Raw genomic sequence first — 115,343 nt, forward strand, 5'->3', positions numbered from 1 at the left:
ATCATCGCCGCCGGCCCCACGCCCCAGATCAGGCCGGACGCGGTGGGCGCCTTCGGTGAGAAGAACACACTCTGCACCGTATCCCCGAGACCGAACTGGTTTCTTCCGGGGACAACATCATGCTGTTCGATGATCGGCAGGATCGTGCGCGAAATCAGGTTCCAGTCCTCGGAGATGGACACCGGTACAACCGGTTGCACGTTGAGCGTGTTGCGCTCTCCGTTGTCGCCATAGGTCGCATCGTAGTTGTATTGGAACGGCACGCTGATCAGCGCCGCCACCGGATTTGACAGCGCTTTCGCCAAGGCATCGGCATCGTGCTGTTTTTCCTGCGCTAGCAGGCTGGCACTCAGGCCAGTTGCAGCCATCAGCAGAAACAACCGGGCATGCAGAATCCTTCTCATGCGGGACCTCCGTCCCTGTTGAAAGCTTCGCCGGCTGCTTGCGGCTGGCACACGTCCTGCATCCCTTCTTCCGGGGAGCACCCTGCGACGCCCTGAAGATCAGAACTCTGCGCCGCAAGGATGCCCCCCCCGGAACTCATATCAATTCATCCAATCTGGAGAAGGACCACTACGCTTACTCCCGCTTTGAGACGGTCTTGCCATCCTTGATGGTTTCCAGCACCACAATCTTGTTGATGTTCATCGGCTCAATGGCGACCGGGTTGTCCGACAGGATGACGAGATCCGCCTGCTTGCCTGCCTTGATCGATCCCTTGTGCTCGTCCTCGCCGAACTCTTCCGCGCTCCACAAGGTGATCATCTTCATCGCCTCATACGGCGTTACCCTTTCGCCTTCGCCGACCACCTTGCCGGAACGGGAAACGCGGTTGACCGTCGCCCAGGCCACCTGCATCAGGTTTGGCAGCGCCACCGGTGCGTCGGTATGGCTGGTCACGTGCAGGCCGGTATTCATGATCGAGCGCATCGGCGAAATCTGCACAGCCATGTCATGGCCGACGATCGTGTCGTACCAGTCGCCCCAGTAGAAGGTGTGCATCGGGAACATGGACGGGAAGATGCCGAGCTCCTTGAGCTTGGGAATCTGATCGGCGCGAATGAACTGGCCATGCACGAGGATGGTTTCGCCCGGGCGCACACCATGCTTCTTCACGACCGGCTCAAGCGCGGCGATCATCTGGTCGACCGCGGCATCGCCGTTGGCGTGGATCTTCACCGGCCAGTTGTTGGTATAGGCCTTGTCGATGTAGGACTCGACCTGTTTGGTATCCGGAATCGCCGGATAGCCCTTGTAATCGGCCTTCTGTCCGTCCGGCGGAACCAGATAGGGGCGCGTACGCCAGGCAGTGCGGCCCTGCGGCGACCCATCAAGCGTGATCTTCAAACCGCCGAGCCGGTAATGATCGGTGTAGGTTTTGCTGTAGTACTTCTCGACCTGATCCATGCCGGTGTAGTCCTGCCAGCCGATCACATCGATATCGAGCAGTCCACGCTTGGCGGCGGACATCAGATCGGCATTGGCATCGCCCATCATCCGTCCTTCGGCTGCGGTCGTGTAACCGTAGCTTTTGGCCAGTTCGATACCACGGGCAAGGAAGTAATCCTTGTCCTCCTGCTTGCCGGGATTGATGATCTTGAGCACGTTGGGAATGCTGGCCAGCTCTTCAAGCACGCCGCTGGGCGTGCGGCCATCGGCCTCACGGCGGATCCTGCCACCTTCCGGATCCGGCGTATCGGCGGTAATCCCCACCGCTCTCAGCCCCGCCGTGTTCATAGCGCTGAGATGACCGGAGATATGCACCGCGAGTACCGGAATTTCGGTGGACACCTTGTCCAGGTCCTCTCGTGTCGGATGACGGCCCAATAGTGCGTCGTCGTAACCGGTACCAAAGATCCAACCGGTTCGTGCGACATCAGGCCCGCTGCCAAACTCCTTCAGCTTGGCCACGATGTCATCCACCGTGTTGACGGAACCGTCCGGCGGAGCAAGAAGATTCGCGCCAACGGCCTGGGACCCGAACTGCAGAAAGTGCGCGTGGCCATCGATGAGGCCCGGCATCATGGTCTTTCCGCCGAGGTCAACGGAAACCGTTCCCGCCCCCTTCAACTTCTCCGCCTCGGAACGAGTACCGGCAAAGATGATCTTCCCATCATCTACCGCCACGGCTTCCACGTAGGCGGGCTGATCACCCTCCATCGTGAGGATGTTCCCTCCGTGATAGATGGCGTCCGCACCGCCCTGCTCTCCTGCCGTCGGCTCAGCAGCGGATGGTTGTGCTCCGGTGTTGTCGGACGCTGGTGTACAGGCGACGAAGAGCAGCGGCGCAGCCAACAAGCATGCAAAACGCGTCCAATCGTTCAAGACAGGGAGCTTCCTCATATGTGCTGCCTTCCGGTGGATGTATGGGTTGCAGACTGCGAGCAATCGATCACTTGCAGAATGTGAAGACGAGCGTCAAATCAATGTGAATTGACAAGCCGGATCATCATCCCTGTCAGCGCGTTTCCAGACCCCTGCACGGATCGCTCATGCGCATCCGATTGGTTCTTCCCACTGCGGATTCCATCCATCCCAGGACCCCCGGGCGCTCGGCATCCGTGTTGACGTTGGATGGCCAACTGCCATAGCTTCACGGCAAGCGGACAGTGGTCGTCGGAAAGGGAAGTCTGCCGAGTTTGAGAAGGCGCCGGAAACCGTACTGGGGCTTTCAATCACCACAGATCAGATCAATGGGGCTGACCTCGTGTTCATCCAACTGCGCTCCCACAATGGCTGGCGATCCAGGCTGGCTGCGACATTCGGAATTCTGTTCGGCCTTGCGTTCAATGCATTCGCGCAGGAAGCCCCGCCACCGGACCCCGGGGCTGGAAAGACTGCCACCGTGCAGTTCTACAACCGGGATATCGTGGAGTTGCGCACCAACTTCCTCGGGCATACACCGGAGCTGCGAGCACGTGCAGCCGAGGCCAACATCAGGCGCGTTGCCGACCGCTGGGGCACTCCCAAGGCAAACTTCAAATCGACCACCGAGGGCGAGATCATTCTCCTCGACGGCACCCTCATCACGATACTGACCCCAGGCGACGCCGACTCCCTGCACGGACAGACATTGCAGACCCTGCGTTCGCAGACCACTGCACGACTGACCGAAGCAGTTGCCGCAGCAAAACGCGACAGAGCACCGCAGCATTTCCTGTGGTCCGTCCTCTGGAGCTTTGGTGCTGCGGTGCTGGCAAGCGTCCTGGTGGTCTACATACTGTCGTTTGGAAACAAGGCGCGGGCCTTCCTGAAACGTCGCATCGCCGGCCGGACATCCACGTCAAAACGAGAGTCGGTGCAGTACCTGCTGATAGTGCTGCGTGCCGTCTCTGACGGAGCTCTGCGGATCGCAACGGGCTTGACCATCATTCTTGTGCTGGAAGAGTGCGTCCGCTTCATCCTGGGCCGCTTCAGCTTCACCAGCCCGTGGGCAGACGCCATGGGGAGCTGGATCTTCCACACCCTGGCTACCTGGGGACACGCGGTCGCCTCCGCCATTCCGGGCCTTGTCACGGCTGCTTTCGTGCTGCTGCTCGCACGCTTCGTCGCCAGGACGGTCAGCATGCTGTTCAACGGCGTTCAGAACGAGAGGTTCCAACTGTTCGGCATCGACAGACAGCTCGCCGAGCCGACACGAAAGCTGGTCGTCGTGGTGATCTGGCTGTTCGCCATAGCGATGGCCTATCCGTATCTGCCCGGTGCCCAGACCGATGCGTTCAAGGGATTGAGCGTACTGGTGGGTGTCATGGTGTCACTCGGAGCGTCCGGCATCGTCGGGCAAGCCGCAGGCGGCTTCACAATCCTCTATTCCAGGACGATGTCCGTAGGTGACTTCGTCCGCTGCGGCGATGTGGAGGGAACCGTCCTCCAGATTGGTGTATTCACCACGCGCATCCGCACCGTTACCGGCGTGGAGGTGAGTATTCCCAACAACGTCGTTCTGGCTGGCCAGCTGCACAACTATTCGCGGCACCCCGATGGCCCTGGCATGTGGATGGAGACAGGCGTGACCATTGGATACGACAGCCCATGGCGGCAGGTGCACCGGCTGCTGCTGGCGGCATCGGCCAAGACCCCCGACGTGCAGAAGGATCCGGCGCCCTATGTACTGCAGACCGCGCTTTCCGACTTCTACACCGAGTATCGCCTGCGTGTTCGCATTCCCGAGGCATTGGAGCGGGCGCGCATACTGAGCGAGCTTCACGCGAACATCCAGGATGAGTTCAATGCGGCCGGGGTGCAGATCATGTCGCCGAACTACGAAGCCGATCCCGAACAGCCGAAACTGGTCCCAAGAGAGCACTGGGAGGGAATCTCCGATCCAACGGATGCAGGAGCCACACCTGCCCAACGGGCGTAGCCACAATGCGACAGCCGCAACCGTGAGCCGTTGAATTTCGTCGGAGCCGCTGCCCCCAACCCCGAACGACACCCGCTTGCAGCATGGAAACCAGCGCCCATTTCCCGCGTCGATACCAAGGATTCAGACCCGCCCGGTCATGCAGAGAACGGTCGATTCACGCCCCGACCAGCACTCAATACTCACCTGCTCTCACCTCACACCACCACCGGCTGGCCTTCCTCCAGCAACACCCGCACTGCTGGCAAATAGCGGCGACTGCAGGGAACCACCTGCCCGTCGTCCATCTGCAACTGCGCCTCGCCACCGTCCATCGGCTTGATCGATACCAGGTGGCCGAGGTTGATCAACCAGCTGCGATGCACCCGCGCGAAGCACGCCGGGTCCAGCTTTTCCTCCAGCGCCGCCATGGTGATGCGCAGGGGATAGTCGTGGCCGCGCACGCGCAGGTTGACGTAATTTCCGGCCGCCTGGGCCCATTCGATATCGGCAGTGGCCACCAGGAAGTCCCGCCCCAGCTTGCGCACCAGCAGCCGCTCTGGGCGCTCCACCGGGTCCAGCGCCGGACCTTCGTCAGGCGCGGCCAGCAATTGCACCTCGCCGCGCAGGCGGCGCAACACGAAACGGTAAGCGTGGATGCAGGCCACGATGAGCACGAACGTGCGCACGTCCTTGAGGTACTCGTAGAACATCTCGCGCGGCCATGAGCCGACGTCGTAGTGCTCGCCCATCCACCGGTACGCCAGCATGCGCAGCCCGAACATGCCCAGCACATGCACCACCGACATCGGCACGCTGGCGAGCAGGTACCACGGCAGGCGTCGTCGCCAGGTATCCAGGTGCAGCGGCATGCGCCGGCTGAACCAGACAATGGCGGGCACCAGCACCAGCAACCACATCAGGCCGCTGGAGAACTCCCAGACCCAGGGCTCCCAGCCCTGTCGCGACGATAGCCCGGCCCGGCGCATGTCCATCCAGCTGGTCAGTGCATTGCCGGCGCAGTTGATCGTCACCAGCAGCACCCAGAACAGTATCTCCGCGCTGCGTTGCCATGGCCCGAAGCGCTCCAGCGCATCACGTGCAGGTGTTCTATCCATCCGCGCATTCTAGGGGCGCGGGCGGCGAACGCCCCGGCTGTCCATCCCCTTGAAGCCGCCATTCGTCCCTCGGCCGCCACCATCGGCCCCTTCAACGCCATTTCTCCACACCATTGCGGGCTTGATGAACCGTCCTGTGGAACGGTGGAACCAACGATGCAAAGACGTCACGACCTGGACTGGCTGCGCGTGATCGCATTCGCGCTGCTGGTGCTCTATCACGTGGGCATGTACTACGTGAGCTGGGACTGGCATGTAAAAAGTCCGCAGGCGGGCACGGCGCTGGAGCCGTTCATGCTGCTCACCAGCCCGTGGCGGATGTCGCTGCTGTTCCTGATCTCCGGCGTGGCTACCGCATTCATGCTGCAACGTCCGACGGCGCGCTTCCTGCGCCGGCGCAGCTGGCAGCTACTGCTGCCGCTGCTGTTCGGCATGCTGGTGATCGTGCCGCCGCAGTCGTACCTCGAAGTGGTCGAGCAACTGCCTGGCGGCTATGGCGAATCCTACCTGGCCTTCTACGCGCGCTACCTGAGTGCCTATCAAGGCTTCTGCGACAGCGACGGCTGCCTGATCCTGCCCACCTGGAACCACCTTTGGTTCCTGCCTTATCTGTGGTGCTACACGCTGCTGGCCTGGTTGCTGTGGCGCCTGTTGCCGGCCGCCGGCCTGGCCCGGTTGCGGCAACTGGCAGGCCGCATCCTGGGCGGTTGGCGCGCGCTGCTCGTCCCGATCGCAATACTGGCGGCCGCCCGCCTGCTGCTGGCCACACGATTCGAGCAGACCCACGCCTTGATCGACGACTGGTACAGCCACGCCGAGTACGCAGCGGTGTTCCTGCTCGGCTTTCTTCTGGCTTTCGACGAGCGCTTCTGGGAAAGGCTGCAGCGGTTGCGCTGGACGTCATTGGTGCTGGCCACCGGCAGCTACGCGGTGCTGATCCACTACTGGTACTTCGCTGGCTACGGCGACGAGCAACCGCTGCCCGAACTACTGCGCCAGTATCTGCGCGTGGTGTGGGCGATCGACCAATGGTGCGCTACTGCCGCCCTGCTCGGCTTCGCCTACCGCTGGCGCAACGCCGACAGTCCGCTGCTGCGGTACCTCACGGTCGCCGTGTTCCCGGTCTACATCCTGCATCAGACGGTGATCGTGGTGCTGGCCCATGCGTTGAAGCCGCTGGGCATCCCCGCGACGCTGGAGGCGATGCTGTTGATCGCGGCTACCTTCGCACTGTGCTTCGCTGCCTATGCGTTGATCCGCCGCAGTCGTCTGCTGCGACCGCCGTTTGGCCTGCGCTCGGAATCGGTGCCTAATCCGCCGTTGACCACCACCGCCAGCGAGGCCAGCCAGACGTAGGAGCGGCCTCGGCCGCGAAGCTATCGCACGTTCAAGCGGTCGCACCACCTGCCATTGCTGCAAGCCAACTGGTTGGCCGTGCCGAGCATGGCTCGGCACTATCGGGCGTCCTTCAGCAGGAGCGACTGCCGCGAAGCCACTGCGGTTACGGATGTCAGCATGGCCTGAAGCTGCGGCAGCTTCGCGGCCGAGGCCGCTCCTACGCCGTTGCGGGCTGACAGTGCTCGATGATCAACTGGATGGCCTGGCCACCGCGATAGTCATCGCCGACCAGTCTGTAGGCGATATGCACGCGCGCGCCCGGCTCGGCACCCTTCCATCCGCTGAAATGGATCGCGTTGATCTTGGCGGAACTGCCGACGGGACGCAGCACGAGCTTCAGATGGCGTTCTTTCAGCACGCGCCATTCCACCACCTCGAACTGGCCATCGAACAGCGGCTCCGGAAAGCCCTGCCCCCACGGTCCGGCAAGACGCAACGCCTCGGCGTGGCGGAAATCCAGTTCGCCAATGGCAAGCTCGCCATCGCTCAACAACTGCTGCTGCAACAGGGCCGGGTCCATGACGGCCAGCACCTGTTGTTCAAACGCAGCTTTGAATGCTTCCAGCTTGGCCAGCGGCAAGCTCAGCCCCGCCGCCATCGCGTGACCGCCAAACTTCTCCATCAAGCCCGGATGGTTGGCGTTGACCGCCGCCAGCGCATCGCGGATATGGAAGCCCGGAATCGAACGGGCCGAACCACGCAACGCTTCACTGCCCGGCTCGGCTGGAGCGAACGCGATCACCGGCCGATGCAGCCTGTCCTTCATCTTCGATGCGACCAACCCGACCACGCCCGGATGCCACTGCGCATCAAACAGGCAGGCGGCGACAGGGCGCAGCCCGTCATCGGCAAGCAAGGCACGCGACACCGCCAACTCGGCGTCATCGGTCATCAACTGCTGCACGGCACGGCGTTCGGCGTTGATCTCTTCCAGCAAGGCGGCGATCTCGCGCGCCTGCGCGGGGTCTTCGGTCAACAACAACTCGATGCCCAGCGCCATGTCTTCCAGGCGTCCGGCCGCATTGAGGCGCGGCGCCAGGGCAAAACCGATGTCGCTGCCGGTGAGCTTGCCGGCATCGCGGCCACTGGCTTCGATCAACGCGCGCAGGCCGACGCAGCCCTTGCCGGCACGCAGCCGACGCAGGCCAGCACCCACCAATGCACGGTTGTTCTCATCCAGTGCGACCAGATCGGCCACCGTGCCAACGGCCACGAGATCCAGCAGAACCAGCAGGTCCGGCTCGGGTTGTTCGGCAAACACGCCCTGGTCGCGCAGATGCCGGCGCAGCGCCATCAGCACGTAGAAAATCACCCCGACACCGGCCAGTGATTTGCTCGGGAACGCATCGCCGTCAACGTTCGGATCGACGATGGCATCGGCCGGCGGCAGCTTCTCGCCCGGCAGATGGTGGTCGGTCACCAGCACCTGCCAACCCAACGCCTTGGCCGCGTTGACGCCGGCATGACAGGCGATGCCGTGATCCACCGTCACCAGCAGGTCCGGCTTCAATGCGGCGAGTTCTTCCACCAGCGACGGTGACAGGCCGTAACCATGCACCATGCGATTGGGCACCGCATGCACCACATCGCGCGCGCCCAGCAGGCGCAGGCCGCGCACGCCGACCGCGCAGGCGGTGGCGCCATCGCAATCGAAATCACCGACGATCAGGATGCGCTTATTGGAAGCAATCGCCGCAGCCAGCAGCTCGACCGCTGACTGCATGCCGCCCAGCAGTTCAGGCGCGTGCAGCTGACCAAGCTTGGGCTGTGCCTGTGCGGCCGAGCCGGCCCCGCGCGCGGCGTAGATACGCTGCAGCAATGGCAGGGTCTGCGCATCCCACTGCCCGGCATCGATCACCTCGCGCCGGACAATCTTCAATTGATCACTCATCGCCGAGGGTCGCCACCGGCTTCTTCCAGAAGCGCCAACGTTGGCCCCGGTCGATGCGGTAATGCGTGCCGTCCTCAAAATCCAGACGCAGCTCTTTCAGTTCACCGCGCTGGATCGCATCCAGCAGTGGCAGGATGGCATCGCGGCCGAACTGCTCAAGCGAACGCAGCTGGCGCAGGTCGACCAATGCATCCACGGTCTGCTCGCCCCCCACTCGCACGCCGGCCATCTTGGCCAGGCCTTGCAGCAGGGCATCACGGCTGCGCACCTGCGCATGCGCGGTGCGTACCGACTCCGGCAACCGGCCCGCGCCCCAGAACCACAGCGAATTCACCGCGCGTTTGCCCTGCGCGATGCGCTTCTCGTTCCAGGAGTGCTGATGCAGCAGCACCTGCGCTTCGGTCATCAGGGCGCGCCATTGGCGCCCCGCCTCACCGTCAGGCAGGTGCAGGAAGAGATCATCACCCAGCGCCACGTCAGGGTCGACGAAGGTGGGCAACGGAGTGTCTTCGGGCAGACGCAGGTACCAGCGCGAAGGCGTGGGTGCATCCAGCTGGAAGCCGAAACCGGCGAACAGGGGCTGCAGCGAAGGCAGCAACACGTCCACGTCGATCTGGTCCAGGCGCAGGGTTTCGGCCGACGCCATCATCCGCGCGCCCTGCATGTCCGGAACGATGTTGGCCGGATCGGCGCGCAACCACAGCGCGCCCTCCGCATCGCCGGCATCGGCGTGGCGGCTCAACGCCGCCGCCGACCAGACATCCGGGGCGATACTGAAATGCCGGCGCAGCTGCGCCGACTCACCCGCATCGGCGAGGCCGCGCTCGGCGCGGCCCAGCGCGGCGGCCACCTGTGCCGGCAATGCGCCAGCCGGAAAACGGCTGCGCGCAGGCAGCAGCAGCGTGGCCTTGGCCATCGTCAGTCGAGATATTCGACGCTGACGATTTCGTACTCGCGCAGGCCGGCCGGCGCGTCGATGGCGATGCTGTCGCCTTCGTTCTTGCCGATCATTGCGCGTGCCACCGGCGAGGAAATGGCGATCAAGCCCAGCTTGATATCCGCTTCCAGGTCACCAACGATCTGGTAACGCTTCTCCTCGTCCGATTCCACATCGGCCAACGTCACCGTGGCGCCGAACACCACCTTGCTGCCGGCGTTGAGCTTGCTGATGTCGATGATCTCGGCATGCGACAACTCGCCTTCCAGCTGCTTGATGCGGCCTTCGATGAAGCCCTGTTCCTCGCGCGCGGCGTGGTACTCGGCGTTCTCCTTCAGGTCGCCGTGCTCGCGTGCTTCGGCGATGGCAGCGATGACCTTCGGGCGCTTGTCCGACTTCAGGTGTTCCAGCTCATCGCGAAGACGCTGGGCGCCCTTCATCGTGATGGGAGCTCTCATGCATTCAACTCCTTGTGCAGTTCCTGCAGCGACCATACCGGACCGGTGCCACGGAATTCCAGCGACTGCACCAGCGCCTTGGCGCCAGCCACCGTCGTCGAATAGGTGACGCGATGCTGCAGTGCTTCACGTCGGATGGAGAACGAGTCGTTGATCGCGGCACGGCCTTCGGTCGTGTTGACGATGTAGACGATCTCACCGTTCTTGATGCTGTCCACGATGTGCGGACGGCCTTCCACCACCTTGTTGACCACCTCGCAGGTGTAACCCTGCTGCTGCAACCAGGCAGCGGTGCCACGGGTGGCAACCAGCGAGTAACCGCGCTCGACCAGGCCCTGCACCGCCGGCATCACGCGCTGCTTGTCGGCATCACGCACCGAGATGAACGCCTTGCCCAACGGCGGGGTCTTGATGCCACCGGCTTCCTGCGCGCGCGCAAACGCGGCGCTGAAGCTGCGGCCCACGCCCATCACTTCACCGGTCGAGCGCATCTCCGGCCCGAGGATCGGGTCCACGCCCTGGAACTTGGCGAACGGGAAGATGGCTTCCTTCACCGAGTAGTAATCCGGCACCACTTCCTTGGTCGCGTCCTGCTCGGCCAGGGTCATGCCGGCCATGCAGCGGGCGGCAATCTTGGCCAGCGGCACGCCGGTGGCCTTGGACACGAACGGCACGGTACGCGAGGCACGCGGGTTCACTTCCAGCAGGTAGATCACGTCGTTGCCGTCGGCATCGGTCTGGATCGCGAACTGGGTGTTCATCAGGCCGACCACGTTCAGCGCCTTGGCCAGTTCACGCACCTGGCGACGCAGTTCTTCCTGCGTTGCCGGCGACAACGAGTACGGCGGCAGCGAGCAGGACGAGTCACCGGAATGCACGCCGGCTTCTTCGATGTGCTCCATCACGCCGCCGATCAGGACGTTGCCGTCCTTGTCGCAGATGATGTCCACGTCGGCTTCGACAGCAGCGTCCAGGAAGTGGTCCAGCAGCACCGGCGAATCGTTGGAAACCTTGACCGCATCACGCACATAGCGCGCCAGGTCCGATTCGCCATAGACGATTTCCATCGCGCGGCCGCCCAGCACGTAGCTCGGGCGCACCACCAGCGGGTAGCCGATTTCGCGGGCCAGCAGCAGCGCTTCCTGGTCGTTGCGGGCAATGCGGTTCGGCGGCTGCTTCAGGCCGAGCTTCTCGACCAGCTGCTGGAAACGCTCGCGGTCTTCGGCCAGGTCGATGGAGTCCGGCGAGGTGCCGATCACCGGCACGCCGTTGGCTTCCAGCGCACGCGCCAGCTTCAGCGGGGTCTGGCCGCCGTACTGCACGATCACGCCCTTGGGCTGTTCCAGCTCGACGATTTCCAGCACGTCTTCCAGCGTCAGCGGCTCGAAGTACAGGCGGTCGGAGGTGTCGTAGTCGGTGGAGACGGTTTCCGGGTTGCAGTTGACCATGATGGTTTCATAGCCGTCCTCGCGCAGGGCGAGCGCGGCATGCACGCAGCAGTAGTCGAACTCGATGCCCTGGCCGATGCGGTTCGGGCCGCCGCCCAGAATCATGATCTTGTCGCGGTTGGTCGGGTTGGCTTCGCACTCGTCCTCGTAGGTCGAGTACAGGTAGGCGGTGCTGGTGGCGAACTCGGCGGCGCAGGAGTCCACACGCTTGTACACCGGGCGCACCTTGTGGGCACGGCGCAGCGCACGCACGGCCGCTTCGTTGGTGCCGGTCAGCTGGGCCAGGCGCGCATCGGAGAAGCCGGCGCGCTTGAGCGCACGCAGACGCTTGCCGTCCAGCGAGTCGATGCCTTCGGCGTGCACCTGCTTCTCGTCGACGATGATCTCTTCGATCTGATCCAGGAACCACGGATCGATGTGCGACAGCGCGAACACCTCTTCAACGCTGAAGCCGGCGCGGAACGCATCACCGACGAAGAACAGACGCTCCGGGCCCGGGGCCTTGAGCTCGCGCTTCATCGTGGCGATATCGTCTTCGTTGCCCAGGTCCAGGCCGGTCGGATCCAGGCCGATCTTGCCGGTTTCCAGGCCACGCAGCGCCTTCTGCAGCGATTCCTTGAAGGTGCGGCCCATCGCCATCACCTCGCCCACCGACTTCATCTGGGTGGTCAGGCGCGCATCGGCAGCCGGGAACTTCTCGAAGGCAAAGCGCGGAATCTTGGTGACGACGTAGTCGATCGACGGTTCGAACGAGGCCGGGGTCAGGCCACCGGTGATTTCGTTCTTCAACTCGTCCAGCGTGTAACCCACGGCCAGCTTGGCGGCGACCTTGGCGATCGGGAAGCCGGTGGCCTTGGAGGCCAGCGCCGAGGAGCGCGACACGCGCGGGTTCATTTCGATCACGACCACGCGGCCGGTGGTCGGGCTGATGCCGAACTGTACGTTCGAGCCGCCGGTATCCACGCCGATCTTGCGCAGCACGGCGATGGAGGCATCGCGCAGGCGCTGGTATTCCTTGTCGGTCAGGGTCTGGGCCGGGGCCACGGTGATCGAGTCACCGGTGTGCACGCCCATCGGGTCCAGGTTCTCGATCGAGCAGACGATGATGCAGTTGTCCGCGGTGTCGCGGACCACTTCCATCTCGAATTCCTTCCAGCCCAGCACCGATTCTTCCACCAGCACTTCGGTGGTCGGCGACAGCTCCAGGCCGCGGTTGACGATCTCGATCAGCTCTTCGCGGTTGTAGGCGATGCCGCCGCCGCTGCCGCCCAGGGTGAAGGACGGACGGATGATGGTCGGGTAGCCAACGCGGGTCTGGATATCCAGCGCTTCTTCCAGCGTGTGCGCTACGGCGGCCTTCGGGCATTCCAGGCCGATCTCGCCCATGGCCACGCGGAACAGCTCGCGGTCTTCGGCCATGCGGATCGCTTCGCGCTTGGCGCCGATCAGCTCGACGTTGTACTTCTCCAGCACGCCGTGGTCAGCCAGGTCCAGCGCGCAGTTCAGCGCGGTCTGGCCGCCCATGGTCGGCAGCAGCGCGTCCGGGCGCTCCTTGTCGATGATCTTCTCGACCGTCTGCCAGTTGATCGGCTCGATGTAGACGGCGTCGGCCATCTCCGGGTCGGTCATGATCGTGGCCGGGTTCGAGTTGACCAGCACCACGCGGTAACCCTCGTCACGCAGCGCCTTGCACGCCTGCGCGCCGGAGTAGTCGAACTCACACGCCTGGCCGATGACGATCGGGCCAGCGCCGATGATGAGGATGGTCTTTAGGTCGGAACGCTTTGGCATTGTCTTCTCTAAGTCAGTACAGCGTGTCTGGGGGAAGTGATCGCACGCTGTCGATCAGGAAATCTGTTCCGGGTCCAACGCGACTTGGCACTCGCGCTGAAGCACCTCGGCCAACTGCTGGCCAATGTCTTCGGGCAACTGGCTGTCATCGCCAAACCCGCCAATGAACTGTTCAAATGCAGGAGTGCCCATGAAAGCGGCAATCTTCTCCTTGCTGGCTTCACCCGGCTCGAAGCCGGCCGCGCTGTCGTCGCCACTCATCTCGGCGGCCGATGCCTGGAAAGTACGTGCCATGTCGCCGCCGGCGGGCGTGGCCAAGAAGGCCTTCCACTCATCGATCAGCGTCTGGCCATCCGCGCCAAGCTTGTCCACGACGATCTGCTGGAACTGCGTGTCCATCAGTGCTGAAGCCTGGGTGGCCGCACAGGCCTGGGCCTTGGCATCCAGCCCCTGCAGCTGCGGCACATTGCCGACCAGCGTGGTGGCTGCATCCTGGCCCAACCGGCCCATGCCCAGTTCCTGCATGATCCGGCCGACATCGGCGCGGCTGGCCGGTGCGGCATTCGCACCAGCGGCCAGCAGCAGACCCAGCGTCAGCGCGATGCCACGCATCAGGCCTTGGCCCCTTCCATCAGGGTGATGAAGCGGTCGAACAGCGGCGCCACGTCGTGCGGGCCGGGCGAGGCTTCCGGGTGGCCCTGGAAGGAGAACGCCGGTGCGTCGGTCAGCTCGATGCCCTGGATGGTCTGGTCGAACAGCGAACGGTGGGTGACGCGGACATTGGCCGGCAGCACGCTTTCGTCGATGGCGAAGCCGTGGTTCTGCGAGGTGATCATCACCCGGCCACTGTCGATGTCCTGCACCGGATGGTTGGCACCGTGGTGGCCGTGGCCCATCTTCATGGTCTTGGCGCCCGAGGCCAGGCCCAGCAGCTGGTGGCCCAGGCAGATGCCGAAGGTCGGCACCTTCTTGGCGACGAACTCCTTGATCGCGGCGATCGCGTAGTCGCACGGTTCCGGGTCACCCGGGCCGTTGGACAGGAACACGCCGTCCGGATTCATCGCCAGCACTTCGGCGGCCGGGGTCTGCGCCGGCACCACGGTCAGCTCGCAGCCGCGTTCGGCCAGCATGCGCAGGATGTTGGTCTTCACGCCGAAGTCGTAAGCCACAACCTTGAACTTCGGTTCGGCGCGGACAAATTCGTTGCGGTCCAGGTCCAGCTGGCCATCGGCCCAGCCGTAAGGCTTGTCGGTGGACACCACCTTGGCCAGGTCCATGCCCTTCAGGCCGGGGAACTTGCGGGCCGCTTCCAGCGCCTTTTCAACATCGATATCGCCAGCCATCAGCGCACCGTTCTGGGCGCCGCGCTCACGCAGGATGCGGGTCAGCTTGCGGGTATCGATATCGGAGATGGCGACAACACCGCGCTGGATCAGCCAATCCTGCAGCGAGACCTGGTTGCGCCAGCTGCTCGGGCGGCGCGGCACGTCACGCACGATCAGGCCGGCGGACCACACCTTGGCGGCTTCGTCGTCCTGGTCGTTCATACCGGTGTTGCCGATATGCGGGTACGTCAGGGTGATCATCTGCCGGGCGTAGGACGGATCGGTCAGCATCTCCTGATAACCGGTCATGGCGGTGTTGAACACCACCTCACCCACGGACAGGCCGGGCGCGCCTACGGATTCGCCCTCGAATACGGTGCCGTCTTCGAGCACGAGGATTGCGGCTTGGGTCACGGGAATCTCACTTTGGCTACCGGGGGACTCCGAAGCCACGCCTGCGTCCACGGCAAAAACCGGTTGCAAAAAAGCGCGGACGGCGGTCTGTGACCGGTCCGGCTGACGTGTTTCGGCGAGCGGGAATTGTACTGGCATGGGGGGCGCCAGCGCCAGCGTCCCGTAAGGCTTTCCTTCAGCCCGCGATGCGGACAGGAATCAGGGGAAGGCGCCAGGCACCTCCCCCATTCAGCCGCGCTCAGGGGGTGACGGCCAGCCCGACCAGATCCCGCACCCGGTAACGCCCCGGAGCGCGCCCGTTCAGCTGACGTGCCACGTGCAGAGCACCGCGGGCGAAGATATCGCGATTGGAGGCGCGATGGACCAGTTCCACCCGTTCGCCCAGCCCGGTGAACTGGACGAAATGCTCACCGATGATGTCGCCGGCACGCAGGCTGGCATAGCGCGGCTCGGCCCCGCCCTGCACTGCCGATTCACCCAGGGTCAACGCGGTGCCCGAAGGCGCGTCCTTCTTGTGCACATGGTGGGCCTCGACGATGTCGCAGTCCCAACCCGGCAGCGCCGCAGCGGCGCGTTCGACCAGATCGGCCAGCACGGCCACGCCCAGGCTGAAGTTGGTGGCCCATACCAGCGCAATCCGCTCGGCCGCCGCCGACACAGCGGCCTGCTGGGCATCACTGATGCCGGTGGTACCGGAGACAAACCCGGCACCGCGCTCGGCGCAGAGCGCCAGCACCGGATCAAATCCTTCCGGCAGGCTGAAGTCGATGGCCACATCAAACGCCGGCACGCCAGCCAGCTCACTGGCGGCAAAGTGCGGTATGCCGTCGACCACGCGCTGCGCCGGCAGTTTGCGCACGACGGCGGCCACCACCTGCAACGAAGGATCTTCCGCTGCCAGGCGCAGCAAAGCCTGGCCCATGCGGCCGGAGGCACCGTGAATCAATAAACGTGTGGGAGTGTTGTTCATGGGGCGCAAGCTACCGCTTCAACCTTGGCGCAGACAAGCGCCGCGTCGGGCTCACTGTGTGCCACCGGCATGAACCACACCCACGCTGCTGACCAACTGGGTGCGCCAGCGGCGTCGCTCGATCGTGTCCCGATTGCGGCTGACCAGGCGCATGCCGGCCATGTCCAGGGTCGAGGTCATCTCGACCTTGGCCTGCTCGCCATCTTCAAACAGGGTGATGCGTTTGATCTGCTGTTCATAGCGGATCGGCGAATAGCCGCCCATCGCCTCGCGCAGCTGCTGCATGGCCTTGGTGGTCTGAGCCACCTCCTCGCAGTAACGCTGCTTGTCCACGTCCTGCTCGATCTGCCCGGCTTCGGTCTTGAGCACGGACGCCTGCCGATAGCCATCGGCCAACATGTCGCACAAGGCCTCGTCATCGCCTTCCAGCAGCGCCTGCTCGGCCTGAGCATAGAACGCGCGCACCTGCCTCTCATCCAATGAGTTGCCACCCCAGCAGTAGATCCCGCCTGCAACCAGCAACAGCACAAACAGCGACAAAAGAACCTTCATCCAAGACTCCCTCCTTGCTTCCTGCAATGTCGCCGAGTGTATAGCGGCTGCTACCCTGCCCGCACCCGATGTCCCTTCCCGGTTCTGCATGAAAATTTCCGACCAGCTTGTCCTCGTCACTGGCGCCAGCCGCGGCCTTGGCGCTGCACTGGCCCGCGCATTCGTGCGCGAAGGCGCCAGCGTCATCATCAATTACTGCAACAGCCAGGCTGCCGCCGAGAAGCTGGCCGCCGAATTGGGCCAGCGCGCGCTGGCCCTGCGTGCCGATATCCGTGAACGGCCCCAGGTTGACGCCATGGTCGCGGCAGCCGGCGCTCACTTCGGCAAGCCGGTCAGCAGCGTGGTCAACAACGCGCTGGTGGATTTCTCATTCAACGGCGACGCCCGCGCCAAGGCGGACAGCATCCTCTGGCAGGATTTCAGCCGCCAGTTCGAAGGCAGCGTGCGCGGTGCATTGAACACGGTGCAGGCGGCCCTGCCGGGCATGCGCACCCAGAGATTTGGTCGCGTCATCAACATCGGCACCAACCTGTTCCAGAACCCGGTCGTGCCTTACCACGACTACACCGCCGCCAAGGCCGCACTGCTCTCGCTGACCCGCACCCTGGCCGGCGACCTTGGGCCGGACGGCATCACCGTCAACATGCTCTCCGGCGGCCTGCTGCGCACCACCGATGCCAGTGCCGCGACGCCCGAAGCGGTGTTCGACTACATCGCCGCCAATACGCCATTGCGCGAAGTCACCACGCCCGAGCAATTCGCCGATGCGGCGCTGTTCTTCGCCTCACCCTGGTCGCGCGCGGTGACCGGACAGAACCTGGTTGTCGATGGCGGCCTGGTCCGCGACTGACGCAGCGACCGACGCACTTGCCCGGCACCAACAAAAACCCCGCGCTCAAATGGGCGCGGGGTTCTTGGATAGAACAGGAACGCCGGCAATGCCGGCGCTCTTGTTTCAATGTTGCTTGGGCGGGGTGGGCCCGCAGCTGCTGCAGCCGCCGCAGGCACCTGCGTCACCCGACGGCGGCGGCGCCAGCTTCCGCCCCCACGCCTGCATCCGTGGCGAGCGCTGCGGCTTCACCAGCCACAGCGCCAGCGCGCCGCGCACGCGGCGCACAAAACCGGGGAACTGCTTCTTCAGCACCACCCATGCACTGACCAGCACGGCCAACGCGATCAGCAGATATTGAAGCAGCAGGCCCTTGTCCATCAGCCCGCCCCCAGCGCCACAGCCACCTGATAGGTGACCAGCGCAGCAAGATAGGCCGCCGCGAACAGGTACACGGTGGCAAAGGCCATCTGCTTCCACGAGTTGGTCTCGCGCTTGATGGTGGCCAGCGTCGAGATGCACATCGGCGCGTAGATGAACCACACCATCAGCGACAGTCCCGTGGCCAGCGTCCAGCCATCACTGATCACCGGGGTCAGCGCCTGGATGGCCGCATCATCGTCCGCAGCCGAAAGCGCGTAGATGGTCGCCAGCGAGGACACCGCCACTTCGCGTGCGCCCATGCCGGGAATCAGCGCAATGCAGATCTGCCAGTTGAACCCCAGCGGCGCGAAGATCACCGCCATCGCATGACCGATCTGGCCAGCGAAGCTGTAATCGATGGCCGGCATGGTTGCGTTCTCCGGTGCCCCCGGGAACGAGAGCAGGAACCACAGCAGGATGGTCAGCGCCAGGATGATGCCGCCCACGCGCTTGAGGAAGATCATGCCGCGCTCGTACAGGCCCACGGCCAGATCACGCGGGTGCGGCATGCGGTAGGACGGCAGTTCCAGCATCAACGGATGCTCGCTCTTGTCACGACGGAACTTCTTCATCGTCCACGACATGATCAGCGCACTGGCGATGCCCGCCACATACAGGCCGAACAGCACCAGTCCCTGCTGGTTGAACATGCCCCACACGGTCTTCTCAGGAATGAACGCGCCGATCAGCAGCGCGTATACCGGCAGGCGTGCCGAACATGTCATCAGCGGCGCCACCAGGATGGTGGCCAGCCGATCACGCGGGTCCTGGATCGAACGGGTGGACATGATGCCCGGCACCGCGCAGGCGAAGCTGGACAGCAGCGGGATGAACGAACGCCCCGACAAACCCGCCGCCGCCATCATGCGATCGAGCAGGAACGCAGCGCGCGGCAGGTAGCCGGACTCTTCCAGCGCGAGGATGAAGAAGAACAGGATCAGGATCTGCGGCAGGAACACGATCACGCCGCCGACGCCGGCAATGATGCCGTCCACCAGCAGACTGCTCAGCGGACCTTCCGGCAACGCGGTGCCGACGGTTGTACCCAGCCAGCCGAACAGCGCTTCAATGCCATCCATCAACGGTGTGGCCCAGGCATACACCGCCTGGAAAATCAGGAACATCACCACCGCCAGCGTCAACAGGCCGAACACCGGATGCAGCAGCCAGCGGTCCAGCGTGTCGTCGATCTTGCCGGTGCGGGCCGGCATCTGTACGGCGGCGGCCAGGATTTCGCGGACCTGCGCGTGATGGTCCTCACCTGCAACGGGCGCAGGCACCGGCAGTGATGCCAGGTGCGGCACCAGCGCGTCGATCCGCTCGACCAGCGCCTTGGCACCATTGCGCTGCACGGCAACGGTTTCCACCACCGGCACGCCCAGCGCCTGCTCAAGCGCGGGCACATCGATCTCGATGCCACGACGACGCGCGGCATCGACCATGTTCAGGGCCACGATCATCGGCTTGCCCAGCTCGCGCACTTCCAGCGCGAAACGCAGGTGCAGCCGCAGATTGGTGGCGTCGATCACGCACACCAGCGCATCAGGCGCGGGCTCGCCCGGGTAGAAACCCCGGCACAGGTCGCGGGTGATGGCCTCATCCAGGCTGGCCGGCTGCAGGCTGTAGGCACCCGGCAGATCCAGCACCGCGTACTCGCGTCCGGACGGGGCACGCATGCGGCCCTCCTTTCGCTCCACGGTCACGCCGGTGTAGTTGGCCACCTTCTGGCGACTGCCGGTCAGCTGGTTGAACAACGCGGTCTTGCCGCTGTTGGGATTGCCGACCAACGCCAGACGTGCGATCGATTCACTCATGCGGGCACTCCTTCCTGGCGGATCTGCACACGACCAGCCTCACTGCGACGCAGCGCAAAACGGGTGAAGCCCACCTGGCACAGCAGCGGCTCGCCGCCGACCGGGCCACGCGCCACCAGGCGCACTTCTTCACCGTTTACGAACCCCAGCTCCCGCAACCTGCGGGCGATGGCGTCATTGGGGTGCAGATCCTGTACGTTCTCCACGCGGGCGGAGACATGCAGCGGCAAATCTGACAACGTCACTGAATGGGCCCCTACGATGAGTTGATAAGAATGGTTATCAATTCTAGCATCGCCGCGCCGCGTCATGGCGTCCTGCCCTGGTAACGCTATGATTCGGCGGATTTTCCGTGAACAGGCTTTACCAATGAGCGACGCACTGCTCGTGCAACACCAGGGCGCAGTCGCGACCCTGTCCCTGAACCGGCCGGAACTGCACAACGCGTTCGATGCCGAACTTATCCGGAACCTGACCGATGCATTGCAGGCGCTGGGCGCCGATCCCGCTGTGCGTGCCGTGGTACTGGCCGGCACCGGCGCTTCATTCTCCGCTGGCGCCGACCTGCAATGGATGCGCGCCATGGCCAGCGCCACGCAGGACGAGAACCGCCTGGACTCGCTGGCACTGGCCCGGCTGATGCGCACCCTGGACGAACTGCCCAAGCCGACCATCGCCCGCGTGCATGGCGCCGCCTTCGGTGGTGGTGTCGGTTTGGTGGCCTGTTGCGATATCGCCATTGCCGCCGAAGGCGCGCGCTTCGGTTTGACCGAAAGCCGGCTGGGCCTGCTGCCTGCGGTGATCTCACCTTATGTGATCGCTGCCATTGGCCCGCGCCAGGCGCGGCGCTGGTTTGCGACCGGCGAGCATTTCGATGCGGCCACAGCGGGGCAGATCGGTCTGGTGCACCAGGTGGTGGCTGCCGACGCGCTGGACGCCGCCGTGCAGGCGCAGTTGAACCTGCTGGGCAAGGCCGGGCCGGTTGCTGCGGCCTCGGCCAAGGTACTGGTCCGGGAAGTCTGTGCTGCCGCCGGCGATCGCGATGGACTGGACCGCGCCAACGCCGGCCTGATCGCCGCGCTGCGTGCATCCGACGAGGGCCGCGAGGGCCTGTCGGCCTTCCTGGAAAAGCGCGCGCCCGTCTGGGCCAGCAAGTAATCCCGCCTACGCACTGCCCAGGAACCCCATGAACGATTTCGTCCGTATCGTCGAAGTAGGCCCACGTGATGGCCTGCAGAATGAAAAACAGATGGTCGCCACTGCCGACAAGATCGAGCTGATCGACCGGCTTTCGGCCACCGGCCTGCGCAGCATCGAGGCCACCAGCTTCGTCAGCCCCAAGTGGGTCCCGCAACTGGCCGACGCCGCCGAGGTGTTCAGCGGCATCCAGCGCCGCGCCGGCATCAGCTACCCGGTGCTGGTCCCCAATGAGCAGGGCTACGAACGCGCCCTGGCCGTTGGGGTGCAGGAAGTGGCGGTATTCACTGCCGCTTCGGAGCAGTTCAACCGCACCAATACCAATGCCGGGATCGACGAGTCGCTGCAGCGTTTCGAGCCGATCCTGGCAAGGGCCAAGGCCGATGGCATCAAGGTGCGCGGTTATGTCTCCACGGTGCTGGGCTGCCCCTACCAGGGCCAAGTGCCGCTGGCCGACGTGGTCCGGGTGGCCGTCCGCCTGCACGCAATGGGCTGTTACGAAGTATCGCTGGGCGACACCATCGGCGTCGGCACTCCGCTCAAAGCCCGCGCCATGCTCCAGGCGGTCGCCGCGGAAGTGCCGGTCGCCGCGCTGGCCGTCCATTTTCACGATACCTACGGGCAGGCTCTGGCAAACATAGCCACCTGCCTGGAGGCTGGTGTGCGCGTGGTCGACTCGGCGGTGGCCGGCACCGGCGGCTGCCCCTATGCGCGCGGTGCAAGTGGTAATGTCGCCAGCGAGGACGTCGTGTACATGTTGCATGGAATGGGGATCAGCACCGGCATCGATCTGCCGGCGCTGGCCGCCACAGGGAACTGGCTGGCCGAACGGCTGGGCCGGCAGACAGGCAGCAAGACCGCAAGGGCATTGACGGTGTCATGACAGGGTCCGGCCAGCGCATAGTCCACGACGAGGGCGAGCATCCTGCTGCCCATGTCGATGCGCTCGCCGGTCTTGAGCACGCCCTGCACCAGCCGTTGCCACTGCACCTGCAGCCCGTGCTGCAGGCCGCCCATGACGCCCTGCGCGAGGCAATGAACGAACGCCAGTCCGCGCAGCGGCGCTACGAAGCCCTGTTCGACGCGGTGCCGGACCCGGTCAGCATTCTCAGCGCCACCGGCCAGGTACTGGATGTCAACGCTGCCGGCGTGCACGCCTACGGCCGCAGCCGTGAGGAAATCGTCGGCCAACCGATCGAACTGCTCAACCCGGACCTGCCGGCCGACCACCTGGAGCCGGTCTGGGAAACCCTCAAGCGCGGCCAGACCTACGTGGTCGAAGTCACCAACATGCGCGGGGACGGCAGCCGCTTCCCGGTGGAAGTCCATTCGGCCGCCTTCGAACACGATGGCCAGCCCTGCATCGTGGCCGTGGCCCGTGACCTCAGCCGACGCTGGCAGGCCGAAACCCGCTATCGCCTGCTGCTCGAATCCATCGACAAGGGGGTGATGCTGTTTGACCGCAACCTGGGCATCGTCTCGGCCAACCCGGCCGCGCACCGCATTTTCAACACCGGCATCACCTCCCCCCGCAAGCTGCCGCGTGATACCGAAGAATGGATCACCGTGGACGAACACGGCCGCCGCCTGAGCATCGAGCAATGGCCGGTGTCGCGTGCCTTCCGCGACGGGCGGATCATCCCCAGCACCATCATCGGCCTGTTCCACCGGCCCCAGGGGCGCATGATCTGGATATCGATCACCACCGTGCCGGTGTTCTCCTCCGACTGCGCCCTGCCCGACCATGTGTTTTCGCTGTTCAGCGACATCACCGAACTCAAGCGCGACCACGCCCTGTTCGACCGTGCGCAGTCACTGGCACATATCGGCGGCTGGGAATGGGACCGGGGCCAGCAACGTCTGTACCTGACCGGCGAGGCACAGCGCATCCTCGGCCAGCAGCATCCCCCCGAAGACCTGGAGCAGCTGCTGGCCTGCCTCAACACCACCTCACGCCAGCAACTGAGCCTGGCCATGGAGCGGGTCGTCGAGCAACGCAGTGGTTTCGAACTGGAGCTGCAGGGCCAGCACGCCGATGGGCACAGCTTCTGGATCCGGATGATCGGTGAAGTGGAACAGGCCGATGTCGCATCCAACCGCATCGCCGGCACCCTGCAGGACATCACCGAGCCAAAGCACGCGGAAGAAACCCTGAAGACCCAGGCGCGCACCGATCCGCTGACCGGCATCATGAACCGCGACGCCGCGCTGACCGACCTGGAAGCACGCCTGAGCAACCCTTCGCACGCCGAAGTGGCGGTGCTGTACATCGACCTGGACCGTTTCAAGACCGTCAACGATGTGCTCGGCCACAACGCCGGCGACCAGCTGCTGATCGAAGCCACCCGCCGCATCCGTGACGCCGTGGGCACCGAAGGCCTGCTGGCACGTTTTGGCGGCGACGAGTTCGTGGTGATCTGTGATGCACGCGATCAACCCCAGCGCCCCGAACAGCTTGCCGAAGCCATCACCGAAGCCTTCACCACGCTGTTCCAGTTCGGCCAGGACGAGTTCCCCGTCACCACCAGCATCGGCATCGCCCGCGCGCCCCGGCATGGGCAACGGCCACAACAGCTGATCCAGAATGCCGACCTGGCCATGTACGAATGCAAGCGCCGCAACCGCAATGGCTGGCTGGTGTTCTCGCCCGACATGGCACGGCGCCAGCGTGACCGGCTGCAGATCGAGAGACGCCTGCGCAAGGCACTGGAGCGCAATGAGTTCCGGCTGGTTTACCAACCGCAGGTTGAGCTGCAAAGCGGCCGGATCATCGCCTGCGAAGCCCTGATCCGCTGGCGCAACCGCCAGCTTGGCGAACTGCGCCCGGACATCTTCATCAGCCACGCCGAGAACACCGGCGACATCGTGCGCATCGGTGACTGGGTCCTGCACCAGGCCTGCCAGCAGGTACGTCGCTGGCAGGACCAGGGTCTGGGGCTGATCCGCGTGGCAATCAATGTGTCCTACCGGCAGTTCAACGGCGACCGCCTGGCCCGCCAGGTGCGCGACGTATTGGACGAATACGGCCTGCCCGGCGCGGCCCTGGAGCTGGAATTCACCGAACGGGTGCTGATCGAGGATGCACCTTCCACCCTGCGCACCTTCGCCGAGCTGCGGCAGATGGGCGTGGTGCTGACCATCGACGACTTCGGCGAGGGCTACAGCGCGCTCAATTACCTGCGCAATCTGCCCATTCACGGACTCAAACTCAGCAAGCTGTTCATCAGTGGCGTGCCCCACAACCGTTCCGACGTCGCCGTCTGCGAAGCGGTCTGCGGCATCGCCCGCAGCCTCGGCCTGGGGCTGGTAGCCGAGGGCATCGAGTCCGAGGCACAGCGCCAGTTCCTGCTCGGGCTGGGAGTGCCGGTGGGACAAGGCTTCCTGTTCGCCCCCGGGATGTGCCCGGGCGAGTTCGCCCACACCCTACCCCGCCAGCCGCAGGTCTGATCGGCCGCGTTCCCGGCAGCGGCCATCGGCTAGAATCGGCGGCTCATTTTTCGCGGGATCGTTCCAATGCAGCTGTCCTCCGTTCGTGCCGTCATCACCGGCGGCGTCTCCGGCCTTGGCCTGGGCGTGGCCCAGTTCCTCGTCGCCAATGGCGGCAAGGTCGCCCTGTTTGATCTCAACGACGAGAAAGGCGCCGCTGCCGTGGCCGAACTCGGCGCCGACAACGCCCGTTACTTCACCACCAACGTCACCGACGAAGCCGGCGTGGCCGCCAACCTGGCCGCTGCCAAGGAATTCCTGGGCGGCTTGAACGTGGTGATGAACTGCGCCGGCATCCTCGGCGCCGGCCGCGTGCTGGGCCGCGAGGCCGCCATGCCGCTGGCCAACTTCCAGACCACGGTGATGGTCAACCTGGTCGGCAGCTTCAACGTGGCCAAGGCCGCCGCCGACCTGATGCAGCACAACGAAGCCAACGCCGACGGCGAGCGTGGCGTGATCATCAACACCGCCTCGGTGGCCGCCTATGAAGGCCAGATCGGCCAGGCCGCCTATTCCGCCTCCAAGGGCGGCGTGGTCGGCATGACCCTGCCGATGGCGCGCGAACTGTCCCGCTTCGGCATCCGCGTGCTGACCATTGCCCCGGGCGTGTTCTGGACGCCGATGGTCGATGGCATGCCGCAGAACGTTCAGGAGTCGCTGGCCGCCTCCATCCCATTCCCCTCGCGCCTGGGCCAGCCGTCGGACTTCGCCAGCCTGGTCGGCCATATCATTGGCAATACCTACCTCAACGGTGAGACTATTCGCCTTGACGGTGCCGTGCGTCTGGCACCGAAGTGATCCAGCTGCGGGCGCCCACAAGGCGCCCGCCTCCGTTTACCCCAACCGACTTTCCAAGCATGAAAGCCAACGACATCAAGAAAGGCAACGTCGTCGAGTACAACAACGGCGTCTATCAGATCCGCGACATCGAGCGCAGCTCGCCGCAGGGTCGCGGCGGCAACGTCCGCTTCCGTTTCATCATGTACAGCGTGCCGGGCGGCAACAAGCTCGATGCCAGCTTCGACGCCGACGACAACCTGCCGGAAGTCGAACTGCTGCGCCGTCAGTCCACCTATTCGTACATGGACGGCGATGCCTTCGTGTTCATGGATGACGAGGACTACACCCCGTACACGCTGGACGCCGAAGTGATCGGCGATGACGCCGGCTACATCACCGAAGGCCTGACCGGCATCTACGTGCAGGTGATCGACGACCAGCCGGTGGCGATCCAGATGCCGCAGCACGTCACCCTGGAAGTGGTCGAGACTCCGCCGGAACTGAAGGGCGGCACCGCCACCAAGCGCCCGAAGCCGGCCAAGCTCAACACCGGCATCGAGATCATGGTTCCGGAGTACATCACCAACGGTGAGCGCATCCTGGTCAACACCACGACCGGCGAGTTCGGCGGTCGCGCCGACTGATTGCCCAACCAAAGCAGCCCCGCCATCACGCGGGGCTGTTTCGTTGCAGAAGCCGTTCCCTTGTAGGAACAGCTTCGGGGCTGTTTTTTTGTAGGAGCGGCTTCAGCCGCAAAGCTGTTGATGCAACCGCTGGCGGGATCTGCTCAATTGCAGGCACCCCGCGACCGGTAGTCTGGGGCAGCTTCGCGGCTGAAGCCGCTCCTACGACACGCCAGCGGCGTGGCTTGCCAGCGCCGGGAAATACATCGACACCGCAGCACCGCCCATGGCGGACGTGCCGATCGCGGCAACGCCACCGGACTGTGCGGCAAAGCCCTGCACCTGGCTCAAGCCAAGCCCACTGCCCTCTTCCACGTCCTTGGTGGTGAAGAACGGCTCGAACACGCTGTGCTGGATCTCCGGCTGGATGCCAGGGCCGCTGTCGCCGACGCTCACGCGGACAAACTCCGCAGCTTCCGCGCCGTGCAGCGACAGGGTTTCCACGCCCACCTCCAGCATCACCCGGCCTACGCCATGCATGGCGTCGCGGCTGTTGCTCAACAGGTTCAACAATGCAGCCTCCAACTGCCCCACATCAACCAGAACCGGCGGCAGCCCCTGCTCGACGTGGATCCGCAGGTCGATGCTGTCGCCACACACACTCTGATACAGCTCCATTGAACCCTGCATCAGCTCGCCCACATCACTGACCTGCGGCACAAGCGTCGTGCCGCGGCCAAAGGCCAGCATCTGCCGGGTCAACTGGGTGCCACGCTCCACCGCGCGCTGGGCGATGTCCAGGATGCGGCGGGCGCTCTCATCACTGGTGCGACGTGCGGCGAGCATTTCCAGGCTGTTGCCGATCACGGACAGCAGGTTGTTGAAGTCGTGCGACAGATCCAGTGTCAGCTTGCCCATCGCGTCCAGACGTTGCGCGCCCAGGCTGACTTCGCGCGCCTCGCGCACACGTTTCTGTGTATGGAAGAAGCCGGTGATGTCACGGACCACTGCCATCACCCGCGGCGCGGCGCCATCGTGCACCCGCTCCAGCATCAATGAGGCACGGAACCGTTCACCATCCTTGCGCACCATCGCCAGCCCGACCTGCTCAAAGGTCTGCGTAAGTGCCTGGGCAAGTGCCTGTCGGTCCGCGCCACGCTCCAGGTCAGGCTCACTGAAAAGACAGGCGTAGTTGAGTCCACGCAGTTCATCGACGCGGTAACCGCAAACCGCTTCCACACCGGCATTGCAGCCCAGCACCAAGCCTTCAGCATTCAGCTGAAGCACGGCGTAGGAGCGCAGTTGCATCAGATCCTGCAACAACGCTGTTTCGTCCTGCATATACGGGTTACTGCTCGTCATGCCCAAACACACTCTTTACAGATGGCTACTGCCGCCGGCCGCACGGCCCGGCACCAGGGCCGTACCGTGGTGCAAGCGTAACTGTTGCCGCAGATGATCAAGGTTTGCCTCGGTAGCGGCAACCCGTTTGCGCTGGTCGGCACCCAGCAGATCCAGTGCGCGTGCGCGCAACGCCTGCCATTGGCCGCTGGCCATATCGCTGTCATCGACAACCTGCCGGCGCAGCGCCTCGCGCTCACCGGCCACAGGGATTCCGTAGCCGTCCGCAGCCCAACTACCCGGTGCCAGCAGCAGACCCGCCTGCTCCATCAACGCCTTGAACTGCGCAAGCTCCGCAGCCATGCCGGCGCCACTGAGCAACCGCCGCTTCAACACTTCGCGCGCCTCCAGCTCCTGGCGCCGCCATGCCGCCTGCTCCAACAGCAGCATCGCCGCCAGCACCTGCGTGTCGGCCTGCTGCATCCACGCACGGCGACTGTCCGGCGGCAACGCCAGCCATTGTTCGACCGACGTCGCGGGCAGAGAGGGCAATGCATGCCGCATCACCTCGAACACCTGGGCGTAATGACCCGCTGCCGATTCGAAGTAATAACCCGCACTGATGGCCTGTTGCCGCTGCTCGGGCACCTGCGCCAGCAACGACTGCCGGCGCAACCGTCGCAGCAGACCGGTCGGCGTGATCGAACTCAACTGTGCCTGGGCCAGGCGCGGCACACCGTCGTTGAGCAGCTTCCAGGTCTCCACCGCGCAGTTGTTGCTGACAAAGAAATAGCGGCCGTCATAACTCCAGTGCAGTCGCGCTGCCTGCTGCAGTAACTGCTCGATTTCCCGGGGCTGCAATGCCAACGGCGTGGACGAGAGCCCGCGCAGCTCAACCTTGGTGTACTCCTCCACCACCCGGTTCAGTGGCAGCACGAACAGGCGCGAGGGATAGGAGCCGGTAAGCCCGCGCCAGCTGGAAATCTGTACGTCACCGACGAACGCGCGGAATGAGAGCACCCGGTGATGCTGCAGGTCCATCCGGCACGCCGGGCCCGGCGTGCGCCCCGGTGCACAGATCACCAGGCGCAGCATGCTGTGACCCCAGCGACTCATCAGCTTGTCGTTGCCTTCGGCCAGCAGATAGTCGACCTGGTAGACGCGTGCCGGGTCCAGTTCCAGCAGCTCGGCCATGCCGTCGCGCTCGCCCGCCTGCAGGAAGGGCAGGCCGCCGTCACAGCGGGACGCCGGCAGCGCTGGGGCTGCGCCAAACTGCGATTGGTACCAGGCATGCAAGGCCGGACGACGGCAAAGGAAGTCCGCGTCTAGGAGATAGTGTTCGAAGTTGACCGCGAAGAACTCGACCGGGCTGTGCAGCTCGTAGCGATCAGGGCTGCGCAGCGAAAACGCATTGCGCCCCCGGCCTGGCAACAACGGCCGTTGCTGCCAGCCGGCCACATCAAGGAAACGCGACTGCCCGGACCAACCGCCGGCGCCGGAACGATCCAGCGCATGCGCCAGTTCGTGGATCAGCGCCGCACGTGCATCGTGCCAGGCGGCATCCCGGCTGGAATCTGCCGAAGCCAAAGCGGATAACAGGCGACGGTCCAAACCCAGCGTTTGCCCGCGCGCCCTGCCCCGCACATGTTCGGGCAGGTCCTGCCGCCAACGCAGTTGCAGTTGCAGCGGCACGCGCTGGCGCAGCTCCGCGGGAAAACGGTCGAGCACGTCACTGATCAGCTGCTGGCTGAGCTGGGCCTCGGCTGTCGTCAGCCCCTGTTCCGGTACGTCCAGCTGCAGGGCGGCATGGGCTGGCCACGCCGCGATCAGGCCGAACAGCGGCGCCAACAGCCGCACTCGCGGCGGCCGGCGCACTGCGGTCACAGCGCCAGGATTTTCCGGGCCAGTTCCATGTCCGAAGCCTGGCGTGCGCCAGCGTCGTTCTCGCGCAGGTGGATCAACGCCGCCTCCAGCCATGCGCCACGAATGGCACCGTTGCTGGCGACAAAGCCGGCGGCATCTTCGCGGGCATCCAGCACCACCTTGTCATCACCGGACGAGCTGCCGGATGAATTGGAAGAAGCACCGGACGCGGAGCCGGCCGAGGTCCCGGCAAAGCTGGAAGCAAACACCGAGATCGGCAGGGCGAACAGGGCACAGAGCAGGATCGAACGGATCATCGGCAGGTCGGCGTGGCGTGGAAAGATGCGCAAGAGTAGCCGGCCACGGGTTTCAGGTCGAACAGTGAGACCGCGCGCATGAGCCGCATGTTCAGCTTCCGTGCGGCTCTGCGCCCCCCAGCCCGGCAGCGCCAACGGCGCCGCGCTTGCGCCGCAGCCGTTGCTGCACCTTCTGCACCACCACATAGAACACCGGCACGAAGAACACCGCCAGTACGGTCGCGCTGACCATGCCGCCGAACACACCGGTACCGATGGCCTGCTGGGTTTCCTTCGACGCGCCCTGCGCCAGCATCAGCGGTACCACGCCCAGCGCGAAGGCCAGCGAGGTCATCACGATGGGGCGCAGACGCAGACGCGCCGCTTCCAGTGCCGCATCCACCGTGTCACGCCCCTGCAGCTGCAGCTGCCGGGCGAACTCGACGATCAGGATCGCGTTCTTGGCCGACAGGCCGATCACCGTGATCATGCCCACCTTGAAGAACACATCGTTGGGCATGTCACGCAGCAGCACCGCCGCCACCGCGCCCAGCAGGCCCAGCGGCACCACCAGCATCACCGCCAGCGGGATCGACCAGCTCTCGTACAGCGCGGCCAGCACCAGGAACACCACCAGCATCGACAACAGCAGCAACCACGGTGCCTGGGCGCCGGACTGACGCTCCTGCAACGATTGGCTGGTCCACTGCACCGCAAAGCCAGGTGGCAGCTGCGCGGCCAGACGCTCCATCTCGGCCATCGCCTGCCCGGTGGAAACGCCCTCGGCCGGTGAGCCGGACAGGTTCATCGCGGGGAAGCCCAGATAGCGCTGAAGCTGCAGCGGCGCCTTGACCCATTCGGTACCGACCAGTTCGGACAGCGCCACCATGCCGCCGTCGGCATTGCGAACGTACAGACGCAGCACGTCTTCGATTTCCATGCGGTGCGCGGCGTCGGCCTGCAGGATCACCTGCTGCAAGCGTCCAGCATTGGGAAAATCGTTGACGTATTGCGAACCCAGCGCCGCCGACAGCGTGTTGCTGATGTCGGTGAACGCAACGCCCATCGCCTCGGCCTTGGCACGGTCGATGTCCAGCCGGATGCTGCTGCCCGAAGGCAGCCCGTCGGCGCTCACTTCCGACAGCAACGGACTTGCCTTGGCCAGCTTCAGCAGCTGTTGCAGGGCGGCGTCCAGCTGCGCCTGGTTCTGCCCGGTGCGCGCCTGCAGCACCAGGCTGAAGCCCGACGAGGTTCCAAGGCTGTCGATGGCCGGTGGCATCACGCTCATCACCTCGCCCTCGGCCACCGTTGCCATCGCCTTCTGTGCCGCCGCTACTTCCGCCGCCACGGTCGCCCCGGTGCGCTCGCTCCAGTCCTTGAGCATGGTGTACGCCATCGCCGCGCTCGGGCCGGAGCCGGCAAAGCTGTAACCCATGATCGATTGGTTGGAAGCAATGTCCGGCCGTGAGGCGACATGCGCCTCGTAGGCCTCAACCACCGCCAGCGTACGCTCGGCAGTGGCTTCGGCCGGCAACTGGATCGAGGTCATGAAGTAGCCCTGATCTTCTTCCGGCAGGAACGCACCCGGCAACCAATACAGGCCCAGCAGCAAGGCCAGCACCAATGCAGCGAACACGCCCATCACCCGTCCGGCACGACGCAACACCATGGCAACGCCGCGCTCGTAACGGCCGGTCATGCGTTCGAAGCCACGGTTGAACATGCCAAACAGTCCGCCGCGATCATGATGACCGCGCGTGCTCGGGCGCAGCAGGCTGGCACACAGTGCCGGCGTCAGGCTAAGCGCCAGCACCGCCGAGAACAGGATCGACACCGCCATCGACACGGTGAACTGGCGGTAGATCGCCCCCACCGAACCGCTGGCGAACGCCATCGGGATGAACACGGCAGTCAGCACCAGGGTGATGCCGATCACCGCGCCGGTCAGCTCACGCATCGCCTTGACCGTTGCATCGCGCGGCGACAGCCCTTCCTCGGCCATGATCCGCTCCACGCCTTCCACCACCACGATGGCGTCGTCAACGATGATGCCGATCGCCAGCACCATGCCAAACATCGTCAGCACGTTGATCGAGAAACCCGCCGCCAGCATCACCGCGAACGTGCCCAGCAACGCGATCGGCGCCACCAGCGCCGGGATCAGCGTGTAGCGCCAGTTCTGCAGGAACAGGAACATCACCGCGAACACCAGCGCCATTGCTTCCAGCAGCGTCTGCAACACCTTCTGGATGGAGATCTTGACGAACGGCGCGGTGTCGAACGGTATGCTGGACTCCACCCCGCGTGGCAGCAGCGGCTGCAACTCCGCCATCCGCTCGCGCACCGCCGCTGCGGTTCGCACGGCATTGGCGCCCGGGCGCAGCTGCACACCGGCGGCTGTCGCCGGATGGCCATCCTCGCGCGTTCCCCATGCGTAGCTTTGTGCACCCAGCTCCACGCGGGCGACGTCGCCCAGCAACACCCGTGAACCATCGGCACCGGCGCGCAGCACGATGTTGCTGAACTGCTCGGGCGTGGACAGCTGACCGTCGGCATTCAACGGCACGGTCATGCGCTGACCAGGCACGCTGGGTGAGTCACCGATGCGACCGGGAGCGATTTCCAGATTCTGCTGTTCGATGGCATTGGCCACGTCGGTCACGGTCAGGCCGTAACCGTTCAGTTGCGACGGGTCGAGCCAGATACGCATCGCCTGCTCGGCACCGAACAACTGCACGCGGCCGACGCCGTCGATGCGACGCAATTCCTCGATGATGTTGCGGGCCATGAAGTCGCTGAGACCGGCTTCATCGATGCTGCCATCCGGCGATTTCAGGCCCACCAGCATCAGGAAGCCGGAGTCGGCCGCTTCGACGTACAGCCCGTTCTGGCGCACGCTGCGCGGCAGCCGCGGCTCGATCGCCTTGATCCGGTTCTGCACGTCCACCTGCGCCATCTCCGGATCGGTGCCGGGCACGAAGGTGGCGGTGATCGAGGCCTCGCCGGAGGTATCCACCGACGATTCGAAGTACAGCAGATGCTTGACGCTGGACAGCTCGCGCTCGATCAGCCCCACCACCGCATCATTGAGCGTCTGCGGGCTGGCACCGGGATAGCTGGCGTAGATGCTGACGCTCGGCGGCGCCACCGCCGGGTAGCGTTCGACCGCCAGACGCGGAATGGCCAGCACGCCGGCCAGGACAATGAAGATCGCCAGCACCCAGGCGAATACCGGGCGATCAATGAAGAAACGTGCCATGTCGATGTTTCCCGGGACTCAGCCGATCTTTCCGGTGGCAACGGCAGTTGCCGGTTGCTTCCAGTCCTGCGCCTGCACCGCCACGCCTTCCTGCAGCCGTTCCTGCCCTTCCACCACTACCCGCTCACCACTACGCAGACCGCTGCGCACCAGCCAGTTGCCGCTGACGCTGCCGTCCAGCTCCAACGTGCGGATCACCGCCTTGTCGCCCTGGCCGATCACCCATGCGTACGCCTGACCGCCGGCACTGCGCAGGACTGCCTGCTGCGGGACCAGCAATGCGCTGGAAGGCGCTCCACGCGGCACTCGCGCCCGCACGAACATGCCCGGCAACAACTGGCGCTGCGGGTTGTCCACGAGGATGCGCAGGATCACATCGCCAGTGCGCGCATCCACGTTGATGCCGGAAAACAGCAGCCGGCCACGCTCGGCGTGAAGCTTGCCGTTGGGGCCGATGATGCCAACCGTCACGCCCTCCCCGTCGGCCGCACCACGCTGCAGCAGCTCCAGCTGCGATGCGGGTCGGCGCACGTCCACATAAACCTGGTCGATCTGCTGCACCACCGCCATCGGCTCGGCATCGGCAACGCCGACCAGGGCGCCTTCGCTGACCAGCGTCTGGTCGATGCGCCCGGATATCGGGGCACTGACCGTTGCATAGTTCAGATCAAGCTGGCGTCGCACCAGGATCGCCCGCGCCTCGGCCACAGCTGCCCGCGCCTGCTGATATTCGGCGTTGGCATCGTCGCGATGCTGGTGGCTGACCGCCTGTGCATCGGCCAGCGTCTGCAGGCGCTGCCACTGCACCCGACTGCGGGTCATTGCCGCCTCGCTGCGCTGCAGGGCCGCCAAGGCCGAATCGACATCGGCGCGGAAGGCTGCCGGATCGATCTGGAACAGCGGCTGGCCTGCCTGCACCTCCGCGCCCTGATCGAACTGACGCTTGAGTACGATGCCGCCCACCTGCGCACGTATCTGCGCGGTGCGGACCGCAGCCACGCGCCCCTGCAGCTCATCGTCGCGCTGCACCACCTGCGCGCCCACGGCCACGACACTGACCCGGGGCGGCTCCGGCGGGGGCGGAGTGGGTGTTGAACAGGCCGTCATGGTCAAGGCAAAGGCTGCGACCAGCGCAACCGGGGTCCTGAAGGTTCTCATTGCTGCACACAGGGCCGCAGACGCGGCGCGATTCATGAAGCGCGCAGTGTGCGTGGCGATGATGGGGTTTCGATGGAGGAAGTGTGGAGATACGATGGAGGCAAGCACCTTACGGCCCACTGCCCTGCATGACCGCACCCGACCCTGCCGCCAACGCGGCTTCGTGGGATCGCTCCCACGACGCACTTGTCCTGATCGTCGAGGACGAACCCGAAATTACCGACATCATCGCCGCCTACCTGGAGCGTGAAAAGCTGCGCACCCTGCGTGCGCTTGATGGCCACACTGCATTGGACCTGCACCGCAGCGCGCGCCCGGACCTGGTGCTGCTCGATGTGCAGCTGCCCGGCCTGGACGGCTGGGGCGTGCTCAGCCAGCTGCGCCAGCGCGGCGATACCCCGATCATCATGCTCACCGCGCTCGACCAGGATCTGGACAAGCTCACCGCGCTGCGCATGGGTGCCGACGACTATGTGGTCAAGCCATTCAACCCGGCCGAGGTGGCCGCACGGGTACGCGCGGTACTGCGCCGCACCCTGCGCACGCAGCGTCAGGATGCCCCTTCGGCACTGCGGGCTGGCCCGCTGGTGATCGACGCACTCACCCACACCGTCCACGTCGAGGGCGAAGGCTACAGCCACGAGCTGCTGCTCACCCTCACCGAATTCAAACTGTTGCACTGCATGGCGCTGGCGCCGGTACGCATCTTCAGCCGCAGCGAACTGATGCACGAATGCCTGCCCGAAAGCGAGGCGCTGGAGCGCACCGTGGACAGCCACGTCAGCAAGCTGCGGCGCAAGCTCGACGAGGTCGGCCTGACCAATGTGCCGGCCAGCGTGCGTGGTGTCGGCTATCGACTGATGGCGGACCGCTGATGCGTCGCACCGGACTCAGCCGCCACATCATCGTGTCGATGTCGATGATGGTGCTCAGCGTCATCGTGATGATGATCCTGTCCTCCTATCTGCTGTACGCCATCCTGGTGGAGTTCTACCCGGCCAGCACGCTGGAGCCGGAAGGCTGGATGCCCACCAGCCCCGAGCTGGCCTGGATGCTGGGAGTGACGCTGATCGGCCTGACCCTGGCCATTGCTGCCGCCATCCGTCTGGCCCATCGCATCCTGTCGCCGCTGAACTCGCTGCTGGACAGCATCCGCGCCCTGGCCGACGGCGACCTCGGCGTCCGCGCCGCCGTCAGTGACGACTCGCCCGACGAGGTGGCATTGCTTGCGGAGGACTTCAATGCCATGGCCGCGCGGCTGCAGCACATGGAGAACGAGCGCGCCATGTGGCACGCGGCCATCGCCCATGAGCTGCGCACGCCGATGACCATCCTGCGCGGGCGCCTGCAAGGCCTGGCCGAAGGCGTGTTCCAGCCCGATGAAGCGCAGTTCCACAGCCTGTTGTCGCAGGTGGAGGGACTGTCACGGTTGATCGAGGACCTGCGTGTGCTGAGCTTGGCCGACAACAGCCGCCTGGACGTGCGTCGCGCCCGCAGTGACGTCGTGCAGGAGGTGCACTCGGTGATGACGCTGGTGGACCCTGCGTTCCGCACCGCCGGTTTCGTGCTGGAGCTGGAAACCAGCCGCGATGAACACCCCGCGTACTGCGATCCGACCCGCCTGCGCCAGGCGCTGCTTGCACTGCTGGAAAATGCCCGTCGCTATGCGAGCCCCGGCCGGGTGCGCATCGCAGTGCACGACACGCTGGAGCACGTGCAGCTGTCCATCGAAGACGAAGGCCCCGGCATCGATCCGTCATTGCAGACGCATATCTTCAACCCCTTCATGCGCGGCGACAGCTCGCGCTCGCGCCAGGGTGGCGGCAGCGGGCTTGGCCTGGCGGTGGTCAAGGCGATTGTCGATGCGCACGGCGGGACAGTCCGCTGCATACCCGGTGACAACGGCGGCAGCCGCTTCGTGCTGGAACTGCCGCGCCAGTAGCGGGCAGCGCATCTGTAGAGACGGTTTCTGCCGCGAAGCCGGGTATCCACAGTAGGAGCGGCGTAAGCCGCGAGGCCGTTGATCCATCCACCAGGCAAGAGCATGCAATTGCGTGCAGTCACTCTGATCGGAGCCTGTGCCAGCTTCGCGGCTGAAGCCGCTCCTGCATAAGCAAGCCAGCCTTACAGATCGAACAACTTGCCCGGATTCATCAAGCCCTTCGGGTCGAACGCGCGCTTGACCCCGCGCATCAACGCGATCTCCGCCGCATCACGGGTGCTGTCCAGATAAGCCTTCTTGACCAGGCCGATACCGTGCTCGGCCGAGATGCTGCCGTTGAAACGGTGCAGCACCTGCGCCAGCAGTTTGGTGACGTGCTCGCATTGGGACAGGAACTCGGCGTCGGAAGTGTCGTCAGGCTTGAGCACATTGATGTGCAGGTTGCCGTCGCCGATGTGGCCGAACCACACCACCTCGAAATGCGGATACGCGCCATTGATCAGCGCCTGCGATTCGGCCAGGAATGCCGGCATCGCCGAGATCCGTACCGACACGTCGTTCTTGTACGGCTTGTAGCGCGCGACCGCCTCGGTGATGCCTTCGCGCAGGCGCCACAGCTGCTGCGCCTGCGCGTCGCTGGTGCTGATCACGCCGTCCAGCACCCAGCCCTGCTCCATGCAGTGCTCGAACGCGGCCATTGCCGCCGCCTCGCCCGCTTCATCGGCCGACGCATATTCGGTGACCACGTAGTACGGGTGGATTTCCTCGAACGGATACTGCGCGCCATGCGCAGTGACATGCTTTACCGCCAGGTCGGTGAAGAACTCGAACGCCTCCAGTTGCAGGCGCTCACGGAATGCCGAGAACACCTGCATCAACACTTCAAACGATGGCAACGCCAGCAGCATCACATTGGTGGTCGGCGGCGGATCGGTCAGCTTGACCGTCGCCTCGACCACGATGCCCAACGTGCCTTCCGAGCCGATCATCAGCTGGCGGAAGTCGTAGCCGCTGGAGTTCTTGATCAGGCCCTTGTTGAGCTCCAGCAGCTCACCGTTGCCGGCCACCACCTTGAGTCCGGCGATCCATTCGCGGGTGTTGCCATAGCGGATCACTCGGATACCGCCAGCGTTGGTGGCGATGTTGCCGCCGATCGAGCACGAACCGCGCGCGGCGAAATCCACCGGGTAGATCAGACCCTGGTCCTTTGCCGCGTTGTGCAGCGCTTCCAGCGGCATGCCGGCCTGCACGGTCAGGGTGCGGTCCACCGCATCAAAGCCCAGCACCTTGTTCATGCGTTCCAGGCTCAGCACCAGCTCGCCGTTGGCCGCAACAGCGCCGCCGGACAAACCAGTACGGCCGCCGGACGGCACCACCGCCACGTCGTTGGCATTGGCCCAGCGCACTACCGCCTGCACTTCCTCGACCGTCGCCGGCAAGGCGATGGCCAGCGGATTCGGCGTCCAGCGGCGGGTCCAGTCGCGCCCGTAGTGTTCCAGGTCGGCCGCCTCGGTCTTCAGGCGCAGGCCCGGGCAGGACTGTTGCAGGGAGTGCAGGCGCGGGTCGGTCATGGCGATGCGTGGGCAGGACGAAGCCAGCAAGCGTGCCAGCCCGGCCGCGTGTCGTCCAGTCGCCAGCGGAAGCGGGTCGATACGCCGGGTAAATTCAGGTGAAACCTTTTTCCATCAATGCTTTGCCGCATTGCGCAGCGCACCAAACCGGCCCCGGTTCTGGCATAGTGGGCGCCCCTTCCACCTGTGCCGTCGTAACCGACATGTCGCCCAAGAAGACCTCGTTCCCGAAGCAGGACATCCGCGTTTTGTTGCTTGAGGGGGTCAGCCAGACCGCCGTGGACACGTTCAAGGCGGCGGGGTACTCGCAGATCGAGCAGCACACCAAGTCGCTGCCCGAGGACGAGCTGAAGGCGCGCATCGCCGAAGCCCACATCATCGGCATCCGCTCGCGCACCCACCTCGATGCCGAGGTGCTGGCCCATGCCAAGCGCCTGATCGCGGTGGGCTGCTTCTGCATCGGCACCAACCAGGTGGACCTGGAAGCAGCTGAACTGGCCGGCATCCCGGTGTTCAACGCGCCCTATTCCAACACCCGTTCGGTGGCCGAACTGGTCATCGCCGAAGCGATCATGCTGACCCGTGGCATCCCGCAGAAGAACGCCGAATGCCACCGCGGCGGCTGGTCCAAGTCGGCCGCCGGCAGCCATGAGGTGCGCGGCAAGACGCTGGGCATCATCGGCTACGGCCATATCGGCACCCAGGTGGGCGTGCTGGCCGAGGCGATGGGCATGCATGTGATCTTCCACGACATCGAAACCAAGCTCTCGCTGGGCAACGCCCACCCGGCAGCCGGCCTGGATGACCTGCTGGCGCGCGCTGACATCGTCACCCTGCATGTCCCGGAAAACGCCTCCACCCAGTGGATGATCGGCGCCACCCAGTTGGCCAAGATGAAGCCGGGCGCACACCTGATCAACGCAGCGCGCGGCACCGTGGTCGATATCGACGCGCTGGACGCCGCCCTGCGCTCGGGCCACGTCGGCGGCGCGGCGGTGGACGTATTCCCGGTCGAGCCCAAGGGCAATGGCGATGCCTTCCAGTCGCCGCTCATCGCACACGACAACGTGATCCTGACCCCGCACGTGGGCGGCTCCACGCTCGAAGCCCAGGACAACATCGGCATCGAAGTGGCGGCCAAGCTGGTGCGCTACAGCGACAACGGCTCGACCCTGTCGGCGGTCAACTTCCCGGAAGTGACCCTGCCCGAACACGAACAGAGCCTGCGTCTGCTGCACATCCATCGCAACGTGCCAGGCGTTCTGTCCAAGATCAACGAGATCTTCTCCCGTCACAACCTCAACATCGACGGCCAGTTCCTGCGCACCGATCCCAAGGTCGGCTACGTGGTCATCGACATCACCGCGACCGAGGAACAGGCCGCCGCCATCCGTGACGACCTGGCGGTGATTCCGGGCACGCTGCGCACCCGCATCCTTTATTGAGACCTCGCGGCAGTGCCGAGCAATGCTCGGCACCCGCTTACACAATGGCCCCTTGCCGAGCATGGCTCGGCACTACCGGCGGGCCGCTTACAGCGCTCCTGCCTGCGTGCCGGCCAACCAGCGCGTGGCCATCCGGCGCATGGATTCATCCTGTTCGCTGGCGATGTCCATGATCGGCCGCCACGCCAGCTCCAGTGATTCCTCGCTGACCGCGAAACGTTCGTCCTCACCAGCCACCACTACATAGCGCACGTCGTAATGCCAATGCCCAGGCACTTCGCCACGCTCGGGAATCCAGTGCCGATCCAGGTCGAAGATCGTCCCAGTCTGCAGCGCCAGGACGGGCAACCCGGACTCCTCCTCGGCCTCGCGCAGCGCCACCGCCGCCAGGTTGCGGTCTCCGTCGGCATGCCCGCCCAACTGCAGCCAGCGCTGCAACTTGCGATGGTGGGTCAACAGCGCCCGCTTGCCATCGGCACTGACCAACCAGGCACTGCCGGTGAAGTGGCCCGCCAACCGCTCGCGGCTGAACGGGTCCTGCGCACCGTCTTCGTCCAGCAGCGCCAGGAACAGCGCCGCCACATCCGCTTGTGCGGGGAAGGCCTGCGCGTACGCCTGCAAACCCAGGCGCAAGCTCCGATCCAGTTCATGCATGACTGTCAGCACATCCCATCCGTTCAATCCAGCCACCATTATCGCTGCCGATGTTGCACCTGCGCTTGTCGAGTTTGTCCGCCTTTGGCAAGGTAGCGACGTTGCCGATCGTTCAGCTTGCGGCGTCATTCATCCTCCCCGACGCCCTTGGCGTCCGGGTGCACTACACAGTTCGGGAATCCGCGGAATGCTCAAAACACTGTTGAGGGTCAAACCAATCGAACCCACCGCGCACGTCGATGCCGGGGAGCCGATTGAAGGCAGCCTGCAAGGCGAAGCCACGCTCAAGCGAACCCTCACAGCCAAGCATCTTGTCCTGCTGGGCATGGGGGCGGTGATCGGCGCGGGCATCTTCGTCATCACCGGCCAGGCGGCCGCCCACCATGCGGGCCCGGCCATCATGCTTTCCTTCGTCCTGGCTGGCCTGGCCTGTGCCTTCGCCGGCCTGTGCTATGCCGAGTTCGCGGCGATGATGCCGGTGTCCGGCAGCGCCTACTCCTACTCCTACGCAACGCTCGGCGAAGGCATGGCGTGGTTCATTGGCTGGTGCCTGGTGCTGGAGTACCTGTTCGCTTCCGCCTCGGTGGCCGTGGGCTGGTCCGCGTACCTGATCAGCTTCGTCACCACCACCTTGCACCTTCCCTTCCCCGAAGCCCTCAGTGCCGCTCCCATCGCATGGGAGAACGGCGAGTTCGTCGTTTCGGGCAAGCTGCTCAATCTGCCTGCGGTGCTGATCGTGGCCGCCATCTCGGGCCTGCTGTATGTGGGCGTCACACAGTCCACCTTCGTCAACGCGGTCATCGTGGCGATCAAGGTGGCGGTGATCTGTCTGTTCGTGGGCTTCGGTGCGATGTACGTGGACCCGGCAAACTGGACGCCGCTCATCCCCGAGAACACCGGCACCTTTGGCGAGTTCGGCTGGAGCGGTGTCCTGCGCGCAGCCTCCATCGTGTTCTTCGCCTACATCGGCTTCGATGCGGTCTCCACCGCCGCCGGCGAAACCAAGGATCCCCAGCGCAACATGCCGCGCGGCCTGCTGGGCTCGCTGGCGGTCTGCACGATCATCTACATCATCGTCTGCGCGGTACTCACCGGCCTGCTGCCCTACCACCTTCTGGGTACCGACAAGCCGGTTGCCACGGCGCTGGAACCCTATGCCAACCTGTCCTGGCTCAAGACCTGGGTCGAGGTGGGCGCCATTGCAGGCCTGTCCTCGGTGGTGCTGGTGATGATGATGGGGCAGACCCGCGTGGCCTACACCATCTCCCGCGACGGCCTGTTGCCGCCGATCTTCGGCAAGGTCCATCCGAAGTTCCGCACGCCTTACCTGAGCACCATCATCGTCGGTGCAATCGCTGCCCTGCTGGCCGGCCTGGTGCCGCTCAACGTGCTTGGCGAACTGGTGGCCATGGGCACCCTCCTGGCATTCGCCACGGTCTGCATCGGCGTGCTGGTCCTGCGCCGTACCAAGCCGGACATGCCACGTCCCTTCCGGGTACCGGCCGTATGGCTCATTGCCCCCCTCGGCGCGCTGATCTGTCTGGGCCTGTTCGCGATGGCATTTGCCGCCCACTGGCTTGTGTTCGTGCTGTGGACGTTGCTCGGCGTATGCATCTACTTCGGCTACGGCATCCGTCACAGCAAGCTCAACAAGACGCCCTGATCCCGCTTCCAACGCCGGCGCCACCCGCGCCGGTTTTTTTGCGCGCGCGCTGCGCATCGACGAGCAAAGACCGAAACATGTTCAAGCAACTGTTGGCGACCAAGCATCCCCATGCCGCACATGAAGAAGCCAATGGCCTGAGCCTGCGGCGCACCCTCGGCCCATGGGGCCTGACCGCGCTGGGCATCGGCGCGGTGATTGGCGGCGGCATCTTCGTCATCACCGGACAGGCGGCGGCCAACCATGCCGGCCCGGCGATCATGCTGTCCTTCGTACTGGCGGCCATCTGCTGCGCGTTCTGTGCCATGGCCTACGCCGAGTTCGCCTCGATGGTGCCGGTTGCGGGCAGCGCCTACACCTACACCTACGCCACCTTCGGCGAACTGTCGGCCTGGTTCATCGGCTGGATGCTGGTGCTCGAGTACGGCGTCTCCGCATCGGCCGTGGCAGTGAGCTGGACCGGCTACTTCCTCAGCTTCCTCAACCATTTCGACATCCACCTGCCGGCCGCGCTGGTCAGCGCACCGCTGGATGCGCAACTTCGCCCCACCGGCGCCATCGCCAACCTGCCGGCCGCCGCGCTGGTGCTGCTGCTGACCTGGCTGTGCTACGTGGGCATCAGCAAGTCCTCGGCGATGAACATGGCCATGGTGATCCTCAAGACCGGCCTGATCCTGCTGGTCATCATTGCCGGCTGGAAGTACGTGGACCCGAGCAACTGGACGCCCTTCATCCCGGCCAACGAAGGACCGGGCAAGTACGGCTTTGACGGCGTGCTGCGTGGCGCGGCGATGGTGTTCTTCGCCTACATCGGCTTTGAAGCGGTGTCCGTGGCCGCACAGGAATCGCACCGGCCGCAGCGCGACCTGCCGATCGGCATGCTGCTGTCGCTGGTGATCTGCACCGTGCTGTACATCGCCATGGCAGCGGTGATGACCGGCCTGGTGCCCTACCAGCTGCTGGGTACCGCGGAGCCGGTGGTGACCGCCGTTGCCGCGCATCCGCAGTTGGACTGGCTGCGCATCATCGTCGAAGTCGGCGCGCTGATCGGCCTGGCCTCGGTGGTGCTGGTGATGGTGATCGGCCAGCCGCGCATCTTCATGATCATGGGCCGCGATGGTCTGCTGCCGCCGGTATTCACCAAGATCCACCCCAAGTACCGCACCCCGCACATCAACACCGTCATCACCGGCATCGGCATCGCACTGCTGGCCGCGCTGTTCCCCCTGGACATCCTGGGCGAGCTGACCTCGATGGGCACGCTGATCGCCTTCGCCGCTGTCTGTGCCGGCGTGCTGGTACTACGCCGCACCCAGCCCGACCTGCCGCGCCCATTCCGCATTCCGATGGCCTGGCTGATCTGCTCGCTGGGTGTCTTCAGCTGCATCGCGCTGCTGACCGCCATGACCCTGCACAACTGGATGCTGATGGGGCTGTGGACCGCCACCGGCTTCATCATCTACTTCTGCTACGGCATCCGGCACAGCAAGCTCAACGCGGCCAACAAGGCCAAGAAGGGCTGAACCCCCGCAACAGATGAATGACCAGAGCCCGGGCGCAAGCGTCCGGGCTTTTTTTATTGCCCGGCCAGCCTGCGTAGACTGGGATGCAGCAACTGCGGGAAATCATTCCCAACCGATGACGCTGCCGTCTCGCCATTGCCCGGGACGCGGCAAAGCCGCCCCCAGCCCAAGGCATCCCCTACGAAAGCCCCCGGCTTAGTAGAATGCCGCCCATGAACGCGCCTTCCGTCCCCTACGACAGCGAGCGGCTGAGCCAGCTGGCCCAGCTGCTGATCGACAACATCCGCGAACTGGCCCAGTCCGGCTGGACACCCGCCACCAGCAGCAACTTCTCCCACCGCCTGGATGACCGCCATGCCGCGATCACCGTGTCGGGCAAGGACAAGGGCCGGCTGATCGAAAGCGACATCATGGTCGTGGATTTCGATGGCAAGGCCGTCGGCCGCCCATTGCGCCCATCAGCCGAAACCTTGCTGCACACCCAGCTGTACGCCCGTTTCCCGGAAGTAGGCTGCGTGCTGCACACCCATTCACCGACGCAGACCATCGCCTCGCGCCTGTACGGCAGCCAGGGCCATATCCGCCTGGAAGGCTATGAGCTGCTCAAGGCCCTGCACGGCAACTCCACCCACGAAACCGCGGTGGACCTGAAGGTGTTCCCGAACACCCAGGACATGGACGTGCTGGCCGCCCAGGTCGAAGCCGAGCTGGACAAGGGCCCGATGTGGGGCTACCTGATCGATGGACACGGCCTGTACGCATGGGGCCGCGACATGGCCGAGGCACGCCGCCACCTGGAAGCCTTCGAATTCCTGCTCCACTGCGAACTGGAGCTGCGCAAGCTGCGCGCCATTTCCTGATTTCGAATTTCCTGATTCCGATTCCGCACGGGCCGGCCTTGGCCCGTGCTGATACGCTCCCCACCCCCACCGTGGAGTCCACCGCCATGAGCCGACTGCGCATTTTCAACGACACCGCCCCGGACGCACCGCTGCTGGACAGCCGCGACGGCGAGGTCATCGCTGCCGAACTGAAGAAGATCGGTGTCACCTTCGAGCGCTGGCAGGCCAAGCATCCGGTCAGCCCGGGCGCCAGCCAGGAAGAAGTGTTCACCGCCTACCGCGAGGACATCGACCGCCTGGTCGCCGCGCACGGTTTCAAGAGCGTTGACGTGGCCTCCATCGCCCCGGACAACCCCAACCGCGCCGAGATCCGCAAGAAGTTCCTCGACGAGCACTATCACAAGGAAGACGAAGTGCGTTTCTTCGTCGCCGGCTCGGGCCTGTTCACCCTGCACGTGGACGACAAGGTCTACGAAATCGAATGCGTGAAGGACGACCTGATCGCGGTGCCCGACGGTGTCACCCACTGGTTTGACATGGGTGAGGAACCCAGCTTCGCCGCCATCCGCTTCTTCACCGAGCCGGACGGCTGGGTGGGTCATTTCACCGGCACGGATATCGCCCAGCGCTTCCCGCGCTACGAGCCCAGCGCCGTTTGATCTGCTCTTCAACCCCTCTCCCGCCAGCGGCAGAGGGGTTCGGGTGAGGCCAGCCTCATGCAGGCAAGCCGCCCCCGATACCCAGACCGCAAACCCGTCAGTAACCGGCCAGCCCGGCGCAGGAATCCCCACCGCATGACCATCAAAGCCATCCTCACCGACATCGAGGGCACCACGTCCAGTATCTCCTTCGTCAAGGAAGTGCTGTTTCCCTATGCCCGCAACGCGCTGCCGGGCTTCGTCCGCGCCCACGGCAACGAGCCGCAGGTGCGTCACTGGCTGGATGCGGTCGCCACCGAAATCTCCGCCAGCGCCTGCCAGGACGAGGTCATCGTCGAAACCCTGCAGGGCTGGATCGACCAAGACCGCAAGCACACCGCGCTCAAGGCATTGCAGGGGATGATCTGGGACGTGGGCTATCGCAACGGCGATTACACCGCGCACATGTATCCGGAAGTGGCCGCCGTACTGCGTGGCTGGCATGCGGCCGGCCTGCCGCTGTACGTGTACTCCTCCGGCTCGGTACCTGCGCAGAAACTGTTCTTCGGCTTCAGTGACGCCGGCGACCTCAACGGCTTGTTCTCCGGCAACTTCGACACCGAGATCGGTGGCAAGCGCGAAGCCGGCAGCTATGCCCGCATCGCCGAGGCCATCGCCATCGCACCGCACGAAATCCTGTTCCTGTCCGACATCGTCGAAGAACTGGATGCCGCCCGCGACGCCGGCCTGCAGACCGTGCTGCTGGATCGTCTCAGCGATTATCCGATGCCCCGCACCGGTGAAGCCACGCACGGCCACACCCGCGTGGAAAACTTCCAGCAGATCACGCTCTGATCCCATCCGGCAGCGTGGTGACAACGGCCCTTCGGGGCCGTTTTTGTTTGTGGGTGACGCAGGCCCCACCTGTAGGAGCGGCTTCGGCCGCGAAGCTGGCATTCCTTCCGTTCGCCGGAATACCGGCCATTGCAGAACGCTGGTCGATCCTGTTTGCCGAGCACGGCTCGACACTACCAAAGGCCAAACGCCGATCGGTTCCGCTTGCCGAGCATGGCTCGGCACTACCGGGCGCCGCGCGTAGGAGCGGCTTCAGCCGCGAAGCTGGCAGGCTTTCCGTTTGCGGCCAAGGTTGCGATTGCAATATCCGGCCAGGCCGCGTTGTGCTGATGCCGGACGACTCACCGGCTTCGCGGCTGAAGCCGCTCCTACAGCGACATGCAGACCGACCTCAGGCCGATCTTCGGCCGACATCGTCCAATTGCGCGGCCATCACCTGTGCCGGATCGCGGTGGTGCTATTTTGCCGCTGCACCAACAGGCACCAATCTTCAGCGTACCCGGCTCCGCAGTCGCATCTCCCCGTCGCATTGGAGGCAGGCAATGAGCATCACTTCGCAGGTAGGCGAAGCACTGTCCACCGAGTTCGCGCTCCCTGACGTGGACACATTGACCGTCACCGCCTCGCGCCTGCTGGTCGCGATCGTGCTCGGCGGTCTGCTGGGGCTGGAGCGCGAAAGCAAACGCCGTGCGGCTGGACTGAAAACCTACATCCTGGTTTCAGTCGGTTCGGCACTGTTCGTGCTGGCACCGTTGCAGATGGGCATAAACGCAAGCGACGTCACCCGGGTGATGCAGGGCATCGTCTCCGGCATCGGCTTCCTGGGCGCGGGTGCCATCCTCAAACTCGGCACCGAGGAACGCATCCAGGGGCTGACCACCGCCGCCGGCATCTGGATGACTTCGGCCATCGGCATGGCGGCCGGCATGGGCATGCACCTGGCAGCCATCGCTACCACCGTCGCTGCATTGGCGATCGTGAGCACGCTGCCGCACCTGATGCCGGACAAGAAGGACGGTCCGGCTGCATAGACGCAGCCCTGCATCCCGATTCACCACGCTCGCCCGGGTTGTATTACCGAAGCCGAGCGCTCCGGAACTCAGCCTGCCGGACTGCGCAGTACCAGCACTTCGATCCGGGCCGGCACACCCAGCCGCGCGGTGAAGCCATCCCACTGGCCAGCGCCGCTGCTGACGAACAGCGTCATGTCCCGCACCTTGTACTCGCCACGCACGTAGCCGTGGTTGGCCGGCGCCACCACCCAACGGTCGAAGCCCCACATGTGGCCACCATGGGTATGGCCTGAAATCTGAAGGTCCACCGCCCCGCTCGCTGCCGACTCACGCGCCTGCTTGGGCTGGTGCGCAAGCAGGATGTGGGTGTCACTGCCCTTGGCCGCGGCGATGACTGCCGGCAGGTCCGGTGCAAGCCCGCCGCGCATGTAGGAACTGGGCTTGAGCGCGGCCAGGTCACCCACGCCCGATATCGCCAACGTGCGTCCGTTGATCGCCAGCCGCGCGGTCTGGTTCTCCAGCACGCCCAGGCCCATCTGCCGGAAGTGCGCCATCCAGCGTTGATAGCCGTGGTAATACTCGTGGTTGCCTGGCGACACCCACACGCCATGCGGCGCTGCCAACTGCGCCAGCGGCGTGACAAAGCGCGCCGTATCGGCGACTTCACCATCGACCATGTCGCCCGGCAGCACGATTACATCTGGTTTGGTTGCCATCACCGTGTCGACGATGCGCTGCGTACGCCAGCTGCGCTTGACCGGGCTGACATGCAGATCCGCCAGCACCGCCATGCGCAGGCCATCCAGCTCGACCGGCAGGTTCGGCACCACCAGTTCACGCTCATGCAACTGCGGCGGCTTCAGGCCGTTGTAGATGCCCAGCGTCGCCAATACAGCGATCACCGCCGAGGCAGCGTGATTCAAGCCGCGTCCGTGCCATGCACCGGCCACCATCGATGAGCGTGGGGCCCAGCGCGTGAGCAGCCATCCCAGCGTGCGCAGCAGCAGGAATGCCAGCAGCAGGATGAACATCACCATCACCCAGCCGAACAGCAGCTGCACCCAGGCTTCGACCGCATAGGTAAAGATGTCCATGCGCCAGAGCGTGGCCGACAGCAGGCCGATCAAGGCGAGCACCAGGGTGATACCGATATGCCAACGGCGACCACGCTTGGACAAGCCGGCAACCGGCCACCAGAGCCACAGTGCAAGCAACGGCAGGATCAGGGAAACAAATAGGGTCATGTTCGTTGGCAGCAGCTGTGCGGCGCGGGTGTCACCCGCTTTCGGGGCCGCGGGGAAGGTTTACTCGGGAGTGCCACGTACTCTGACACACGCTGTGTTGCCAGACGGGCATCGCTGGTTGGATCGGTGCGTTCCTGTTTTGCGCGGTTGGGAATGCTGCGATTTCCGATGGGTAGTGGGGCTTCGCTTCCCCTCTCCCCAACCCCTCTCCCGCAAGGGGAGAGAGGCTTTGAAGCTGCAGTCGCCGACGCCGTTTCAACGCGTCATGACCGAGCCCCTCTCCCCTTGCGGGAGAGGGGTTGGGGAGAGGGGAAACGGCCCTCTCTCTCCACCTCAAAGCACCAAAATGCGCCCAACAGGCAGGGTGCATCTTCCATCCACTTGACCGCTTACTTGCCCTTGCTGGCAATCCAGCCGTTGATCTTCTCGTCCAGCACATCCAGCGGCACCGAGCCGTCCTTCAGCACTTCGGCGTGGAATTCACGGATGTCGAACTTGTCGCCCAGCTTCTCCTGCGCACGCTTGCGCAGCTCCTGGATCTTCAGCTCACCGGTCTTGTAGGCCAGTGCCTGTCCCGGCCAGGCGATGTAACGCTCGGCTTCGGCAATGGCATCAGGCTCGCTCACCGAGGAGTTGGCGAACATGTAGTCCAGCACCTGCTGGCGGCTCCAGCCCTTGGAATGCAGGCCGGTATCGACCACCAGACGCACCGCACGCCATAGCTCGCCCTGCAGGCGACCGAAGTAGCTGTACGGGTCGGTGTACACGCCCAGATCCTTGCCCAGGCTTTCGGCGTACAGGCCCCAACCTTCAATGAACGCGGTCTCGCCACCGAAGCGACGGAACGCCGGCACACCCTTCAACTCCTGCTGCAGCGCCAGCTGGAAGTGATGGCCCGGAATGGCTTCGTGCAGGAACAGGTCCTCCGCGTCCCAGGTCTTGCGGGTCGGCAGGTCGTAGGTGTTGACATAGAAGATGCCAGGGCGGGTGCCATCTTCGCTCGGGGTCATATATGAACCGCCGGCTGCGGACTTGGCACGGAACGCTTCCACCGGACGGATCTCAAAACCGGCCTTGGGAGTCAGTGAGAACAGCTTGCCGACGCTGGCGTTGACCTTGGTTTCCAGCCCACGGTAATGCTCCAGCAGCTCCGGTTCGGACTTGAACTCGAACTGCTTGTCGTTCTGCATGAACTTGAAGAAATCCTGCAGCGAACCCTTGAAGCCCACCTGCTCCATCACCGTGCGGATCTCGCCGTGGATGCGCTCCACTTCCTTCAGGCCGATCTCATGGATCTGCTCCGGGGTCTGCGCGGTGGTGGTGCTTTCCTTGGCGTTGAAGGCGTACCACGCCTTGCCGTCCGGCAGCGAATCCAGGCCGAACGTGTCGCGTGTGGCCGGCAGGTACTCGTCGGCAATGAAGTCACGCTGCTTCTTGATCGACGGCAGCAGCTGCTCGGCGATCAGTGCACGATAGGCCGCGGTCAGGCGATCCTTGTCGGCCTGCGGAAAATCAGCCGGCATCGCCTTGATCGGGCCCCAGAACTGGCTGTCCTCGGCCTTGGCCGCCAGGATCTCGTCGAACTGCGGCACCACCTTTTCCATCAGCACGCGCGGCTGCACCACGCCGGCCTTCATGCCTTCACGCATGTTGGCGATCTCGGTATCCACCAGCACCGGGATGCGCCCGGCACGTGCCAGCCAATTGTCGTAGTCCTTCACCGTCTTGAACGGCTGCGCCACCTGGCCCGAGCCCAGCATCACCGCGTAGCTCACGGTCGAGGCCATCTGGTTGACCGGCATCATCCAGTTGGGGAACTTCTCCCCTTCCAGCGCCTGCTTCTGTTCCTCGACGAAGATGCGATAGCTCAGCAAGTCCTGACCGCTCAGACCGGCGTCACCGATCTTTTCCACCTTGCCCAGCCATTCGGTGGCGAAGTCGTGGCTCTGCTTGCGGAATTCGGCCGAGCCGAAGTCCGGCAGCTGGTCGTTGTAACGGTTGTCGCCCTGGAAAGTGGCCTGCAACGGGTTCAGCTTGAGCACGCCCTCCCAATAGTCGGCGTACAGCTGGTTCAGCTGCGCGGCCTTGTCGGCCTGGGGCGCCTGGCCCGTCGTCGCATCGGCGCCGTTCGGCTGCGAGGACGGCGAACAGGCGGTCAGCACGGTGGCCAGAGACAACGAAACGGCAAATGCCAGCGGACGAAGCGTCATGGGCGGGTTTCCAGGTGAGGAGTTCGAGCCTCGCAGACTCCGGGCAAGCGGTGCCAGGAAAAAGGGCCAAAGGTCATTAAACCGGGCCGCCGTCGCAGGCTGTTCGGTAAACCGTCATAATTCGCCCCCGTCCGCATCCGCCCGCTCGGGCAGCTGCCTCCCCCGCTTTCCGGCCCCGCCCGGTGCCCCCGGCACCTGCGCCGCGCCCTCTGCCGTTGCTGTTTCTATGACTAATTCACGCCGCCCGCTGGGCTTCTGGTCCGCCACTGCCCTGGTCGTGGGCAGCATGATCGGCTCGGGCACGTTCCTGCTGCCGGCCACGCTGGCACCTTATGGTGCCGCCACCCTGATCGGCTGGGGCATCACCCTGTGCGGCGCGCTGCTGCTGGCCATCACCTTCGCCCAGCTGGCAAAACGCTGGCCACAGACCGGCGGCCCGTATGTGTTCGCCCGCAACGCCTTTGGCGAGCTGCCCGGCTTCATGGTGGCCTGGAGTTACTGGATCTCGATGTGGTGTGCCATCGCCGCGATCGCGGTGGCCTTTGCCGGCAGCATCGGCGCCATTTTCCCCTCGCTGACCGCCACCCCGGTACGCGCCGCGGCCTGTGGCTTGGTTGCGCTGTGGCTGTGTGCCGGTGTGAACCTGCTCGGCGTGCGCGAAGCCGGACGCCTGCAGTTGCTGACCACCGTATTGAAAGTGGTGCCGCTGCTGCTGTTCGGACTGGTCGCACTGTGGTTCATCGACACCAGCCACTACGTGCCATTCAACCCCAGCGGTGAAAGCCTGGGCAGCGTGGCCGGCGCCACCGTGGCGCTGACGCTGTGGGCGATGATCGGACTGGAAGCGGCCACGGTTCCGGCCGAATCGGTGGACGACGCGCCACGCACCGTGGCCCGGGCCACGGTCACCGGCACGGCCATCGCCGGTGTCGCCACGGTCTTGGCCTGCACCACCGTGCTGGGCCTGCTGCCAGCCGATGTGCTGGCCAATTCCGGCGCGCCGATGGCCGATGCTGCCGCAGCGCTGTGGGGCCCGACCGCAGGCAAGCTGCTGGCGGTAGTGATGGCCATTTCCTGCGTTGGCGCACTCAACGGCTGGACCCTGCTGTCGGCGCAATTGCCGATGGCCGCCGCACGCGACCACGTCCTGCCGCGCGCCTTCGCCCATGAGAACAAGCGCGGCGCTCCCGCCTTTGGCGTCATCGTCAGCTGCCTGCTGGCCACCGTATTGGTGATCTGCAACTACAACCGCTCGCTGGTGGACCTGTTCAAGTTCTCGGTGCTGCTGTCCACCGCCGCCACCCTGCTGCCCTATGTGGCCGGCGCAGCGGCCTGGCTGTGGCGTGGCAGCGGTGCCGCTTCGCGCACCGCCGCCGCCGGCGCGCTGGCTTTCAGCCTCTACGCGGTGGGCGGGATCGGCAGCGAAGCGCTGTTGTGGGGCGTGGCGCTGATCATCGGCGGTTTGCCGATCTATTTCTGGCTGCGCCGCCGCTGAGCGGTCGCGCAGATCCGTAGCGGCAACTTCCGCCGGGGCGCACGCCCGGCAACGCTCCGTAAGCCGGAAAGATGCTCGTTGACCTCACCCGAGGCGGCCGTTTGTTGCGCCGCCTAACAGGGCGGCAGGCGTTTGAACGCGGCCGCGACCATCCAGCGGCTGCTCGCACGGGCCACCCACAAGGCGGCGATCAAGGCAGGAATGAAAGTGATCCATGGCAGCACGGTGATATCGCCGACCACCAGGGATGGGCCAAACATCACCAACCAGAAACACAGCAACGCCAGCGAACAGCTGGTCACGATACCGAGCAGGGCGACCCACATCGCCCTGCCCCTGCCAAGCCGGCGCTGCTCCAGTGCCGCCCGCCTGCGCAGGTTTGCCGATTCAAACGGCAACAGCAGCAACACCACGGCGGCACCCATCAGGCTCAACCCCACCCAAGCATCCATCGGGTTTCTCTCTCATCCAACCTGATCGCAATCCGTGTTGCGAACGCAAACCCTCAGCTGGTACGCGACCTGCCACGCAGCCAGAGCACGCCCCAACCCATTGCCGCGCCCGCCAGCGCACCATAGACAAGGCCGCCACCCAGCTGCTGGTCCAGCCAATACGCAGCCACCGCCCCGACGCCTGTGCCTGCCAAAGCAAACCAGGCAACTTGCCGCTTCCGATGCAGCCACTGCGCCTGAGCGGCCCGCCGGCGACGGATGTCTTCCCGCGCCTCCGTCCTCGGCTCCAGCATCGCCCGGGCGATTGCATCGGCTTGCGTCTTCTCCATTTGTGTTCTTTCCATCGTCCTGTCAGTGGATTGCCATCAACGCTGTTTGAGATCCCGCTCCGGGGCCATTACATGGACCACCTTGCCCGCCGCATCGAGGAACTCGATCGCGCCATAGCCTTCCCCGGTTACCGTCATCCGCACGCGCGGCTGGTTGCCGGCATCGGCCAGCGCGATGGCCGGGGTGCCGTCGGCGGCGACACTCAACTTTATCCGGGTCGGTGATTCCACGCTCGGTACCAGCCGGTTGCCCAGCGCAGGCTCGCGGATCAACGGTGGCGCCTGGTTGATGACGAACATCACCGAGCCATCCGGTGATACCCGCCAGCCCGCCGCATCCATTGCCGGATGGTCCAGCGCCAGTACCGCTGCCGTACCGGCAGGCGTGTCGGCCACGCCGAAGCCGCCGCGCTCGCTGCCCTTGGCGTCGTAGAGGATCATGCCTGCCACGTCGAATGCGCGCTTGTACTGAAGCCCGTCGATGATCGGCGGCGTGTTGGCCGAGAGCGTCATGCGGATGGTGCCGTCGTCACCGACGATATCGATGCGCTTTGCGGTGATCCGTTCGTGATCAACCGTATCCACGCGCAGCTGCGGCGACTCGTCGCTGATGATCTTCTGCAAGGTGGCCAGTGACGGGCGCTTGGGCTCAGCTGCCGCCAGCGGTGCAACGGCCAGCAGCGCGGCAACAAGCGTGCAACCGCGATCGAACGAACGCTTCTTCATCAATATGTCCCCGGCATGGATACCGCCCTGTGATCGGATGCAATCGGCCGCTTCGCAGCCTCTGACAACGCTGCGGCAATGATAGGAACAACGACGTTCGGCGGAAGGGGGTGTGTTGGCAGTTCTGGCCAGCCAAGGCAAGGACAACACCATGCTGCAACGCACTAGATCACGATGACCCGCCTCTAGCGCGGCCTGTGCTATGGATGACGCCGGGCAAAACACTGACCCGCCACAGGCCGGTCGCCCTTCGACACAGGGAGAACTGCGATGACCCGCAAGAACACAATCTGCCTCTGGTACGACGGCACCGCGCTGGACGCAGCAACCTTCTACGCCGCCACCTTTCCCGACAGCAGGGTGGAAGCCGTGCACCGCGCGCCTGGGGATTATCCGGCCGGCAAACAAGGCGATGTGCTGACCGTTGATTTCACCCTGATGGGCGTTCCCTGCCTGGGTTTGAACGGTGGCGCGGCGTTCAGACACAGCGAAGCGTTTTCGTTCCAGGTGGCCACCGACGATCAAATCGAAACCGACCGTCTGTGGCACGCGATCATCGACAATGGCGGCCAGGAAAGCGCCTGTGGCTGGTGCAAGGACAAGTGGGGCCTGTCCTGGCAGATCACCCCTCGTGCGCTGACTGCTGCGATCACCGACCCGGACCCGGCAGCGGCCAAACGCGCGTTCGAGGCAATGATGCAGATGACCAAGATCGACATCGCGGTGATCGAGGCGGCGCGGCGCGGCTGAGTCCGGCCCTGCTCCGGCTCTGAACGCAACCGCCGCCTCTTGAGCGGCATGTCGCCTGGGGTGGGTGTTCCTGCCCGCTGGCGCATGCAGCACCACGGGCTATGTCGTACCAGCGGAACAGACATGCACTGACTTGATCTGAGTCAAGTGCATCGCAACGGCCTCTGCCTAGGATGCGCAATGTCGCTCATCCGCAGGCCGTCTGCATGACCACCGCCCCCATCGCACCTTCCGTCCACCCGCCGGTCCGCTCCCTGTGCACGCCGACCCGCTGAACCAGTGGATGCTGTCCGGCACCCGTCATGCCATCGACTGGGTCGATGACGGGATGGTGCGTCTGCTTTTCCGGCGCCAGCAGCTGGCCAGCATCGCCGGCCGTATCAAACGCCATGCCGGCATCCCACAGTCCGATCCCGATCGCGAGTCCGGTGTTCAACGGCGCGCGCGTCATCTCGCGTTACGCCGCGGCTTGTCCACCGACAGCGTCGCCAGACTGATGGCCTTGCTCATCGAAGAGGCGCATCGCCAGCAGAGCGCGATGAAGCCCGACTCCTCCCACTTCGCAGGCCCCAGCATGCCTTCCTCTCCCGAGCGTGACCGGCGTTTTCCACTGTGGCGATTGCTGCCCCCTCCGCAACGCTGGCGCCCGCTGGTATCGCGCCTGCCCACACCACTGCAGCAGGCACTCGCACTACGCCTGCTCGCACCGGCCATTGCTTCATCGCAGGCCATGCAGACATTGCAGCCGATCAGGGGGCGTCGTTTGGGTATCCGCGTCGATGACCTGGGCCTTGAATGGGTGTTCGAACTGCATGAGCGTGGCCTGCAACTGAGCCGTGCACCGGCCGAGGCCACGGTCAGCGGCAGCTTCACTGACCTGCTGCGGCTGGCCAGCCGGTTGGAGGACGCGGACACGTTGTTCTTCCAGCGCAAGCTGACATTGACCGGCGATACCGAACTCGGCCTGACCCTGCGCAACCTGCTGGACCGGTTGCCATGGGAATCGCTGCCGTTGGGACAACGCATCCTGCTGCAGCGCGGTGCGCGGCTGGCGTGCCGTGCGCGGCAGGCGTATCGGGACGCACAGGGGGCGGCGTGAACGCGCAGGAGTTCCGCCCCGCATGGTCGCCGGACCTGGAAGAGCGTTACAGCGCACGAATCGCACGCGCAGGCAACGCAGTCCCGTGCCTGGAATGGCCGCTGCATCTGCCCTGGATAGACGCCATCGAACGCCTCAAGCGTCATCGCAACGCAATCATCATGGCGCACAGCTACCAGTCGCCGGAGATCTTCCACGGCGTGGCCGACATCACCGGCGATTCGCTGGCCCTTGCCCAGGCCGCCGCCGATTGCGACGCCGAGGTGATCGTGTTGTGCGGCGTCCACTTCATGGCTGAAACCGCGAAGATCCTCGCCCCGGACCGCACCGTGCTGATCCCGGACCCTGAAGCAGGCTGTTCGCTTGCCGCATCCATCACCGCCGAGGATGTGCGTTACCTGCGTGCGCTCCACCATGGCGCCCCGGTGGTCAGCTATGTCAACACGAGCGCGGCGGTGAAGGCCGAATCCGATGCCTGCTGTACATCGGCCAATGCGTTGCAGGTGGTCGAAGCGATGGGAGCGGACAAGGTGATCTTCCTGCCTGACCAGTACCTGGGCCAGCATGTCGCATCACGCACCGCTGTGGAGCTGGTGCTGTGGGATGGCCGCTGCGAAGTCCATGAGCAGTTCACCGCACAGCAGGTCCGGCACACGCGCGAGCAGTTCGATGCGCTCGTCGTGGCCCATCCCGAATGCTCGCCGGAGGTGTTGGCCGAAGCAGACTTCGTGGGCTCCACCACGGCAATGGGAAACTGGTTGAAAGAAAAGCAGCCGCCACGTGTTGCGCTGGTCACCGAGTGCTCGATGGCCGACAACCTGCGCAGCCAGTTCCCGCAGATCGAGATCATCAAACCCTGCAATCTTTGCCCGCACATGAAGCGGATCACCCTGCCCAACATCCACGCCTGCCTGGCCGACCTCCGGCATCCGGTGCAGGTTCCCGGACGCGTGGCCGCGCGGGCACGCAATTCGCTGCAACGGATGCTGGCCATCGGGCGCCGGGATGCGGTGTGAGCGGTGACGCCGCGCCATTGGTGGTCGTGGGCTGTGGTGTCGCCGGACTGGCGACCGCCCTGTCTGCCGCACCACGACCGGTACTGCTGGTCGGGCGTGCCGCCGATGGCGACGACGGCAGCACTGCATTGGCACAGGGTGGCATTGCCGCTGCGATGGCTAGTGGCGACAGCGCTCTGGCGCATGCGTGGGACACGCAGCAGGCCGGTGCCGGTTACAACCATCCAGCAGCGGTGCGTTACCTGACCGAAACTGCTGCTTCGGCGATCCACTGGCTGCAGTTGCAGGGAGTCGGCTTCGACACGCAGCAGGGGCGATTGCAGCTCGGGCATGAAGGCGGCCATCACTGCGCCCGCATCGTCCACGCCGGAGGTGACGCAAGTGGTCGCGTGTTGCTGCACGCCTTGCAGGATGCCGCTCGGCGCAGCGCTCATATTCGTTGGCACCGGCCCGCAACACTGGAAGCGATGCTGTTGCGTCGCGGCCAGGTCGCTGGCGTAGGCCTGCGGGCCATCGGTACGCAGACGATCGAGCATTTGGACTGCGCCGAACTGGTACTGGCAACCGGGGGTTGCGGTGCGCTGTTCGCCGCCAGCACCAATCCCTCGGGTGCCGATGGCAATGGACTGGCATTGGCCCAGGCAGCCGGCGCGACTTTGCGTGACCTGGAATTCATCCAGTTTCATCCAACTGCACTGGATGTGCGCAACTCTGGTCCGTTGCCGCTCATCACCGAAGCGCTGCGCGGCGCCGGCGCAACCCTGGTGGATACTGACGGCGAGCGCATCATGCAGGGCCTGCACCCCGATGGCGAACTGGCGCCGCGCGACCACGTTGCGCGTCAGGTCTGGCAGCACCGGCAAGCGGGTCACCAGGTCTGGCTGGATGCCACCTCGCTGCAGGGTGACTGGCTGCAACGCTTCCCGACCGTCGCCAACATCTGCAGACAACATGGCATCGATCCGCGCCGCCAACGCATGCCGGTAACTCCGGCCGCGCACTTCCACATGGGCGGCATCGCAGTGGACCTGGAGGGCCGCACGTCCCTGCCGGGCCTGTTGGCCGTGGGCGAAGTGGCCTGCAACCGGGTGCATGGCGCCAATAGGCTGGCGAGCAATTCGCTGCTGGAGGGCGTGGTGTTCGGACGTCGCCTGGGGCATCGGCTGTCGCGAATGGCCCGCAGCCTGCCTGCGGCCGGCCCGGAACGCTGGGTGCAACGATCAGCCAACGCCGACGGAGATGCCCTCAACCAGTTGCGCTGTCTTGCGTGGCAATCGCTCGGCCCACTGCGTAGTCGTCATGGCATGCACATCGCCCTGCAGCAGATACAGCAGCAGCCTTCATCGGAAACATGGCAGTGCAGACTGATCGCCGCCATGCTGGAGGCCGCCCTGCAGCGCCGGCACAGCCTCGGCGCGCATTGCCTGCGCGCCGATTGACCCACCACGCCAACGCTTCCCCTCGCCGGCGCCACGCGACGCCCGCTTCCCGCATCAATCCGCAAGCGACGCCTTGCCGGGATTGCCGCTCCAATAGCCATTGCGCGCACCCACGCGCGGCGGCAACTGGGCCGAGCCCAGCATGTCCCGGAAGCGTGCCACTACGCCTGCCATGTCGGCGTGCTGCGGACTGAGCCGCAGAATGTCCACGCCGCACGCGGCCAGTTCGTCGCGCTCCGGGGCCATGTCCACCACATCCATCCCCTGCACCTGGATACCGTTGATGACCATGAACGGCTCACCTTCGCGGGTAGCCAGCGGCAGTCCATCAGGATGATCAATGCAGCGGAATCCGCATTCGTCCTTGGGCACGTCCAGCGCCCGCGCGGTGAAGCAGCGCGCCGAATAGGCCAGCGGCAAACGTCCCCACGCCAGCACCTCCAGTTCCGGCATCGGCTGGCCTGCCGTCGCCATGCCGGCGCGGATGTCGTCCAGCAGTTCGCGGCCATGCTCGACGCCGGCTACCCAGCGCTGCAGGCCGTCTTCGATCAGCAGTTGCAGGGTGCGGTGGTTGTAGATGTTGAGCGTCGGCCCGGCAATGAACGGAAGGCCCCGCTCGCGGCACAACTGGACGGCGGATAGATCATTCGCCTCCAGCAGGAAGCGCCCATTGTCGACCAGGCGTTGTATTCCCCCCAGTTCCGATTCGGCCTCGACCAACGCCAGGGACGACAGCACGATCTGCTTGCCACTGGCCGCAAGTTCATCAGCCAAGGCCAACCAATCACGGGGACGCAGCTCGCGCCGCTTGCTGCATACCGTTTCGCCCAGATACAGAGTGTCCAGCGGCCAGCGCACCGCCTCCCGATAGAACGACAGCACACGCTCGCGCGGCCAGAAGTACTGCAGCGGTCCAAGACTGAGTTTCATGGTGTCAATGCCAGGCACGGTGATAAGGCCCCAGAGTGGTCTGCTGCCCTTCGGCGTGGGCTGCCAGCGCGTTGTTCCAGTTTTCGCGAAGGCGCCACTGCTGGGCGCTGCGTGCGTACTCGTCGATGGCCTGTCGCCACACGCCAGCGACAGTTCGCACATAGGCGACACCGCGCTGACGCCCCTCGACCTTCAGCGCAACCACGCCGGCCTGCGCCAGTTGCGGCAGAAGTTCCAGGGTGTTGAGGCTGGTGGGCTCCTCCAGCGCATGGAAGACCTCTTCGCCAACGCGATAACGCCCCTTGCAGACGGTGGGATACCCCGCAGGTTCATCTGGACTGAACCGATCAATCAGAACGCCGTTCAAACGTACGTTGCGACTGTTGTCTGCCAGCTCCTCCCAGCGTACGAAGCTGGCAGGGGAACACACGCCGTGCCGATTGGGTGACTTGCCGGTGACATAGCTGGAAAGATGACAACGTCCTTCAACCATGATGCACAGGCTGCCGAAAGCGAACACCTCCAGCGGCACCGGCGAGGTCTGGCAGAGGCGCTGTACCTGCTGCAGCGACAACACCCGCGGCAATACCGCGCGGGAAATCCCGAAACGTTCATGTGCGTACCGCAACGCTGCCGCCGTGGTGGCGGAACCCTGTACCGAAAGATGGCGGGCCATGTCGGGATGATGCCTGCACGCATGGTCCAGCACCGCCATCTCCGCCGCGATGATGGCGTCGGCGCCCAGTTCGGCCGCCTGATCGACCGCACGGAACCACGCGTCCAGCCGTGCGCTGTCCGGATAGGTATTCAGTGCCAGATAGATCTTGCGACTGCGCGCATGTGCATAGGCAATTCCATCGCGCAGCTCCTGCATGTCAAAGTTCAGGCCAGGAAAGGCGCGCGCGTTGGTCTGATCTCGGAATCCCACATAGACCGCATCGGCACCGGCGTCGATCGCCGCGTGCAGGGCTGGCAGGTTGCCTGCCGGACATACCAGTTGCATCTGTTTTCTCCACTACGAAGCAGGGTGATTGACCAGGACATCTGCCATCGATGCTCACGGGTCGTCATCCGCTTGCGCATGCGCGCGACTGATCGCCTCCCAGAGCACATCCACCCGTTGCTCCACCCGCCGATCAAGAGTGATGGGGCGGCCCCACTCGCGACTGCTTTCCCCCGGCCATTTGCGCGTGGCGTCCAGCCCGAGCTTGGAGCCCAGACCGGGGACGGGCGAAGCGAAATCCAGATAATCGATGGGCGTGTTCTCCACCAGCATGCTGTCGCGCGCCGGATCCACGCGGGTGGAGATCGCCCAGACCACCTGTGACCAGTCACGCACGTCGATATCCTCATCGGTGACGATGACGAACTTGGTGTACGTGAACTGCCGCAGGTACGACCAGATGCCCATCATGATCCGTCGCGCATGGCCGGCGTACTGCTTGCGGATGCTCACCACCGCCACGCGATAGGAGCAGGCTTCCGGCGGCAGGAAGAAATCGATGATCTCCGGAAACACCTTGCGCAGAATCGGCACGAATACATCGTTGAGCGCACGCGCCAGCACCGACGGCTCATCGAAGGGTGCGCGCCCCATGTAACTGCCGTGATAGATCGCACCGGCACGCAGCCGCATGCATTCGATGGTGAGCACAGGGAATTGCCCCTGCCCGTTGTAATAGCCGGTGTGGTCACCAAACGGCCCTTCCAGTGCGGTATCGCCGGGATGGATGAATCCTTCCAGCACGATCTCCGCACCGGCCGGCACATCCAGCCCGGTCAGTTCGCTTCGCCACACGCGCGATCGTGCGCCACGCAGCAGCCCGGCGAACTCGTATTCGGAAAGCGTATCGGGTACTGGCGCCACCGCCGCCAGCAGAGTGGCGGGGTCCGCGCCGATGGCCACCACGACTGGAAATGGCTTGCCCGGGTGGGCGGCCTGCCAACCGGCGAAATCCAGCGCGCCGCCACGATGGGGCAACCAGCGCATGATCACCCTGTTGCGGCCGATCACCTGCTGCCGATAGATGGCCACGTTCTGCCTTGCCTGATGCACGCCGCGTGTAACCACCAAACCGAAGGTGATCAGGCGGTCAACATCCTCCGGCCAGCATCGTTGGATGGGCAAGGCAGCCAGGTCGACCGCTTCCCCTTCGAGCACGTGCGCATTGACCTCGGCCTGATGTACCCGTCGGGGGGCCACGTGCAGCAACTGTCCCCATTCCGGCCATTGCGACAATGCATCGCGCAGATTGGCGGGCCAACGCGGCTCCTTGACCGCCGCAAGCAGCTCACCCAGTTCACGCAACGATGCCAGTGGCCGGCCATCGAGCGCCATCTCGATCCGCCGCGGATGCCCGAACAGGTTGCCCAGCAGCGGATGTTCCGAACCGGTGTTGTTCATCAGCAATGCCGGCCCGCCGGCACGCAACGCGCGCAGGCTCAGCGACGTGCTTTCCAGTTGCGGCGCGACTGCGGCATCCATCCGGCACAAGTCACCGCGCGCATCCAGGTGCTGCAGGAACTGGCGAAGATCATGAAAGGCCATGATCGCTCCGACACAGGGCAGCGGAGGCGACGGAATGGAGTGCCTGCCGTGTGCCACGGCAACGCCGAATCGCGCGCCCATGCCTGCGGATTTCCATCGGCCGGATGGAAGGCTTCATCAACAGCTCCCCTGTCATCGAGCGGCCATTGTGGGGAGCGGCCACCTGCGGAGTCTTGACTTGCATCAAGCCCGGCACAGTCCATCGCCAGCCAGCCATTAGGCGGCCGTTCGCCGAAGCGATGTGCTCCGCGCTTGACCTGCGTCAGGGAAGACCCGCCGGCCGGCAATAGGATGCGTTGTGGCCGCAGTGCCTTCAGAGGCACACGCGCGCCGGCCACATGCGCCGTCGCAAACGCGGCCACGCACCGTCTCCGCTGAGGGTCATCACCATGAAACCATCAAAGCCGCTGGTGTACTCGTGTTCGGGCTGCTCCAGTGCGGCGCAGATGGCCAATCAGATGGCGCTGTGGCTGGACCGGCAAGGCGTGGCGGAGATGTCATGCATCGCAGGCGTGGGCGGCAACGTGCATGCACTGGTGCGTACGGCCACCTCCGGCCGGCCAATCATTGCGCTGGACGGCTGCATCCTGCATTGCGTGAAGGCATGCCTGGCGAAGGTAAACACCGAAGCAACCCTGCATGTCACGCTTTCCAATCATGGCGTCAGGAAGCGCAGGCATGCTGATTTCGACGCGCAACAGGCCGAAGAGGTATACAGGCACCACGTGCTGCCGCAGATTCAGGCCTTGGCGCGGAACGGGATGGCCGAGCCCGATGGCTGATCCCGGGCCGACGGGCTGTGGGGTGACCTTTGTTGCTTCGCCTGGCCGTCCTTCCCGCCCCGGCGGAAATGACGCGCAGGAACCATGAAACCAGATCCTGCGCCAGGAACGATTCAAGGCAAGGAACCGTAGCGTCACGGCCCCACCACACTCAACCCGGTTCGGCCGCAACCAGCGGACGCTCCGGCGCAGGTTTGCTCGGGAACGCATGGCGCAGGATGCGCCATGCCACCTGGCCAAACTGGCGCGGCAACGAACCGGTGTTGTAGTGCTGGCCGTAGCGCGCGCAGATCTGCTTCACGTCCACCGCCATCGCCGCATAGCGGTTGGCTGGAATGTCCGGGTAGAAGTGATGTTCGATCTGGTGGCTGAGGTTGCCGGTCATCACGTCCATCCACTTGCCACCGGTGATGTTGGACGAACCGCGCAACTGGCGCAGGTACCAATGTCCACGGCTTTCATTGCGGATGCAGTCCTTGGGGAAGGTTTCGGCATCGGCGGTGAAATGGCCACAGAAGATCACCACGTAGGTCCACACATTGCGGATGACATTGGCAGCCACGTTGCCCAGCAGCACCGGCAGGAAGAACGGGCCTGCAAGCGCGGGAAACAGCACGTAATCCTTCAACACCTGCTTGAGCGCCTTGCGTCGTACCGGCTTGGCCTGACGCCACAGCTGCCGCAGCGTCACCTTGCCGTTGAGCAGGCGGCCCACGCGCAGATCCTGTATTGCGATGCCCCATTCGAACAGCAGGGCGAACACCACCGCCACCAGCGGCTGCAACAGGAAGAACGGCTGCCAGCGCTGCTCCGGGAAGATCCGCAGCAGGCCGTAGCCGATGTCATCGTCCAGGCCGCGCACATTGGTGTAGGTGTGGTGACGGAAGTTGTGGGTCTTGCGCCAGCTTTCAGCGGTGCCAGCGATGTCCCATTCGTAATTCTTGCCCTGCAGCGACGGGTCGCCCATCCAGTCGTACTGTCCATGGATGACGTTGTGTGCCAGTTCCATGTTCTCCAGGATCTTGGACAGGCCCAGCAGCACCACGCCGGCAATCCACGCCGGCACCAGCACGCTGTGCACGAACGCACCCAGGAACAGCAGCGCACGGCCGGCAACACCGGTCCAGCGCACCGCCGCGACAACCCTGCGGATGTAGCGCGCATCACTGGCGCCCAGCGTGGCCTGGTGTTTGGCGCGCACCGCGTCAAGTTCATCACCAAAGGCCTGCAACTGCGCCGCCGACAGGGTGCGGTTGTTCGAGGAAGACATTGCTTACAGCTCCAGGACGAGATCGGTACTGGCGCTGTTGACGCACAGTTTGAGCAGGGTGGAAGGCTCATCGGCGTAGTCGCCGGTGAGCGTATGCCGGGTAACGCCGGAGACCTTGCCGCAGACGCAGGTATTGCAGATGCCCATGCGGCAACCGCTGGCCGGCTGAATGCCTTCGGCTTCGAGCGCCGGCAGCAATGCGGCGCCGCGCGGCACGATGAGCGTGCGACCGCTGTTGAGCAGTTGCACCTGCACGCTGCCTTGTTCCTGCGCGTGCAGCTGCGGCGGGCTGAAGGCCTCGCTCTGGAAGCTGGCCACCTGCCCTTGCAGACGCTGCTGTGCCGCCTGCACAAAGCCGGCCGGGCCACAGGCAAGTACGCGCGCCGTTTCAAGCAGGGCGACATCGGAAAACTCGTGTGCATCCACCCGCGCCGCCGGTTGTGCCGGGTCGCGTGTGGTCAGCAGCTGCAGACCAAACGCTGGATGGTGATCAGCCAGTGCCTGCAGTTCGTCCACGAAGCACAGCTCCAGCCGGTGGCGCGCCCAGTACAACAGGTCCACCTTCACCGGCATGCCCTGCCCGGCCAGCTCGCGCAGCAGCGCGCGCATCGGCGTGACGCCACTGCCGGCCGCCAACAGCAGCAGGCGCTGCGCCGGTTGCGCCGGCAGCACCATCTCGCCGAAGGCCTGCCCCAGCGCGAACACCTCGCCGATGCGGGCCTGATGCGCGAGGTGATTGCTGACCTTGCCACCGGCAATGGCCTTGACGGTGATCGCCAGGCGCCCATTGGGCAGCGCCGTCGGGCTGTAGCTGCGGGTGGTCAGGCGGCCTTCCACCTCCACGCCAAGGTTCACGTGCTGGCCCGCGGCCAAGCCGCCAAAGTGGCGATTTGGCTGCAATTCCAGGGTGAATGCGTCGGCACTGGCCCGGGTTCGGGCGACCAGCCGCGCCAACGGCCGACGCAGCGTCCACAGCGGATGTACGCGGGTGGACCAGAAATCGAAGAAGCCTTCACTCAACCACGGAATCGGCGGCGGCGTGGCATTGCGGTAAGCGGTACTCATGGGACGCAACTATACGGGCGAGCATACAGCTGTGTATACAGTCGTATATACGCAACACAGGCTATGATTCATCGATCCAACTCCCCGAGCCGTGATGAGCACCCGCGACCAGCCCGCTTCCGCACCAGACGACCTGCACCCCGCGCGCAAGGCTTCGATCTCGCGTGACGACCTGCTGGCCGCCGCCCTCGCCCTGATCGGCCCACACCGCAGCGTCTCCACGCTGAGCCTGCGCGAAGTGGCCCGCGAGGCGGGCATCGCCCCCAATTCGTTCTATCGCCAGTTCCGCGACATGGATGAACTGACGGTAGCGCTGATCGATCTGGCCGGGCGGTCGCTGCGCACCATCATCGGCCAGGCACGCCTGCGCGCAGCCGACAACAATCGGGGCGTGATCCGTCTGTCCGTGGAAACGTTCATGGAGCAGCTGCGCGCCGATGACCGGCTGATGCACGTGCTGCTGCGCGAAGGCACCGCCGGCTCGGATGCGTTCAAGCAGGCAGTGGACCGCGAGCTGGGTTACTTCGAAGAAGAACTGAAGGGCGACCTGGTGCGGCTGGCCGCACTGGACGGCGCCACCCTGTACGAGCCGGCGCTCGCGGCAAAGGCCATCACCCGCCTGGTCTTCGCCATGGGCGGCAGCGCGATGGACCTGCCGGAAGAGAAAGACCCCGAGTTGATCGAACAGATGTCGCAGATGATCCGCATGATCATCACCGGCGCGCGCGCCCTGTCCAGGCACCCGCCCAGAAGCTGACGCGCTTCATCGCCGAGCACAGCGCGGCGTTTATTCCGGCACGCCGACGATGACGCTGGACGCTTTGAACAGCACGGTCGCCCGCCCGCCTTCGACCAGTTCCAATGCGGACGTACTGGCCTGGGTGATGATGGCCACGACGCTGACGCCGTTGCCGACATCCACCACGATTTCATCGTTCACCGCGCCGGTGGTAATGCGGCTGATGTCGCCGGCAAAACAATTGCGGGCCGAATAGCGCGCGCCCGTCACCTCGTTGGCCAATACCACCGACGACGCCTTGACCAGTGCATACGCCTGGGCGCCAATTTCAAGACCAAGTTCCGACAAGCTGCCGTGGGTGATGGTAGCTACCACCTGCACGCCGGGTGCGACCTCGATCTGCACCTCGTCATTGACGGCTCCGGGCACGATCTGGCTGACCCTGCCGTGGAACTGATTGCGCGCGCTGGTGACCATGCTGATTCTCCGGATCAGGGCCAGGTCTTCGCCCAGCCCGGGATGTGCCTGCAATGCCTGCAGAAAGGCGCGATGTTCGCGTTCGATCTGCTCGAAGTGCCGGATCAGGCTGCGGCCACGCTCGGTCAACCGCGCCCCACCGCCACCGCGGCCGCCCACGCTGCGGGTCACCAGTGGCTCGCCGGCAACGGTGTTCATCGCGTCCACCGCGTCCCAGGCATTCTTGTACGTCATGCCCATGCGCCGCGCGGCCTGGCTGATCGAGCCACAGGCATCGATCAGTGCCAGCAACGCGAAACGACCTTTCCCGCCCAGGCTCTGGCCAGCCACGCTCATCCATAAATGGCCTTGCAGCTCCACCGGTGTCGAAGCCTCGGTCATGCCTTTTCCATCCGCACAGGTCTGCCCGAAGTGTACGGCGCAACGCGAGTGACCCGCGCTTGATATCAGTCAAGGCCGTGCTGGCGTGCCAGCCACAGAATGCTGGCGTCGATCACGAAGTCGACACATTCCAACCGTTATATCAACTTGGATATAACGAACATGAGGACCGTCTGGATGCGCGCCTGCCGTTTCGTTGTCCCGCTCACTGCCCTGCTGCTGCCAATCCCATCGATCGCCGCCGAGGCCTCTGGCGCTCCCGCCCAGGCACCGGTGTTCACCCTGGGCAGTGTCGATGTCCATGCCAGGCGCGGCACATCGCCGGTAGTCGCCGAAACCGTGCTGGACGCCGAACAGATCCAGTCACTGGACCGCAACACCGTCGGCGAGGCCGTCAACGTACTGCCGGGGGTGAGCCTGGCACGCAACTCCCGCAACGAGGACATGGTGTACCTGCGGGGCTTCGATGCCCGTCAGGTCCCGGTATTCCTGGATGGCATCCCGCTGTACGTCCCTTATGACGGCTACGTGGACTTCGCCCGTTTCACCACGTTCGACCTGGCCCAGATCCAGGTCGCCAATGGCGGTGCCTCGCTGCTCTACGGCCCGAACATCCTTGGCGGTGCGATCAACCTGGTCAGCCGACGGCCGCAGCAGCCGTTTGAAGGCGACATGCGCGTGGGCATGGCCGACGGCGGCGAGCGCAAGGCCGCGATCAACCTCGGCGGGCGCCACGGCGACTGGTACTACCAGTTGGGCTGGTCGCTGCTGAAGGCCGACGACTTCCCCTTGCCCGATGGTTTTCAGGACTACAAGCGCACGCCCACCGATACCGGCAGCGCTCGCCAGAATGCCGATCGCGAGGACCGCCGGTTCTCGGTCAAGCTGGGCTACACGCCACGCGAGGGCGACGAGTACGCGCTCGGTTATGCCCGCCAGGATGGACGCAAGGGCAACCCGGTCTACACGGGCACGGCACGCAGCGGCATCCGCTACTGGCGCTGGCCCTACTGGGACAAGGACAGCCTGTACTTCATCGGCAACACCCAGCTGGGTGCGAACACCACGCTGCGCACGCGGGCGTATCGGGATACCTATGGCAATCGTCTGGAGGCCTACACCGATGGCAGCTACTCGGTGCCGCTGGAGAACAGCAGCTTCCCGAGCATCTACGACGACCGCACGCTCGGCGCATCGCTGACACTGGCCAACACGAGCTTGCAGCGGCATGCACTGCAACTGGCCGTTCACTACAAGCAGGACGAGCACGAGGAACGCAATCCACGCTCTCCCACCAAGGACTACCGTGACGTCACCACCTCGGTCGCACTTGAAGATCGCATCGCATTGACGGCAACCTCCGACCTGCGGGTGGGTATCGGCCATGATCGTCGCGAGGCCCGGCGTGTCTATCAATGGCCCACCGGCAGCGCCGATGCGACCAATGCGGTGCTGGAGTATGTGCAGCAGATCGCACCTGACCAGCAGTGGTACGCAAGCGCCGCACGCCGCACCCGCTTCCCGACCATCAAGGACCGCTACTCCGCGCGCATGGGCGCGGCCCTGCCCAATCCGGATCTCAAACCAGAGCATGCCAACCACCTGGAACTGGGCCTGCGCGGCCAGTGGTGGGCGGGCAGCCAGCTGCAGGCCTCGCTGTTCCACAGCCGCATCGACGACCTGATCCAGAACGCGGTAGTGGCCTCGAACACATGCGGTGGCTCAACCTGCAACCAGGCGCAGAACATCGGCCGCGCGCGCCATGTCGGCGTTGAACTGGGCCTGCATCAGCAGTTGGGTGATCGCTGGAACCTGGAAGGCAGCTACACGTGGCTGCGCCGCACCAACCTGGAGAACCCAGACGTCGCGTTGCTCGACAGCCCCCGTCAGCGCCTGTTTCTGGCCGCGGACTGGCAGATGCTGCCAGAGCTGCGCCTGCAGGCAACGCTGGAAGCCGAACAGGGCCGCAAGGTCAGCTATGCGGATACAAGCCGCCCGGTACGCGCCCTGCCTGGCTTCGGCGTGCTGGGCCTGAAAGCGAACTGGATGCCCCGCGCTGACCTGGGCTTCGACCTGGGGGTCCGCAACGTCGGTGACAAATGGTACGAGCTGGCCGATGGCTATCCCATGCCCGGGCGCACCTGGTTTGCGAACGCCAGCTGGAGCTTCTAGGCATGTCCATGACAGCTGACGTGTTGACCTCCGTTTCGCCCATCGCCGCCATCGTCCACGACGAGCATGGTGAACCCGACGCCATCCTTGCCGCCTTCGCGGCCAGGCAACTTGCACGCGGATGTCGTGTCCGCGGACTGGTAAGCCTTCCGCATGCACCCGCAGCCAATGGCAAGCGCATGGTGCTGATGGACGTCACCGACCCCGGCAAGCACTACCCGATCAGCCAGGCGCTGGGACCCGCTGCCTGTGGCTGCAATCTCGACCCAGGCGGCATCGCCGACGCCAGCATCGTGCTGCGTCGCGCGCTGCAGGAGCAGGCTGAACTGGCCATCGCCAATCGCTTCGGCACGCTCGAATCGCAGGGACGGGGAATGGCCGACGAGATGCTGGCCTTGATGCTGGCGGGCATTCCGCTGCTCACCGTGGTGAATCAGCGCTACCAGCAGAACTGGCGCGACTTCACCGGAGGGCTCGCCTGTGAACTACCGGCCGACGCCGCGGCGCTGGATTCGTGGTGGCACGCCTGTCGCTCCACCAATGCGATCTCCACCAACGAGGTGATGGATACATGAATCGACGTTCGTTGTTGCTTGCTCTGGCGGCGGCCCCGTTGCTTGCTTCCACCGCAGGCCGTGCGATCGCGTTGCCAGCAAGCCGTGTGCTGCGGTTGGGCGCACCCAGCACACCACCACGTCGGGTGTTTGCTGCTGGCGCGCCGGCGGCAGTGCTGATGGCGGCACTGGCACCGGAGCGCCTGCTGGGCTGGCCGATGCGCGTCTCCGACGCTGCGCTGGCGCAGTTGCCCCCGATCCTCGCCCGCCTACCTTTCGTTGGTCGCTTGGCCGGGCGCGGTAGTACTGTCGGGCTCGAGAAGCTGCTCGCATTGCAACCCGATCTGGTGCTGGATGCGGGCGATTTCGATGCCACCTATCGCTCCTCCGCCGAACAAGTCTGGAAGCAGACCGGGATTCCCTTCGAACTGGTTGCCGGACGCATCACCGAGCATCCAGCGCAGCTGCGCCATGTCGCTCGTCTGCTCGACGTACAGCCGCGTGGCGAGCTGCTCGCCAATGCCGCCGATGCGCAACTGGCACTGGTCGCACGCGTGCTGCGCAAAGTGCCCGTCAACGCACGTCCCAGCGTCTACTACGGGCGCGGCAGCGACGGACTTGAAAGCGGACTGGCCGGTTCGATCAACACCGAACTGATCGAATTCTGCGGTGGCCGCAATGTCGTCGCCGCAGCCGGCGCTGGCGGCCTGGCCCGTGTCTCGCCCGAACAACTGCTGGCCTGGGACCCGGATGTCATCCTCACCCAGGACCCAGGTTTCGCTGCACGGGCGAAGCAGGATCCGCGTTGGAAAAACCTGCGTGCGGTGCGCAGTGGGCGACTGCATTGCGCTCCCAGTCTTCCGTTCGGCTGGCTCGATGCGCCCCCTGGCATCAACCGCCTGCTGGGTATCAGCTGGTTGCTGGCACGCCTTCACCCAGCGGCCGATCCGGCACTGGCCGCGCCGGCGGTGCGGGCCAGCACCGGACAGCTTTACCAGCAGCTGTGGGGTCGTCCGCTGCCGTCGGCACTGGCTGGGGAGTTGGAGCGCGGATGATCGCGTATCGCCCGGGACGCAAGTTGACTTGGATGCTCGCCATGTTGGTGCTGTTGCTGGCGATGATGCTCCTGGCATTTTCAGTCGGGCAGTTTCCGATTGCGCCCTCCACTGTGTTGAAGGTAGCCGGCTGGCGCCTGTTCGGCATCGGCCAGCCCAGCCCAGCCGCCGTGGAAGCAGCGCTCTGGAACATCCGGCTCCCACGCGTGCTGGCTGCCGTGCTGATCGGCGCCGCACTTTCCTCCGCCGGCGCGGCCTATCAGGCCATGTTCCGCAACCCGCTGGTGTCGCCGGACATTCTTGGCGTCTCTGCCGGTGCCGGGCTCGGCGCGGCACTGGCCATCTTCTTCGGGCTGCCGATGCTGCTGGTCCAGGGCATCGCCTTTCTTGGTGGCCTGATTGCGGTGGCCATGGTGTGCGTGGTCGCGGCGCTGGTACGCCGCCACGAGCCAACACTGGTTCTGGTGCTGGCCGGCGTGGCGGTATCGGCGTTGCTGGGGGCAGGCATTTCCTTGTTGAAGCTGCTTGCCGACCCCTACACACAGTTGCCCACCATCACCTTCTGGCTGCTGGGTGGGCTCAACACCATCGTCGGCAGTGATCTGCTGACTGCCACCCCGCTGCTGGTTGCCGGTTTGCTTCCCTTGGTACTGCTGCGCTGGCGCATCAACCTGCTCAGTCTCGGTGACGAGGAAGCAGCCTCGCTGGGCATCGCCGTTGCGCCCATGCGCTGGACGTTGATCGCTGCGGCAACGCTGTGCACCGCAGCGGCCGTGTCGCTGGCCGGAATCATTGGCTGGGTCGGGCTGGTGGTTCCGCACATCGCACGCCTGCTGGTGGGCCCCGATTTCCGGCAGTTGCTGCCCGCCAGCCTGTTGCTGGGAGGGAGTTTTCTTCTAGCCGCAGATACCCTGGCACGCACTCTGGCACCCATCGAACTGCCGCTCGGCATCCTCACCGCTTTCGTCGGCGTGCCGTGTTTCCTGCTGGTGCTGGCCCGCCACGGAGCCGAACGCTGATGGCAACGCGGACGCCTCCGCTGCTGGAAGCACGCGCGCTGTGCATCGGCCATGACAGGAAAGCGCTGGGGCAACCGATTGATCTGGCGCTGCATGAAGGCGAGATCCTGTGCCTGCTCGGCCCGAACGGCTGCGGCAAGACCACGCTGTTCCGCACGCTGCTGGGCCTGCTTCCCGCGCTCGGTGGCCAGATCGCACTACATGGCACGGCGCTACATGCGACCGACCGCGCCACGCGTGCACGCCTGATCGGCTATGTCCCGCAGGCCGCACCGATGCCCTTTGCGTACCGGGTACTGGATCTGGTGGCCATGGGCCGCGCAGCACATCTGGGCCTGCTGGCAACACCAACCGGCAAGGACATGGCCATCGCCCACGCGTGCCTGGAGCAATTGGGTATCGCTGGCCTTGCCGCGCGGACAGTAACGACACTCAGTGGCGGCGAACGACAGCTCGTACTGGTAGCCCGTGCCCTTGCGCAACAGCCACGCCTGCTGGTGATGGACGAACCCACCGCCAGCCTCGATTTCGGCAACCAGCTGCGCATTCTGGATGTGGCCAGGGCGCTGGCCGACACCGGCATCTGCATCCTCATTTCCACCCACCAGCCGCAGCATGCCCTGCAGGTTGCAGACCGCATCGCACTGATGGCCGAGGGTGGTCTGCTGGCGGTCGGCCCGGCCACGCAGGTCGCCACGGCCACGCGCTTGTCGCAACTGTACGGGGTGGATGTCACCCGCATCAGCGCCGCCCTTCCCGCCTCCTGCCTGGAACCCCGATGACCGCACTGCCCACCGCCATAGATCACGCCGCACGCTATCGCCAACACCTGGCCGCCTGCGGTTATCAGGCCAAACCCGCGACCGAATGGGATGCACGCGCGGCGCAGTCCAGCTGGCGGCGCCGCCATGACGACTACACCGAGGCGTTCCTGGCCCGCCTTGACCTGCGCAACGTAGCCAGCGTGCTCGACGTCGGCTGCGGGCCAGGCTTGCTGACCTTGCCGATCGCCAGGCAGGTTGCCGAGGTGCATGCGCTGGACTACAGCGCGGGTATGCTCGCCGGCCTGCGAGCTGCGGCCAGCGCTGAAGGCGTGCACAACGTGCACAGCTGGCAGCGCTCCTGGGAAGAGGATTGGGATGACATTCCGAACTGCGACGTCGCCATCGCCTCGCGCTCACTGATGGTGCCGGACCTGGCGGCCGCGCTGGCCAAACTTGACGGCCATGCACGGCAACGTGCCTGCATCACCTTCTCAACCGGACCACGCAGCGGTGTCCCTGAACTGGCTGCATTGCTGGGAAGGCACTGGACACCCATGCCCGACCACCGCTATCCGATCAACCTGCTGCTGGACATGGGCCGCGAGCCACATGTCGACTATCTGCCGGTCTCGGTGCGCGATTCATCGCAGGACGTCGATGACCTGCTGCGTCAGGCGGCAGGGTTGTTCGATGCGCTCGATGCGCGCGATGAAGGCCGCATACGCGACTGGCATGCCGCCTCACCCTCGCACCGGTTGGGCTTGGCACCGACCCGGCGCTGGGCGTTCATCAGCTGGCAGACCGGCGACTGAGAACAGCCGACGGCTAGCGCTGCAGGCATTGCCGGTAACGTTCGTCCACCCGGTTGGCGAACCACTCGGTGGTCAACTCGCGGGTGATCTTGGGGCTGTCCAGGCGGATGCCGGGAATCACGGCACGCGGCAACGGCGTGCCCGAGCGTGATTCGGCAATGGCGAACACCCTTGTGTGGATGTCACTGCTGCTGAAGTCCAGCTGGTCGGCCTGCTCCAGGGCACGGCGGATCTGGGCATCGTCCATGCGCAGTTCGCCACCGAGCTGGCGCACCGCGCGTTCGGTCTGGCCGGGTTTGTCCAACGGCGCGCCCGGCACCAGCAGGTCGCCATCCAACGCCAGCGTGACGCCGGTGGCCACGCTTGCCGCATTCTGGAACGCCGCATTGCGGCTGGCATACCAGCCAGCGTTGTAATCGGCGAAGCGGTGCACCTTGCGCGTATACGGCGTCTGGTAGCCCAGCAGATGCATGGTGCCGAAGTAGATGCCACCGCGCCGGCTGAACACCTCCTCGCGGATGCTGCCACGCACCGGATACGGATAGCCCTGCGCGTGCTCCTGTGCGAACGGAATGCTCACCTGCATCGCGCCACCGGTCTGTACCGGATTCTGGCCGGCGAACAGACGCCGCCCCATCGGCACACGATCAATGATTTCCTCATACAGCCGGCTCAGATCGTGCTCGGTGCGTACGGCAGCCAGTTTTTCCGAATAACTGCGGCCATCGGCTGCCTTGATCCTGAGCCCGGCATCCACCAGCAGGGCCGGAACGCGTTTGGCCGAGGCACGGCGGTCGATCTCACGCCTGGCAATGCGCGGCAGGTTGGCAACTTCCGGGTCGGCACGATAACCGGTCTCCTGTTCGATCACCGCCAGCACCGCACAGATGTTTTCCGGGTTCGGCGTGATGCGCTGGGTCGCCAGCGCCGTCTGGATGTCGCCAGCCCAACCCTTGCGGTCGTCGACCTTGCCGGGAATGCGGCGCTCGATATCCCTGCGAACCACGTCGCCGACGTCATCCGGTGCCGGGCCAGGCACGGTACTGCACGCGGTCAACACGGCCAGCGGCAGCCCACCAAGCAGCACACGGCGCGGCATACCGATCACGCGCCCCATCGCACGCCTGGCCAGATGTACCGCATTCCCCCTGTCGAACCTGCCCATATACTTCACGCCCTGTCTGTCTGAGCCACGCTGGTGGCTTGAATTCTTTGAACGCCACTGCCGAGCAGTACTTCGCACTCGTCGTTCCCGCCACGTCCCTGCTGCTCGGGCTCTCACTCATGGCGGGTTGGAACTCGCTGCGCAGGCAACGTTACCTGCTATGGATTGCCGCCGGCTACATCCTCACCTGCATTCCCCTCGCCGCGCAAAGCCTGATGAACGACCGGCAGATGGCCAGTTGGGCCGTCGCCACCGGCGCACTGTACTGCAGCGGTGCCTGGGCCATCGCACAGGGCTTTGCCGCGCGCAGCGGCGACCGGCTACCAGTGCGCCCTGCGGTGCTGATCACCGCACTTGTCCTGGCCGCGTTGTTTCATTTCTCGCGCGCCGAGGACTCACTTGCGATGCGCACGCTGAGCCTGAACATCGGCATGGCGCTGCTGCTGGCCCTGCCGCTGCCCCGTCTGTTCCGCAGCCGCCACGACGACAACCTGCTGGAGCGCGTGTTGCGCTACTCCTATGTCGTGCTGGTTCTCTACTCGCTGGCGCGGCCGATGATGGTGCTCGGCTTTTCGCCGGTGCCAAGCAGCGGCGAACTGTCGCGTTCGGGCCTGTGGCTGTGGATGCTGGCCATCAACCTGCTGCTCAACCTGTGGTTCGTGTTCCTGCTGCTGGGCAGCGTCGTTCAGGGCTTGATGGAACGACTGCGGCATGAGCGCAACCACGACCCACTGACCCAACTGCTCAACCGGCGCGCATTCTTCGAAGTCGCCAACGCGCAGCTGGCAACCGGACACCCGCAACGCTGGGCCGTGCTGGCCTGCGACGTGGACCACTTCAAGCGGATCAACGACACCTGGGGACACGCCGCCGGCGACCATGTATTGCGCCATATGGGCACGCTGTTGTCGGGCATGGTGCGGCCACATGACGTGGTGGCGCGCTTCGGCGGCGAGGAATTCGTCCTGCTGCTGCGCTGCCAGGACATCGACATGGCGCAGTCCATCGCCGAACGCATCCGCACCACCCTGGCAACAACGCCCTGCTCGCCGATCAACGAGACCCTGACCGCCAGTTTCGGCCTCACCCTGGTTGCCGGGCCAAAAGATCTGTCCGCCGCGCTGGAGCGTGCCGACCAGGCCGTCTACCAGGCCAAGAACAAGGGCCGCAACCGGGTGGTCCGCGCAGGGGCGCTCGAGCCAATCACATGAAGGCGCCTGCGACGGGCCGGCCAACCACGGACAGGCGCTATCCTGCACCGGCACATCGCCGCACAGACAGCACTCCATGGACCTCCTGATCCGCAACGAGCAACCCGGCGACATCGACGCCATCGGCCGCATCACCGAGGCCGCTTTCGCCGGGCAGGCCTATTCCAGTCATACCGAACAATTCATCGTCAGCGCATTGCGCAGGGCCGGACAGCTGACGCTGTCGCTGGTCGCCACGCGCGGCGACGAACTGCTCGGGCACGTCGCGGTGTCACCGGTGCGCCTGTCCAACGGCGCTGCCGGCTGGCATGGCCTCGGACCGATTTCCGTACGGCCGGATCAGCAAGGCCAAGGCATCGGCTCGGCGTTGATGGAAGCGGCGATCGCCCGTCTGCAGGCGATGGGCAGCGCCGGCTGCGTGCTGCTCGGCGAGCCGGCCTATTACGCGCGCTTCGGCTTCAGGGTGTATCCGGGGCTCGAACTGCCCGGCGTCCCTGCCGAGTATTTCCAGGCACTGCCGTTCGGCGGCGACGTGCCGCAGGCCAGCGTGCAGTACCACGACGCCTTCAACGCCACCGCCTGAGCCGCAGGTCGCACACGGCACTCATGCCGCCAGCGAGCCATCGCCGGCGGCCCCGCGCGCCAGCACCGCGCCGATCCTGGCCGATATCTCGCAGGCCGAAAACGGCTTGAATAGCACCGGGTAGCGGTCCTGGATCAGCCCTTCGGTAACCGCCACATCGGCGCTGTAGCCGGTAGCGAAAATAATGGGCACGTGCACCCGCGCTTCCACCACGTCGATCAGATCGTTGATGGTCAACTTGCCGGGCATGCGGATGTCGGAAATGATCAGGTCCGGGCGCACGCCGTTGTCCATCAGCATCACCGCATGATCGACATTGAACGACGTCATGGTGCTGTAGCCGAGCTGGGTCAGGATGCTGTCCATCGCTTCGCGCACGGATTCGTCGTCCTCCACCAGCAGCACCTTGCCCACGCCGGGTTGCAGCGGCGCACTCGGGTCAGGCGCCAACTCCTGCACAGCCTCGCAGCGCGGCAGATACAGCGACATCCGCGTGCCCTGCCCAAGCTCCGAATGGGCTTCCACGAAGCCACCCGAGCTCTCCACGAAAATCCTGACCATCGGCAGCCCAAGCCCGGTGCCCTTGCCGGCCGGTTTGGTGCTGAAGAAGGGCTCGAAGATCCGGCTCTGCAACTCGGGGGGAATGCCGGCGCCGTTGTCCTCCACGCTGAACATCACATAGTCGCCAGCAATGCCGCCGGGGCAACACGCAACACGATTCTCCACGGTCAACCGGACCACGCCCCGCCTATCCACCGCATCGCGCGCGTTGATGGCCAGGTTGATCAGCGCATTCTCCAGATACGACTTGTCGGCCAGCACCGGGTGCAGGTCCGCGCCCAGGTCGATGCAGAAATCGACCTCCGCGCCAACCGCCTTGGACAGCAACTCCTGTACGCCGATGACCAGTTGTGCCGGGTCCAGCGCAACAGCGTTCTGCGGCATCCGGCCACTGAATCCAGCCAACTGGGTGGAAAGCCGCCCGGCCTTCTTCAGGCAGCCCTCCAGTATCTGTATGTGCTGGTGCATCGCACCGTGCTGCGCGTGGGGCTGCATCATCTCGACATTGATGCCCATGACGTGCAGCAGGTTGTTCAGGTCGTGGGCCACGCCTCCGGCCAGGTGTGCAACCAGTTCCATCTTGTGCTGCTGGGCGGCAACCCGCTGCGACTCCAACAGGCGGCTTTCGCTGGAAGCACAACGAGTTTCCAGTTCGGCAATACGCGCCAAGGCCTGTTGCTCGGCATCGTAGAAGGCCTGGATGTTGACGCTGGTGCCCACCCAGTAGCCGGCCGCGCCGCTCTCATCGAGCACCGGAGCGACCGAGAACTGGAACCAGTGATAGTCGCCGTTGTGGTCACGCAACCGATAACGACACGGCTGCGGCATGTGTCCGGCAGCCATGGCCTGTGACATCGCCACGCAGGCCCCGGTCAGGTCATCCGGATGAACCTTGGCAAGGTGCCGCGTATTGCCGGGATCGTAGAACTCCGCTTCGCCGTAGGTGAACAGGTTGGAGGTGCGATTGGTCCAGAACAACTCGGCCTTGGCCGTACACAGCCATGTGTTGTGCGGCAGGTGATCAAGCACACGCCGGTAGCTTTCGTTGACCGCTTCGGCCATGGCCGGCGCTGTCCCGGCCATGGCCGCTGCCGACAACGGCAACACCACGCACTGTACCCGCGAGCTCTCAGCGCCTGGCGGATCGATGGCCGAGAACTCGAAACGCGCATTGCCGGCAGGCCAGTCGCAGGCCACCAGTGCATCGGCCAGGACGCAGTCGCGCAGGGCTTGCAAGGTGTTCGGCACCAACCCGAACAGATTCTTGCCGTTGATGGCCTGAACATCCTTGAAGAAACGCAGGAACGCCTTGTTGGAGAAGACGATGTCCAGGCTGACGCTGTCGATCACGGCGATGGCCACTGCCGAATCGCGGAAGGCTTTGCCATAGCTGGAAAGCAGTTGTTCTGCCATGAAGCGAGTTCCGACTGATCACCAAATCAACAGGAAAGGAGCTGCGGCAGCCCACCCGCGCCCGCCGCGCCAAGACAGGCAACAAGTAACACGCACCCGCCGCACGGCCACGTGAAAAATCCTCGCTGCTGGCACGGCCAGCAGACGCTGCCAGGGCCACACTTTGCGTTAGGCTTGTGCCCGGACCGTACCGGCGCACCGATCTTGAGAACCGTACACGCAACCCGCTACATCACACCGCTGCGCGAAGGTGGTTCGCTGCCGGCGGTGATCGAAGCCGATGACGACGGCATGTACGTCATCAAGTTCCGTGGCGCCGGCCAGGGGCCGAAGGCGCTGATCGCCGAACTGGTGGTCGGCCGCCTCGCCCAGGCATTGGAACTGCCGATGCCCGACATCGTGCTGGTCGAGCTGGACCGCGAGTTCGCGCGCACCGAACCGGACCCGGAAATCCAGGAATTGATCCGCGCCAGCGAAGGCACCAACCTGGGCAGCGACTACCTGCCCGGCGCCATCAACTACGACCCGGCAGCGATGCAACCCGATGCCGAATTGGCTTCGCGCATCGTCTGGTTCGACGCTTTCACCAGCAATGTCGACCGTACCGCGCGCAACCCCAACCTCATGGTGTGGCACCGCAAGCTGTACCTGATCGACCATGGCGCAGCACTGTACTTCCATCATGACTGGGAGAACGCTGGCGAAGCCTGCGGCAAACCATTCAAGCTGATCCGCGACCACGTGCTGCTGCCGTTTGCCAGCCGCATCGCCGAGGCCGACGCAGCGATGGCACCGCGGCTGAGCGATGCGGTGATCGATGCGGTGGTGGAACAGATTCCGGAAAGCTGGCTGCACAACGAGTCGTTCTTCGACAGCCCTGCGGCCTATCGTCAGGCCTACGCCGACTACCTCAAGCGCCGCCTGCAGCTGCGTCAGGCCTTTGTCCAGGAGGCCATCGATGCCAACGCTGCACACGTATGACTACGCGATCATCCGCGTGGTACCGCGGGTGGAACGCGAGGAGTTCATCAACGTCGGAGTCATCGTCTCCTGCCCCGCCGCCGGCCATCTGCAGGCGGCCATCGAGATCGACGTCGAACGCCTGCGGGCATTCGCGCCGCAGCTCGACCAGGAAGAATTGCTGCCGTGGCTGGATGCGATAGTGGCGATCTGCGAAGGCCGCGCCGATGCCGGCCCCATCGCTCGGCTGCCGGCACGTGCACGCTTCCATTTCCTAACCGCAAAACGCAGTTCGGTGGTGCAGACCTCGGTTACCCACGTAGGACGCACCAGCGACCCACAGGGCCTGGTGGAGCGGTTGCTGGAACGCATGGTGCGGACACCGCGCTGATCCCCGTACCACCACATAACACAAAGGCCGGGATGGGTACCCGGCCTCCACGCCAAACGCTCGCGTTGAAGCCGGGGCAATCCCGGCTCCAGACACGACGTTAGTTTGATCCTTGCTGCGTTGCCGGGCTCCAGCGCGTCGACAACTGACTGCGAACCGGTTGGCGGGCCTGGTTGGCCTCGGTCGGCTCGAAACGCATGGCTCTGACAGCACTGAGCGCCCACGCGGCATTTGCGCCAGCTGGCTTCACATCAACCAATTCAACGTCCTTGGTCCGACCGCGCTTGGTCACTGTGTATGCAACAGTGACCTCCTCTGCAAACGCCACCTTGCCAGGATCTGCCCGCATCCGCGGAAAGAAATCCCCTTCACTGGGAACCCATAGCTTCAATGCTTCTGCAGGCGATAGATCCAAAGGTTCATTGTTTCCGGCAGAAGCCGGTGAGCTGATCACGGCAGTAGCAACTAGCAGCATGAAACCAATCATCTTTGAACGCATGCTCTTCCCCGAATGGATTGGACGCCCGCGCACTCTAGAAGTGGCCAACCCGCACTGCAAGTCCATAGCCGACCTGCCATCCTGACGAAGCATGCAGGGTCATTAATGCCCCGGCTTACCGGCAGGATCACTCCGCGTCCACCAGCTCCCTGGCTGCATCACGCAACATGAACTTCTGCACCTTACCGGTCGCAGTGCGCGGCAACGGGCCAAACACGAAACGTCGCGGCACCTTGAAACCGGCCAGGTGCTGGCGGCAATGCGCGAGTGCATTCTCGTGACTCAACTCGAGCGCTTCCTTCAACTCGATGAAGGCGCAAGGCGTCTCACCCCATTTCGGGTCCGGCCGCGCCACCACTGCCGCAGCCAGAACGGCGGGATGCCGGCACAGCGCGTCTTCCACTTCCAGCGAGGAGATGTTCTCGCCACCGGAAATGATCACGTCCTTGGAGCGGTCGCGGATCTTGACGTTGCCGTCCGGGTAAACCACGGCCAGGTCGCCGGTATGGAACCAGCCACCGGCGAACGCCTCTTCGGTGGCGCGCGGGTTTTTCAGATAGCCTTTCATGGTGATGTTGCCGCGGAACATGATCTCGCCCACGGTCTGGCCATCCCACGGCACCGCCTGCAGGGTCTGCGGGTCGAGCACCTGCATGTCGTCCTGCAACAGGCAGGCCACGCCCTGGCGGCTGTTGAGCTCCGCCCGTTCTTCGATTGGCAGCGCGTCCCATTCGGGCTGGGGTTGGCAGATCGAGGCTGGCCCATAGACTTCAGTCAGGCCGTACACATGGGTGATCTGCACACCCATGCGCTCCATCTCTTCCAGCACCGCCGCAGTGGGCGCGGCGCCGGCAACCTGGCCTTTCAAGCCACCCAGATCACGCTTGCATTCGGCCGGCGCCGCTGCCAGGGCGGCATGTACCACCGGCGCACCGCAGTAATGGGTGACGCTGTGTTCGCGCATCAGCTCCAGCACCTGCACCGGGTCGAAGCGACGCAGGCACACCTGGGTGCCGGCCACCGCCGCCATCGTCCAGGGGAAGCACCAGCCGTTGCAGTGAAACATCGGCAACGTCCACAGATACACCGGGTGTTGCGGCATGCCCCAGTCGATGATGTTGGCCACCGCGTTCAGGTAGGCACCACGATGGTGATAGACCACGCCCTTGGGGTCGCCGGTGGTGCCGGAGGTGTAGTTGAGCGCAATCGCGTTCCACTCATCCGACGGCAGCGCGCACTCGATCTCCGGGCTGGCTGATTCGAGCAGCGCCTCGTATTCGATCTCGCCCAGCAGCTGGCCGCCGGTTACGGCGGCGTCATCGACATCCACCACGCGCGGCGGCTGTTTGCACAGCGCCAGTGCCCGCTGCATCAGTGGCGCGAACTCGCGGTCGCTGAACACCACCTTGGCCTGGCCATGGTCGAGCATGAAGGCCAGTGTCTCGGCATCCAACCGCGTATTGAGCGCATTGAGCACCGCACCCAGCATTGCCGGGCCGAAGTGCAGCTCGATCATCGCCGGCGTGTTGGGCAACAACGCCGCGACCGTATCACCCTCGCCCACGCCCATACCGCGCAACGCCGACGCCAGCCTGCGGCAACGCTGTTCCACCTGGGCCCAGTTCAGCCGGCGCTGGCCATGCACCACGGCCAGGCGCTGCGGATGCACGCTCGCCGCCTTGCGCAGGAAACTCAATGGCGATAGCGGCGTGTAGTTGGCCTGATTGCGGCCCAGTTCCCGATACATGGTGAAGCACCCTCCGTGCCTGCGGCATATGCGGCTGAAAGGTTCGGGCACGTACGGATGATTTGTCGCTGCGACCTTAGTCGCAGGACGGGTTGCCCACCTGCTATTTCTCTGCGGCCAAGACTTCGGAGCGCCCTCACCCCAACCCCTCTCCCGTGAACGGGAGAGGGGCTCGGATCGCGGCGGCTCGTAGTCCACCAGCCCCTCTCCCGCCTGCGGGGCGATGCGGGCTAGATTGCGAACCATCGGTTTGCAGCCCGTTGAGCGTCCTTGCGCCAGCGCAAGGGCTGGGGCGCGTAGCGGGGGTTGGGGTGAGGGCCGCTTTCGCCCATAAAAAAAGCGCCGGCAATGCCGGCGCTTTTCTCATTCCAACCGCTTTGACGATCAGGCTTCCGGTGCAGCCGGCGCCTGCGTTTCGCCTTCGGCGGCCACGCTGACGTCCTCATCCAGCTCGTCGTCCAGCGAGGCATCCAGGCGTTCAACCGCCTGCAGCTTCTCGCCCTTGGACAGGCGGATCAGGGTGACGCCCTGGGTGTTGCGGCCAACGCGCGAGATTTCCGAACCGCGGGTACGCACCAGCGTGCCGCCATCGGAGATCAACAGCACTTCATCGCCGTTGCCCACCAGCACCGCGCTGACCAACTTGCCGTTGCGCTCGCTGGTCTGGATGCCGATCACACCCTGGGTGCCACGACCCTTGCGCGGATAGTCAGCCAGCGGCGTGCGCTTGCCGTAACCGTTCTCGGTCGCGGTGAGGATGTACTGCAGGCCCGCGTCATCGGCACCGTCGATAATCTCACCGCCGTCGGTTGCCACTTCCTCGATCGTGCTGTTCTCGTCTTCGTTCTCGTCCTCGGCGCCACCGGCGCTTTCGGCCACGATCAGGCTGACGACTTCCTCGCCCTTGGCCATCTTGATGCCGCGCACGCCGGTAGCGGTACGGCCCATCGAACGGACCTTGTCCTCTGCGAAGCGCACGGTCTTGCCGTTGGAGGCGAACAACAGGATGTCGCGCTCGCCATCTGTCAGGCCAACGCCTACCAGCGCATCGCCCTCATCGAGGTTGATGGCGATCTTGCCGCGCGCCAGACGGAACGCGAACTCGCTCAGCGGGGTCTTTTTGACCGTACCGTTGCGGGTGGCAAAGAACACGAAGTGGTTTTCGTCGTACTCGCGCACCGGCAATACGGCCTGCACACGCTCGCCATTTTCCAGCGCGATCCAGTTGATGATCGGACGGCCGCGTGCATTGGAGCCGGCTTCCGGCAGCTGATGCACCGGCAACCAGAACACCTTGCCCGAGCTGGTGAAGGTCAACAGCGTGTCATGCGTGTTGACCAGCCACAGCTGCTCGATCGAATCCTCGTCCTTGGTCGCCGCCGCGCTGCGGCCACGGCCGCCACGACGCTGCGCACGATAGGCACTGACCGGCTGACGCTTGACGTAACCGGCACGCGACAGCGTGACCACCACGTCTTCCGGCGCGATCAGGTCCAGGATGTCCAGGTCTTCTTCGCTGTGACGGATTTCGGTACGACGGTCGTCGCCGAACTCGGCACGCACCGCTTCCAGTTCCTCGCGGATGACCTGCAACAGCACATCCGGGTTCTCCAGGATGCGCATCAGGCCGGCGATGACTTCCAGCAGCTGCTTGTACTCTTCGGTCAGCTTGTCCTGCTCCAGCCCGGTCAGGCGGTGCAGACGCATTTCCAGGATCTGCTGCGCCTGGACGTCGCTGAGCTGGTAGTTGCCGTTGACCAGGCCGATCGACTTGGGCAGATCTTCCGGACGCGATGCCTCGGCGCCGGCAGCACCCAGCAGCGCGCCCACCAGGCCTGGTGCCCAGACCTTGGCCAGCATGCGCTCCTTGGCTTCGCCCGGATTGGCCGACGTCTTGATCAGCTCGATCATCTCGTCGATGTTGGCCAACGCAACGGTCAAGCCTTCCAGCACGTGCGCACGTGCACGCGCCTTGCGCAGTTCAAAGATGGTGCGGCGGGTGACAACCTCGCGCCGGTGGCGGACAAACGCCTCCAGCATCTGCTTGAGGTTGAGCAGCTTCGGACGGCCATCGACCAGCGCCACCATGTTGATGCCGAACACCGACTCCATCTGGGTCTGCTGGTAGAGGTTGTTCAACACAACTTCCGCCGACTCGCCGCGCTTGATTTCGATGTAGATGCGCATGCCGTCCTTGTCGGACTCATCGCGCAGCTCGCTGATGCCTTCGAGCTTCTTTTCCTTGACCAGCTCGGCGATCTTTTCGATCAACCGCGCCTTGTTCACCTGATACGGAATCTCGGTGACGATGATCGATTCACGGCCGTTGTCGGCCACTTCGATATCGGCCTTGGCACGGATGCGCACACGGCCACGGCCGGTACGGTAGCCGGCGATGATGCCGGCGGTGCCATTGATGATGCCGGCAGTCGGGAAATCCGGGCCCGGGATGAATTCCATCAGCCCGTCGACATCAATCTCCGGGTTGTCGATCAGCGCGATGCAGGCGTTGATCGATTCGGTCAGATTGTGCGGCGGGATGTTGGTCGCCATGCCCACGGCGATACCGGCCGAACCGTTGACCAGCAGGTTCGGGAACCGGGTCGGCATGACCGTCGGCTCCAGTTCCTTTTCGTCGTAGTTGGGCTGGAAATCGACGGTTTCCTTGTCGATATCGGCCATCAGCTCGTGCGTCAGGCGCGACATGCGCGCCTCGGTGTAACGCATCGCCGCGGCGGAGTCGCCGTCGACCGAACCAAAGTTACCCTGGCCGTCCACCATCATGTAACGCAGCGAGAACGGCTGCGCCATGCGCACCAGCGTGTCGTATACCGACTGGTCGCCGTGCGGGTGGTACTTACCGATGACGTCACCGACGATACGCGCCGACTTGAAGTAAGGCTTGTTGCTGTGCGCGTTCAACTCGTTCATCGCGAACAGCACGCGGCGATGGACCGGCTTGAGGCCGTCGCGCGCATCCGGGAGGGCGCGGCCCACGATCACGCTCATGGCGTAATCGAGATAGCTCTTGCGCATCTCGTCTTCCAGGTTGACCTGGATGATTTCCTTGGCGTTTTCTGCCATTCGGGTTCCGTTGTCTGGTAGCGATCCAAGCCGACGATGGCGCCCTTCGGGCGGCCATGCCGGAATCTCTGATCAACCGACGGAGTTTATCACAATGAGCCGTTTTTCGCCGCCTTTTACGGGGCTTTTACCGGAATAAATCAGGAACTTAGGGGCTTGTGCCAGTGCCAGCGAACGGCCTCCGGAGCGAACGCTCTCGGGCAGGCCGATTCCTGCGGCGCCGAGCCATGCCCGGCAGGTGTAATCACGGCAAAGCCAGGCGGCGCGTGGCTCCGCCGCTCCCCGACAACCGAGCCCCGGCCCGGCAGCGCAGGACCGCGCGCTATGGAACATTCCCGACACAACCCCAAGCGGAGCGTGGCTCCGCCCTACAAGGAAACGGGGATTTCGTTTCAGCCGCCGAAAGCCGCCTGCATCGCTGCCGCATCCGGCTTGAGGATCACCCCACGCTCGGTGACGATCGCATCGATCAGTTCGCCCGGGGTGACGTCGAACACCGGATTCCAGGCGGAGATGCCTTCGGCCACGGTACGCACCCCGCCCACACCGAACAGCTCGCCCGGGTCGCGCTGCTCGATCTCGATCTCGTCACCGTGGGCGGTGCCCATGTCCACGGTCGAGGACGGCGCCACCACCATGAACTTCAAGCCGTGATGGCGGGCAGCGATGGCCAGCTGGTAGGTGCCGATCTTGTTGGCGGTGTCGCCATTGGCACAGATGCGGTCGGCACCGACGATCACCCATTGCACCGCACCGGTCTTCATCAGGTGCGAGGCGGCCGAATCGGCCACCAGCGTGGCATCGATGCCGTCCTGCTGCAGCTCCCATACGGTCAGACGCGCGCCCTGCAACCACGGCCGGGTCTCGCCGGCAAACACGCGCTCGATATGCCCTTGCGCCTTGCCGGCACGGATCACGCCCAGCGCGGTACCGAAGCCGGCAGTCGCCAGCGAGCCGGTATTGCAGTGGGTCAGCACGCCGCTGCCCGGCGCGATCAGTTCCGCGCCCAGCGCGCCCATGTAGCGGTTGGCGGCCAGATCCTCTTCGGCAATGGCCTGCGCTTCCAGCGCCAGCACCTGCTTCCAGTCGGCGCCGGCAGCAGCCAGTACACGGCGCATCCGCGCCAGCGCCCAGGCCAGGTTCACCGCGGTCGGGCGCGAGGCATTGAGCCGCGCCAGCGCCGGCTCCAGCTGCTGCAGCGCTGCAGCGCCGTCGGCAGCCTGCACCTGGCGTGCGGCCAGCACCACGCCCCAGGCCGCGGCAATGCCGATGGCCGGCGCACCACGTACGGTCAGGGCATGAATGGCTTCGGCAACGGCGTCGCTGTCATGGCATTGCACATGCTCGACAACGAACGGCAGCTTGCGCTGGTCCAGCAGTTCAAGGGCTTCGCCCGTCCAGCGGATCGGACGGACATGGTCGTAACGGGCGTAATCGATGGCGGGGGTAGCGTTCATTGCGCCATTGTAAGCGGCTGCATCGGCGGCTCGTTCAACTGCCGCCTCAATCGACGGAAAACTCCGCGCGACAGCCATCGTCCACCCAGATGCCGTAGGCATCCCAGCCCCAGGTTTCGCCTTCGCGACAGGTGGCGGAGGAAAGCTGCTCGACCAGGGTCACCCGGCGCACCACGCTCACCCCGCACTCCCGGCGCTGCTCGCCCTTGGATTCGCAAACGACCTTGCGGGGGGTCTGCACGAAGCCCGAACCGTCCTCCGCACCGACTTCGAACAGGCCCTGGCAGCCGCGACTGACCCATATCTCATTGCGGCCATAGCCCCAGCTGCGCCCTTCGCGGCATGGCAGCACCGATTGCTGGCGGAGCAGGCGCACCGGGGCGCCGCGCAGCTGCACCGGACACACTTCCACCCTGCCGCGCGACTCACAGCGCACCGCACGGCGCACCGCCTTACCGGGTTCGATGCGGCGCGCAAATTCGGCACGGCAGTTCTCGCTGACCCAGACCGCCTGCCCTTCCACGCCCCAGCTGGTCTCGCGGATGCAGGCACTCTCGGACAACTGGCGCACCAGCTGCACGCCCTTGCGGGTATCCATCGGGCAGAACACGCGCTGCATGTCCTTTGATTCGCAACGCACCACCTGCGCCACAGGGGCCGCCACAGCGGTCGTTGCCATGAACAACGCTGGCGCCACCACCACCAACAGCAGGCTGCAAACCGCCTTCATCCGCCTCACTCGCTCTATGGCATTACTGGACTCGGGTACTGCACACACTGCCCAAACCCTTGTGATCAAAGCATCATCATCGCCAACCCGGCCGTGACCGCCATTGATCCAGGACAAACCGAACCGCGGACCTGTTCACAATTGCGCAGCCCCGGCACAGCCATGCACTCAGGCATGGGCGAAGTCGAACGCCAGCACGTCGGCGATGTTTCCGGTGCCGGCCAAGGCCATCAGCAGCCGGTCCACGCCCACCGCAACCCCGGCACAGGCCGGCAGCGAAGGCAGCGCTGCCAGGAATGCCTCGTCCAGCGGCGGTTGCTCGGCACCACGCGCTGCCCGCACCGCCTGATCGCGCGCAAAGCGTTGGCGCTGCTCGGCCGCATCGGTGAGCTCGTGATAGCCGTTGGCCAGTTCCACCGAGCCCAGATACAACTCGAAACGCTCGGCGACCGGCACATCCGCGTGGCGGATGCGCGCCAACGCGGCCTGGGTGGCCGGCCAATCGTGAATGACGGTGATGCAGTCCGGGGAGAACTGGGCCTGGATGCGGTGGCTCATCAGCAGATCGAGCCAGTCATCTCGGGTCAGCCCATCCGGCTGGATGCCGACTTCGCCCAGCCCGGCGCGCAACTGCGCGATATCGGCACTGAACGGGTCCAGGCCCACCGTTTCGATGAACAGCTCGCGGTAAGTCAGCACCCGCAGCGCGGCCTGCCGCCCGACCATCGCAAGGGCGTGTCGCACCAAGGCCACGGTTTCCTCGATCAGCCGATGGTGATCCCAACCCACGCGGTACCACTCGAGCATGGTGAACTCGGGGTTGTGGCGACCACCGGCTTCACCGTTGCGGAACACCCGGCCCAGTTCATAGCAATCGCCCACACCAGCGGCGAGCAGGCGCTTGAGCGGATACTCCGGCGAAGTACGCAGCCAGCGCTCCGGCGAGCCGGCATCGACGTGGCCGCTGAAGCGGGTCTTGAAGCCTTCGATGTTCGGCTCGGTGTTGCCAGCCATCGACATGATCGGTGTCTCCACTTCCAGCACGTCGCGCTGGGCGAAGAAGTCGCGGATCAGTGCGTTCAGGCGCGCGCGTTGGCGCAGTGCCTCGATCATGAGTGCAGCCCTGCCGGCGCCGAGGTCAACGGCAGCGTCAGGATGTCCCGTGCGTCATCGCGGTAGCCGGCGGACAGGTACAAGGCCTTGGCGCGGTGGTTGTGATGATTGACCTCAAGCCGGATCACCGCCGCGCCCTGCCCGGCCGCCCAGTCCCGTGCCAGTGCAAGTGCCTGCCGGCCCCAACCACGGCCACGCGCCGAAGCGGCCAGGTAAAGCTCGTCCAGCAGCACGAAACGCCCACCTTGTTCGACGCTGAAGCACCAGCCCATGGTGATGTAGCCGGCCAGTTCGCCGTCGTCACCGGACAGCAGCAGCACCGCACCCAGCGACGGGTTGTCCAGCACCGCGTGCAGGCCCGGCTCGACCAGCTCCGCCAGATAGTCGATGCGGTCTTCTTCATAGAAGTCGCGCACCATCGCGATCAGCTGCGGGAAATCGCCCGGCTCGGCGATACGTGCGTGCAGGATGTTGCTCATGCGCTTTGTCCGTTGTCGGCAAGGAAGGTGAGCAGACATGCTTCGTCCCACACGTCCACGCCCAGTTCGTTGGCCTTGTCCAGCTTGGAACCGGCTTCGCTGCCGGCCACCACAAAGCTGGTCTTCTTCGAAACGCTGCCAGCCACCTTGGCACCCAGCGCTTCCAGCCGCGCCTTGGCATCGTCGCGGCTCATCTGCGCGAGCGTGCCGGTCAGCACCACGGTCTTGCCTTCCAACGGGCCGGTGGCCTGCGCTGCGGCTTCCGGTGCTTTCAGCAGCAGCTCCTGCATGGCGGCGCCGGCGGCGGAGAACAGCGCGGCATTGGCATCGCGGTCCAGCCACGCCACCAGCGCATTGGCCGTTTCGGCCGGCAGGCCGGCGGTGACGAAGTTGTGCGCGCTTTCGTCGCGGATGGCATCGACCGTCTTGAACGCCTCGGCCAGCTGCTTCGCACGTACCGGCGTGACCTTGGGAATTTCCAGGTCCTGCAGCAAGGTGGCGAGCGTCAGGTCGGCGCGCAGCTTTGCACTGGGCGGGTGGCGGTCGTTGATCTGCACGCCACGTGCCAGCAGGTCGTCGATGGCCTGCTGGTTGCCCGGCTGGTCCATGAAATGACCGATGGAACGCGCCACTTCACCGCCGATGTCCGGCACCCGCTTGAACAGCGGCCAGGGCAGCCGGCGGATCAGCTCCAGATCACCAAACCATGCCGACAGCGCCTTGGCGGTGCTTTCGCCGACATGCTCGATGCCCAGTGCGAACAGCAACCGCTCCAGCTTGGTGTTGCGGCTGTTGGCAATGGCCGCGACCAGGTTGTCGGCCCACTTGCTGGCGATCTTCCTGGTGTTCCACTCGAACTGTGCAGGCACCGCCAGTGCCTGCGCGCGCCAGCCGGCGTCGGCCGGGTCCAGCTTGATGATCGCGTTGAGCGTGTCGCCGCTACCTTCCGGCTGCAGGTGCGGCGTGAGCTGCGATGCCAATGCCTCCGGCGAATCCGCATCCAGCGCCAGCTTCAGCACCAGCAGCTGGTCACGGTCGAGCAGGTAGAGATCGGCCACGCCGCGCACGATGCCCGCATCGACCAGGGTTTCGATGTACTTGTCACCCAGCCCGTCGATATCCATTGCCTTGCGCGAAGCGAAATGGGCGATGGCCTCCTTGCGTTGTGCCGGGCAACTCAGCTCGCCCGAACAGCGCCAAGCAGCCGCCCCCTCTTCGCGCACGATCTCCGCGCCGCACACCGGGCAACTACGCGGCATCTGCCACGGCACCGCGCCTTCCGGACGCCTGTCAGCAATGACGCTGACCACTTCCGGAATCACGTCGCCAGCACGTCGCACGATCACCGTGTCGCCCACACGCACATCCAATCGCGCGATCTGGTCGGCGTTATGCAAGGTGGCATTGGTCACCACCACACCGGCCACATGCACCGGCTTCAAACGTGCGACCGGTGTTGCCGCGCCGGTCCGGCCGATCTGGATCTCGATCGCTTCGACCGTGGTGGTCTGCTCCTGCGCCGGGAACTTGTGCGCGATGGCCCAACGCGGCGCGCGGGCGACGAAGCCCATCGCCTGCTGGCCCTCGCGGTCATCAAGCTTGTAGACCACGCCGTCGATGTCGAACGGCAGGCCATCACGGCGCTGACCGATATCGCGGTAGTACGCCAGCAGCCCCTCGGCCCCTTCGACCACCTGGCACAGGTCACTGACCGGGAAGCCCCATTGCGCCAGCTGCGCCAGCGTGCCCGAATGCGTCGGCGGCAGTTCGCCATCGACTTCACCCAGTCCGTAGGCGTAGAAGCTCAAAGGACGCTGCGCGCTCACCTTCGGGTCCAACTGGCGCAGCGAACCTGCCGCGCCATTGCGCGGGTTGGCCAGCACCTTGCCGCCATGCAGGCGTGCCTGCTCGTTGTAACGTTCGAAGTCGGCACGCGGCATGTACACCTCGCCACGCACCTCAAGCACCTCGGGCCAACCTTCACCCAGCAACCTCTGCGGGATCACCTTGATCTGGCGCAGGTTGGCGCTGACATCCTCACCGGTGGCACCGTCGCCACGGGTCGCACCCTGCACGAACACGCCGTTCTCGTAGCGCAGGTTGATCGCCAGGCCGTCGAGCTTGGGCTCGGCCGAAAACAGCAACTGCTTGCGATGCAGGCGCTCATCGATGCGGCGCACGAAGTCATGTACTTCCTCATCGCTGAAAGCATTGCCCAGCGACAGCATCGGCACGGCATGCACGACTTCAGCGAAGCGCGAGGACGCCTTTCCGCCGACCTGGTGGCTGGGCGAATCGGCATCGTCCAGTTCCGGATGCGCTGCTTCCAGCGCCTCCAGCTCACGCATCAGCCGGTCGTACTCGGCGTCGGGAATCAACAGCTCATCGCGCTCGTGGTAGGCGCTGGAGGCTTCGGCCAGCTGCTGCCGAAGCTCGGCGATGCGCTGGGAGGCGGAAGTGGTGGCATTCATGGCGCGATTTTACCCGCGCCTGTGTTCATGCGCTGCGAGTTGACCGGTCTTAAGCAATGTTTCTGCGGAAGGTTCCGGCCCTGCCTGCGGCCACGAACCCGGCAGTGCCGAGCCATGCTCGGCATGCGGCCGTACCGGATCACCCCAGCCGAGCATGGCTCGGCTCTACTGCGGTTCGTTCGATCCCGCAGGCCGGGATTCAACCCGGCCCACGACGCAGTTACCAGCGCGGCGACTTGGTCAGCGGCGGCGCCTGATGCTGGCGGTCGTAGGCACGCAGATCATCACGGATATGCGCGATACGCTGCCGACCCAGGGCGTTGCGGCTGTCATCGAGCACCACGCCGTCCAGCAGTTCGGCCATGCGCTGCACGGTCGGCAGCATCTTCTCCCAGGCATCCAGCGCGGTCATCGGTGCCGGCAGGGTCAGGAAGAAGGCGATTGCCGGCGTTTCCATCTCGCGGATGGTGCCCATGTCGAAACTGCCCGGCTTCATGATGCTGGCCATCGAGAAGATCGGCCCACGCTCCGGGTGGCCTTCCATCAGCCGGTGGAACACGTTCATGTAACCGAAGACCAGGCCGGTCTTCTCGGCCGCAACCACGATGTCTTCACCCCGCAGCACCTGGTCGGCGCGCGCAGCGACGTACAGCGAAACGATCTTGTCGAAATCCTGGCTGGGGCGCTTGCCCAGTTCGCTGGCGCTGCCCTGCTCCACGTCCGGCAGGCCCAGTTCCGGCTGACTGATTGCCGACTCGTCATCGCCGGCCAACGGCGCGCCAGTCGTTTCATCGACCGCGCCCAGCACCGGCTCGCGGCGCACGCCGGTTTCAGCTTCCTGCGGTTCCTTGCGCTTGCCCTGGGCCAGCCGCTTGGGCCGCCCGAACAGGAAGATCGCAGCGATCAGCAGCAGTCCGGCAGCCAGGATGCCGATGCGCAACAGTGCCATGTCGGACATGCGTTGGTGTCTCCGGGAGTTCGTTCAGTTGTCTAAAGGATGGCACGTCACGCCGCGCCCGCCAATCGTGCAGCCTCTTCCAGATCCACGCTGACCAGGCGACTGACGCCCGGCTCGCGCATGGTCACGCCCGACAACTGGTACGCCGCTTCCATCGTCGCCTTGTTGTGGCTGACGAACAGGAACTGCACCTTCTCGCTCATTTCCTTGACCATGTTGGCCAGACGACCGACGTTGGCCTCATCCAGCGGCGCGTCCACTTCGTCCAGCAGGCAGAACGGTGCCGGGTTGAGCTGGAAGATGGCAAACACCAGCGCCACCGCGGTCATCGCCTTCTCGCCGCCGGACAGCAGCGAGATGTTCGACACGCGCTTGCCCGGCGGGCGCGCCATGATGGTCACACCGGTATCGAGCAGGTCTTCACCAGTCAGCTCAAGATAGGCATGACCACCGCCGAACAAGCGCGGATACAACGCCTGCACACCGGCATTGACGCGGTCGAAGGTGTCCTTGAAACGGCCACGGGTTTCGCGGTCGATCTTGCGGATGGCGTCTTCCAGAGTTTCCAGCGCGGTGGTGAGATCCACGTTCTGCGCGTCCAGGTATTCCGAACGCTGCGACGCTTCGCCGTATTCGTGGATGGCCGCCAGATTGACCGGCTCCAACCGGCGCATGCGCGCATCGATCTGATGCACCGACGACTCCCAGTCGCCCAGACGCGCGTCTTCCGGCAGCGTGTTGATTACGTCCTGCAGCACGAAGCCGGCCTTCTCCACCGCAGCGGACAGCTGTTCGGCACTGAGCACCAGCGCCTGCTGGTCCAGCTTGCGCTGGGAAATGCGCTCGCGCTGGGCCAGCGCCTGTTCGTCGCGCTGATGGCGGGTCTGCTCCAGCGTGCGCAACTCGGCATCGATGCCATCCAATAGTGCTCGGGCCTCACCCAGCACACGCTCCACGCGCACGCGTTCGCTCAAGGCGTTCTGGTGCTCGGACTCCAGCGACTGCACCGGCGTATCGCCTTCATCCAGCTGCGAATGAAGCTCACCAAGGCGCGAATCCAGCTGCCCGCGCTGGCTGCTCATGCGTTCCAGGGCGTGGCTCAGCGAGGTGATCTGGGTACGCTGCGATTCCAGCGTCAGGGCAAGCGCGTGCATGTTCTCGCGGATGCTGCGCGCCCCGTCGCGGGCCAGGTCGCGCGCTTCGGTCAGCTGGCGGCGCTCATTCTCCAGCGCATGCCTGGTGGATTCGAGGTCGCCCATGCTGGACACGGCATCGTCCAGCCGCACTCGCGCCTCGCTGGCCTGTTCGCGGCTGACGTCCAGGGTTTCCAGCAGCTGCGACAGCTCGCCTTCAATGCGTTCGATGCGGGTACGTGCAGAATCCACGCGGCCCTGCTGGCTTTGCAGCTGCCCGGCCAGCTCCGAAGCACTGCGGTGCGCCTGGTACAAGGCACGCTGCGCTTCTTCGCGATGCTGTTCGGCGGCAACCAGCTGTTCGCGGAACCCGGACAGCTGCTGTTCCAGCGCGGTTTCGCGTGCGTGCAGGGTTTCGATCTGCTCGCGCAGGGTGACAATCTCGCGCTCGCGCAGCAGCGCGCCCTGCTGGGCCGCACCGGAGCGCGACACCCAGGCCCAGCCATCGCCGGAACGCTCGCCGTCACGGGTGATGACAGAATCGCCTTCCGGCAAACGCGCCTGCAACTGCCGCGCCTGGCCCAGGTCATCGGCGCCATGCAGGCGCGCCAGCAGGCGACGGATCGCCAGCGGCCCCTGCACCTTGGCGGCCAGCGAAGTCGGCGCGAAATCAGCACTGCCTTCGCTGCCTGACACCAGCGCGATGCGCCCTTCACCCAGCTCACTCAGCGCATCCACCAGCGCTTCGGGCGCATCCACCAGCACACCTTCGATCAACTGGCCCAACGCGCTTTCCACCGCGTTTTCCCAGCCCGCTTCGACGCTGATGCGTTCGCCGACGCGCGCGGCACTGTCCAGCCCACGCGCCTTCAGCCATGCCACCGCCGCGCCCTGCTCCTGGCCCAGTGCGGCCTGCTGCAGGGTTTCCAGCGACGACAGACGGCCGCGCGCGGTTTGCACCTGCTTGCGGACGTCGGCCAGCTCGCTCTGGCTCAGGCGCTGCTGCTCCTGCAAGTTCGCCGTCGCCTCCTTGCGCTCCTCGACCTGCTCGGTCAGCCCGTCGAGCGTGGTCTTCTGCGTTTCGTGCTGCAGCTGCAACTGCTCGAACGCTTCAGCCAACGCTGCCAGATCCAGTCCGGCGCGCTCGCTGGCAAGCGCTTCGCGGCGACGGTCGGCTTCAAGGATCTGACGATCCAGATAATCCACGCGGGTGCGCTCCACCTCGCCCGAGCGCGTGGCTTCGGAGGTGTTGCGGTTGTGCGCTTCCCAGCGGTGTTGCCAGTCGCTCAGCTTGGCCTCGGCCTCGCGCAGCGCTTCCTGGCGGATTTCGTTCTCTTCCTGCAACTGCTCCAGCTGCGGTTCGGCGTTCTCCACCGCCTCGCGCAGCACGATCAGCTTGGCTTCGTCGCCGCTGATGTGCTGGCCCAGTTCGGACAGCGCCTGCCGGGTTTCATCGCGCGCCTTGTGCAGGCGCTGCGCCATTTCGCGCTGGTGCTGGATCTGCTGCTCCAGGCGCGCCAGCGAACTGCCCACCTGGTAGACATCGGCCTGGGCGCGATTGAGCGCCTCTGCGGCCTCTTCGCGGCGCACACGGCCGGTTTCGATGCGGCTCTCCGCTTCACGCTGCTCGGCGATCAGCTGCTGCAGCTTGGTTTCCTCGCGCGACAAACCTTCGCGCAGCCCGCCCAGGCGCCCGTCCAGGCCGCGGTACTCCAGCGCCTTCCATTCGGCATCCTTGACCCGGCGCTCTTCCTGCAACGCCTGGTACTGCTCGGCCTGCTTGGCCTGGCGCTTGAGGTGCTCAAGCTGCTTGGTGATTTCCTCGCGCAGGTCGCCCAGCCGGTCCAGGTTTTCGCGGGTGTGGCGGATGCGGGTTTCGGTTTCCTTGCGGCGCTCCTTGTACTTGGAGATGCCGGCCGCCTCTTCCAGGTACACACGCAGGTCTTCCGGGCGCGCCTCGATGATCTGGCTGATCATGCCCTGCTCGATGATCGAGTAGCTGCGCGGCCCCAGGCCCGTACCCAGGAACAGGTCGGTGATGTCGCGGCGCCGGCACTTGGTGCCATTCAAGTAGTAATTGCTGCTGCCGTCGCGGCTGACCGTGCGCTTGACCGAAATCTCGTTGAACGAGGCGTACTCGCCGGAAATGGTGTGGTCGGAGTTGTCGAAGATCAGCTCGACCGTGGCCTGCGACACCGGCTTGCGGCCGGCCGAGCCGGAGAAGATCACATCGGTCAGCGAGTCACCGCGCAGGCGGCTGGCCGAGCTTTCGCCCATCACCCAGCGCACCGCATCGATGATGTTGGACTTGCCACAGCCGTTCGGGCCGACCACGCCGGTCATGTTGGTCGGCAGGTGCAGCGTCGTGGGATCGACGAATGACTTGAAACCGGACAGCTTGATCGTGGATAGACGCATGGACTCGGGCTGTTGGCGGGACCCGGCATTGTGCTACCGGCCCCGGAGGAGAAGTTCCGGAAGGTTCCTTTCCGCCCCAAGCCATTGATCCAAAAAGAATTCAACGCCCCAAGTACGGGATTGCGCAACGAGTATAGCGATACCCGCAGCCCACAGGCTGTGACTGCCGGCCGCAGGCAGGTAGTGCCGGGCCACGTCCGGCGGGCGCCTTACCGGCAATGCCCCCGCGCTGCATGGCTGCGCCCTACCGGCCGCCGCGGGAAACACACCGACCAAACCTGCAAATAAAAACGGGCGCCTTGCGGCGCCCGTTCATTACAACCGGTACGGCAGGATCAGGCGTCGGCTTCGACGATGACCTTGACGGTGGTTTCCACGTCGGCGTGCAGCTTGACGATGACGTCGTACTCACCGATGTTGCGGAAAGCGCCTTCGCCCAGGATCACTTCGCTCTTGCTCAGCTCCAGGCCGGCAGCGGTGAAGGCTTCAGCGATATCGCGCGGGCCAACCGAACCGTACAGCTTGCCTTCGGCCGAAGCGTGCGCACCGATGGTGACGCTGGCGCCTTCGAACTTGGCAGCGCGGCCTTCGGCGCCGTCATGGGCAGCCTTGGCCTTGGCTTCGTACTCGGCACGCTTGGCTTCGAACTCGGCAACGTTGCTCTCGGTGGCCGGCACGGCCTTGCCCTGCGGCACGAGGAAGTTACGGCCGTAGCCCGGCTTCACGTCAACCAGGTCGCCCAGGCCGCCGAGGTTGGTCACTTTCTGCAGAAGAATCAGCTTCATTGGTATTGCTCCGTTATTCGTTAGCGGCACCGGTGGGCGCCGCAACGCTTGCTGTCCGAATGGACGGGGTTGAGCCAGGAGTAAGTGCCAAGGAGTGAGGAGCGAGAAAAAGCGATGCCCTCTCGTTCCTCACTTCCTGCGGCGCAAGCGCCGCCACTCACATCTGAACTCAGACGTCGTGGTTGTCCGTGTACGGGATCAGGGCCAGGAAACGGGCGCGCTTGACGGCCGTTGCCAGCTGGCGCTGGTACTTGGACTTGGTGCCGGTGACGCGGCTCGGAACGATCTTGCCGTTCTCGGTCAGGTACTGGCGCAGGGTGTTGAGATCCTTGTAATCGATCTCTTTCACGCCTTCAGCGGTGAACTTGCAGAACTTGCGGCGACGGAAGAACTTGGACATGAGTGTGCTCCTTATTCAGCAGAAGCAGCGGCGTCGTCGCCGGCTTCGTCATTGGTGGAAGTGGCACCTTCTTCGTCGTCGCGACGACGGCGCTCGCCACGCTCGGGCTTGTCGCCCTTCTCGTCCTTGCTCTTCATGATCAGCGACTGCTCGGTGTCAGCCTCGTCACGCTTGATGACCAGGTTGCGCAGCACGGCGTCGTTGAAGCGGAAGCTTTCGGTCAGTTCGTTCAGAACCGACTGGTCGGCTTCGATGTTCATCAGAACATAGTGGGCCTTGACCAGGTTCTGGATCGGGTAAGCCAGCTGGCGGCGGCCCCAATCTTCCAGACGGTGGATGGTGCCGTTGCCGGCTTCGACCAGCGCCTTGTAGCGCTCGATCATGGCGGGAACCTGTTCGCTCTGGTCCGGGTGGACCAGGAACACGACTTCGTAATGACGACTCATGTTTTCATACCTTTCGGATGTAGCCCTTGCGGGCCGGACAGCCCCCCGCCGTGGATTGCGGTGGGGCAAGGATTCCAACGCCGTGGCGCAGGAAGCCGAGCATTATCCACCCAGACGGCACCCCAGGCAAGGTAACGGGCCACCTTGTCCTGAACGCAGTGTTCACCGGACGACCCTGCCAGTGGGGCCGCACTGCTGCGGCGCAGCAGTACAATCCGTAACCGCTTCCACGCTGCATCCGGATCCGACGTGACCTCACTGCCCTCCCTGGCCCAAACCCTGAGTCCGCGCCAGCGCACCTTCATTCTCCTTGCCCTGTCCCTGGGCGGCTTCGCGATTGGCACCAGCGAGTTCGCCAGCATGGGCCTGATGCTGGAAATCAGCCGTGGACTGGGCATCGGCGAAGCCCAGGTGGGCCACCTGATCAGCGCCTACGCCATCGGCGTGGTGGTTGGCGCACCATTGCTGGCCTTCGCCGGCGCCAGCGTCCGCCGCCGCACCCTGCTGCTATGGCTGATGGGCTTCTACGCGGCCGGCAACCTGGCCAGCGCACTGGCCCCCAGCTATCCCACGATGCTGCTGGCCCGCTTCGTCGCCGGCCTGCCGCACGGCGCCTACTTCGGCGTGGCGATGCTGGTCGCCGCCTCGATCAGCCCGCCCGAACAGCGCGGCACGGCAGTGTCCAAGGTACTGATGGGGCTGTCGATCGCCATCCTGGTCGGCAACCCGCTGACCACCTGGCTGGGCCAGCAGTTCAGTTGGCGCACGGCCTTCGCCCTGGTCAGCGTGTTGGCAGTGACCACGGTGGTGATGGTCGCGCGCCACCTGCAACCAGACCCGAACGAGGTCCGCACCAGCCCGATGCGCGAACTGCGCGCCTTCAACCGCACCCAGGTGTGGCTGGCGCTGGCCATCGGCGCGATCGGCTTCGCCGGCATGTTCTGCGTCTTCACCTACTTGGCGCCGACCCTGGTCAACGTCACCGGTATCAATGAGCGCTGGATGCCGGTGGCAGTGGGCCTGTTCGGCGTGGGCTCGATCCTGGGCAACATGGCCGGCGGCTGGCTGGTGGACCGGCTGCAGTTCCGGGCGGCCGGCGTGCTGTTGGCGTGGTCGATCGTGGTCCTGCTGCTGTACCCGCTGGCCGCGCATTCGATCTGGGCGATGCCGCTGGCGATCATCGCCGTCGGCACGATGGGCGCCCTGGCCACCATCCTGCAGACCCGCCTGATGGACGCTGCTGGCGAGGCGCAAACCCTGGCTGCCGCCTCCAACCATGCCGCCTTCAACACCGCCAATGCGCTCGGCCCCTGGTTGGGCGGCATGGCCATCGGCGCCGGTTTCGGCCACGCCTCCACCGGCTATGTGGGTGCCGCGACGGCTGCTGCCGGCCTGTTGTTGTGGGGGTTGGCGGTCGCGCTGGAGCGACGGAGCGCGGCGGCAGCAGAGGTTGCCTGCGCCGACTGACACGCGGCATCGGGAGCGGAAAGCCCCTCATCCGCCCCTCCGGGACACCTTGCTCCCGCATGCGGGAGAAGGGAATTGCGGCGGCGCCCCTGGGCAACGGGGCATTCGGCAGCATCAAAAAGGCCGGCCACCTCGCGGTGCCGGCCTTCTGCATTCCTGAACGGACAGATCGCTCAGCGATGCATGTCGTCGGTGGTGAAGCTCTCGCCGCAGCCGCATTCGGCCGCCGCGTTGGGGTTCTTGAACGTGAACGTCTCGCTCAGGCCCTGCTTGCCGTAGTCGATCTCGGTACCGTCCACCAGCGGCAGGCTCTGTGCATCCACATAGATGCGCACCCCATCCTGCTCGAATACGGTGTCGCCTTCACGCTGATCCTTGGCCAGATCGGTGATATGGCCCCAACCGGAACACCCGGTACGGGTCACGCCAAAACGCAGCCCCAAGGCACCAGGAGTGCTGGCGACGAAGCGCAGGACGCGGGAATGGGCGATAGGTGTCAGGTGAACAGCCATGAAGCGGGACTCCGGCAGAATTACGACGTGATTATAGATGTGGGCGGCTGACCGGGATCGCAAGCATTGATAAATGCCTCGCACGGGCGCCGTTACAGCCGCTAAAATCTCGCATTCACAGATCGAGTCGATCGACAGAGGATTCAAGACATGACGGTGGTCAGCGTTGCACACGCCCTTGCCGGGAAGTTCCCGGAAGGCGGAGAAGTCACGGTCCGGGGATGGGTGCGCACGGTGCGCGGCTCGGCTGGGCTTGCCTTCGTCAACGTCAGCGATGGCTCGGGCTTTGCCCCGATCCAGGTTGTGGCCACTGACGCGCTGAGCAATTTCGAGGACATCAAGCGCCTGACCCCGGGTTGCTCGGTCATCGCCACCGGCAAGCTGGTCAAGTCGCAGGGCAAGGGTCAGAGCTTCGAGGTCCAGGGCGAAAGCCTGGAGATCGTCGGCTGGGTCGAGGACCCGCTGACCTACCCGATCCAGCCCAAGCCGATGTCGCCGGAATTCCTGCGCGAAGTGGCGCACCTGCGCCCGCGCACCAACCTGTTCGGCGCGGTCACCCGCATCCGCGACTGCCTGTCCAAGGCCGTGCACCGTTACTTCCACGAGAACGGCTTCTACTGGATCAGCACGCCGATCATCACCACCTCCGACGCCGAAGGCGCCGGCCAGATGTTCCGCGTCTCCACGCTGGACATGGCCAACCTGCCGCGCACCGGCAATGGTGAGATCGACTTCAGCCGCGACTTCTTCGGCAAGGAAACCTTCCTGACCGTGTCCGGCCAGCTCAACGTCGAGGCGTACTGCCTGGCACTGAGCAAGGTCTACACGTTCGGCCCGACTTTCCGCGCCGAGAACAGCCACACCACCCGCCACCTGGCCGAGTTCTGGATGGTGGAGCCGGAAATCGCCTTCGCCGACCTGGCCGAAGACGCACGCGTGGCCGAGGAGTTCCTCAAGTACCTGTTCCGCGCCGTGCTCGATGAGCGCGCCGACGACATGGCCTTCATCGCCGAGCGTGTGCAGAAGGACGCCATCACGCGCCTGGAAGCCTTCGTCAACGCACCGTTCGAGCGCATCGAGTACACCGATGCGATCGCGTTGCTGCAGAAGTCCGGCAAGAAGTTCGACTACCCGGTCGAATGGGGCCTGGACCTGCAGACCGAACACGAGCGCTGGCTGACCGAGGAACACGTTGGCCGCCCGGTCGTGGTGACCAACTATCCCGAGCACTTCAAGGCGTTCTACATGCGCCTGAACGACGACGGCAAGACCGTCGCGGCGATGGACGTGTTGGCCCCGGGCATCGGCGAGATCATCGGCGGCAGCCAGCGCGAAGAGCGACTGGACATCCTGGACGCACGCATGGCGCAGTTCGGCCTGGATCCGGAGCACTACCAGTGGTACCGCGATTTCCGTCGCTACGGTTCGGTGCCGCACGCAGGCTTCGGTCTGGGCTTCGAGCGCCTGGTGGTTTACGTCTGCGGCCTGTCCAACATCCGCGACGCGATCCCCTACCCGCGCGCACCGGGCTCGGCTGAATTCTGATAACGAGGAGCAGGTGATGCGAAACCAGGAACCGGCAAAGGCGACGTCATTGCACGAACCCGCAGTTCATCCGTTCCTGGTTTCCGCTCACCGGCCTGTGGCCGCATGACGCTGTTCCTGGCCCTGTGCTTCGTCGGCGTGGCCATCGCCGGGCTCAGCGCGTTCCTGATCTTCTGGCCGCTGACCCTGGTTCACATCCGCGACCGGCATCCGGCACTGGCATCGGAATTCGGTGCCGGCGCCTTCCTCAAGCCCGACAGCCTGCGCTGGCTGCTGGGCGGTGGCTTCAACCGCATCGCCGACCACTCCCTGTCCGGCCTGGCCACGCCCGCACGCATTGCCTTGCTGGTCATGCTGGGTGGCCTGGGCATGGCGTTGGCGCTCTGGCTCTACTCCCTGGCATTGAAATGAACGACTTCGACACCCCCATCGACCAGTGGTGGCTGGCCCAACTCGGCAACACCCTGATCTGGGCACGCCTGCGCGTGCGTCCGGCTGGTACCGCCGAGGTTCTGGACAGCGACGGCAACACGCTCAGCTACGACAGCGAGGACACGGCCCGCGCGCAGTTGTTCGACGCCGAATTCGTCGCCTATGACGGCCTGGACGAGGAAGACGCACTCATGCGCGGCTTCTCGTTGCACGAAGTGCAGCCGCCGCAGGCCGAAAGCGATGAGGCACTGCACGGACGCATGGTCCAGTTGCTCGGCGCACGCGCCTGAGGCCACACCATGTTCAGCCCCCGCGCCTTCGCCGAAACCGACCTGCGCTGGCTGGACCGTCTGTTCGCGCGTGATCCGTTCGTAACCCTGCTGACGGTGGGCGCCGATGGCCTGCCCGAGGCCAGCCGCCTGCCGGTGCTGTACCGCCGCCGGGATCAGCACATCGAGCTGTCCGGCCACTGGGCCAGGCCCAATCCACAGGCCCGCCGAACCGGTCCTGCCAAGGTGCTGGTGGATGGCCCACATGGCTACGTATCGGCCAGCTGGTATCTGGACAAGGAAAGCGCTGCGCGCGTGCCGACCTGGAACTACGCGGCAGCCGAACTGGTAGGCCAACTGCACACCTTCACCGACGAGGCCGCACTGAGCGAGCTGATGCAGCAGATCAGCGATTCGTTTGAAGCCAGCGTCGGCCAGGCATGGCAGTTCGAACCGGAACGTGACGACCACCGCCGCCAGCTGCGCGGAATCGTCGGCTTCCGCTTCAGCGTCGAGCAGGCGCAGATCACCGCCAAGCTCAGCCAGAACCACCCCGAGGCCAACCAGCTGGCGGTGATCGAGGCGCTTGATGCGCTGAGTTCCGCCCGCGCCAGTGAACTGGCGCAATGGATGCGCCTGCACCGCGCCGCAGCGGACGGCTGATCCGCCCCGTTTCCCGCGACGTCGCTCTGCGTGAGCGGCGCCTCCCCGCACACGATCGCAAGGAAACCACCCATGACCGACATCCCCAAGCTGCTCCAGAACAACCGCAACTGGGCCGAACGCATCCTCAAGGAAGATCCTGAGTTCTTCCACGAACTGGCCAAACAGCAGAACCCTGAGTACCTGTGGATCGGTTGCTCGGATTCGCGCGTGCCGGCCAACCAGATCATCGGCATGCCGCCCGGCGGCGTGTTCGTACACCGCAACGTCGCCAACGTGGTGGTGCATACCGATCTGAACTGCCTGAGCGTGATCCAGTTCGCCGTGGACCAGCTCAAGGTCAAACACATCCTGATCGTCGGCCATTACGGCTGTGGCGGTGTGCATGCCGCACTCAACAACACCCGCGTGGGCCTGGCCGACAACTGGCTGCGTCATGTCGGCGACGTGGCACAGAAGCATTCGGACATCCTCAACAACATCGAGGAGCCGGAGATCCGCCATGCCCGCCTGTGCGAGCTCAACGTGATCGAGCAGGTGGTCAACCTGTGCAACACCACGGTCATCCAGGATGCCTGGGGCCGCGGCCAGAAACTGTTGATCCACGGCTGGGTCTACAGCCTGCGTGACGGCCTGGTGCGCGAAATGGGCATCGACGTCGGTAGCCCCGAAGAGCTGGAACCGGCCTATCAGAAGGCGTTGTCGCACGTGCCACGCAAGGGCAAGCGCGACTGAGTCCGTTGGCCTCCGCTTGAACCCCTCTTCCGTGAATGGCGAGGGGTTCTGGCACGGGCAAGGCGAAGCAATCTCACCTTCAACCTCCAATGCTGGTGAAGGTAGTTCACCAAACCGGCGCGTGGCGACGCGTTCACCAGCACAACGCCTCAAGGTGAATTGGGGCGCCCCCTTATCCGCCCCTTCGGGGCACCTTCTCCCGCAGGCGTGAGAAGGGACAGCTCAAAGCCAAGGCAAGGTTCCCATGCTCGCAATGCCCATCAACCTGCACGCCTGGATCGAAGAGCACCGTCACCTGCTGAAACCGCCGGTCGGCAACAAGATGATCGAGAACGGTGACTTCATCATCATGGTGGTGGGCGGCCCCAACAACCGCAGCGACTTCCATTGGGACGAAGGCCCGGAGTGGTTCCATCAGCTCGAAGGTGAAATGGTGCTGCGGGTACAGGAAAACGGTGCGGTACGCGACATCCCGATCCGCGCTGGCGAGATATTCCTGCTGCCTCCGCGCGTGCCGCACTCGCCGCAGCGCATGCCCGGCTCGGTCGGCCTGGTGGTAGAGCGCAAGCGGCTGGAGCATGAACTGGATGGATTCATGTGGTTCTGCCCCAACTGCAACCACAAGATCTACGAAGAGTTCTTCCCGCTGAAGAACATCGAAACCGATCTACCCAAGGTATTCGACCGGTTCCATTCGTCACTGGAAAACCGCACCTGCACGCAGTGCGGCACGGTGCATCCGCTGCCGCAACCGGTTGCCAGCGAAAGCTGAGCACGGGCGGCAGGCAGGCCCGGGCGGGTACACTGCGGAATCATTCTCGACACGCCCGCCACCGATGAACGAAACCCTGTCACTGGCTCACGCCACCGCACTTGATGCTGCCGATCCGCTGCGCCATCTGCGCGGGCAGTACCTGATCCCGCAGCACAACGGCGCTGACCAGACCTACTTCGTCGGCAACTCGCTGGGCCTGCAGCCCAAGGGCGCGAAGGCAATGGTGCAGGAAGTGATGGACCTGTGGGCGAGCATCGCCGTGGAAGGCCATTTCACCGGGCCCACCCACTGGATGAACTATCACCGTCTGGTGCGTGATTCGCTGGCCCGCGTGGTCGGCGCGCTGCCCGGCGAAGTGGTGGCTATGAACACGCTGAGCGTGAACCTGCACCTGATGATGGTCAGCTTCTACCGGCCCAGCCAGCAGCGCCCGGCCATCCTGATGGAAGCCGGCGCGTTCCCGACCGACCGTCATGCGGTCGAAGCGCAGATCCGCTTCCACGGCTTCAATCCGGAAACAGATCTGATCGAAGTACAGCCCGATGAAGCCAACGGCACCATTTCGATGGCTGCGATCGAGCGCGCCATCGCTGAACATGGCGCGCGCGTGGCGCTGGTGCTGTGGCCCGGCGTGCAGTACCGCACCGGCCAGGTGTTCGACTTGGACGCCATCACCCGGCTCGCCCGCGCGCAGGGCGCCAACATCGGTTTCGACCTGGCCCACTCGGTCGGCAACGTGCCGCTGGCGCTGCATGACATCGCGCCGGACTTCGCCGTGTGGTGCCATTACAAGTACCTCAACGCAGGCCCTGGCGCGGTGGCCGGCTGTTTCGTGCACGAGCGCCACGCCAATGACACCTCGCTGCCGCGTTTCGCCGGCTGGTGGGGCCATGAGCAGGCCACCCGCTTCCAGATGGCGCCGCAGTTCGTGCCGGAGCTGGGTGCCGAAGGCTGGCAGCTGAGCAATCCGCCGGTGCTGGGCCTGGCACCGCTGCGCGCGTCTCTGGCGCTGTTCGACGAGGCCGGCATGCCGGCGCTGCGCGACAAGTCGCTGCAACTGACCGGCTACCTGGAAACGATGGTGCGTGCGCGTCTGGCCCCGGTGCTGGACATCATCACCCCGGCCGAACCGGAGCGTCGTGGCTGCCAGCTTTCGCTGCGCGTCAGCGGTGGTCGTGCGCAGGGGCGCTCGCTGTTTGAATACCTGCAGGCGGCCGGCGTGCTGGGCGACTGGCGCGAGCCCGATGTGATCCGCATCTCGCCCACGCCGATGTACAACGGCTATGGCGACATCCACCGCTTCGTCGAAGAAGTGGAACGCTGGGCCGCGGCCTGAGCCAACGGACGTATTGAATTGAACTCCCCCACCCCACGCAGCCTCACCATCATCGGCGCCGGCCTTGCCGGCTCCCTGCTTGCCATCCTGCTGGCCCGGCAGGGCTGGAGCATCACCATCTACGAACGGCGCGGCGACCCGCGCGTTGCCGACTACGAGTCCGGCCGCTCGATCAACCTAGCCCTGGCCGAACGTGGCCGCAACGCGCTGCGCCAGGCCGGCGTGGAAGATGCGGTGATGGCGCGCACGGTGATGATGCGCGGGCGCATGGTGCATCCACGCGGCGGTGGCGGTGAGCTGCAACGCTATGGCCGCGATGACAGCGAAGTCATCTGGTCGGTACACCGCAAGGACCTCAACGTCACCTTGCTGCAACTGGCTGAAGATGCCGGTGCCCGCTTCCATTTCCACCGGCGTTTGCACACGGTTGATTTCGACGCAGGCTACGCGCGTTTCATCGATGACCGTGATGACTCGCCGCACGACATCCACTTCAACACGCCGCTGATCGGTGCCGACGGCGCCGGTTCGGCGCTGCGCGCGGCGATGAACCGCAAGGCGCCATTGGGCGAGCGCATCGATTTTCTCGATCACTCCTACAAGGAACTGGAAATCCCGCCCGGCCCGAATGGCAGTTTCCAGATCGAAGGCAATGCGCTGCACATCTGGCCGCGCGGCCGTTACATGTGCATTGCCCTGCCCAACGACGAAGGCACCTTCACCGTCACCCTGTTCCTGCCCAACGAAGGCGAGCCGAGCTTTGCCAACGTGCGCAGCGGCGCCGAGGCCGAAGCGCTGTTCCAGCGCGAGTTCCCCGATGCGTTGGCGCTGATTCCCAACCTGCGCAGCGATTGGGAGCAGCATCCGCCGGGCCTGCTGGGCACGCTGTATCTGGACCGCTGGCATCAGTCCGGCAAGGCGGTGCTGATCGGCGATGCCGCCCATGCGATGGTGCCGTTCCATGGCCAGGGCATGAACTGTGCCTTCGAGGACTGCGTGGTGCTGGCACGCAAGTTGGCCGAGAGTGCGGATACCGCGCAGGCGTTCGCCGCGTTCGAAGCCGAGCGCAAACCCAATGCCGCTGCCATCCAGCAGATGGCGCTGGACAACTATCTGGAGATGCGTGACCGCGTCGCCGACCCGGCATTCCTGCTGCAACGCGAGCTGGAGCAGGCCTTGCAGGCGCGCTGGCCAACCCGCTTCGTGCCGCATTACACGATGGTCACCTTCCTGCACACCCCGTATGCGCTGGCACTGGAACGCACCCGCATCCAGCAGCGCATCCTGACCGAAGCAACCGCGGGCCACGACAGCCTCGAACATATCGACTGGGCAGCACTTGAGCAGCAGGTGCATGCGCAGTTGCCGGTCCTTGAAGGAGCACACTGATGGCCGAAAGCTTCCTGTTCTACGACCTGGAAACCTTCGGCCAGGACCCGCGCCGCACGCGCATCGCCCAGTTCGCAGCAATCCGCACCGATGAGCAGTTGCAGCAGATCGACGAGCCCGTCAGCTTCTACGTCAAGCCGGCCGACGACCTGCTGCCCTCGCCCATCGCCACGCTGATCACCGGCATCACCCCGCAGCACGCGCTGGCCGAAGGTGTCAGCGAGGCAGAAGCGTTCGCCCGCATCCAGGAGCTGATGGCACGGCCGCAGACCTGCACGCTGGGCTACAACACGCTACGCTTCGACGACGAGTTCGTACGCTACGGGCTGTTCCGCAACTTCTACGATCCCTACGAGCGCGAGTGGCGCGGCGGCAATTCGCGCTGGGACCTGCTGGACATGCTGCGCCTGGTGCACGCGCTGCGCCCGGAGGGCATCAACTGGCCCAAGCGCGAAGACGGTGCCACCTCGTTCAAGCTCGAACACCTGGCGCTGGCCAACGATGTGCGCCAGGGCGACGCGCACGAAGCGCTGTCGGACGTGCACGCCACCATCGGCATGGCACGCCGTTTCCGGCAGTCACAACCGCGCATGTGGGAGTACGCGCTGCGCCTGCGCGACAAGCGTTATGTCGCCTCGCTGCTGGATGTCGTGGCGATGCAGCCGGTGCTGCACATCTCGATGCGCTACCCGGCCAGCCGCCTTTGCGCGGCGCCGGTGCTGCCACTGGCGCGGCATCCGCATATCAACAACCGGGTGATCGTGTTCGACCTGGAAGGCGATGTCGATGCGTTGCTCGACCTTCCGGTCGAGGAGATCGCCGCGCGCCTGTACACCCGCGCCGCCGACCTGCCCGAAGGCCAGCAGCGGGTGCCACTGAAGGAAGTCCATCTGAACAAGGTGCCGGCGCTGGTGGCCTGGAACCACCTGCGCGAAGCGGACCTCGAACGGCTGGCCATCAACCCGGCCGAAGTGGAAGCCAAGGCCGCCAAGCTGCGCGCGCTCGGCCCGCAACTGGCCGAAAAGGCCCGCCAGGTGTTCGCACGCGAGCGCGTGGTCGATGGCCCGGTCGATCCGGATGCCTCGCTGTATGACGGCTTCCTTGCCGAAGGCGACAAGGCGCTGCTGGCCAAGGCCCGTACCTGCCCGCCACAGGCACTGGCCGAACTGGAACAACGCCTGCGCGACCCTCGTCTGCCGGAGCTGCTGTTCCGTTACCGCGCCCGCAATCATCCGCAGTCGCTGGACGCTGCCGCGCAGGCACGCTGGGACAACTATCGCCGCGCACGCCTGCTGGAAACCCCCGGTCTCGGCGAGCAGACGCTCCCCGAGTACTTCACCCAGCTTGCCGCGCTGCGCACCGAACATGCGGACAATCCGGCCGCACTGACCCTGCTTGATGCCCTCGACCAATGGGGCCACGACCTGCAGAAGACGCTATGACCACTTACTTCAGCGATGCCAGCTTCAAGTTCCTGCGCGGCCTTGCCCGCCACAACGACAAGACCTGGTTTGCCGAACACAAACAGCAGTACGAAGACCATGTGCGGCAGCCGTTCCTGCGTTTGATCGCCGACCTGCAGCCGGACCTGGCCCAGGTCAGCGAGCATTTCCAGGCCGACCCGCGCACGGTCGGCGGCTCCTTGTTCCGCATCTACCGCGACTCGCGCTTCTCCAGCGACAAGACGCCCTACAAGACATGGCAAGGTGCGCGGCTGTTCCACGAACGCCGCAAGCAGGTGCCGGCGCCGTCGTACTACATCCACCTCGCGCCAGGCGAAAGCTTTGTCGGCGCCGGTATCTGGCATCCGGAACCGGATACGCAACGACGCCTGCGACAATTCATCTTCGACAATCCCGGCAGCTGGAAAGCCGCCGCGCATGCGCCGGCCACCCGCCGTCGCTATGAATTCGAAACCAGCGAAAAGCTGGTCCGGCCGCCGCGCGGATTTCCGGCCGATTTCGAGTTCATCGACGATCTCAAGCACCGCAACTGGGTGCTGTGGCGCTCACTGGACGACACCACCATGACCGGCCCGCGCCTACGCCAGACCCTGGCCAAGGATCTGGCCGCACTGGGCCCGTTCGTCGATTACCTGTGCGCCGCGTTGGATCTGGAGTTCTGATCGACCGGGTAGCACACGCCTCCCAGGAGCACCGTCAGGCGCGGAGCTCCCCTGCATTCGCGTAGGAGCGCCTGCAGGCGCGAAGCCACTGGATTCGACGATCACGGCGCTGCCTGCGAATGCGGATAGCTCCGGCGTTATCGGCCGGATGGGCGCATTCGTCACTGCCAGCTTCGCGGCCAAGGCCGCTCCTACGCAAAGCGGCGCAGTTGGCCCGAACCAAATCCGGCGCCGCTCGAAAAATTACAGAGCCGCCGTTTAGGAGCGACATAAGTCGCGAAGCCGCTGATCTTGAAGATCAAGGCGATGTCGGCAATTGCGCTGCGTGACCGACTCAACCGACGCATTCATTACCGTCAGCTTCGCGGCTTACACCGCTCCTACAGAAATCACACGCGCCGTCGGCAGCGAAGAACTTTGCATTCTCGTAGGAGCGCCTTCAGGCGCGAAGCTACCGGATTCGACGATCACGGCGCTGCCCGCGAATGCGGATAGCTCCGGCGTTACCGGGCGGATAGGCGCATTCGTCATTGCCGGCTCCGCGACATATGCCGCTCCGGCAAGAGCGCGGGACGTCCAACGCCAACAGCTGCGCAGCGAACCCTCAGCCGCGCGCGGCCCACCAGCTGCGCCACAGCAGCAGCGCAGGGCTGGGGTGATACTCACCGCCCTTCAACAAGGCTTGCAGGCGCGCGCGCGCCAGCGATGCGTACAAACGGCGCGGGCGCGGGCCCGCCACGCGCGACGGCCAGGCCGCCAGCAACTGCTGCTGCCACTGGGCATCCTCGCCCACAGCACGCGGCACTGCCGCACCGCCCAGGTCCTGCACGCGTTGGGCCAGGGTCTGGGTCAACACCACATCAGCTGCAGCTTTCGCCGGCTGATCGTTGAACACCACCGCTTCCACCGCCGCGACCGCCGCCGCGTACGCTGCCAGACCTGCACGCGCCTGCGCGGCATCGGCAGCCCGCTCACGTGCATCGATCAGGCCCGGCAGTGCCTCGGCCAGCTGCGCCCACGGTGCACGCACCGGCTCCAGCACGCGACCCAACGGATGCCGCGAACGCTGCCCGTCCCAGCTGCGCAGCTCCTCGCCCCACCAGGCCAGCTTGGCGTCCGACGGGGTCGTATCGCCACTGGCATTGAGCATGTCGTCGAACTCCTGCAGCAAGGCGAACCAGGCCACCGCACGCTCGCGGTGCGCGGGATCGACAAAGCGCTCCACGAAGGTCCATTCCGGCCAACGATCACGCCACTTGTCCAGGAAACTGTCCAGCGCACTACTCACTGCATTACCTCGTCAATCGTTGGATCAGGCCGAAGCCCGTTGGGTGGGCGGCCAGGCGGCCACCTGCCAGAGCTGCTGCGGCAGCTCGCACATCAGATCGGCCTGCCAGGCGACCGGGTCGTCGTTGTCCAGCCGGTAGCCCCACAACGCGGCCACCGACGGCATGCCGGCCGCACGCGCCGCTGCGACATCGCGCTCGTCATCACCGACGTAGACACAGGCACCAGGAGCCACCTTGATCTGCCGCGCGGCCACCTGCAGCGGCAGCGGATGCGGCTTGCGCTCGGCCAGGGTGTCGCCACCGATCAGCACCGCGCAGCGCTGTTCCCAGCCCAGCTGCGGCAGGATCAACCGCGCCAGGTACTCGGGCTTGTTGGTGACGATGCCCCAGGTGCTGCCGGCCTGCTCCAGTGTCTGCAGCAGCGTTTCAATGCCGTCGAACAGGCGCGCGTGGCGGCCGATCAACGATTCGTAGACGTCCAGGAATTCCGGCACCAGCGCATGTCGCTCGCTTTCGGCCATCTGCGGGAATGCCGTCGCCAGCATCGTCCGCGAACCCTTGGACACCACCGGCCGCAGCTGCTCCAGTGGCAATGCATCCATGCCGCGCGCCGCGCGCATGCTGTTGGCGGTGGCGATGAAATCCGGTGCGCTGTCGAGCAACGTGCCGTCCAGGTCGAACAACACCGCCTTCGGGAACACGGCGGCGGTCATGCCTGGTCCGGCTTGACCGCGTAGGCCAGATAGTTGATGCCGGTGTGGCTGCTCAGCCGCGCCCGGTTGCGCCACGGCTCGTAGGCCATGCCGGTGACGTCCTGCAACTGCAGTTCGGCCTCACGCAGCCAGGCACCGAGCTCGGCCGGCTTGATGAATTCCTGGTAGTGGTGCGTGCCCTTGGGCAGCAGACGCGCAATGTACTCCGCGCCCACCACCGCCACCGCGAACGCGGCCGGGGTGCGATTGATCGTGGACAGGAACAGCTTGCCGCCCGGACGCAGCAGGCGCTGGCAGGCGGCGATGATCGCGCCCGGGTCCGGCACGTGCTCCAGCATTTCCATGCAGGTGACCACGTCGAACGCACCCGGCTGCTCGGCGGCCAGATCTTCGGCAGCCTGCACGCGGTAATCCACCTGCACGCCCGACTCCAGGCCATGCAGACGCGCCACCTTGACCAGCTCCGGCGCCAGATCAATGGCCGTCACCTGCGCCCCTTCCTTGGCCAGCGCTTCGCTGAGCAGGCCACCGCCGCAACCGATGTCCAGCACCTTGGCACCACGCAGCGTGGCGCGGTCGGCCACGTACTGCAGGCGCACCGGGTTCAGTGCGTGCAGTGGCTTCTGCGGGCCGTCCGCATCCCACCAGCGGTTGGCCAGTGCGGCGAACTTGTCCAGTTCGGCCTGATCGAAATTGGTGGAGGTGGAAGTTGCGCTCATGTCGATTTCCTCAGGGAGCCGCGTGCGCGGCCCGGCTGCGCCTTCAGGCGCGGATGTTTCGGATGCGGTCGCGCCACTGGCGTGCGTTGGCGGTGATTGCCTGCACATCCATGCCGACCAGTTCGCGCTGGACCAGCTTGGGCTTGCCGGCGATCCACACATCGCTGACCTGGTGGCGGCCAGCGGCGTAGACCAGCTGCGACAACACGTGATGCAGCGGCTGGGTTTCCAGCGCCGACAGGTCCACGCAGGCCAGATCGGCCTGCTTGCCCACTTCGATCGAACCAATCCGGTCACCGAAGCCCAGCGCGCGTGCGCCGCCCAGCGTGGATGCACGCAACGTGGTCGCCGCATCCAACGCGGTGGCGTCATTGGCCACAGCCTTGGCCAGGATGGCCGCGGTGCGGTTCTCGCTGAACATGTCCAGGTCGTTGTTGCTGGCGCAGCCGTCGGTACCGATGGCCAGGTTGACACCGGCACGCACCAGCGCACAGGCCGGGCAGAAGCCCGAAGCCAGCTTCAGGTTGGATTCCGGGCAATGCACCACGCTGACGCCGCGCTCGGCGCACAGGTGGATTTCAGCGTCGGTGAGCTGGGTCATGTGCACCGCGATCAGGCGCTCGTTGACCAGCCCCAACCGGTCCAGGCGCGCCAGCGGCCGCTGGCCGTGCAGCTGGATCGAATCGCTGATTTCCTGCGCGGTCTCGTGCGTGTGCAGGTGGACGCGCACATCCAGCTGGTCGGACAACATCCGCACCCGCTCGAAGTTGGCGTCGTTCACCGTGTACGGCGCATGCGGCGCGAACGCCGTGCCGATCAGCGGGTCACCGCGCCATTGGTCATGCAGTTCGGTCGCACGGGCGAAGTACTCGTCGTCGGTCCTGGCCCAGGCGCTGGGGAAATCGATGATCACCGAGCCCACCAGCGCGCGGAAGCCGTGCTGCTTGTACACGGCGGCCTGCACGTCGGCGAAGAAGTAGTTTTCGTTGGCGCAGGTGGTACCGCCGCGCAGCATCTCGGCAATCGCCAGGGTGGTGCCGTCGGCGACGAATTCCGGACCGATCACAGCTGCTTCCACCGGCCAGATGTGCTCGCGCAGCCAGGTCATCAGCGGCAGGTCGTCGGCGATCCCGCGCAGCAGCGTCATCGGGTTGTGCGTATGCGCGTTGACCAGGCCCGGGATCAACGCCGCGTCCGGGCGCGAAACCACTTCCTTCGCGCTGAAACGGGCACGTGCTTCGGCGCGCGGCAGCACCGCGACGATCACGCCTGCGTTCACCGCGACGGCGTGATCTTCCAGCACCACCGCATGCGGCTCGACCGGAACCACGTAGCCGGCTTCGATCAGAAGGTCACATTGCTGGGGTTGGACTTCACTCACTGGTTTCACCCTCTGTTGCCGGAACACACCGGCGTTTGCGCCGGATGCGAACAGGCGCCGCATCCCCGGCACCGCCAGCGCGAGGCTGTGTGGTGACGGGTGGCGGCGCCTGCATCGTGTTGCTTACTTGACGCGAGCCGAATATTCGCCGGAGCGGGTATCGACGCGGATCACTTCGTCCTGGTTGACGAACAGCGGCACGCGGACCACGGCACCGGTTTCCAGGGTGGCCGGCTTGCCGCCGCCGCCGGAGGTATCACCACGCACGCCCGGGTCGGTCTCGGCGATCTTCAGTTCAACGAAGTTCGGCGGGGTAACGTCGATCGGCGCACCGTTCCACAGCGTGACCACGCAGGACTCTTCGCCCTTGAGCCACTTTTCGGCACCGTTCATGCCGGCCTTGTCGGCCTGCACCTGCTCGAAGGTTTCCGGGTCCATGAAGTGCCAGTACTCGCCGTCGCTGTACATGAAGTTCATGTCGGTATCGACGACGTCTGCAGCGTCCAGCGAGTCGGTCGACTTCATGGTCACTTCCTGCGTGCGGCCGTCCTTGATCAGGCGGTACTTGACGCGGGTGAAGGCCTGGCCCTTGCCCGGCTTGACGTACTCGGTGTCGATGATGACAGCCGGTTGGTTGTTGACCAGGATCTTCATCCCGTTCTTTACGTCGTTCATGCCGTAACTGGCCATGCTGGAGCTCCTGAGGTGGCAAAACCGGCGCGTGTTGCGACCGGCCGGATTAGAATGGAACGCCCGCCAACTGGCGGGGCAACTGTTTTTCTGACCGCCAATGATAACCGCAGCCCCCGTCCTCACTCCAGAAAAAGCCGTCTTGACCCTGCCCAGCGACCGCTGGCAGGCGCACTGGCGGCAGGCCATCCGCGAGCCGGAGCAGCTGCTGGCCGAGCTGGGCCTGGCACCCGCGGACATGGGGGTCAGCGCCGAGGCGCTGGCGCAGTTCCCGTTGCGGGTTCCGCGCAGCTTCGTCGCCCGCATGCGCCACGGCGACCCGGCCGACCCGCTGCTGCGGCAGGTGCTGCCGATCGATGACGAGATGCAGGTGGTGCCCGGATTCAGTTTCGATGCGGTGGGCGACGGCCCGGCCAAGAAAGCCACCGGCGTCATCCAGAAGTACCGCGGCCGCGCCCTGCTGGTGACCACCGGCAGCTGCGCCATCCATTGCCGTTACTGCTTCCGCCGGCACTTCGACTACGCCGGCGAGAACGCCGCCAAGGGCGGCTGGCAGGAAGCGGTGGCGGCCATCGCCGCCGACCCGGATATCGATGAGGTGATCCTCAGCGGTGGCGACCCACTGTCACTGACCACTTCCAAGCTGGCCGAGCTGACCGAGGCGCTGGCCGGCATCGGCCACATCAAGCGCCTGCGCATCCACAGCCGCCTGCCGGTGGTCCTGCCCGAGCGGGTGGACGAGGAACTGGTGCGCTGGCTGGCGGCATTGCCGTGGCCGGTGGCATTCGTGATCCATGCCAACCACGCCAATGAGTTCGATGCGTCGGTGGACGCGGCCCTGTCGCGGTTGCGCGCCAGCGGCGCCCAACTGCTCAACCAGGCAGTCCTGTTGCGCGGGGTCAACGACAACCTCGATGCCCTGGCTGCACTGAGCGAACGCAGCTTCGCCGCCGGCGTGCTGCCCTACTACCTGTACCAGATCGACCGGGTCCAGGGCGTCGCGCATTTCGAGGTCAGCGACGAACAGGCCCTGGCGCTGCACGCCGGGCTGATGGCCCGGCTTTCCGGCTACCTGGTGCCCAAGCTGGTGCGTGAAATTGCCGGCGACAGCAGCAAGCGCCCGCTGCCGACGGCCTGACTCAGCACGGCATAGCCAGCGTTTCGCACTGAAGCAGCTGTACCAGGCCCACCGCATCCAGCGGACGGCCCAGCCAGTAGCCCTGCACCAGATCGCAACCGCGCTGGCTGAGCAACTCGAACTGCGCCTCCTGCTCCACGCCTTCGGCCACCACGGTGATGCCCAAGGCGTGGGCCATGGCGATGATGGCGGTGGTCAGCGCCAGGTCGTCCGGATCACGCTGCATGTCGGCCACGAAACTGCGGTCGATCTTGACCCCGTCCACCGGCACCTGGCGCAGGTGACTGAGGCCTGAGAAGCCAGTGCCGAAGTCATCCAGCCACACCCGCACGCCGGCCCGGTGCAGCTTTTCGAGCAAGGTTGCAGCCAGCATTTCATCGCCGATCAGCGCGGTTTCGGTCAGCTCCAGATGCAGTCGTGATGCTGCCAGGCCAGAAGCGTGCAGGCTGGCTTCCACTTCGTGGATCAGGTCGCCGTTGCGCAGTTGCCGTGGCGACACGTTGACCGAAATGAACAGCTCTTCGCCCCGATCATTGCGTGGCCACTGCGTGGCCTGCTCGCAGGCGGCACGCAGCACCTTCGGCCCCAACGTCTGGATCAGACCGCTCTGCTCTGCCACATCGATGAACACCGACGGCGGGATCGCGCCCAGAGTCGGGTGATCCCAGCGCAGCAGCACCTCGGCACCGACCAAGCTGCGGTCGCGGGTACGGAAGATCGGCTGGTAGACCAGGCGCAATTCGCCACGCCCCCAGGCGCCGCGCAGTTCCTGCTCCAGGTGCACGCGGCGCTCAACCGCATGATCCATCGCCCGGCTGTAATAGCGGAAGCAGTTCTTGCCGGCCAGCTTGGCCTGGTACATGGCGATATCACCATTCTTGAGCAACGCGGTCGCATCCAGCGCGTCCTCGGGGAACAGGGTGATGCCGATCGAACTGCCCAGGAAGATCTCGCGCTGCTGCACCTGCAGCGGCTGCCCCAGCTCCACCACCAGCCGCTCGGCCAACAGCGTGGCTGTCGATGCGGCGTCACGTTCGCCATCGCCGATCAGGATCACGAACTCATCGCCACCGAAGCGCGACAACAACGCGTGTTCGTCCCCGGCCTGCTCCACCGCACTGGCAATGCGCTGGGCGAACTGCAGCAGCGCTTCGTCACCGGCTTCATGCCCCAGCGTGTCGTTGACCCGCTTGAATTCGTCGATATCGATGAACAACAGTGCCAGCGTGCTCTGACTCAGTCGCGCCCGCTGCAGGTGGCCGTCAAGCGCCTCGCGGAACGCCAGGCGGTTGGTCAGCCCGGTCAGCGCATCGGTATAGGCCATCTGTCGCACCTGGCGGTCATGCCGGGCGATGCTCTGGCTCATCCTGCCGAAGGTGCGCAGCAGTTCGCCGATCTCATCGCTGCGCTGGGTGTTCTGTTGCTCCAACTGGTAATCGCCACGCTCGATGCGGTGAGCGGCGTCACCCAGCCAACGGATCGGCCGCACCAGCGTGCGCTGCACGTACAACGCCGTGACGCAGGCCAGCCCGATCAACAGCACCATCAAGACCGATACCCAACCCAGCTGGCGGCGCCAGGTGTCTTCCATGCGCTGGGCCAACAGCTGCATGGTCTCGGCTTCATGGGCATGCACCGGCGCCAAGTCCATGCCGATCCGCAGCCCGCCCAGGCGCTGGTCGCCGATGTACAGCGGCAGGTCCACCTCCAGCACCGCTGATGACTCCTGCACCAGCAGCATTCCGGTGCGCACCGCGGCCTGCGCCAGCGGGTCGCTCATCGGCTGGCCGTAACCGGGCACGTCCACCGAACCGTCATGGATCAGCCGCCCCTCGGGGTCATGCACCAGCACGTAGCTGACCGACTTCTGCCCGGCGGTGTTGCGCACCAACGCGCCGATGGCCGAAAGATCGGAGTAATACAGCGGATTGATGAGCGTTACCGACAGCGCGTCCGCCAGCGCCACACCACGTGCCTTGACACCCTGCTCGAACAGCTCGCCGACCACCTCGCCGCTGCTGCGCAGCACTTCGCGCTGGGCACTGGCCTGGCGGGCCAGCATCAGCATCACGATCAGCACCACCACCGTCAGGGCCAGCCCTGCGGCCAGCAGGAAGCGTGCCTGCAATCCGAAGCGCGGCAACCTCATTCCACTTCCATCCGGACACGCACCAGACCATTGCGCAGTCGCGCCAATGCCTGCTGGCTGGCGGGGTCCACCGCGTAGAACCCTGTGGTCCCGAAGAACTTGGCCAGCGCCGGCCCGGCAAACGGGTCACGACTGGCTTCCAGCAGCACCGCCTGCAGACGTTCGCGCACCGCAGGCTCCAGGTCGGCGCGCACCATCTCGATCGCGCGCGGAATCGGCTCACTGCGGTACAGCACCCGCATGTCGCGGCGGAAGGCCGGCGGCATGCTGCGATCATCATTCCAGTCGATGCTGCTGATCACGCCCGCATCCACGACGCGTTTGTGCACGTAGGTTGAGATGTTCAGCTCCGAGCGCGCGAACACGTAACCCACCGCATCGGCCGCCGGCGCATCGCTGGGTGTGAGCAGGATCTCCGGCTGCACGCCGTGCTCGAGCAGCTCCATGACCGGAACCAGATAGGCGCTGGTGGACAGCGCGCTCTGCATCGCCAGGGTGCGCCCCTTGAGGTCCTCCAGCTCCATCAACGGGCTGTCGCGGCGCACGAAGAACACGCTCTGATAGGCGCTCACGCCGCTGCGCTCGGTCAACAGCAGCGGTCGTGCGTCAGCACGCTGTTGCAGAGCCATCGCGGTGCCGGCGGTTTCGGTCACCCAGTCCACCCGGCCTCGGCGCAGGTAACTGGCCATCTGCTGGGCGTCCTTGGCCATCAGCACCCGGCCCTCGACGATGCCGACGTCACGCATCCGCGGCACCACGTAATCCAACAACGGTTTGAGTTGGTCATAGTGCGACTTCGGATCATCGCTGATCCGCCCCAGTACC

Annotated in this window: 101 protein-coding genes (2 of these 101 cut by a window edge); 46 read left to right on the forward strand and 55 right to left on the reverse strand. The window is 65.1% G+C overall.

Annotated features, from left to right (window positions below):
* Both LR961_RS10625 and LR961_RS10630 read right to left on the reverse strand, forming a co-directional pair.
* On the reverse strand, positions 1 to 380 hold the beginning of the coding sequence (locus LR961_RS10625) for a transporter (RefSeq protein WP_232148868.1). It extends 397 nt beyond the left edge of the window; only the first 380 of its 777 coding nucleotides appear in the window; the start codon lies at positions 378 to 380; its stop codon lies off the left edge, out of view.
* Positions 381 to 579: 199 nt separating this feature from the next.
* The gene (locus LR961_RS10630; RefSeq protein ID WP_232148870.1) at positions 580 to 2,325 is read right to left on the reverse strand and encodes an amidohydrolase; all 1,746 of its coding nucleotides are present in this window, start codon (positions 2,323 to 2,325) and stop codon (positions 580 to 582) included.
* A gap of 382 nt (positions 2,326 to 2,707) precedes the next feature.
* On the opposite strand from LR961_RS10630, the gene LR961_RS19330 reads away from it, so the two are divergent.
* Positions 2,708 to 4,363: a mechanosensitive ion channel family protein gene (locus LR961_RS19330; RefSeq protein ID WP_232148872.1), complete on the forward strand. Its 1,656-nt coding sequence runs from the start codon at positions 2,708 to 2,710 to the stop codon at positions 4,361 to 4,363.
* Between the two features lie 197 nt (positions 4,364 to 4,560).
* Here the strand turns inward: LR961_RS19330 and LR961_RS10640 are convergent, their stop codons facing one another.
* Complete coding sequence (locus tag LR961_RS10640; protein ID WP_232148875.1) at positions 4,561 to 5,460, reverse strand: LytTR family DNA-binding domain-containing protein; 900 nt, start codon at positions 5,458 to 5,460, stop codon at positions 4,561 to 4,563.
* 156 nt (positions 5,461 to 5,616) lie between these two features.
* Between LR961_RS10640 and LR961_RS10645 the strand changes: the two genes are divergently transcribed.
* Positions 5,617 to 6,816, forward strand: coding sequence for an acyltransferase family protein (locus LR961_RS10645; protein WP_232148877.1), 1,200 nt, complete (start codon positions 5,617 to 5,619; stop codon positions 6,814 to 6,816).
* Between the two features lie 199 nt (positions 6,817 to 7,015).
* Here the strand turns inward: LR961_RS10645 and recJ are convergent, their stop codons facing one another.
* The 8 genes from recJ to LR961_RS10685 all read right to left on the reverse strand — a co-directional run bounded on the left by recJ (position 7,016) and on the right by LR961_RS10685 (position 16,644).
* Positions 7,016 to 8,749, reverse strand: a complete 1,734-nt coding sequence (gene recJ / locus LR961_RS10650; protein ID WP_232148879.1) for a single-stranded-DNA-specific exonuclease RecJ — start codon at positions 8,747 to 8,749, stop codon at positions 7,016 to 7,018.
* Positions 8,742 to 9,665, reverse strand: a complete 924-nt coding sequence (locus LR961_RS10655; RefSeq protein ID WP_232148881.1) for a phosphoglycerate mutase — start codon at positions 9,663 to 9,665, stop codon at positions 8,742 to 8,744. The genes recJ and LR961_RS10655 overlap by 8 nt, the downstream gene beginning before the upstream one ends.
* Before the next feature lie 2 nt (positions 9,666 to 9,667).
* Complete coding sequence (gene greA / locus LR961_RS10660) at positions 9,668 to 10,144, reverse strand: transcription elongation factor GreA (RefSeq protein ID WP_232148883.1); 477 nt, start codon at positions 10,142 to 10,144, stop codon at positions 9,668 to 9,670.
* Complete coding sequence (gene carB, locus LR961_RS10665; protein WP_232148886.1) at positions 10,141 to 13,383, reverse strand: carbamoyl-phosphate synthase large subunit; 3,243 nt, start codon at positions 13,381 to 13,383, stop codon at positions 10,141 to 10,143. The genes greA and carB overlap by 4 nt, the downstream gene beginning before the upstream one ends.
* A 54-nt stretch (positions 13,384 to 13,437) precedes the next feature.
* Entirely contained in the window at positions 13,438 to 13,995 is a 558-nt protein-coding gene (locus LR961_RS10670; protein ID WP_232148887.1) for a hypothetical protein, read from the reverse strand.
* Positions 13,995 to 15,122 carry a glutamine-hydrolyzing carbamoyl-phosphate synthase small subunit gene (gene carA, locus LR961_RS10675; RefSeq protein WP_232148889.1) on the reverse strand — a complete coding sequence of 376 codons (1,128 nt, stop codon included), beginning with the start codon at positions 15,120 to 15,122 and terminating at the stop codon, positions 13,995 to 13,997. The genes LR961_RS10670 and carA overlap by 1 nt, the downstream gene beginning before the upstream one ends.
* Positions 15,123 to 15,360: 238 nt before the next feature.
* Entirely contained in the window at positions 15,361 to 16,092 is a 732-nt protein-coding gene (dapB, locus tag LR961_RS10680; protein ID WP_232148891.1) for a 4-hydroxy-tetrahydrodipicolinate reductase, read from the reverse strand.
* Between the two features lie 51 nt (positions 16,093 to 16,143).
* Positions 16,144 to 16,644 carry a hypothetical protein gene (locus tag LR961_RS10685; protein WP_232148893.1) on the reverse strand — a complete coding sequence of 167 codons (501 nt, stop codon included), beginning with the start codon at positions 16,642 to 16,644 and terminating at the stop codon, positions 16,144 to 16,146.
* Between the two features lie 88 nt (positions 16,645 to 16,732).
* Here LR961_RS10685 and LR961_RS10690 point away from each other — a divergent pair, with 88 nt between their 5' ends.
* The gene (locus LR961_RS10690) at positions 16,733 to 17,494 is read left to right on the forward strand and encodes a 3-oxoacyl-ACP reductase (RefSeq protein WP_232148895.1); all 762 of its coding nucleotides are present in this window, start codon (positions 16,733 to 16,735) and stop codon (positions 17,492 to 17,494) included.
* A gap of 105 nt (positions 17,495 to 17,599) precedes the next feature.
* On the opposite strand, the gene LR961_RS10695 is transcribed toward LR961_RS10690, so the two are convergent.
* From LR961_RS10695 to LR961_RS10705, 3 genes are read right to left on the reverse strand one after another with little or no spacing between them, the layout of a single operon-like run.
* Entirely contained in the window at positions 17,600 to 17,854 is a 255-nt protein-coding gene (locus tag LR961_RS10695) for a DUF6587 family protein (RefSeq protein WP_232148897.1), read from the reverse strand.
* The gene (gene feoB / locus LR961_RS10700) at positions 17,854 to 19,710 is read right to left on the reverse strand and encodes a ferrous iron transport protein B (RefSeq protein ID WP_232148899.1); all 1,857 of its coding nucleotides are present in this window, start codon (positions 19,708 to 19,710) and stop codon (positions 17,854 to 17,856) included. The genes LR961_RS10695 and feoB overlap by 1 nt, the downstream gene beginning before the upstream one ends.
* Positions 19,707 to 19,955: a FeoA family protein gene (locus LR961_RS10705; protein ID WP_232148900.1), complete on the reverse strand. Its 249-nt coding sequence runs from the start codon at positions 19,953 to 19,955 to the stop codon at positions 19,707 to 19,709. The genes feoB and LR961_RS10705 overlap by 4 nt, the downstream gene beginning before the upstream one ends.
* 124 nt (positions 19,956 to 20,079) lie before the next feature.
* Here LR961_RS10705 and LR961_RS10710 point away from each other — a divergent pair, with 124 nt between their 5' ends.
* From LR961_RS10710 to yeiP, 5 genes are all read left to right on the forward strand, one after another.
* The gene (locus tag LR961_RS10710; protein ID WP_232148902.1) at positions 20,080 to 20,868 is read left to right on the forward strand and encodes an enoyl-CoA hydratase-related protein; all 789 of its coding nucleotides are present in this window, start codon (positions 20,080 to 20,082) and stop codon (positions 20,866 to 20,868) included.
* Positions 20,869 to 20,896: 28 nt separating this feature from the next.
* Positions 20,897 to 21,790: a hydroxymethylglutaryl-CoA lyase gene (locus tag LR961_RS10715; protein ID WP_232148904.1), complete on the forward strand. Its 894-nt coding sequence runs from the start codon at positions 20,897 to 20,899 to the stop codon at positions 21,788 to 21,790.
* Complete coding sequence (locus LR961_RS10720; protein ID WP_232148906.1) at positions 21,787 to 24,354, forward strand: EAL domain-containing protein; 2,568 nt, start codon at positions 21,787 to 21,789, stop codon at positions 24,352 to 24,354. Before LR961_RS10715 ends, LR961_RS10720 begins: the two co-directional genes overlap by 4 nt.
* Positions 24,355 to 24,420: 66 nt before the next feature.
* Positions 24,421 to 25,191, forward strand: a complete 771-nt coding sequence (locus LR961_RS10725; protein ID WP_232148907.1) for an SDR family NAD(P)-dependent oxidoreductase — start codon at positions 24,421 to 24,423, stop codon at positions 25,189 to 25,191.
* Between the two features lie 59 nt (positions 25,192 to 25,250).
* Entirely contained in the window at positions 25,251 to 25,817 is a 567-nt protein-coding gene (yeiP, locus tag LR961_RS10730) for an elongation factor P-like protein YeiP (RefSeq protein WP_232148909.1), read from the forward strand.
* A 201-nt stretch (positions 25,818 to 26,018) separates the two neighbouring features.
* Here the strand turns inward: yeiP and LR961_RS10735 are convergent, their stop codons facing one another.
* The 5 genes from LR961_RS10735 to LR961_RS10755 all read right to left on the reverse strand — a co-directional run bounded on the left by LR961_RS10735 (position 26,019) and on the right by LR961_RS10755 (position 33,713).
* The gene (locus LR961_RS10735) at positions 26,019 to 27,158 is read right to left on the reverse strand and encodes an ATP-binding protein (protein ID WP_232148911.1); all 1,140 of its coding nucleotides are present in this window, start codon (positions 27,156 to 27,158) and stop codon (positions 26,019 to 26,021) included.
* Positions 27,159 to 27,173: 15 nt separating this feature from the next.
* Complete coding sequence (locus tag LR961_RS10740) at positions 27,174 to 29,021, reverse strand: DUF4105 domain-containing protein (RefSeq protein ID WP_232148913.1); 1,848 nt, start codon at positions 29,019 to 29,021, stop codon at positions 27,174 to 27,176.
* Positions 29,018 to 29,317, reverse strand: coding sequence for a DUF2388 domain-containing protein (locus LR961_RS10745; protein WP_232149323.1), 300 nt, complete (start codon positions 29,315 to 29,317; stop codon positions 29,018 to 29,020). Before LR961_RS10745 ends, LR961_RS10740 begins: the two co-directional genes overlap by 4 nt.
* A gap of 91 nt (positions 29,318 to 29,408) precedes the next feature.
* The gene (locus LR961_RS10750; RefSeq protein ID WP_232148914.1) at positions 29,409 to 32,555 is read right to left on the reverse strand and encodes a multidrug efflux RND transporter permease subunit; all 3,147 of its coding nucleotides are present in this window, start codon (positions 32,553 to 32,555) and stop codon (positions 29,409 to 29,411) included.
* Positions 32,556 to 32,573: 18 nt separating this feature from the next.
* The gene (locus tag LR961_RS10755; protein WP_232148915.1) at positions 32,574 to 33,713 is read right to left on the reverse strand and encodes an efflux RND transporter periplasmic adaptor subunit; all 1,140 of its coding nucleotides are present in this window, start codon (positions 33,711 to 33,713) and stop codon (positions 32,574 to 32,576) included.
* Between the two features lie 128 nt (positions 33,714 to 33,841).
* On the opposite strand from LR961_RS10755, the gene LR961_RS10760 reads away from it, so the two are divergent.
* Together LR961_RS10760 and LR961_RS10765 are read left to right on the forward strand one after the other, a co-directional pair.
* Positions 33,842 to 34,588: a response regulator gene (locus LR961_RS10760; RefSeq protein WP_232148916.1), complete on the forward strand. Its 747-nt coding sequence runs from the start codon at positions 33,842 to 33,844 to the stop codon at positions 34,586 to 34,588.
* Positions 34,588 to 35,655, forward strand: coding sequence for an ATP-binding protein (locus LR961_RS10765; RefSeq protein WP_232148917.1), 1,068 nt, complete (start codon positions 34,588 to 34,590; stop codon positions 35,653 to 35,655). Before LR961_RS10760 ends, LR961_RS10765 begins: the two co-directional genes overlap by 1 nt.
* A gap of 182 nt (positions 35,656 to 35,837) precedes the next feature.
* On the opposite strand, the gene LR961_RS10770 is transcribed toward LR961_RS10765, so the two are convergent.
* Entirely contained in the window at positions 35,838 to 37,226 is a 1,389-nt protein-coding gene (locus LR961_RS10770) for an FAD-binding oxidoreductase (protein ID WP_232148918.1), read from the reverse strand.
* 203 nt (positions 37,227 to 37,429) lie between these two features.
* Between LR961_RS10770 and serA the strand changes: the two genes are divergently transcribed.
* The gene (gene serA, locus LR961_RS10775; RefSeq protein ID WP_232148919.1) at positions 37,430 to 38,671 is read left to right on the forward strand and encodes a phosphoglycerate dehydrogenase; all 1,242 of its coding nucleotides are present in this window, start codon (positions 37,430 to 37,432) and stop codon (positions 38,669 to 38,671) included.
* Positions 38,672 to 38,758: 87 nt separating this feature from the next.
* On the opposite strand, the gene LR961_RS10780 is transcribed toward serA, so the two are convergent.
* Complete coding sequence (locus LR961_RS10780; RefSeq protein WP_232149325.1) at positions 38,759 to 39,325, reverse strand: NUDIX hydrolase; 567 nt, start codon at positions 39,323 to 39,325, stop codon at positions 38,759 to 38,761.
* A 187-nt stretch (positions 39,326 to 39,512) separates the two neighbouring features.
* Between LR961_RS10780 and LR961_RS10785 the strand changes: the two genes are divergently transcribed.
* The 6 genes from LR961_RS10785 (at position 39,513) to LR961_RS10810 (ending at position 45,877) form a co-directional block, all read left to right on the forward strand.
* Positions 39,513 to 40,988, forward strand: coding sequence for an amino acid permease (locus tag LR961_RS10785; protein ID WP_232148921.1), 1,476 nt, complete (start codon positions 39,513 to 39,515; stop codon positions 40,986 to 40,988).
* A 77-nt stretch (positions 40,989 to 41,065) separates the two neighbouring features.
* The gene (locus tag LR961_RS10790; protein ID WP_232148923.1) at positions 41,066 to 42,511 is read left to right on the forward strand and encodes an amino acid permease; all 1,446 of its coding nucleotides are present in this window, start codon (positions 41,066 to 41,068) and stop codon (positions 42,509 to 42,511) included.
* 212 nt (positions 42,512 to 42,723) lie between these two features.
* Positions 42,724 to 43,371: a methylthioribulose 1-phosphate dehydratase gene (locus LR961_RS10795; RefSeq protein WP_232148924.1), complete on the forward strand. Its 648-nt coding sequence runs from the start codon at positions 42,724 to 42,726 to the stop codon at positions 43,369 to 43,371.
* A gap of 86 nt (positions 43,372 to 43,457) precedes the next feature.
* Positions 43,458 to 44,012 (forward strand): acireductone dioxygenase, encoded by a 555-nt coding sequence (locus LR961_RS10800; protein ID WP_232148925.1) that lies wholly within the window; start codon positions 43,458 to 43,460, stop codon positions 44,010 to 44,012.
* Between the two features lie 135 nt (positions 44,013 to 44,147).
* Entirely contained in the window at positions 44,148 to 44,846 is a 699-nt protein-coding gene (mtnC, locus tag LR961_RS10805) for an acireductone synthase (protein WP_232148927.1), read from the forward strand.
* 542 nt (positions 44,847 to 45,388) lie between these two features.
* On the forward strand, positions 45,389 to 45,877 hold the full coding sequence (locus tag LR961_RS10810; RefSeq protein WP_232148929.1) for an MgtC/SapB family protein: 489 nt from the start codon (positions 45,389 to 45,391) through the stop codon (positions 45,875 to 45,877).
* A 68-nt stretch (positions 45,878 to 45,945) separates the two neighbouring features.
* Here the strand turns inward: LR961_RS10810 and LR961_RS10815 are convergent, their stop codons facing one another.
* Positions 45,946 to 47,103, reverse strand: a complete 1,158-nt coding sequence (locus LR961_RS10815) for a metallophosphoesterase (protein WP_232148930.1) — start codon at positions 47,101 to 47,103, stop codon at positions 45,946 to 45,948.
* A 389-nt stretch (positions 47,104 to 47,492) separates the two neighbouring features.
* Positions 47,493 to 49,313, reverse strand: coding sequence for a DUF885 family protein (locus LR961_RS10820; RefSeq protein WP_332311027.1), 1,821 nt, complete (start codon positions 49,311 to 49,313; stop codon positions 47,493 to 47,495).
* A 226-nt stretch (positions 49,314 to 49,539) separates the two neighbouring features.
* Here LR961_RS10820 and LR961_RS10825 point away from each other — a divergent pair, with 226 nt between their 5' ends.
* On the forward strand, positions 49,540 to 50,808 hold the full coding sequence (locus LR961_RS10825) for an amino acid permease (RefSeq protein ID WP_232148931.1): 1,269 nt from the start codon (positions 49,540 to 49,542) through the stop codon (positions 50,806 to 50,808).
* A gap of 113 nt (positions 50,809 to 50,921) precedes the next feature.
* Here LR961_RS10825 and LR961_RS10830 read toward each other — a convergent pair whose 3' ends face one another.
* Genes LR961_RS10830 through LR961_RS10840 form a run of 3 tightly spaced genes read right to left on the reverse strand, consistent with a single transcriptional unit; the run spans position 50,922 to position 52,315 of the window.
* Positions 50,922 to 51,260: a hypothetical protein gene (locus tag LR961_RS10830; protein WP_232148932.1), complete on the reverse strand. Its 339-nt coding sequence runs from the start codon at positions 51,258 to 51,260 to the stop codon at positions 50,922 to 50,924.
* Positions 51,261 to 51,313: 53 nt separating this feature from the next.
* Entirely contained in the window at positions 51,314 to 51,589 is a 276-nt protein-coding gene (locus tag LR961_RS10835; protein WP_232148933.1) for a hypothetical protein, read from the reverse strand.
* 36 nt (positions 51,590 to 51,625) lie between these two features.
* A complete protein-coding gene (locus LR961_RS10840) occupies positions 51,626 to 52,315 on the reverse strand; it encodes a hypothetical protein (RefSeq protein WP_232148934.1) in 690 nt (229 codons plus the stop codon).
* 270 nt (positions 52,316 to 52,585) lie between these two features.
* On the opposite strand from LR961_RS10840, the gene LR961_RS10845 reads away from it, so the two are divergent.
* The 4 genes from LR961_RS10845 (at position 52,586) to LR961_RS10860 (ending at position 56,619) form a co-directional block, all read left to right on the forward strand.
* A complete protein-coding gene (locus tag LR961_RS10845) occupies positions 52,586 to 53,065 on the forward strand; it encodes a VOC family protein (protein WP_232148935.1) in 480 nt (159 codons plus the stop codon).
* A 256-nt stretch (positions 53,066 to 53,321) separates the two neighbouring features.
* Entirely contained in the window at positions 53,322 to 54,164 is an 843-nt protein-coding gene (locus LR961_RS10850; RefSeq protein WP_232148943.1) for an SCP2 sterol-binding domain-containing protein, read from the forward strand.
* A gap of 35 nt (positions 54,165 to 54,199) precedes the next feature.
* Positions 54,200 to 55,180, forward strand: coding sequence for a quinolinate synthase NadA (gene nadA / locus LR961_RS10855; RefSeq protein WP_269670711.1), 981 nt, complete (start codon positions 54,200 to 54,202; stop codon positions 55,178 to 55,180).
* Complete coding sequence (locus LR961_RS10860) at positions 55,177 to 56,619, forward strand: FAD-binding protein (protein ID WP_232148944.1); 1,443 nt, start codon at positions 55,177 to 55,179, stop codon at positions 56,617 to 56,619. Before nadA ends, LR961_RS10860 begins: the two co-directional genes overlap by 4 nt.
* Positions 56,620 to 56,673: 54 nt before the next feature.
* Here LR961_RS10860 and LR961_RS10865 read toward each other — a convergent pair whose 3' ends face one another.
* From LR961_RS10865 to LR961_RS10875, 3 genes are read right to left on the reverse strand one after another with little or no spacing between them, the layout of a single operon-like run.
* Positions 56,674 to 57,549, reverse strand: coding sequence for a U32 family peptidase (locus tag LR961_RS10865; RefSeq protein WP_232148945.1), 876 nt, complete (start codon positions 57,547 to 57,549; stop codon positions 56,674 to 56,676).
* A gap of 4 nt (positions 57,550 to 57,553) precedes the next feature.
* A complete protein-coding gene (locus LR961_RS10870; protein WP_232148947.1) occupies positions 57,554 to 58,552 on the reverse strand; it encodes a peptidase U32 family protein in 999 nt (332 codons plus the stop codon).
* Between the two features lie 54 nt (positions 58,553 to 58,606).
* Positions 58,607 to 60,097, reverse strand: coding sequence for a UbiD family decarboxylase (locus LR961_RS10875; protein ID WP_232148948.1), 1,491 nt, complete (start codon positions 60,095 to 60,097; stop codon positions 58,607 to 58,609).
* Between the two features lie 389 nt (positions 60,098 to 60,486).
* On the opposite strand from LR961_RS10875, the gene LR961_RS10880 reads away from it, so the two are divergent.
* Positions 60,487 to 60,879: a putative zinc-binding protein gene (locus LR961_RS10880; protein ID WP_232149327.1), complete on the forward strand. Its 393-nt coding sequence runs from the start codon at positions 60,487 to 60,489 to the stop codon at positions 60,877 to 60,879.
* A gap of 151 nt (positions 60,880 to 61,030) precedes the next feature.
* On the opposite strand, the gene LR961_RS10885 is transcribed toward LR961_RS10880, so the two are convergent.
* Positions 61,031 to 62,149, reverse strand: a complete 1,119-nt coding sequence (locus LR961_RS10885) for an acyl-CoA desaturase (RefSeq protein ID WP_232148949.1) — start codon at positions 62,147 to 62,149, stop codon at positions 61,031 to 61,033.
* Positions 62,150 to 62,152: 3 nt separating this feature from the next.
* Positions 62,153 to 63,214, reverse strand: coding sequence for a ferredoxin reductase (locus LR961_RS10890; RefSeq protein ID WP_232148950.1), 1,062 nt, complete (start codon positions 63,212 to 63,214; stop codon positions 62,153 to 62,155).
* A 94-nt stretch (positions 63,215 to 63,308) separates the two neighbouring features.
* On the opposite strand from LR961_RS10890, the gene fabR reads away from it, so the two are divergent.
* Positions 63,309 to 63,971 (forward strand): HTH-type transcriptional repressor FabR, encoded by a 663-nt coding sequence (gene fabR / locus LR961_RS10895; RefSeq protein WP_232148951.1) that lies wholly within the window; start codon positions 63,309 to 63,311, stop codon positions 63,969 to 63,971.
* Between the two features lie 30 nt (positions 63,972 to 64,001).
* Here fabR and LR961_RS10900 read toward each other — a convergent pair whose 3' ends face one another.
* The gene (locus LR961_RS10900; protein ID WP_232148952.1) at positions 64,002 to 64,811 is read right to left on the reverse strand and encodes a TOBE domain-containing protein; all 810 of its coding nucleotides are present in this window, start codon (positions 64,809 to 64,811) and stop codon (positions 64,002 to 64,004) included.
* Between the two features lie 162 nt (positions 64,812 to 64,973).
* Between LR961_RS10900 and LR961_RS10905 the strand changes: the two genes are divergently transcribed.
* The 6 genes from LR961_RS10905 to LR961_RS10930 are packed head-to-tail and all read left to right on the forward strand — an operon-like array spanning position 64,974 to position 71,187.
* Positions 64,974 to 66,983: a TonB-dependent receptor gene (locus tag LR961_RS10905; RefSeq protein WP_232148953.1), complete on the forward strand. Its 2,010-nt coding sequence runs from the start codon at positions 64,974 to 64,976 to the stop codon at positions 66,981 to 66,983.
* A 2-nt stretch (positions 66,984 to 66,985) separates the two neighbouring features.
* Positions 66,986 to 67,558: a DUF2478 domain-containing protein gene (locus LR961_RS10910; RefSeq protein ID WP_232148954.1), complete on the forward strand. Its 573-nt coding sequence runs from the start codon at positions 66,986 to 66,988 to the stop codon at positions 67,556 to 67,558.
* A complete protein-coding gene (locus LR961_RS10915; protein WP_232148955.1) occupies positions 67,555 to 68,592 on the forward strand; it encodes an ABC transporter substrate-binding protein in 1,038 nt (345 codons plus the stop codon). The genes LR961_RS10910 and LR961_RS10915 overlap by 4 nt, the downstream gene beginning before the upstream one ends.
* A 41-nt stretch (positions 68,593 to 68,633) precedes the next feature.
* The gene (locus LR961_RS10920; RefSeq protein WP_232148956.1) at positions 68,634 to 69,611 is read left to right on the forward strand and encodes an iron ABC transporter permease; all 978 of its coding nucleotides are present in this window, start codon (positions 68,634 to 68,636) and stop codon (positions 69,609 to 69,611) included.
* Positions 69,611 to 70,393: an ABC transporter ATP-binding protein gene (locus tag LR961_RS10925; protein ID WP_232148957.1), complete on the forward strand. Its 783-nt coding sequence runs from the start codon at positions 69,611 to 69,613 to the stop codon at positions 70,391 to 70,393. Before LR961_RS10920 ends, LR961_RS10925 begins: the two co-directional genes overlap by 1 nt.
* Positions 70,390 to 71,187 carry a class I SAM-dependent methyltransferase gene (locus tag LR961_RS10930; protein ID WP_232148959.1) on the forward strand — a complete coding sequence of 266 codons (798 nt, stop codon included), beginning with the start codon at positions 70,390 to 70,392 and terminating at the stop codon, positions 71,185 to 71,187. The genes LR961_RS10925 and LR961_RS10930 overlap by 4 nt, the downstream gene beginning before the upstream one ends.
* A 13-nt stretch (positions 71,188 to 71,200) precedes the next feature.
* Here the strand turns inward: LR961_RS10930 and LR961_RS10935 are convergent, their stop codons facing one another.
* A complete protein-coding gene (locus LR961_RS10935; protein WP_232148960.1) occupies positions 71,201 to 72,304 on the reverse strand; it encodes a DUF1615 domain-containing protein in 1,104 nt (367 codons plus the stop codon).
* 86 nt (positions 72,305 to 72,390) lie between these two features.
* Between LR961_RS10935 and LR961_RS10940 the strand changes: the two genes are divergently transcribed.
* Together LR961_RS10940 and LR961_RS10945 are read left to right on the forward strand one after the other, a co-directional pair.
* Positions 72,391 to 73,563, forward strand: a complete 1,173-nt coding sequence (locus LR961_RS10940; protein WP_232148961.1) for a GGDEF domain-containing protein — start codon at positions 72,391 to 72,393, stop codon at positions 73,561 to 73,563.
* Positions 73,564 to 73,639: 76 nt separating this feature from the next.
* Positions 73,640 to 74,146, forward strand: a complete 507-nt coding sequence (locus tag LR961_RS10945; RefSeq protein ID WP_232148962.1) for an N-acetyltransferase — start codon at positions 73,640 to 73,642, stop codon at positions 74,144 to 74,146.
* Positions 74,147 to 74,167: 21 nt separating this feature from the next.
* Here LR961_RS10945 and LR961_RS10950 read toward each other — a convergent pair whose 3' ends face one another.
* A complete protein-coding gene (locus LR961_RS10950) occupies positions 74,168 to 76,120 on the reverse strand; it encodes a PAS domain-containing hybrid sensor histidine kinase/response regulator (protein ID WP_232148963.1) in 1,953 nt (650 codons plus the stop codon).
* A 204-nt stretch (positions 76,121 to 76,324) separates the two neighbouring features.
* Between LR961_RS10950 and LR961_RS10955 the strand changes: the two genes are divergently transcribed.
* Together LR961_RS10955 and LR961_RS10960 are read left to right on the forward strand one after the other, a co-directional pair.
* On the forward strand, positions 76,325 to 77,101 hold the full coding sequence (locus tag LR961_RS10955) for a HipA family kinase (RefSeq protein WP_232148965.1): 777 nt from the start codon (positions 76,325 to 76,327) through the stop codon (positions 77,099 to 77,101).
* Positions 77,079 to 77,471: a DUF3037 domain-containing protein gene (locus LR961_RS10960; protein WP_232148966.1), complete on the forward strand. Its 393-nt coding sequence runs from the start codon at positions 77,079 to 77,081 to the stop codon at positions 77,469 to 77,471. The genes LR961_RS10955 and LR961_RS10960 overlap by 23 nt, the downstream gene beginning before the upstream one ends.
* A 100-nt stretch (positions 77,472 to 77,571) precedes the next feature.
* Here the strand turns inward: LR961_RS10960 and LR961_RS10965 are convergent, their stop codons facing one another.
* From LR961_RS10965 to rpsF, 13 genes are all read right to left on the reverse strand, one after another.
* The gene (locus LR961_RS10965; protein ID WP_232148967.1) at positions 77,572 to 77,970 is read right to left on the reverse strand and encodes an energy transducer TonB; all 399 of its coding nucleotides are present in this window, start codon (positions 77,968 to 77,970) and stop codon (positions 77,572 to 77,574) included.
* A gap of 127 nt (positions 77,971 to 78,097) precedes the next feature.
* Complete coding sequence (locus LR961_RS10970; protein WP_232148968.1) at positions 78,098 to 79,717, reverse strand: acyl-CoA synthetase; 1,620 nt, start codon at positions 79,715 to 79,717, stop codon at positions 78,098 to 78,100.
* A 384-nt stretch (positions 79,718 to 80,101) separates the two neighbouring features.
* On the reverse strand, positions 80,102 to 82,801 hold the full coding sequence (gene gyrA, locus LR961_RS10975; RefSeq protein WP_232148969.1) for a DNA gyrase subunit A: 2,700 nt from the start codon (positions 82,799 to 82,801) through the stop codon (positions 80,102 to 80,104).
* A 392-nt stretch (positions 82,802 to 83,193) separates the two neighbouring features.
* Positions 83,194 to 84,258, reverse strand: a complete 1,065-nt coding sequence (gene mtnA, locus LR961_RS10980) for an S-methyl-5-thioribose-1-phosphate isomerase (RefSeq protein WP_232148970.1) — start codon at positions 84,256 to 84,258, stop codon at positions 83,194 to 83,196.
* Positions 84,259 to 84,304: 46 nt separating this feature from the next.
* On the reverse strand, positions 84,305 to 84,937 hold the full coding sequence (locus LR961_RS10985) for a DUF3011 domain-containing protein (protein ID WP_232149328.1): 633 nt from the start codon (positions 84,935 to 84,937) through the stop codon (positions 84,305 to 84,307).
* A 219-nt stretch (positions 84,938 to 85,156) separates the two neighbouring features.
* Positions 85,157 to 86,101: an EF-P lysine aminoacylase EpmA gene (epmA, locus tag LR961_RS10990; RefSeq protein WP_232148979.1), complete on the reverse strand. Its 945-nt coding sequence runs from the start codon at positions 86,099 to 86,101 to the stop codon at positions 85,157 to 85,159.
* Positions 86,098 to 86,580, reverse strand: a complete 483-nt coding sequence (locus LR961_RS10995) for a GNAT family N-acetyltransferase (protein WP_232148980.1) — start codon at positions 86,578 to 86,580, stop codon at positions 86,098 to 86,100. The genes epmA and LR961_RS10995 overlap by 4 nt, the downstream gene beginning before the upstream one ends.
* Entirely contained in the window at positions 86,577 to 89,051 is a 2,475-nt protein-coding gene (ligA, locus tag LR961_RS11000) for an NAD-dependent DNA ligase LigA (protein ID WP_232148981.1), read from the reverse strand. Before ligA ends, LR961_RS10995 begins: the two co-directional genes overlap by 4 nt.
* 220 nt (positions 89,052 to 89,271) lie before the next feature.
* Entirely contained in the window at positions 89,272 to 90,009 is a 738-nt protein-coding gene (zipA, locus tag LR961_RS11005) for a cell division protein ZipA (RefSeq protein WP_232148983.1), read from the reverse strand.
* A gap of 47 nt (positions 90,010 to 90,056) precedes the next feature.
* On the reverse strand, positions 90,057 to 93,560 hold the full coding sequence (gene smc, locus LR961_RS11010; protein ID WP_232148984.1) for a chromosome segregation protein SMC: 3,504 nt from the start codon (positions 93,558 to 93,560) through the stop codon (positions 90,057 to 90,059).
* A gap of 335 nt (positions 93,561 to 93,895) precedes the next feature.
* Positions 93,896 to 94,345 (reverse strand): 50S ribosomal protein L9, encoded by a 450-nt coding sequence (gene rplI, locus LR961_RS11015; protein ID WP_232148985.1) that lies wholly within the window; start codon positions 94,343 to 94,345, stop codon positions 93,896 to 93,898.
* Positions 94,346 to 94,514: 169 nt separating this feature from the next.
* On the reverse strand, positions 94,515 to 94,745 hold the full coding sequence (rpsR, locus tag LR961_RS11020; protein ID WP_002804494.1) for a 30S ribosomal protein S18: 231 nt from the start codon (positions 94,743 to 94,745) through the stop codon (positions 94,515 to 94,517).
* 11 nt (positions 94,746 to 94,756) lie between these two features.
* Positions 94,757 to 95,191: a 30S ribosomal protein S6 gene (gene rpsF / locus LR961_RS11025; protein WP_232148986.1), complete on the reverse strand. Its 435-nt coding sequence runs from the start codon at positions 95,189 to 95,191 to the stop codon at positions 94,757 to 94,759.
* Positions 95,192 to 95,440: 249 nt separating this feature from the next.
* Between rpsF and LR961_RS11030 the strand changes: the two genes are divergently transcribed.
* Positions 95,441 to 96,658, forward strand: coding sequence for an MFS transporter (locus tag LR961_RS11030; protein WP_232148987.1), 1,218 nt, complete (start codon positions 95,441 to 95,443; stop codon positions 96,656 to 96,658).
* A 173-nt stretch (positions 96,659 to 96,831) separates the two neighbouring features.
* Here the strand turns inward: LR961_RS11030 and LR961_RS11035 are convergent, their stop codons facing one another.
* Positions 96,832 to 97,170 (reverse strand): iron-sulfur cluster assembly accessory protein, encoded by a 339-nt coding sequence (locus LR961_RS11035; RefSeq protein ID WP_232148988.1) that lies wholly within the window; start codon positions 97,168 to 97,170, stop codon positions 96,832 to 96,834.
* 150 nt (positions 97,171 to 97,320) lie between these two features.
* Between LR961_RS11035 and asnS the strand changes: the two genes are divergently transcribed.
* From asnS to LR961_RS11085, 10 genes are all read left to right on the forward strand, one after another.
* Positions 97,321 to 98,715, forward strand: coding sequence for an asparagine--tRNA ligase (gene asnS, locus LR961_RS11040; protein WP_232148989.1), 1,395 nt, complete (start codon positions 97,321 to 97,323; stop codon positions 98,713 to 98,715).
* Positions 98,716 to 98,820: 105 nt separating this feature from the next.
* Positions 98,821 to 99,126, forward strand: coding sequence for a hypothetical protein (locus LR961_RS11045; RefSeq protein ID WP_232148991.1), 306 nt, complete (start codon positions 98,821 to 98,823; stop codon positions 99,124 to 99,126).
* A complete protein-coding gene (locus LR961_RS11050; protein WP_232148992.1) occupies positions 99,123 to 99,437 on the forward strand; it encodes a hypothetical protein in 315 nt (104 codons plus the stop codon). Before LR961_RS11045 ends, LR961_RS11050 begins: the two co-directional genes overlap by 4 nt.
* A 9-nt stretch (positions 99,438 to 99,446) precedes the next feature.
* A complete protein-coding gene (locus LR961_RS11055) occupies positions 99,447 to 100,079 on the forward strand; it encodes an FMN-binding negative transcriptional regulator (protein ID WP_232148993.1) in 633 nt (210 codons plus the stop codon).
* 72 nt (positions 100,080 to 100,151) lie between these two features.
* Entirely contained in the window at positions 100,152 to 100,814 is a 663-nt protein-coding gene (gene can / locus LR961_RS11060) for a carbonate dehydratase (RefSeq protein WP_232148994.1), read from the forward strand.
* A 244-nt stretch (positions 100,815 to 101,058) separates the two neighbouring features.
* Positions 101,059 to 101,586 carry a 3-hydroxyanthranilate 3,4-dioxygenase gene (locus LR961_RS11065; RefSeq protein WP_232148995.1) on the forward strand — a complete coding sequence of 176 codons (528 nt, stop codon included), beginning with the start codon at positions 101,059 to 101,061 and terminating at the stop codon, positions 101,584 to 101,586.
* A 64-nt stretch (positions 101,587 to 101,650) separates the two neighbouring features.
* Positions 101,651 to 102,925 carry a kynureninase gene (kynU, locus tag LR961_RS11070; protein WP_232148996.1) on the forward strand — a complete coding sequence of 425 codons (1,275 nt, stop codon included), beginning with the start codon at positions 101,651 to 101,653 and terminating at the stop codon, positions 102,923 to 102,925.
* Positions 102,926 to 102,943: 18 nt separating this feature from the next.
* A complete protein-coding gene (locus tag LR961_RS11075) occupies positions 102,944 to 104,314 on the forward strand; it encodes an NAD(P)/FAD-dependent oxidoreductase (protein WP_232148997.1) in 1,371 nt (456 codons plus the stop codon).
* Positions 104,314 to 105,756, forward strand: a complete 1,443-nt coding sequence (sbcB, locus tag LR961_RS11080; protein WP_232148998.1) for an exodeoxyribonuclease I — start codon at positions 104,314 to 104,316, stop codon at positions 105,754 to 105,756. The genes LR961_RS11075 and sbcB overlap by 1 nt, the downstream gene beginning before the upstream one ends.
* Positions 105,753 to 106,439: a DUF2461 domain-containing protein gene (locus LR961_RS11085; protein WP_232149000.1), complete on the forward strand. Its 687-nt coding sequence runs from the start codon at positions 105,753 to 105,755 to the stop codon at positions 106,437 to 106,439. Before sbcB ends, LR961_RS11085 begins: the two co-directional genes overlap by 4 nt.
* Before the next feature lie 604 nt (positions 106,440 to 107,043).
* Here LR961_RS11085 and LR961_RS11090 read toward each other — a convergent pair.
* The 5 genes from LR961_RS11090 to efp all read right to left on the reverse strand — a co-directional run bounded on the left by LR961_RS11090 (position 107,044) and on the right by efp (position 111,231).
* Positions 107,044 to 107,727: a squalene/phytoene synthase family protein gene (locus tag LR961_RS11090; protein ID WP_232149002.1), complete on the reverse strand. Its 684-nt coding sequence runs from the start codon at positions 107,725 to 107,727 to the stop codon at positions 107,044 to 107,046.
* Positions 107,728 to 107,751: 24 nt separating this feature from the next.
* Positions 107,752 to 108,441, reverse strand: coding sequence for a phosphoglycolate phosphatase (locus LR961_RS11095; RefSeq protein ID WP_232149004.1), 690 nt, complete (start codon positions 108,439 to 108,441; stop codon positions 107,752 to 107,754).
* The gene (gene ubiG, locus LR961_RS11100) at positions 108,438 to 109,166 is read right to left on the reverse strand and encodes a bifunctional 2-polyprenyl-6-hydroxyphenol methylase/3-demethylubiquinol 3-O-methyltransferase UbiG (RefSeq protein ID WP_232149329.1); all 729 of its coding nucleotides are present in this window, start codon (positions 109,164 to 109,166) and stop codon (positions 108,438 to 108,440) included. The genes LR961_RS11095 and ubiG overlap by 4 nt, the downstream gene beginning before the upstream one ends.
* Positions 109,167 to 109,203: 37 nt before the next feature.
* The gene (locus LR961_RS11105) at positions 109,204 to 110,541 is read right to left on the reverse strand and encodes a TRZ/ATZ family hydrolase (protein ID WP_232149012.1); all 1,338 of its coding nucleotides are present in this window, start codon (positions 110,539 to 110,541) and stop codon (positions 109,204 to 109,206) included.
* A 123-nt stretch (positions 110,542 to 110,664) separates the two neighbouring features.
* The gene (efp, locus tag LR961_RS11110) at positions 110,665 to 111,231 is read right to left on the reverse strand and encodes an elongation factor P (protein ID WP_232149013.1); all 567 of its coding nucleotides are present in this window, start codon (positions 111,229 to 111,231) and stop codon (positions 110,665 to 110,667) included.
* Positions 111,232 to 111,331: 100 nt separating this feature from the next.
* Here efp and epmB point away from each other — a divergent pair, with 100 nt between their 5' ends.
* Positions 111,332 to 112,369 carry an EF-P beta-lysylation protein EpmB gene (epmB, locus tag LR961_RS11115; protein WP_232149014.1) on the forward strand — a complete coding sequence of 346 codons (1,038 nt, stop codon included), beginning with the start codon at positions 111,332 to 111,334 and terminating at the stop codon, positions 112,367 to 112,369.
* Between the two features lies 1 nt (position 112,370).
* Here epmB and LR961_RS11120 read toward each other — a convergent pair whose 3' ends face one another.
* Both LR961_RS11120 and LR961_RS11125 read right to left on the reverse strand, forming a co-directional pair.
* The gene (locus LR961_RS11120; protein WP_232149015.1) at positions 112,371 to 114,518 is read right to left on the reverse strand and encodes an EAL domain-containing protein; all 2,148 of its coding nucleotides are present in this window, start codon (positions 114,516 to 114,518) and stop codon (positions 112,371 to 112,373) included.
* Positions 114,515 to 115,343: the 3' portion of a phosphate/phosphite/phosphonate ABC transporter substrate-binding protein gene (locus LR961_RS11125; RefSeq protein ID WP_232149017.1), read on the reverse strand. The gene runs 56 nt beyond the window's last position; 829 of the gene's 885 nt are visible here — the last part of the coding sequence; its start codon lies off the right edge, out of view; its stop codon occupies positions 114,515 to 114,517. The genes LR961_RS11120 and LR961_RS11125 overlap by 4 nt, the downstream gene beginning before the upstream one ends.

Source organism: Stenotrophomonas sp. SY1 (assembly GCF_021202945.1).
GTDB lineage: Bacteria > Pseudomonadota > Gammaproteobacteria > Xanthomonadales > Xanthomonadaceae > Stenotrophomonas.

What these genes read in the sequence shown, in the direction of transcription:
- LR961_RS10935 (WP_232148960.1), bottom strand. Translation starts at nt 72,304, where the DNA reads ATGGGGCGCGTGATCGGTATGCCGCGCCGTGTGCTGCTTGGTGGGCTG.
- LR961_RS10865 (WP_232148945.1), bottom strand. Translation starts at nt 57,549, where the DNA reads ATGAAACTCAGTCTTGGACCGCTGCAGTACTTCTGGCCGCGCGAGCGT.
- LR961_RS10725 (WP_232148907.1), top strand. Translation starts at nt 24,421, where the DNA reads ATGCAGCTGTCCTCCGTTCGTGCCGTCATCACCGGCGGCGTCTCCGGC.
- serA (WP_232148919.1), top strand. Translation starts at nt 37,430, where the DNA reads ATGTCGCCCAAGAAGACCTCGTTCCCGAAGCAGGACATCCGCGTTTTG.
- greA (WP_232148883.1), bottom strand. Translation starts at nt 10,144, where the DNA reads ATGAGAGCTCCCATCACGATGAAGGGCGCCCAGCGTCTTCGCGATGAG.
- LR961_RS10930 (WP_232148959.1), top strand. Translation starts at nt 70,390, where the DNA reads ATGACCGCACTGCCCACCGCCATAGATCACGCCGCACGCTATCGCCAA.
- LR961_RS10870 (WP_232148947.1), bottom strand. Translation starts at nt 58,552, where the DNA reads ATGCAACTGGTATGTCCGGCAGGCAACCTGCCAGCCCTGCACGCGGCG.
- LR961_RS10690 (WP_232148895.1), top strand. Translation starts at nt 16,733, where the DNA reads ATGAAAATTTCCGACCAGCTTGTCCTCGTCACTGGCGCCAGCCGCGGC.
- feoB (WP_232148899.1), bottom strand. Translation starts at nt 19,710, where the DNA reads ATGAGTGAATCGATCGCACGTCTGGCGTTGGTCGGCAATCCCAACAGC.
- LR961_RS11035 (WP_232148988.1), bottom strand. Translation starts at nt 97,170, where the DNA reads ATGGCTGTTCACCTGACACCTATCGCCCATTCCCGCGTCCTGCGCTTC.
- LR961_RS10945 (WP_232148962.1), top strand. Translation starts at nt 73,640, where the DNA reads ATGGACCTCCTGATCCGCAACGAGCAACCCGGCGACATCGACGCCATC.
- can (WP_232148994.1), top strand. Translation starts at nt 100,152, where the DNA reads ATGACCGACATCCCCAAGCTGCTCCAGAACAACCGCAACTGGGCCGAA.
- LR961_RS10790 (WP_232148923.1), top strand. Translation starts at nt 41,066, where the DNA reads ATGTTCAAGCAACTGTTGGCGACCAAGCATCCCCATGCCGCACATGAA.
- LR961_RS10925 (WP_232148957.1), top strand. Translation starts at nt 69,611, where the DNA reads ATGGCAACGCGGACGCCTCCGCTGCTGGAAGCACGCGCGCTGTGCATC.
- LR961_RS10770 (WP_232148918.1), bottom strand. Translation starts at nt 37,226, where the DNA reads ATGACCGACCCGCGCCTGCACTCCCTGCAACAGTCCTGCCCGGGCCTG.
- sbcB (WP_232148998.1), top strand. Translation starts at nt 104,314, where the DNA reads ATGGCCGAAAGCTTCCTGTTCTACGACCTGGAAACCTTCGGCCAGGAC.
- LR961_RS10655 (WP_232148881.1), bottom strand. Translation starts at nt 9,665, where the DNA reads ATGGCCAAGGCCACGCTGCTGCTGCCTGCGCGCAGCCGTTTTCCGGCT.
- LR961_RS10640 (WP_232148875.1), bottom strand. Translation starts at nt 5,460, where the DNA reads ATGGATAGAACACCTGCACGTGATGCGCTGGAGCGCTTCGGGCCATGG.
- LR961_RS10780 (WP_232149325.1), bottom strand. Translation starts at nt 39,325, where the DNA reads ATGCATGAACTGGATCGGAGCTTGCGCCTGGGTTTGCAGGCGTACGCG.
- LR961_RS11055 (WP_232148993.1), top strand. Translation starts at nt 99,447, where the DNA reads ATGTTCAGCCCCCGCGCCTTCGCCGAAACCGACCTGCGCTGGCTGGAC.
- LR961_RS10880 (WP_232149327.1), top strand. Translation starts at nt 60,487, where the DNA reads ATGAAACCATCAAAGCCGCTGGTGTACTCGTGTTCGGGCTGCTCCAGT.
- LR961_RS10695 (WP_232148897.1), bottom strand. Translation starts at nt 17,854, where the DNA reads ATGGACAAGGGCCTGCTGCTTCAATATCTGCTGATCGCGTTGGCCGTG.
- kynU (WP_232148996.1), top strand. Translation starts at nt 101,651, where the DNA reads ATGAACGAAACCCTGTCACTGGCTCACGCCACCGCACTTGATGCTGCC.
- LR961_RS10685 (WP_232148893.1), bottom strand. Translation starts at nt 16,644, where the DNA reads ATGAAGGTTCTTTTGTCGCTGTTTGTGCTGTTGCTGGTTGCAGGCGGG.
- LR961_RS10960 (WP_232148966.1), top strand. Translation starts at nt 77,079, where the DNA reads ATGCCAACGCTGCACACGTATGACTACGCGATCATCCGCGTGGTACCG.
- LR961_RS10750 (WP_232148914.1), bottom strand. Translation starts at nt 32,555, where the DNA reads ATGGCACGTTTCTTCATTGATCGCCCGGTATTCGCCTGGGTGCTGGCG.
- LR961_RS11065 (WP_232148995.1), top strand. Translation starts at nt 101,059, where the DNA reads ATGCTCGCAATGCCCATCAACCTGCACGCCTGGATCGAAGAGCACCGT.
- LR961_RS10885 (WP_232148949.1), bottom strand. Translation starts at nt 62,149, where the DNA reads ATGTCTTCCTCGAACAACCGCACCCTGTCGGCGGCGCAGTTGCAGGCC.
- LR961_RS10785 (WP_232148921.1), top strand. Translation starts at nt 39,513, where the DNA reads ATGCTCAAAACACTGTTGAGGGTCAAACCAATCGAACCCACCGCGCAC.
- mtnC (WP_232148927.1), top strand. Translation starts at nt 44,148, where the DNA reads ATGACCATCAAAGCCATCCTCACCGACATCGAGGGCACCACGTCCAGT.
- LR961_RS10900 (WP_232148952.1), bottom strand. Translation starts at nt 64,811, where the DNA reads ATGACCGAGGCTTCGACACCGGTGGAGCTGCAAGGCCATTTATGGATG.
- LR961_RS11120 (WP_232149015.1), bottom strand. Translation starts at nt 114,518, where the DNA reads ATGAGGTTGCCGCGCTTCGGATTGCAGGCACGCTTCCTGCTGGCCGCA.
- LR961_RS10820 (WP_332311027.1), bottom strand. Translation starts at nt 49,313, where the DNA reads ATGACGCTTCGTCCGCTGGCATTTGCCGTTTCGTTGTCTCTGGCCACC.
- LR961_RS10720 (WP_232148906.1), top strand. Translation starts at nt 21,787, where the DNA reads ATGACAGGGTCCGGCCAGCGCATAGTCCACGACGAGGGCGAGCATCCT.
- LR961_RS10815 (WP_232148930.1), bottom strand. Translation starts at nt 47,103, where the DNA reads ATGACCCTATTTGTTTCCCTGATCCTGCCGTTGCTTGCACTGTGGCTC.
- rpsF (WP_232148986.1), bottom strand. Translation starts at nt 95,191, where the DNA reads ATGAGTCGTCATTACGAAGTCGTGTTCCTGGTCCACCCGGACCAGAGC.
- rpsR (WP_002804494.1), bottom strand. Translation starts at nt 94,745, where the DNA reads ATGTCCAAGTTCTTCCGTCGCCGCAAGTTCTGCAAGTTCACCGCTGAA.
- LR961_RS10825 (WP_232148931.1), top strand. Translation starts at nt 49,540, where the DNA reads ATGACTAATTCACGCCGCCCGCTGGGCTTCTGGTCCGCCACTGCCCTG.
- LR961_RS10910 (WP_232148954.1), top strand. Translation starts at nt 66,986, where the DNA reads ATGTCCATGACAGCTGACGTGTTGACCTCCGTTTCGCCCATCGCCGCC.
- LR961_RS10845 (WP_232148935.1), top strand. Translation starts at nt 52,586, where the DNA reads ATGACCCGCAAGAACACAATCTGCCTCTGGTACGACGGCACCGCGCTG.
- LR961_RS10950 (WP_232148963.1), bottom strand. Translation starts at nt 76,120, where the DNA reads ATGGCAGAACAACTGCTTTCCAGCTATGGCAAAGCCTTCCGCGATTCG.
- LR961_RS10915 (WP_232148955.1), top strand. Translation starts at nt 67,555, where the DNA reads ATGAATCGACGTTCGTTGTTGCTTGCTCTGGCGGCGGCCCCGTTGCTT.
- LR961_RS10835 (WP_232148933.1), bottom strand. Translation starts at nt 51,589, where the DNA reads ATGGAGAAGACGCAAGCCGATGCAATCGCCCGGGCGATGCTGGAGCCG.
- LR961_RS10755 (WP_232148915.1), bottom strand. Translation starts at nt 33,713, where the DNA reads ATGAGAACCTTCAGGACCCCGGTTGCGCTGGTCGCAGCCTTTGCCTTG.
- LR961_RS11095 (WP_232149004.1), bottom strand. Translation starts at nt 108,441, where the DNA reads ATGACCGCCGCCGTGTTCCCGAAGGCGGTGTTGTTCGACCTGGACGGC.
- LR961_RS10905 (WP_232148953.1), top strand. Translation starts at nt 64,974, where the DNA reads ATGAGGACCGTCTGGATGCGCGCCTGCCGTTTCGTTGTCCCGCTCACT.
- LR961_RS10985 (WP_232149328.1), bottom strand. Translation starts at nt 84,937, where the DNA reads ATGGCAACGACCGCTGTGGCGGCCCCTGTGGCGCAGGTGGTGCGTTGC.
- smc (WP_232148984.1), bottom strand. Translation starts at nt 93,560, where the DNA reads ATGCGTCTATCCACGATCAAGCTGTCCGGTTTCAAGTCATTCGTCGAT.
- recJ (WP_232148879.1), bottom strand. Translation starts at nt 8,749, where the DNA reads ATGAGTGATCAATTGAAGATTGTCCGGCGCGAGGTGATCGATGCCGGG.
- asnS (WP_232148989.1), top strand. Translation starts at nt 97,321, where the DNA reads ATGACGGTGGTCAGCGTTGCACACGCCCTTGCCGGGAAGTTCCCGGAA.
- LR961_RS10710 (WP_232148902.1), top strand. Translation starts at nt 20,080, where the DNA reads ATGAGCGACGCACTGCTCGTGCAACACCAGGGCGCAGTCGCGACCCTG.
- LR961_RS10810 (WP_232148929.1), top strand. Translation starts at nt 45,389, where the DNA reads ATGAGCATCACTTCGCAGGTAGGCGAAGCACTGTCCACCGAGTTCGCG.
- LR961_RS10840 (WP_232148934.1), bottom strand. Translation starts at nt 52,315, where the DNA reads ATGAAGAAGCGTTCGTTCGATCGCGGTTGCACGCTTGTTGCCGCGCTG.
- epmB (WP_232149014.1), top strand. Translation starts at nt 111,332, where the DNA reads ATGATAACCGCAGCCCCCGTCCTCACTCCAGAAAAAGCCGTCTTGACC.
- dapB (WP_232148891.1), bottom strand. Translation starts at nt 16,092, where the DNA reads ATGAACAACACTCCCACACGTTTATTGATTCACGGTGCCTCCGGCCGC.
- LR961_RS10920 (WP_232148956.1), top strand. Translation starts at nt 68,634, where the DNA reads ATGTTGGTGCTGTTGCTGGCGATGATGCTCCTGGCATTTTCAGTCGGG.
- gyrA (WP_232148969.1), bottom strand. Translation starts at nt 82,801, where the DNA reads ATGGCAGAAAACGCCAAGGAAATCATCCAGGTCAACCTGGAAGACGAG.
- LR961_RS10965 (WP_232148967.1), bottom strand. Translation starts at nt 77,970, where the DNA reads ATGCGTTCAAAGATGATTGGTTTCATGCTGCTAGTTGCTACTGCCGTG.
- carB (WP_232148886.1), bottom strand. Translation starts at nt 13,383, where the DNA reads ATGCCAAAGCGTTCCGACCTAAAGACCATCCTCATCATCGGCGCTGGC.
- fabR (WP_232148951.1), top strand. Translation starts at nt 63,309, where the DNA reads ATGAGCACCCGCGACCAGCCCGCTTCCGCACCAGACGACCTGCACCCC.
- LR961_RS10715 (WP_232148904.1), top strand. Translation starts at nt 20,897, where the DNA reads ATGAACGATTTCGTCCGTATCGTCGAAGTAGGCCCACGTGATGGCCTG.
- LR961_RS10745 (WP_232149323.1), bottom strand. Translation starts at nt 29,317, where the DNA reads ATGATCCGTTCGATCCTGCTCTGTGCCCTGTTCGCCCTGCCGATCTCG.
- LR961_RS11045 (WP_232148991.1), top strand. Translation starts at nt 98,821, where the DNA reads ATGACGCTGTTCCTGGCCCTGTGCTTCGTCGGCGTGGCCATCGCCGGG.
- LR961_RS11050 (WP_232148992.1), top strand. Translation starts at nt 99,123, where the DNA reads ATGAACGACTTCGACACCCCCATCGACCAGTGGTGGCTGGCCCAACTC.
- yeiP (WP_232148909.1), top strand. Translation starts at nt 25,251, where the DNA reads ATGAAAGCCAACGACATCAAGAAAGGCAACGTCGTCGAGTACAACAAC.
- LR961_RS10795 (WP_232148924.1), top strand. Translation starts at nt 42,724, where the DNA reads ATGAACGCGCCTTCCGTCCCCTACGACAGCGAGCGGCTGAGCCAGCTG.
- LR961_RS10830 (WP_232148932.1), bottom strand. Translation starts at nt 51,260, where the DNA reads ATGGATGCTTGGGTGGGGTTGAGCCTGATGGGTGCCGCCGTGGTGTTG.
- ligA (WP_232148981.1), bottom strand. Translation starts at nt 89,051, where the DNA reads ATGAATGCCACCACTTCCGCCTCCCAGCGCATCGCCGAGCTTCGGCAG.
- LR961_RS10735 (WP_232148911.1), bottom strand. Translation starts at nt 27,158, where the DNA reads ATGACGAGCAGTAACCCGTATATGCAGGACGAAACAGCGTTGTTGCAG.
- LR961_RS10800 (WP_232148925.1), top strand. Translation starts at nt 43,458, where the DNA reads ATGAGCCGACTGCGCATTTTCAACGACACCGCCCCGGACGCACCGCTG.
- LR961_RS10670 (WP_232148887.1), bottom strand. Translation starts at nt 13,995, where the DNA reads ATGCGTGGCATCGCGCTGACGCTGGGTCTGCTGCTGGCCGCTGGTGCG.
- rplI (WP_232148985.1), bottom strand. Translation starts at nt 94,345, where the DNA reads ATGAAGCTGATTCTTCTGCAGAAAGTGACCAACCTCGGCGGCCTGGGC.
- LR961_RS10890 (WP_232148950.1), bottom strand. Translation starts at nt 63,214, where the DNA reads ATGAGTACCGCTTACCGCAATGCCACGCCGCCGCCGATTCCGTGGTTG.
- zipA (WP_232148983.1), bottom strand. Translation starts at nt 90,009, where the DNA reads ATGTCCGACATGGCACTGTTGCGCATCGGCATCCTGGCTGCCGGACTG.
- LR961_RS11085 (WP_232149000.1), top strand. Translation starts at nt 105,753, where the DNA reads ATGACCACTTACTTCAGCGATGCCAGCTTCAAGTTCCTGCGCGGCCTT.
- efp (WP_232149013.1), bottom strand. Translation starts at nt 111,231, where the DNA reads ATGGCCAGTTACGGCATGAACGACGTAAAGAACGGGATGAAGATCCTG.
- mtnA (WP_232148970.1), bottom strand. Translation starts at nt 84,258, where the DNA reads ATGAACGCTACCCCCGCCATCGATTACGCCCGTTACGACCATGTCCGT.
- LR961_RS10760 (WP_232148916.1), top strand. Translation starts at nt 33,842, where the DNA reads ATGACCGCACCCGACCCTGCCGCCAACGCGGCTTCGTGGGATCGCTCC.
- LR961_RS10765 (WP_232148917.1), top strand. Translation starts at nt 34,588, where the DNA reads ATGCGTCGCACCGGACTCAGCCGCCACATCATCGTGTCGATGTCGATG.
- LR961_RS10970 (WP_232148968.1), bottom strand. Translation starts at nt 79,717, where the DNA reads ATGTATCGGGAACTGGGCCGCAATCAGGCCAACTACACGCCGCTATCG.
- LR961_RS10645 (WP_232148877.1), top strand. Translation starts at nt 5,617, where the DNA reads ATGCAAAGACGTCACGACCTGGACTGGCTGCGCGTGATCGCATTCGCG.
- LR961_RS10995 (WP_232148980.1), bottom strand. Translation starts at nt 86,580, where the DNA reads ATGAGCAACATCCTGCACGCACGTATCGCCGAGCCGGGCGATTTCCCG.
- LR961_RS10875 (WP_232148948.1), bottom strand. Translation starts at nt 60,097, where the DNA reads ATGGCCTTTCATGATCTTCGCCAGTTCCTGCAGCACCTGGATGCGCGC.
- epmA (WP_232148979.1), bottom strand. Translation starts at nt 86,101, where the DNA reads ATGATCGAGGCACTGCGCCAACGCGCGCGCCTGAACGCACTGATCCGC.